Below are 114,710 nucleotides of genomic sequence, written 5' to 3' on the forward strand. Positions count from 1 at the left end.
TTGCGTTTGGCTTTCTGTTTGGCAGTCTGATCCTCTGACGCCGTTACATTGTGAAATCCTGTGCCGAAGCGGGCGTGTTATGCTCACCGCTTCTGCACTACCGGAGTTGATTAATCTGTTATGGCTGCATCTCTTTCCCGCCTGCTGACGCTCTGCCTGACGTTACTGCTGTGCCTGTCGGCTCAGGCCGATCTCTTTGCGCCAAAATCCACCAGCCGCTTTATACCGGTTGATCAGGCTTTTCAGTTTGATTTTTCTCAGCGGGGCTCAACGCTGACGCTGAACTGGCAGGTCAGGCCCGGCTACTATCTCTATCGTCAGCAGATGAAGATTACGGCTCAGCACGCGCAGCTGGCTCCGCTGACGCTGCCGCCCGGCGAAGCGCATGAAGATGAGTTTTACGGCAAAAGCGAGATTTATCGCCAGGCCGTGACGCTGCCGGTCACGCTGCAGCGGGCAGATGCGGGTGCCACGCTGACGGTAACGTATCAGGGCTGTGCCGCAGCCGGCTTCTGCTACCCGCCGGAGAGCCGTACCGTTCCGCTGAGCGCCGTCAGCGGCGGCAGCGTGCCGGTTACTGAGCCGCCCGCCGCCGCGCCGTTGCCCTTCTCTCCGCTCTGGGCGCTGCTGATCGGGATCGGTGTTGCCTTTACCCCCTGCGTCCTGCCGATGTACCCGCTGATCTCCGGTATCATCCTTGGCGGCGCACGCCGCTACACTACCGGCCGCCTGCTGGCGCTGGCGCTGGTCTATGTGCAGGGCATGGCGCTGACCTACACGCTTTTAGGCGTCGTGGTCGCCGCTGCCGGGCTGCGCTTTCAGGCGGCGCTGCAGCATCCGTACGTTCTGGCGGGTCTGTCGCTGCTGTTTATTCTGCTGGCGCTGTCAATGTTTGGCCTGTTTTCCCTGCAGCTGCCCGCCAGCCTGCAGACGCGGCTCGCGCACTGGAGCAATCAGCAGCGCGGCGGCTCGCTGCCCGGCGTGTTTATCATGGGTGCGCTGGCCGGACTCATCTGCTCCCCCTGCACCACTGCGCCGCTCAGCGCAATCCTGCTGTATATCGCCCAGAGCGGAAATTTGTGGGCCGGTGCCGGTACGCTGTGGCTCTACGCCGTGGGAATGGGGCTGCCGCTGATCGCCGTGACGCTTTACGGGCATCGTCTGCTGCCCAAAAGCGGCCCGTGGATGCAGACGGTGAAAGAGGGCTTCGGGTTTGTCATTCTGGCGCTGCCGGTATTTCTGCTGGAGCGTATTCTCGGTGATACCTGGGGCCTGCGGCTCTGGAGCCTGCTTGGCGTGGCGTTTTTCGCCTGGGCATTTATTCACAGCATGCATGCGCGCGGCAAGTGGCGCGTTGTGCCGGTGGTGATGTTAGGAGCAGCGTTGATTATGGCGCGGCCGCTGCAGGAGTGGGCATTTGGCGCCGCGGCAAGTCAGAGCGTAGCCCATCTGCCGTTTAAGCGCATCAGCGGCAGCGCGGAGCTTGAGCAGGCGCTGCAGCAGGCGCAGGGGCGCATCACCATGCTCGATCTCTACGCCGACTGGTGTGTCGCCTGTAAAGAGTTTGAGAAGTATACCTTCAGCGATCCCGCGGTCGGTAGCGCACTCGCTGACGTGCAGCTGCTGCAGGCGGATGTCACTGCGAACAGCGCGCAGGATAACGCCCTGCTGAAGCAGCTGCAGGTGCCGGGATTACCAACCCTTCTGTTTTTTGATGCGCAGGGCCGCGAGATCCCGGGCTCGCGCATCAGCGGCTTTCTGCGTGCGGCAGCGTTTCGCGCGCATTTGCAGAATCTGCCGCGTTAAACGACACTGGTTCAGCCACCGCCCGCTCATCGACGAGCGGGCCGATATTCCAGAGGAGAGTCATGTGCAACGCGAACAAATTCTGGAGCATGCGCTGAATGTGCTCGAACAACATGGTCTGGCGGCCACCCTGTCGCTGCCACAGCTGGCAGGTGAAACCGGACTCAGCACCGAACAGCTGACCCGCTACTGGCCCGACTGCGATGCGCTGCTCTATGATGCCCTGCGCTATCACGGTCAGCAGATCGACAGCTGGCGACGTCAGGTGCAGCTGGATGAGCGGCTCAGCCCCGCGCAAAAGCTGATGGCGCGCTATGACGTGCTGGCAGAGTATGTCAGCAAAGGCCGTTTTCCCGGCTGCCTGTTTATTGCTGCCTGCAGCTTCTATCCGCAGCCTGATCAGCCGGTGCACCAGCTGGCAGAGCAGCAGAAACGCCACTCGTGGCAGTTTACCCATGAGATACTGGTTGAGCTGGCGCTGGATAATCCCGCAATGGTGGCTGACCAGATGGAACTGATCCTTGAAGGCTGCCTGAGCAAACTGCTGGTGAAACGCAACGTACAGGATGTGGCAACCGCCCGGCGGCTGGCGGAAGATGTCTTTAGCATTGCGCTCTGTCGTCAGAACGGCGCGCTGGCCTGAAAACCGGCTGACATGCCTGAAAAGCAGGCAGTCAGTCACGGATAGCGCGCTTTTTTGCTAAAACCCGTTGACGATATGCGGCCATTAAGGTTTAATGCGCCCCGTTGCCCGAATAGCTCAGTCGGTAGAGCAGCGGATTGAAAATCCGCGTGTCCCTGGTTCGATTCCGGGTTCGGGCACCAAAATTCAGAAAACCCAGCCTTATGGCTGGGTTTTTGCTTTTCTGCATTGTTCATTCCGCTTTGCCTGTACTTCCTGCGCACCGTGCCCGGTGCCGTCCTGATGGTTTTACATCAGTAAAACCGTAGAGCGCCCTGATGTCTCTTCTTATAGTGGCTGATAAATACACTCTCTGTCTGCCTGGCGTCCTGCATCAGCTTCCGCCTGTCCGGAACAACGCTGGCAGCGGAATCGCGCAGGAGAAAAGACAGCATGAAAATTGCTTTTGACGTGGACGTTATCCGGGATCTCGGCATTACCCGGATGGTGCATCAGGTAGCAGAATGGGGCTATAAATACATTGAGCAGTCGCCTCATCCGCAGATCAATCCCTTTTATAAACACCCTAAAGCCAGCCGCGAGATCCTGCGCGAATATAAAAATGCGCTGAATGCCACCGGCACTGAAATCTCTTCATTCATTACGGTTTATCGCTGGTCGGGACCCGACGAACTGCGGCGTCAGGCGGCGGTAAAAAACTGGAAGCGCATGATTGAGATTGCGGTTGAAATGGGCGTGCAGGTTATCAACACCGAGCTCTCCGGCAATCCTAATGAGCCAGAAATCTGTGAAGAGATGTTCTACCGCTCAATGGAAGAGCTGCTGCCGATCGTCGAGCGTGAAGGGATCCGCATTGAAATTCAGGCGCATCCGTGGGATTTCTGCGAAGAGAGCAATGAAACGGCGGATATCGTAAAGTCATTTCGCAGCGATAACGTGAAGTATATCTACAGCGCCCCTCACACCTTTTATTATGACAAAGGCAAAGGGGATGTGAAAAACATGCTGCAGTATGCCGGTGACGATCTCTCGCATATGCTGATTGCCGATACCATGAACCATACCAAACACTGCCGCTATATTGTGAATCCGCCCGGCGTGGACGCGACCATTCACCAGCACGTCGCGGTCGGCGAAGGGGAGGTAAACTTCGACGCGCTGTTTGAAGCGCTGCGCGAAATGGACTTTGCCCGTCGCAGCTTCAAAGTCGGCGGTGAGTCGATTATCTCAGCAGCCCTCTTTGGCTATCCGGAGAAGATGCGCTATCAGGCGGTGGAAACGCGCGAACTGATTGAGCGCGAGCTGCTGAATCTCTGATTGCAGCATGGCGGATTACTTCCCCCTGCGCGATGCAGGGGGAAAGAGACGGTTCAGATCGCTACGTGTTCCACTTCGGTAAAGGTCCCGCGCGTCAGTGAGAGCTGGGCGGCTTCCGCAATAGCCTGCGCGCGCAGGCCATCCAGTAACCCTGGCAAATCCGCTACCTCTTCTCCGTTGATATGACGGACAAAGGCGTCCAGATGCGCATAGTAGGTCTCCTGCACGCGACTGAACCAGTCTGCATACAGGCCCGGCTGCCGGATCGTGCTGCCCTGATAAAGCGTGGCCCCGCGCGTAGCCTGACTCTCTGACGCCAGCATCCCTTCGCTGCCCATCACGCTGAGGCGCTCATCGTAGCCGTAGGCGGTGCGGCGGCTATTATCCAGCTGTGCCAGCGCGCCCTTCTGCAGCTGCAGCATCACCACTGAAGTATCGACATCAAAGCTGCGGATCTCCGGCATTGCCAGCGCCGCCCCCATCGCCGCCACGCGCGTCACCTCATCGTCAGTCAGCCAGCGCAGCAGATCAAAAAAGTGAATCGCCTGATCGCGCATCTGTCCGCCTGACGCACGCAGATAGTCAGCGGATGGCAGCACTGATGCACGACAGGTCATCTGAATCAGCTCAGCATAACCAATGGTGCCCTCCCGCAACTGTGCCCTGAGCTGCTGATGACTGCGATCGAAACGGCGGTTAAAGCCCACGGTGACCGGCACCCGCGTGGGCGAAATGCGTCCGACCACATCACGTGCGTGGGCTAAGGAGAGATCGATGGGTTTCTCGCAGTAAACCGCTTTTCCTGCGCGTACCGCCTGTTCCAGCAGTGCGGCATGCGTTGGCGTGGCGCTGGCAATCAGTACGGCATCAATCCGATCGCTCTCCAGCGCCTGTTCGCTTGTTACGCTTCTGGCCCCATACTGCCGCGCCACGCTCTCTGCACGCGCCGTGTCGGTATCGCAAACCAGCGTCAGGTCAGTTCCCGGATGGCGGGCGATATTTGCGGCGTGGACCTGTCCGATAAAACCGCACCCGACTACTGCAAAACGTTGCGGGATCCGCATGTTAACGCTCCTTTAGCTCACACTTCAGAATGCCCTGTCTTGTCAAAATATCCCGTTCTGGCAGGCTGTCAGAACGCAGTTTTTGATGGAATTCACTCAAATGAAAACAACCACGCTGGCCGGACTGGCGAAGCGCGCAGGCGTTGGCGTCGCAACCGTGGATCGGGTGTTAAACGATCGCGGCGGTGTCTCACCCGCCATGACGCGAAAAGTGCTGCAGGCGGCCCGGGAGGCGGGCTTAAAACGTATTCTGCCGGAGGAGCATCGTCACAGCTGGCAGATCGAGGTCATCCTGAGCGGCAACGGCTCCTTCTTCTTTCAGCAGCTGGCGCAGGAGTTTGCCCGTCTGGCGGATGCGCTGGGCTACCGGCGGGTCCGGCTGCATCGCACGCTGATCCCGGAAGATGCCCCGGAAAAACTGGCAGCACACATCGATTCCGGCAGTAAAAAGCGGGACGGACTCATTGTTTTTGCCCACGCCAGCCCGCTGATCTATCACGCGCTGGCCGCCTGCCAGGCGCGGGGCGTGCCGGTCATCACGCTGGTCAGCGATCTGCCTGACGCGGCGCGGCTCTGCCACGTCGGCATCGATCAATACAAAGCGGGACGCACGGCGGGCCTGATGCTGGGCAGTATGGCGGCCCGTACAGGGGACGTGGTGCTGATCAGCGGTCGTGCTGACTACCTTGCGCATCAGCAGCGTATAGAAGGTTTTCAGCAGGTACTGGCTGAGCGCTTCCCGGAGCTGCGACTGCGTGAGATCCTCGCCGGTCAGGACGATCGTGAACGCATCAGCCGGCTGCTGGAGAAAACGCTGGCGGGATCGCGCCAGATCGCCGGACTCTATAACACCGGCATGGGCAATACCCAGATTTATGAAGCGCTGGCGCGCCACCGGCTGTGCGGCAGCACGGTTTATGTGACGCATGAACTCTATGCGACCACGCGCCAGCTGCTGCAGCAGCGTATTCTGACCCTGACGCTCGATCAGAATACGCAGCGCCACGCCGAACTCGCCCTGACGCTGCTGCTGCGGCATCTGGAAGAGCGTGAGCAGCCTGATACTTACGCGCCCGGCAAAGTCGACTTTATGCTCTATACCCAGGAGAACTGTACCTGATCTGACCGGCACGCTCACCGCCAGCGCGGTTAAATGGGTGCGGGATTGCGCTGCTACACTCAGTGGCAGCACAACGCTCACGACCATAAGGTGAAATGACGATGTCAGATAATCAGTATCAGCCCGCAAAAGTCTGGACCTGGGAACCGGAAGCCAAAGGCAACGGTGCCAAAACCAACCGCCCCGCCGCTGGCGCCACGCATGAACAGGCGCTGCCGGTCGGTCAGCATCCGCTGCAGCTCTACTCGCTTGGTACACCAAATGGTCAGAAGGTCACTATTCTGCTGGAGGAGCTGCTGGCGGTGGGTGTGAAAGAGGCAGAGTATGACGCCTGGCTCATCCGCATCGGCGAAGGCGATCAGTTCTCCAGCGGTTTTGTTGATGTGAACCCTAACTCCAAAATTCCGGCGCTGAGTGACCACTCCGTGACGCCACCGCAGCGGGTATTTGAATCGGGTAACATCCTGCTCTATCTGGCAGAAAAGTTTGGCTACTTTATTCCGGAAGATATGGCGGGCCGCACTGAAACCCTGAACTGGCTCTTCTGGCTGCAGGGCTCTGCGCCCTATCTTGGCGGCGGCTTTGGCCACTTCTACCACTATGCGCCTGAGAAAATTGAATACGCCATTAACCGCTTTACGCTGGAGGCGAAGCGCCAGCTGGATGTGCTGGATCGTCAGCTGGCTGATCACCGCTTCCTCGCAGGCGACGCCTATACCATCGCTGATATCGCAACCTGGCCCTGGTATGGCAACCTGGTGCTGAACGGCCTGTATGGTGCAGCAGAGTTTCTGGATGTGCAGGCTTACACCAACGTGGTGCGCTGGGCGAAGGAGATCGCGGAACGTCCGGCGGTAGTCCGCGGGCGCAAAGTTAATCGCGCCTTTGGCGCTGAGCCGCAGGATCAGCTGCTGGAGCGGCATGACGCCAGTGATTTTGAGCACAACACCGAAGATAAACGTCAGGCACGGGGAGAGAAGTAATGACCGCTTATATGGTAATGATTAAGGATGAGACGCTGGACAAAGATGAGCTGGCAACCTATTCACAGAAAGCGGGCGACGCGCGGGGCGATCATCAGATCACGCCGCTGGCTTTCTATGGCGAACAGGAAGTGCTGGAGGGGCGCGATGCCGAAGGCGTTGTCGTTCTGGCGTTTGCGGATATGGACGCCGCGCGCGCCTGGTATCACAGCCCGGCTTATCAGGAAGCGAAAGCGCACCGCGTGAAAGGCGCTAACTACCGCGTTATCCTGGTTAACGGCGTCGCATAACGCGATGCCGACAGGCAGACCGGCACCCTGCTGCCGGTCTGCTGATATGCCCGGCGGCGTGATGCTGCTCCGGGCACACTCATCTACACGCCGCTTTCATTCTCCAGCTTTTGCCGTTTGCGCAGATGCGGAAAAAGCGTCATCCAGACGGCTACCACTACCAGCGTCCCTATTCCGCCCAGCGCAGCCGCCGGTACCGCCCCCAGCCACGCGGCCAGCAGGCCCGATTCAAACTCCCCCAGCTGGTTAGAGGTATTGATAAAGATAGCGTTGACGGCGTTGACGCGGCCACGCATATCATCCGGCGTATCCAGCTGTACCAGCGCACCGCGGATCACCATGCTGACCATATCGAACCCTCCCAGCGCAGCCAGCGCCAGCAGTGAAAGCCAGAGCTGAGTTGAGAGCGCAAACAGCAGCGTCGCCAGACCAAAACCGGCAACCGAGCCAAACATAATCATACCGACATGCTTTTCCAGTTTATTGCGGCTAAGCCAGACACCCACTACCAGCGCCCCGACTGAAGGTGCACCGCGCAGCATACCCAGCCCCCACGGCCCGGTATGCAGAACATCCTGCGCAAAAATCGGCAACAGCGCCGTGGCGCCGCCCAGCAGGACGGCAAACAGGTCAAGCGAGATCACGCCCAGCACATCTTTGCGTTCACGGATAAAGCGCACGCCGGCGAACATATTGGTCAGGTTCATCGGCATACGCGACTGAGGCGGCCGCGCGTAGCGCAGGCGGCTAATCAGGACAAGTGAGAAGAGATAGAACAGCGCTGAGACGCCATATACCACTTCAGGTCCGGCGACATACAGCAGGCCCCCCAGCGTCGGGCCGACGATCACCGCTGCCTGACCCCCCACTGAACTGGCCGCCATGGCGCGGGCCAGAACCGGCGGCGGCACCAGCGCCGGCAGCATTGATGTAATGGCCGGCCACTCCAGCGCTTTTGCCACTGAGATCAGAAACACCAGTCCCCAGATCTCTATCCTGCCGGCCCAGTGCAGCAGCGTCAGCGCCACCAGGCCAAGCAGCGCTACCCACTCAATCAGCTGGCCCACCAGAACAATACGACGGCGATCGTGCTGATCGGCCAGATGACCGGCCGGCAACGCCAGCAGTACCGAGGGTAAAAACTGCATTAAACCGATCATGCCCAGCGCCAGCGCACTGTGTGTCAGCGCATAGATTTGCCAGCTGACCGCCACTGAAAACATCTGGAAGCCGAATGACGAGCAGGTGCGCGCCAGCCAGAAAGCCACAAACGATCGATGCCGCAGCAGTGACGCTTCTGCAGCAGTGCTTTTTAAACCTGTCATATGATCCCATCCTGAAATAATTAACTGATTAGCGTCATTGCACTAATCTGGTCAGAAGCCAGGCAGCAGCTTCTGTTATCGTTTTGTCTCTCTGAGAGTGCGCGATAACACTCTGGCAGGCAATGGCGGGTTGTGCGCTTTTGAAACAGCAGGTTAACCGCCTGAGCAATAAACATTGGCCTCTATATATCAGGAAGGTTATTGTTATCGATGGAAAACAGGTATTAATTTATTGATTACTGAATTAACAGCTTAATTATCCTTTTTAACGCCAGGAATATCTCTGTATCAGAGACAGGTAAAAAAAGGTGATTTGGCACTCTCTTTCGATCTATATTAGCCGCCGGTAAATTACAGACATAACACGCATTTATAATAAAACATATCGTTCCGGTTAATAATTTTTTTGCAGAGATACATGAAAAACAGTACTTATAATCCTTATGTTACTGAGCGCATTCATCGCTTTGACAACACGCTGTGCGGCGTGTGTTATTCAGCACCCTTTATGCATTGCGAGCAGGATGCTGATACATTACTTAATGGACATAACATAATTGCTTTGCATAATCAGTTGCCTGACACACCTGAATTAATAATTATTCCGCTGGCGGGAAATAGCCTGATGGAATTTTTGCGCGCCCCGGAAAATTATCCGATGCTGCAGGCTGCGCACGTCCGTCTGGCAATTGATTATGCAGGGCTGCTACAGGGTGGTGCTCCCCTGCTTGCCGTTGCGCACCACTTCTCATTCTGGTTGTGCGATCTCGCGCCGCCGGGAACAGAATGGAAAAAAATCGTGGCGTTTCCATTTAGCGGCGTGGTTTTAGCTGAAGATTTTTTTAACGATAATTATCTCAAGTTCAGCTTTCCGTTTTTAATTGAGTCTCTCAGGGAAAGAGAAGCAGATGTTATATTACGTACCGCACAACTGACGCTGAATAGCGAACATTACCAGCGTCTGCAGTTAAGCGGCTGGCAGCAACAGCGCACACCCGGCACGCTTTTTTAGGGTAACCGTTTACACAATCTGCTACTCCGCGGCGTGGCAACCTGATTTGATCGGAATTAACGCCGCTATTCCCCCATAAAATGTCGCAGGATTTAGCCAGACAGAGTTAAAACCGCTAAAAAAAGCAAACTCGTTAACGTTTTTAAGATAAAATTTAACGCAAAGGGATCATCTGGCGTCACGGAAGAACGCTGCGTGAACATTTCTGCTCACTTCGTACTCTATGTCGGGAAACAGCCTGAAGCGTTGTTTCCTTTGTTTTTCTATGGCAAAGAAAGAGGTCAATATTATGGGGAAAGCTTCCTCATCTTTTGGCGTAATCCGCTTACTCACGGTGCTGTTCGCACTGCTGACAGGCGCGTTTATGCTGGTTGGTGGCGTTTGGTTAGCTACCATTGGAGGTTCCTGGTACTACGTTATTGGCGGTGTGATGATGCTGATCACCGCTGTTCTGCTCTGGCGTCGCAGTAGCGCCGCGCTGATGCTGTATGCGCTGCTGCTGCTCGGCACGCTGATCTGGGGCGTATGGGAAGTCGGCTTCGACTTCTGGGCGCTGGCACCGCGCACCGATGTGCTGGTGATTTTCGGTATCTGGTTGATCCTGCCTTTCGTCTGCCGCGCGTTTAATCCTGCCGGCAGAGGCGCGATGCTGGTGGCGCTGATTGCCAGCGTACTGGTTCTGGCGTGGGCCGTTTTCCACGATCCGCAGGAGCTGAATGGCGAACTGCCTGCTGCAGCGGCCACTTCACAGACTCAGCCTATCAGCAATATTGCTGATGCTGACTGGCCGGCGTATGCGCGCGATCAGCAGGGCACCCGTTTCTCTCCGCTGAAGCAGATCAACACCAGCAACGTTAAAGAGCTGCAGGTTGCCTGGCAGTTCCAGACCGGCGATCTGAAAAATGCTAACGATCCGGGTGAAATCACTGATGAAGTAACGCCGATTAAAATCCGCGACACGCTCTATCTCTGCTCACCGCACCAGATCCTGTTTGCACTGGATGCCACAACCGGTAAGCAGAAGTGGAAGTTTGATCCGGCTCTGAAGCAGAATCCGACCTTTCAGCACATCACCTGCCGCGGCGTTTCCTATCATGAAACCCCTGCAGCAGCGGATAGCGCGGCAACTCAGCCGGCACTCTGCGCGCGTCGCATCTATCTGCCGGTCAACGATGGTCGTCTGTTTGCACTGGATGCGGAAACCGGCGAACGCTGCCCGTCATTTGGTAACAACGGCGAGCTGGACCTGCAGCACAAGCAGCCGGTTACTACCCCAGGTCAGTATGAACCGACCTCGCCACCGATTATCACCGATACCACTATCGTGATCGCCGGTGCCGTAACCGATAACTACTCTACCCGTGAGCCATCGGGTGTGATCCGCGGCTTTGACGTCAACACCGGCAAACTGCTGTGGGCATTCGATCCGGGCGCGAAAGATCCTAACGCGATTCCGGAAGATGAGCACACCTATACCCTGAATTCACCGAACTCATGGGCACCGGCGGTTTACGATCCGAAACTGGATATCGTTTATCTGCCAATGGGCGTGTCTACTCCGGATATCTGGGGCGGCAACCGTACGCCTGAGCAGGAGCATTATGCAAACAGCGTTCTGGCGCTGAATGCCACCACCGGTAAGCTGGTCTGGTCTTATCAGACCGTGCATCACGACCTGTGGGATATGGACCTGCCTTCTCAGCCGACGCTGGCTGATATCACCGACAAAGATGGCAACACCGTTCCGGTGATCTATGCACCGGCGAAAACCGGTAACATCTTTGTGCTGGATCGCCGCAACGGCAAGCTGGTCGTACCGGCACCGGAAACCCCGGTTCCGCAGGGCGCAGCGAAAGGTGACCACGTATCACCGACGCAGCCTTACTCTGAGCTGACCTACCGTCCTAAGCAGAATCTGACTGACAAGGATATGTGGGGCGCGACGATGTTTGACCAGCTGGTGTGCCGCGTGATCTTTAAACGCCTGCGCTATGAAGGTCCATTCACGCCGCCATCTGAACAGGGTACGCTGGTCTTCCCGGGCAACCTCGGCATGTTTGAATGGGGTGGTATAGCCGTTGACCCACATCGTCAGATTGCTATCGCCAACCCGATGGCGCTGCCGTTTGTCTCAAAACTGATCCCACGCGGACCGGGCAACCCGGCTGAGCCACCGAAAGGTGCGGAAGGCGGTTCCGGTACTGAAACCGGCGTGCAGCCGCAGTATGGCGTGCCGTTTGGCGTTGAGCTGAATCCGTTCCTGTCACCTTTTGGCCTGCCGTGCAAACAGCCAGCCTGGGGTTACATTTCAGCGGTGGATCTGAAAACCAACGAAACCGTGTGGAAAAAACGCATTGGTACCGTGCGCGACAGCGCGCCACTGCCGCTGCCGTTTAAAATGGGTATGCCAATGCTGGGCGGCCCAATCACCACGGCGGGACACGTTGCCTTTATCGGCGCAACGGCAGATAACTATCTGCGTGCGTTTGATACCAACACCGGTGAAATGCTGTGGCAGGCGCGTCTGCCAGCCGGTGGTCAGGCAACGCCGATGACCTATGAAGCGAACGGCAAGCAGTACGTTGTCATCGCGGCTGGCGGTCACGGCTCGTTTGGCACCAAACTGGGCGACTACGTGGTTGCCTATGCGCTGCCTGATACGAAATAACCTTTCGTAACAGCAGCATAAATCAGGCGGGCCGGTGGCCCGCCTTTTTTATGCCTCCTGTCTCTCCCGCACCACGCTGCGTACCAGCAAAGCACACAGCGCCATCATCAGCGCGGTGATCAGAAACACCGGCTGCATCCCAACTGCTCCGCTGACGATCCCGCCGCAGAGCGGCCCGGTCACCTGTCCGGCATATTGTGCCGAGGTTGCATAGCCCAGCATTTTTCCCGTCTGCTGCTGCGGGACATGGTGGCGTATCAGCGCAGTAATACAGGGCAGCAGCCCGCCCAGTGCCATACCCATCAGAAAACGCAGGCCGGTAAGCTGCCATACGTGACTGATAAAGGCCTGCGGGATCAGCAGCAGCGCGCTGACTGTCAGCCCGGCAAACAATACACGGCCGTGTCCGATACGATCCGCCAGTCGCCCGGCAAGCGGCGCAGCGATAATGCTGCCCAGCGCGGCCGCCGCCATCACAATCCCGGCGTTGACGGTTACCGCGTGCTCGCCCTGCACAAACTGCGCAATATAGAGCGTGATAATAGGTTCGACAGACATGGTGGCAAACATCATCAGCATCGCCGTCAGCCACATCAGCCGTACCACCCGCAGGTTAGCAGGCTGCTCTGGTGCGATCTGCCCTGCCTCAGCCGCGCGTTCTGGCTGCCGCGGCGCCTCTTTCAGCAGACACGCCGTGCCGAGAAACGCAAGGAAGATCGCTGCACCCGTCAGCCAGAAGGTGTGACGGATGCCAATCAGCGGCGGCAGTATTCCGCCCAGCAGCGGCCCCGCGACGTTGCCTGCCATAATGCCCGCTGAGAGAATGCCCAGCGCCCAGCCGGTGTGGGCTTTCGGCGTCTGTGCGGCGACCAGGATCGTAGAGCCGGAGGCATAACCCCCCAGCAACCCGGCCAGCAGGCGCAGCGCCACCAGCTGCCAGGGGGCGGTGGCCATACCAATCAGCGACATGGCTATCGCCATGCCCAGACTGGCGCGGATCAGCATCAGTTTGCGTCCATAGCGATCCGCCAGCCGGCCCCATAGCGGGGCCGTCAGCGCGGCGCTCAGAAACGTGGCCGCATAGGCGGCACCTGACCAGCGGGCGATCGCCGCCGGCTCCTTAATACCAAGCTGCTGAACATAGATCGGCAGAAACGGCAGCAGCAGCGTCATCGCCACAATGGTAGTAAATGACCCCAGCGTGCAGACCAGCAGGTTGCACTTCCAGTGTTGCTGTTCAGCTGTTAATGATAATGATGCGTGTGGCATACCTTCTCCCGCCGGCTGTTTTTTATCAGGCTAACAGCGCAAAACGGCAGAAAACAGGCGGCGCAGAACAGTTACCTGTCAGCCCGCCACCGTTGCCAGACAGCAACAATCAGGGAGCATGCAGCGCGGTGATAAGCGCATCGCACAGCTGTGTGACCGGCGATGAAGGCTGCGGCTGCTCTTTCAGCAGCAGATAGCTGTGAAAGCGATCCATCTGCCAGTCGCTCAGCACCGGCTGGATATCGCCGCGCGCCAGCGCCTCACGCGTCATATAGGAAGGCAGATAGGCAATGCCGCCGCCAGCCAGCGCGGCATTGAGCAGCGCCATACTGTTATTGGCGCGGAAGCGGCTGCGTACCTCCAGCGCCAGCCGCTGCTTGTCACGCCGGAACGGCAGAGCGGCGGTATGTGCCGGACCGTGAAACAGCAGCAGGTTGTGGCGTGTCAGGGTGCGCGGATGATCAATCAGCGGATGCGCGGTCAGATAGCCGGGCGTAGCGTAAAGGCCCCAGTCGATAGTACTGAGTTCGCGCCAGGCGCCTCCCTGCGGTGCACGGCTGCGGATCGCGATAGTGATATCTGCGTCAGGGTGAGGATCGTCGCTGGTGGTGAGGTCCAGATCAACATGCAGATGAATATGGCGGCGAATAAAGGCGTCCACCACCGGCGCCACACACTGACAGCCAAATGTCACCGGAGCCTGCAGGCGCAGATTGCCGGCCGGCAGCTGATGCAGCTGCTGCACAAACGTATCCGCCTGATGCAGCTCGTCCAGCATGCGCAGGCAGAATGGGTAGTACGCCTGACCGTGCCCGGTCAGCGCCACATGACGCGTGGTACGCTGCAGCAGTTTGATCCCCAGCCGCACCTCCAGCCGGGCAATTTCGCGGCTGACATAGGATTTAGAGACGCCGAGAATGCGCGCGGCTTCGCTGAAACTTTGCCGCTCTGCCACGTGCGCAAACAGCAGCATGGCTGTCAGATTATCACCAGGGTTCATGGGTCCGGCTGTCAGAGAAACATGCCCCGCAGCTTAAAAGGTATTGTGCCGTTCTGCATCCGATTTTCTCTCCGCCGCAGGCCGGCCGGTACGGGCACCGTCTCTTATACGGCGACGGCAAACGGCAGCAGCAGCCGCTCCGGCTCAACGCGACGCTGACGACGCAGCTGTCCTGGCGTGACGCGAAAGTAATTTTTAAAGGTCCGGGTGTAGGCCTGCTGCGTATCAAAACCGTAGTTCATGGCAACCTGCAAAATGGCGTCGTCACTGTTGAGCAGCGTTAACGCCGATTCCGTCAGGCGGCGCTGACGGATATACTCAGCCAGTGAAAAACCGGTGTGCTGACGAAACAGGCGCTGCAGGTGCCAGCGTGAATAGCCCGATCGACGCGCCACCTCATCCAGATGCAGATCGTGGCCTAAGTTATCTTCAATCCACTCCAGTAAACTACGGATAAACTCTCGCTGATTCATCGCACCCTCCGGCTTAACAGCCTGTTCCTGAGTGGCCACTGTAGCGCAGGAGATTTATCCCTTAATTAGCGAAGAATTAGCGCAGAATTAGCAAAGCGGGCAGCGGCAAAAATTCAGCGGCGATAATTGTTTGCTAATAAAGCGGCGTTACACTGCCCGACACTGATAAGGAGACTCCATGCGCGTGCTGCTGGTAGAAGATGATGAAATGATTGGTGCCAACCTGCAGCAGGCGCTGGAAGCTGCAGGCTGGTCGGTAGACTGGGTGCGCGACGGCCGGTTTGCCTCGCACGCCTGGTCGGAAAGCAATTACACCTGTGTGCTGCTCGACCTTGGCCTGCCGCGTGAGGATGGTCTCGACGTACTGCGGCGCGCCCGCGCGCGCGGTGATATGACGCCGGTACTGGTGCTGACCGCCAGGGACAGCGTCGCCCAGCGCATTCAGGGGCTGGATAGCGGCGCGGATGATTACCTGCTCAAGCCTTTTGATCTGCAGGAAGTGTTTGCGCGTATGCGTGCCATCACCCGGCGCCGCCACGGTGCCGCCGACTCGCTGCTCGGCAGCGGCGACGTGCAGCTGGATATGATGACGCGGGAAGTGCTCTATAAGGGCCAGCGTGAACAGCTCACCGCTCGCGAATATGCCCTGCTCTATGCGTTGCTGGAGCGACCCGGTGCGATCCTCTCACGCGAGCAGCTGGAGAATCGCATCTATGGCTGGGGCGAAGAAGTCACCAGCAACGCCGTTGATGTGCTGATCCACGGTATGCGGCGCAAACTGGGGAACGAAGCGATCCGCAACGTTCGCGGCCTTGGCTGGCGGGTACCGGCACAATGAAAAATTTTACGTTTCTGCGCTCTCTGCGCAATAAGCTGCTAATGAGCCTGGTGCTGCTGCATCTGGCGATGATTGGTGGCGTGACCTGGTACTTCTTTCACTGCTACGGCGACATGATGGGCTCGATGAAAGACGATCAGCTCGCAAAAGTGGCCGACGTCTGGTCAGCCAGCCAGACAATGCCCGCGCTGATGCCGATGATCCTCGATCAGGACAGGCTTAAAAGCGCTTATATCGTCCAGCTGTGGGATACGCATCATCAGCTGCGCGCCAGCTCGTGGCCGGCGCTGCAGGCACCGCTGCAGCCGGTTCACGGCTGGTCCGATTTGCGTCTTGGCGACTGCGGTGACGACTGTGAATGGCGCGTCTATACCCGTCCCGGCGAAGCGGGCAGTGAAATCGGCACCGTGCAGGTGCTGCATAATATCGGCTACATGAAAAGCCTGATGGTGAAGCGCGTGCTGTCGGCGGTGATCCCGCTGATCCTGATGATGCCACTGTCGCTGCTGCTGATCTGGCTGATCGTACGCGCCATTACGCGCAATCTGCTGGTGGCGTCCAGGCAGATCGCGGCGCAGGAGAGCCTGCATCCGCATACGGTGTCGCCGGATGGCCTGCCTGACGAAGTGCTGCCGCTGGTCGCCGCCTACAATGCGCTGCTGGACAAACTGCGCGCCGCCTGGTCCGCCCAGCGGCAGTTTCTGGAGGACGCCGCACACGAGCTGCGCACGCCGGTTACCGCCGTTACGCTGCAGCTGGAGAATCTGCGACAGCATATTCAGCCTGGCGAGGCGCGCCGTCAGTTTGATCAGCTGGAAGCGGGCGTAACCCGCACCCGTCATCTGGTGACACAGCTGCTGGATGTGTCACGCCAGGAGGATCGCTCCGCGGTTCCGGCAGCGGAAACGATCGAGATCGACGATCTGCTGAAGGAGAGTATTGAACAGCTGATGGTGGTTGCCGATAAGCGCGGCATCGATATTGGCTATAGCGGCAGCGCACGTTACCGCCTGCAGGCCAGCCGTTCTGAACTGCGCACCCTGTTTGATAACGTTATCGGTAACGCCATGCTGCATACGCCTGAAGGAAGCCTGGTGGATGTGCTGCTGCACCGCGCAGACGATCGCATTGTGGTGGATATCGTCGATAACGGTTCCGGCATGCCGGAGTCGTTTCTGGATCGGGCGTTTGATCGCTTTACCCGTTCGCCGGATGTGCAGGCGCAGGGCAGCGGTCTTGGCCTGTCGATTGTGCGCAGCGTGGCGCAAAAGCATCAGATGCAGGTGGCGCTGTCTAACTGTCTGACCCCGGAAGGTGAACGCTGCGGACTGCGGGTGCGGGTGACGCTGCCATAGCACGCGGTGCGCTTAGCCGCACGGAGCGGTGCGCTTAGCCGCGCGGAGCGGTGCGCTTAGCCGCGCGGAGCGGTGCGTTTAGCCGCGCGGGGGCTGTGCGCCTGGCAGCGCGGGACTCTGAGGGGGTTCCGCCCGCCGGGCTTCTGGCAGTTTCAGCGGCATTACCGCACGCGGACGGGCTAAGGGGCGGGTGGGCGCGCCCCTTAGCAATCCCCGCCCCGCGCCGTCCTCGCGAATTCCCGGACGCATCCCTCCGGCCTTAACGGACCGCGCGGATTCGCTCCTGCTCACTCCGCGCTCTCGCCGGCGTCCTGCCGGCTCGCCCTGGCCGTCACGCTGCGCCCGGCGCTGCGGATAGCGCCCCCTCTCCCCGCCTGCAAACCCTTCATTTTGTTTTTTAAAAATGTTGTGGTGTGGTCTGAAGCGTTTTCACGAAACCTTCAGCCATAAAAAATTCGAGAAAGAGAAAAAAAGCAGCAGCCGGGGGAAGCGCCATCCGGGTCCGCCGAGGGAGGGCGCGATTCCGGGATGAGCCGACAGGACGTAGGCGAAAGGGCGCGGTGAGCAGGAGCGAATGGCGGCCGGTCCCCGGGAAGCGGGCATGAGCGAGGGAACCGCGCAGCGGCGGACGGGGCTGGCGCAGGGCCGGGGAGTGCAGAGGGCGCGGCCTGGCGTCCTCTGCCCGGTCGCCGCGCCGGGGCAGAGGCAGCTGCCGCTGCTGACGGCGAACGGAACCGGTGCCTGTCCCGGAACCGGTGCCTGTCCCGGAACCTCCGCCCCGGGGCACAGGCTGCCGCCGCCGCTGACGGCGAACGGAACCGGCGTCCGCGCCCCACTCCCAATCGTATCTCTTCGCGACCACGTAAACGGTTGCGGAGTTCCGTTCGCTGCAGATAGAATATGTGACAAGCCTCACAAAATAACTGAATCCTATTGCAACACTTTTTGACAAATGTGATGAAAATCTATTTTCTAACGCTCTGTTACAGGCACATTACGCGGGCCTGACGGCTGACAGTTCGCACGCGTTACCGCCGCATACTGCTCAATACCCGGGAACGTACTCATCCGATCGTGGCATTTCTGCGGCGATCCTCAGCAAGTGGTCAAACAATAATGAAATTTAAATCGTTGATAGCAGGTGCATTACTGATTGGTAGCGGAATGGGCGCAGCGCAGGCAGAGAGCGATCCGCAATATCTTTCTGACTGGTGGCATCAGAGCGTAAACGTGGTGGGCAGTACCCATACCCGTTTCGGACCGCAGTTTAATAATGATGTCTATCTGGAATATGAAGCCTTTACCAAGCAGGAGTGGTTCGATTTTTACGGCTACATTGATTTGCCGAACTTCTTTGGCGCGGGCAACAGCAACGCAAATGGCATCTTCGATCACGGCACGCCGCTGTTTATGGAAATTGAGCCGCGCCTGTCACTGGACAAGCTGGCGGGTACCAGCCTGGCGTTCGGTCCGTTTAAAGAGTGGTTCTTTGCCAACAACTATATTTACGACATGGGCCGCAACAGCGACAACCGTCAGAACACCTGGTATATGGGCCTCGGTACCGATATTGATACCCACAGCGACGTTGGTCTCTCGCTTAACGTCTACGCCAAATATCAGTGGGAAAACTACGGCGCAGCCAACGAGAACAGCTGGGATGGCTACCGCTTCAAGGTAAAATACTTTGTGCCGATTACCGACCTGTGGGGCGGTAAGCTGAGCTATATCGGTTTTACCAACTTTGACTGGGGCTCCGATCTGCGTGACAAATCTGACCGCTCGCGCACCAGCAACTCGGTGGCCTCAAGCCATATCTTATCGCTGAACTACGACCACTGGCACGTCTCTGGCGTTGCGCGTTATTTCCATAACGGCGGTCAGTGGGCAGATGGTCAGGAGCTGAATTTTGGCAAGGGTCCGTTTGAAGTGAAATCAACCGGCTGGGGCTACTACCTGGTGGTGGGTTACAACTTCTGATTATGACGGGTTCGCCTCTCCGGACAGCGCGCCAGAGAGGCGAAAACAGAGAACTTAATCCTGCGATTTCACGACGTTAATGCGCCACGGAATGTTGAACTTATCGATAAACATGCCGAAGCCATCTGACCAGAACGTTTTCTGCCATTCGGTCGTGATTTTGCCGCCGGCAGAGAGTTTATCAAACCACTCTTTGCCCTCTTTCTCATCGGTAGTTGCCAGACTTACCGCATAACCGGCATGCTCAGACGCCGGTGGCTTGCTGGTATCACCGTCACTCAGCATCAGCTCGCCCTGACCAATTTGCAGATGTGCATGCATAATTTTTTCCGGCGGCAGCGGCGGTGCAGACTTGTCGCCCACCTGCTCCCCCTGCTCCGGATTATCACCGAAGGTCATTTTTTGCAGCACTTTGCCGCCGGTGGCCTGCAGGTAAAATTCAATGGCTTCTTCACAGCGACCATACAGAAACAAATAAGGACTTACTTGCATCGTTCCCTCCGCTTATCAGTTAGTGAGCTTTTTGCACTCACCACTAAGTGTAGACGATCGCGTGCAACCCGCGTCTGCTCTGCCTTCAGGCGATCTGCACCTGTTTTTTACCCATAAAAAATCCGGGCACCAGGCCCGGATAATTAACGCACTGCAGGCGCGTTTACTTCTCTAATGCATGAATATCTGCGCTGCCCTGATAAGGCTGTACCGTTTTATCCTTACGCTGTTTCGCCACGTCCCCGGCCGTTACGCGGGTGGTGACGCCATTGCCCCAGCTGCTGCGGATAAAATTCACCACGTCCGCAACCTGCTGGTCGCTGAGACGCCAGCCAAATGCCGGCATGGTGATGGCTGTCGGTGCGCCTTTGACACCTGGCAGCGTACCGCCCACCAGCACAATGTGGATCAGCGAGGCAGGATCCTCAGCCATGACAACCGGATTGCCGCGCAGTGCCGGATAGAAGCGCTGATAGCCCGAACCATCCGTTTTATGGCACGCAGCGCAGCTGTCTACGTAGACCGATGCCCCCGGCTGGCTGTCATCACCGTGCCACAGCGCTTTCGCTACCGTGTCATCCGGGGTAAATACCGCCTGCTGCGGATCTCTTGCGCCCAGCGACTTCAGATACTTCGCAATCGCGCTGATATCCTCATCGCTGAGGTACTGCAGGCTGTGTTCAACCACCTCGGTCATGCCGCCAAACGCGGCGGTGTGATCGTTACGGCCAAAGCGCAGGAACTGCTTCAGCTCCTCTTCACTCCAGCGGCCGAGCCCGTCACGGTTGTCGCCTCGCAGATTGCTGGCGGTCCAGCCATCAATCGGGGCGTTACTGCCGGCAAGGTAGTCGCTGCCGTCACCGTTGTTCAGCGCTTTCTCCTGCATTGTAATGCTGCGCGGCGTATGACACGCCCCGCAGTGTCCGAGCCCCTCAACCAGATAGCGGCCGCGCGCCAGCGCCGGATCTTCCTGCGCGGCGGGCTGGAACGCTTTAACGTCTGGTGCAAAGATGCCGCGCCAGATCGCCAGCGGCCAGCGCATGGAGAGCGGCCAGGGAATGTCGCTCTCTTTGTTCGCCTGGCTGACCGGCGCAACGCCTTGCATGAAATATGCATAGAGCGCTTTCATATCCTCATCGCTGACCACCGCGTAAGAGGGATAAGGCATGGCCGGATAGAGCGTATCACCATTTTTTGCGACGCCATGACGCACCGCCTTCTGGAAGTCGTCGTAGCTGTAGTCACCGATGCCGGTCGCTTTATCGGGAGTAATATTGGTGGAGTAGATTGTGCCAATCGGCGTCGCCATTGCCAGTCCGCCGGCAAACGGCTTGCCGCCTGCGGTGCTATGGCAGGCCACGCAGTCTCCGGCGCGCGCCAGATATTCACCGCGTTTGATCAGCGATTCGCTGGCCGTATCGTCAGCCAGCGCGCTGAACGTCAGAGTGCCCAGCATCAGGGCCAAAACTGATTTCATCATCGTCATGTTCCTTATGCCTGTACCAGCGGCCCCGGGTTTTTCAGATACTGTTCGCGGATCGCCTTCGCTGACCAGTAGCTCAGTGCAGCAACCATACCGGTCGGGTTATAGCCCAGCCCCTGCGGGAAGGCGGACGCCCCCGGTACAAAGACGTTTGGCACATCCCAGCTCTGCAGATAGCGGTTTACCGCGCTGGTCTGCGGATCTTCACCCATGATCGCACCGCCGCTCATATGCGTGGTCTGATAAGAGGTCGTATCAAAATGGGTACCCGGCGCTTTGGCGGAGCCAATGATGGTTTTCGGGTTCATCGCCTCGGTGATCTTACGCATCTTGCCAATCATAAACTGCGCCATTTTGATGTCGTTATCCTGCCAGTCAAAGGTCATACGCAGCAGCGGCTGGCCGTAAGCATCTTTGTAGTTAGGATCGAGATCGAGATAGTTAGCGCGATAGGACTGGTGCGCGCCGTGCGCATCCATTGAGACGTGGTGCGTATAGGTATCCGCTACCGCTGCTTTCCACTGACTGCCCCAGCCTGGCGTGCCGGCAGGCGTCGGCACGCCGGAGATAGGCTTGGTGCCAGCCTGGTTTACCCAGAATGGTGAACCGCCCACGAAGCCGTGCGGGCCGTGATCAAAGTTGTCTGCGTTAAAGTCATCTACCGCAACACCCGCACCGCCTGCACCGATAAACGGGTTAGTGGTGGTGTTTTTATCAAACAGCGCTTTCAGCGTTGAGAGATTCTGATAGGCGAAGTTGCGCCCTACCACGCCCTCATTAGTGATTGGATTATATGGTTTGCCGATCCCGGACAGCAGCATCAGGTGAACGTTGTGGAACTGGAATGCGGAGAGGATCACCAGATCGGCTGGCTGCACCACTTCACGTCCCTGACCATCAAGGTAGGTCACACCGGTGGCGCGCTTTTTATCATCGGTCAGATTGACGCGCAGAACGTACGAATTGTTGCGCAGCTCAAACTTCGGCTCCTGACGCAGTGCCGGCAGGATATTGACGTTGGGTGACGCTTTGGAATACATGTAGCAGGCGTAGCCGCTGCAGAAGCCGCAGAAGTTGCACGGCCCCATCTGCGCGTCATAGGTATTGGTGTACGGTCCGGAGGTGTTTGCTGACGGCATATCATAAGGGTGATAGCCAACCGACTCCGCCGCCTGCGCAAACAGCTGCGCAGAGTAAGTACGCTTCTGTGCCGGCAGCGGAAAGTCGCTGGAGCGATCCGGCGCAAACGGGTTGCCGCCGTGTGCTTTGTTGACCACTTTACCGTTAACTGACCAGGCGCTGCCTGAGGTGCCAAACACCTTTTCGGCTTTGTCGAAGAACGGTTCCAGTTCATCATAGCTCACGCCAAAATCCTGAATGGTCATGCCTTCCGGGATAAAGCTTTTACCGTAGCGCTGCTCATAGTGGCTGCGCAGATTCAGCTCAACCGGATCGACGCGGAAATGCACGCCAGACCAGTGCAGGCCCGCACCGCCGGTGCCGGTGCCGGGCAGAAAAGCCGCCAGCTGGCGATAAGGCACTGCGGTCTGCGACGCATCATGACGGATGGTGACGGTGCTTTTGGAGAGGTCCTGAAACAGCTTTTTGCGGACGTTGTAGGTCAGTTCATCAATTGACTGCGGATAAGAGCCATCCGGATAGGTGTCGCGATGCGGACCGCGCTCCAGCGCAACGACGTTAAGACCCGCTTCGGTCAGCTCTTTCGCCATGATGGCGCCTGCCCAGCCGAACCCCACAATCACTGCATCAACTTTTTTTAGTTCGTTTGCCACGCTTACGCCCTCGCTCCGCGAATATCGACTGACGGGAACGGATAACGTTCACCGCGCTCTACCCAATCCATAAAGTCGGCGCGGGCGCCCGGGAAGCCAATCAGCTTCCAGCCCACCATGCCCTGGTTGCCGCCATGGATCGGATCGCAGAAAAAGCCTTCGCGGGTATTCTGCAGCAGATAAGAGAAGAAGGTTTTTGCCGGCAGCTGGGCAAACTCAGCCTTACCGGTTTCAAAGGCGCTCAGCAGCGCATCCTGCTGTTCACCGCTCAGGCTGGCGAACACCTTGCCATGCTGTTTTTCACTCCAGGCGTTGGCATCGGCAATGCCTAAGCGATAGATCTGCTGCGGCACCAGCGGCAGCTGATAACCCAGCTCTTTCGGCATATCCGGGTGAAAAGGTCCCTGCATATACCAGTTGCTGCCGGTAGCGTAAGGCGTATTCATCTGACGATCGATAAATTCCGGTACGCCAGCCTCCAGCGCCCCCGGCCCGCGCTCATCGCTGGGGATCAGCCGCGCCACGGCGGCTGTAATGAAAGCAAACTCTTCGGCGGTAAACCAGCCTGGCTGATAGTCGCGTGCCGGCTGCGCTGACGCCGGTGCTGCTGTGTCGCGGGCGGCAGCAGGTGCCACCAGCGCGCCCATAGCAGTTGAACCTACCGCCACAGCGGGTGCCAGGGTGATTGTCCTCAGCAGGAAATCACGACGTGAATGACCCTTTTTTTGTTCTGACATGACATTGCCTCAGTACCGCATATAATGCGGCATGGAAGGTTAAGTAGTTGCGTTGTAATGGTTTTTATTCTTGACTTAAGGGATACAGCACGTTTGTTACCGGTAACAAGACGACAATTGTAACACCGAAACGGTAACGAATTTAGTTTTCCGAAACAATTACGCACAAAATACTTAACATTTTCCCGCCCTGATTTACATTCCGGTGGCGGAATTGTCATGCTCAGAAACAACCCACTACAGACAGATAAACAGAAATAGCGGTATAAACGTGTCTACACCACAGCGGAGTGCTTATGTTTAAATCCTTTTTTCCGCGGCCCGGCGCCTTTTTCAGCTCGGCAGCGATTTGGAGTGTGATTGTTCTCTTTGCCTGGTTTGGCTTCTTCAGCGATCTGCCGGCGCACTGGCCTGCGCTGCAGGCCGCGATGCAGCAGCCGCTGCCGACCAATGCCAGCCGGTTTATTCACGCCAGCCAGCTCTGGTTTTACGGCTATTACTGGTCAGCCGTCGCCCTGTTCGCCATCGCGTGGATGATAATCGATCGCCATCCGTGGCAGCGCTGGTCGGTCTGGGGTACAGCACTGATCATCTTTGTCACCTGGTTTAACGTTCAGGTCAACGTTGCGGTTAACGCCTGGTATGAACCGTTTTACGATCTGATCCAGAAAGCGCTGACCAAAGCGGGTGCCGTACAAATTAACCAGTTTTACAGCGAGATCAGCGATTTTCTCGGCATTGCGCTTATCGCTGTAACCATTCTGGTCGCCAACGTCTTTTTCATCAGCCACTGGATTTTTCGCTGGCGTACCGCAATGAACAGCTACTACATGCATAACTGGCAGCGGCTGCGGCATGTAGAGGGGGCGGCACAGCGTGTGCAGGAAGATACCATGCGTTTCTCCACCACGCTGGAAGACTGGGGAGTCAGCTTTATCAAAGCGATCATGACGCTGGTGGCGTTCCTGCCGGTGCTGCTGGCGCTGTCAAAGCATGTCAAAGATATTCCAGTCCTCGGTTCAACGCCCTATGGTCTGGTGATTGCCGCTATCCTCTGGTCACTGTTTGGCACCGCACTGCTGGCGCTGGTTGGCATCAAGCTGCCGGGGCTGGAGTTCCGCAATCAGCGGGTAGAAGCGGCCTACCGTAAAGAGCTGGTGTATGGCGAAGATGATCCGTCGCGCGCATCACCGCCGACGGTGCAGGCCCTGTTCAGCCGGGTGCGCTACAACTACTTCCGGCTCTACTTCCACTACCTCTACTTTAACGTGACGCGCTTTCTCTATCTGCAGGTAGATAATGTGTTTGGCGTGTTTCTGCTGTTTCCGGCTATTGTGGCCGGTGCGCTGACGCTGGGCCTGATGAATCAGATCCTCAACGTATTTGACCAGGTGCGCTCCTCCTTCCAGTATCTGATCACCTCCTGGTCAACGCTGGTAGAGCTGATGTCGATTTACAAGCGTCTGCGCAGTTTTGAGCAGATCCTGCAGGATATTCCGCATCAGGAGATGCTGCGCGAGGCGGCTAAAGAACCGGCCGGCGAATAACGGGCGACAGCGCCCGTCTTCTGTCTGCTGAGAAGACGGACGCTGCTCCCGGCTGTATCCGTCCGGCGGGCTACTCAGCCTGCCATTACCTGAAACACTTTTTCTACCGCATACGCACCGGGATCTTTTACCCCATCCAGACTCTGCTGATTGAGATAGGCTGAACGTCCCGCCTTTGCACTGTTCATCTGTGCCGTGGCCTCTGCACCTTCTGCCGCCGCCTGCGCGGCAGCGGCCAGTGATTCACCCGCCACCAGTTTTTCAAGCGCCGGCTGCAGCGCGTCAATCAGCGTGCGATCGCCTGGCTCGGCGCCACCATAGTGCTTCATGCGCTCCAGCCCCTGCATTAACGCCTCCGGCAGCGAGCTGCCCTCTTCCAGATGCTGGCCGGCAGAGGTAAACAGAATCGACATCAGTACGCCGCTGGAACCGCCCATCGCGCCTGCCAGCTGCTCGCCAATCAGCGCGATCAGCGTTGGCAACTCATTCAGCGGCAGCTGCTTCTCCTGCAGGGGGCGCTGAATACGTTTTGCACCCGCCGCGAACGTGGAGCCGGTATCACCATCACCGACTTTTGCATCCAGCGCGTTCAGTTCGCTCTCCAGATCGATGAGTGTCTGCGTGACGCGCGTGATCCAGCCCGCCACCTCATCATTTTCTGAGGGATCGAAATCGAGCGCGCTGCTGACTTTCTCTGCCGTCTGCAGACTGATGGGCGCAAACTCATAAGGCGCTACCCACCCCTGCACCTGAACCGGTGCCTGCAGCGCCAGCAGGAATGACTCTTCCAGCGCCAGCACAGAGAGTGAAAAGCCCTTCATATCCAGCGCACTGACCAGCGTAGCGGGACCAATAAGGTGCGTAATACGCGCCGCCAGCGGCGTGCGCAGCACTTCGCGCGTCAGCAGCGCCAGCTCAAGCTGAGAAAACCCGCCTAAATTGTTGATGAGTAACAGCGCCAGCTTACCGTCCGGCAGCGCCTGCGCCAGTTTATCCGTCATCAGCGCGGTGATTTTTCCGCTGTCCTGCGTATCCAGCGTAATCACACCCGGCTCGCCGTGGATCCCCATCCCCAGCTCGCTGTGACCCGGCGCCACGCGCGCATCGCGCTTTTCTCCGGGAAGATGGCAGGTGGCAAACGCCAGGCCAATGGTGGAAGTGGCATCAATCGCCCGCTGCGCCAGCGCTTTTACCTCCTGCAGTGAATGCCCGTGTTCAGCCGCGTAGCCCGCAATCTTATGCACCAGTGCGGTGCCGGCAAGACCGCGCGGCTGCGGATTATCCGGCAGCGCAATATCATCCTCCACCATCACCAGCTCAACGTGATAGCCCAGATTTTTGGCTTTTTCGGCGGCCAGACCAAAATTAAGGCGATCGCCGGTGTAGTTTTTAACGATCAGCAGACAGCCTGCGTCACCGGTCACGTTGATAATGGCGTTAAGGATCGCTTCCACGCCGGGCGAAGCGAAAATATCGCCGCAAACGGCCGCTGTCAGCATGCCTTTACCGACAAACCCGGCGTGCGCCGGCTCATGACCCGATCCGCCGCCTGAGATCAGCGCCACTCTGCTTTTATCCCAGTCTGAACGCACCACTACGCGCATCTCATCGCCTAAATCGAGACGACGCAGGTTACGCCACGGCGTGCTGAGTAAAATACCTTCAATGGCTTCGTTAACCAGATCGTTCTTTTCATGCATAAAAAACTGGCTCATTGCCTCTCTCCCCCTGGTGTAGTTGTCACTAAAGGTAGCGCATCTGTGCAGAAAACCGGCAAAGCAACGCGCGGAAATGCAAAGGGCGGCACACGCCGCCCCTAAATCAGAAAAAGCCCTGCCGCAGCACTTTAGCCGTGCTGCCTGACGCGCGTATAGATGGTTATCGCCGCCAGCAGCATCATGACGCCGCTTGCCATAAAGACGCCGCCGGCCCCCTGCAGGTCAAACATCCAGCCGCCCGCCGCCGCGCCCGCCGTGATCGCCAGCTGAATAGTCGCCACCAGCAGCCCGCCGCCGGACTCTGCATCATCAGGCACGGCACGCGAAATCCATGCCGACCAGCCGGTGGGCATGGAGCCAAATGCCAGTCCCCACAGCGCCACGCCAGCGCCCACCAGCCACGGCAGCTGCGCCATGGCTGAGAGCACAACGGCCGTCACGCTCATCAGCAGCGCCATGCCGGTCAGCGTCAGTGAGAGGCTGCGCGTGACCAGCACGCCTGCCAGCGAGGTGCCAAAGAAGTTAGCCACCCCAAACGCCAGCAGCGCAAGCGACAGCTGATTAACGTTAAGCTGCGCGCTGCCCTCCAGGTAAGGTCGCAGGTAGGTAAAGAAAGCAAAATGTCCGGTGAACATCAGGATCACCGCCAGCATTCCCCAGCGCATCACGCCCTGCCGCAGCAGATCAAGCACGCCGCCGCTCTGCGTCCGGTTTTCCGGTGGCATGGCCGGTAGCGTGAAGCACTGCCACAGCAGCGCCAGCACGCCCAGCAGACCCGTCATGAAAAAGATATTGCGCCAGCCAATCACATCGCCGAGATAGCTGCCGAGCGGTGCTGCAATAATTGTCGCCAGCGAAATACCGCTAAAGACAATCGACAGCGCGCGCGGTACCTGCTCCGGCGGCACCAGCCGCATGGTGATGGCGGTTGAGAGTGTCCAGAAGCCGCCAATCGCCATGCCCAGCAGCACCCGTGCCAGCAGGATCATCGGCAGGCTGTCAGCCACGGCCACCAGCAGCGCTGAGGCGATAAGCAGCAGGGTAAACGCCAGCATCACCAGGCGACGATCGAACCGCCGCGTCAGGGTACCAATCACCAGGCTGGTGAGCAGCGCGACCAGCGCGGTTACCGTCACCGTCTGTCCCGCCTGACCTTCGCTGACCTGCAGCGAAGCCGCTATCGGCGTCAGCAGACTGACCGGCAAAAATTCAGCGGTAATCAGGCCAAACACGCCAAATGCCATAGCAAACACGGCGCCCCACGCAGGTTTTTCTGCCGCCACGCGGGCCGTTGTCAGCTCACTTTCCAGACTCATGTGCGATCCCCATCACAAAAAAATAATTTCCGCTAAGGATAGAGCGCTGCAGTAAGACGATCTATGATACAGAAAGTTTATTACTTGATAATTCGTCTGGATTGCAATGAGCCGCTATGAAGATCTGACCAGCGAACTGCTGATGGGCATGCGCCTGTATGGCGTAAAATATCAGCGGATTGCGCTGCATGCGCCTTTTGGCCTGCAGTATGACGAGGCGCCAGGCCGGGCGCAGCTGCATTTTGTCGGGCGCGGTACGCTGCTGCTGCGTGCCGCCTCCGGTACGCTCTATCCGCTGCAGGCGGGTGACGCGTTACTGATCCCGCACGGAAAAGCGCATGCGCTGATCTCAGATGAGACGGCGCACTGTGAACCGATCGCCACGTTTAACAGTAAGCCCATCTGCCCCAGCGTCTGCGCGATCAACGATGCGGCAGACGCCGATCTCTGCCCGGCGGACAGCGATGTGATCCTGTTCAGTGCCTGTATGGCATTTGAACTGGGCGGGATGCAGCCGCTGGTGCACACCATGCCGGATGTCATGCTGGTCAGTACCCTGCTGGGACAGTATCCGGAGATCCAGCCGATTCTGGATGCGATGGAGCGGGAAACCCGCCAGCGCAAAGCGGGTTTCGCCGGCATTCTTTCGCGGCTGGCGGATGTGGTGGCCGCGCAGATCGTGCGCGGCTGGGTGGAGAACGGCTGCGGCGCCGGCAGCGGTCTGGTTCAGGCGCTGCGCGACCCGCGCCTGAGTCTGGCGATGGCGGCGATGCACCGTGCGCCGGGCGAAAACTGGACGGTGGAGCGGCTGGCGCGCGCCTCCGGCAGCTCGCGCTCGGTATTCGCTGCCCGCTTTCAGAACGCCACCGGCATGACGCCGCTGCGCTATCTCACCGACCTGCGTATGCGGCTGGCGAAAGAGCGTATTGTCGCTCAGGGCGAGGCGGTGGAGAACGTGGCGTTTGAGCTGGGTTATGGCTCGCTGGCCGCGTTCAGCCGCGCCTTCAAACGGGTAACGGGCACGTCACCCGGCGCACTGCGCGCCGGGCGGGAAGTGGCGTGAGCGTTAGCGGAATACGCTAATCGCCTCAACCAGACGGTTCGCCTGATGCGCCATGCGGGTTGATGCTTCTGCGCCTTCAGCCACGCGCGCGGCGTTCTGGTGGGTGATATCATCCAGATCTTCTACCGCCGTGCTGACCTCGCTCAGTGCCGTGGCCTGCTCGGCGGTGGCGGCGCTGATCTGCGCAATCAGCGTCGTCACATTTTGCACCTGGCTGACAATATCCTGCATGGTGCGGCCCGCAGCAGCCGCATAGTCGTTGCCTGACGCTACGCGGCTGGCGCTGGTCTCCACCAGCGTTTTGATTTCGCTGGCGGCTTTTGCGCTGCGCTGCGCGAGATTGCGGACTTCACCCGCGACCACGGCAAAACCTTTGCCCTGCTCACCGGCACGTGCCGCTTCTACCGCCGCATTAAGCGCGAGGATATTGGTCTGAAACGCGATGCTGTCAATCACGCTGGTGATGCTGGCGATGCGCTTCGCGCTGTCGGCAATATCACCCATCATGCCTGCCATCTCCTGCATCACCTCGCCACCTTTGATAGCAGCGTGGCTGGTGGTGCCCGACAGCGCATTCACCTCGCTGGCGGTTTCAGTGTTGCTCTTCACGGTAGCCGTCATCTCATTCATGGTGGCGGCCGTCTGCTGCACGTTAGCAGCTGCCTGTTCAGTCCGGCGGGAAAGCTCACTGTTGCTGCGCGCCATCGCATCACTGGCGCTGAGTACGTTGATCGCCTGACCACTGACATCATCCACCAGCCAGCGGAACATCAGCCCCAGCTGACCAATGGCGCGCAGCGTCATGCCGATTTCATCCACGCGGTCGGGCTGATCGACTTTATGGCTGTTACCGGTCGCCACGCTGAGCGCCTGCTGGCACATCCGCTCCACGGGGCGCGAGATCTGCTGCTCCAGCCAGAGGCTCGCCAGCAGCAGGCAGAGCGCGGTTGCGACGCTGAAGCCGCCGAGCGCCAGCGCCGTGAGACCTGCCCCCCATGCGCTGCCGGCTAACAGCGGCAGCAGCAGCAGCAGCGTTGAACGAATGCGCCAGCGCAGCGGCAGCGTTTTCAGCAGCGACGTGGCGCGACGCCAGCCGCTGCCGATAATCAATCCTTTATAGAAGCAGCGTCCTTTACTGCGTCCTTCGCGAAAATCGCGGTACAGCGTTTCAGCCTGCTGCACTTCTGCCGCTGACGGTTTGGTCCGTACTGACATATAGCCGCGCACGCACCCTTCGCGCACCACCGGCACCGCATTGGCCCGCACCCAGTAGTGGTCACCATTTTTACGCCGGTTTTTCACCAGCGCACTCCAGGGCTGCCCCTGTTGCAGCGTGTGCCACATATCGGCAAACGCTTCGGGCGGCATATCCGGATGACGCACCATGTTATGAGGCTGGCCGTTGACCTCTTCCGGCGTGAAGCCGCTGACCTCAATGAAAGCGTCGTTGGCATAGGTGATATGGCTGCTGAGATCGGTGGTCGACATCAGCGTCGCATCATCGTTAAAAATGAATTCACGCTGTGTGACGGGCTGGTTGTTGCGCATACAGAAATCCCTGGTTAATTCAGGCTAATAAAAATTACTCTGGATCTATCGGCTGATGAGCAGGATGACTTAAGCGCTGATGATTTATTTCTTGCTGCTAAAAAAGCATTGAATCTGCAACCCGTTGTATACGGTGGGAAAAGAGATAAAGCAAAAGCGGGATTCTGCGCTGCAGCTCACACTATTATTTAGCCGCGATGGAGGAAACGGTAAAACCTGACGGGCGCAGCAGCGTGCGTAACGCCTTTTTGCTGCGCCCGCAGCGGGCATTAACCCAAATCGATATTTTTCATGCCCCACCACCAGGTGAAGAGAAACCCGCCCGTCCAGGCGACCAGCAGACCGGCAAGATAGACCGCCATCCCGGCAAAAATGCCCTGTGCTGAGGTCATCAGCGGCAGCGTAACCAGGCCGGACGGGCCAAACACCGTGTTCATCCCTACCGGCAGGCCGAGCCAGGCCACCAGACCAATAAAAAAGCCGCCCAGCGCACCACCAAAGCAGGCGGTTACAAAAGGTTTGAGGCGCGGCAGCGTCACCCCGTAAATCAGCGGCTCACCCACGCCCAGCAGACCCGGCACAATCGCGCCTTTGATCTGGCTGCGCAGCAGCGACTGCTTTCCGGCTTTGCACCACAGCGCCAGCGAGGCGCCGACCTGTCCTGCTCCTGCCATCGCCAGAATGGGAAACAGCGAGTTAAAGCCCTGCGTCTCCATCAGCGCAAAATAGACGGGAATAAAGCCCTGATGAATACCGAACATCACCGCAATTAAAAACAGCCCGGCCAGGATGGCACAGCCAAACGGATTGTTGTTGAGGTGAATAAACAGCCACGACATCCCTTTAAACAGCTCGCCACCCACCGGCATAATGAACAGAAACGTCACCGCGCCGGTGATCAGCAGCGTCAGCAGCGAGGTGAGGATCATATCCAGATTATCGGGAATGATTTTACGCAGCTGCTTCTCTGTCCAGGCGCCAAATATCGCGGCCAGCAGCACGCCGATAATATTGCCGCGCGGATCGATGGTCAGCCCGAAGAAGTTTTCCATTCCACTGTAGTAGCCAACGGTCGCCTCCGGGCTGTAGCCGAGCACAAACAGCGAGGCGATAATCGCGCCGTTGACGCCGGTGCCGCCAAACGCTTTTTGGGCGTTATAGCCGATCAGAATGCTGAGAAAGGTAAACAGCCCTTTGCCAAACACTTTCATGTAGGCCACGGTCGCCAGCAGCCACGAAGCGTGCTCACCCGGCTGATTAAGGTGAAACAGCTGCTCAGTCAGAGTGGCAAAACCGAGCAGCAGTCCGGCCCCGATAAATCCCGGGATAAGCGGCGTAAAGATGGTGGCAAAGCAGGCGAGAAAGCGGTGCAGCGCACTGCTCTGTTTCGCTTTCATCTGCTGCTTTTGCGCCTGTGCGATCGTCTGCAGATCCTGTGCCGGCCCGTTTTCACTGAGCAGCACCTGCATCTTTTCCGCTGCGGTTTGCGCTTTGCCAGGCCCCAGTACAATCTGCAGCTGGGCGTCACTGATAATGACGCCCAGTACGCCGGGCAGCTGTTTCAGCTGCGGGCTATCCGCCAGCGCGGCATTGACCAGCGTCAGGCGCAGGCGGGTCATGCAGTTGCCGCATATCGCTACGTTACCGGGCCCGCCCACGGCCCGCAGAATATCGCGCAGCAGCGTTTCGGTGATTGCAGCCATCAGCGTACTCCTGAATCACGTAATGCGGCGCGGATAAACCCGCGATTCTGCTCCAGCAGCGTACGCGCCTCTTCTGCCGTCAGGCCGGCGAGCACCATGACAATCGCGGTTTTACAGTGACCGCCGCACGCCGTCAGCGCCTGCTGTGCCGTCGCGTCGTCGCATTCGGTGGCCTGCTTAACGATGTTTATCTGGCGCTGAACCAGTTTCTGGTTGGTGGCTTCCACATCTACCATCAGGTTGCCATATACCTTGCCGCTGCGGATCATCGCCCCGGTGCTGAGCATATTCAGCACCAGCTTCTGTGCCGTGCCCGCCTTCATACGCGATGAGCCGGTTACCACTTCCGGCCCCACAACCGGCGTCAGTGCGACATCAGCCGCCTGCGCCATCGCACTGTCGGGGTTGCAGGTCAGCGCTGCGGTAAATGCACCCTGTTCACGTGCATAAGCAAGCGCGCCCAGCACATAGGGGGTGCGGCCGCTGGCGGCAATTCCGACCAGCACATCGCGGGCACCAAAACCGATATCCGCCAGGTCCTCTGCCCCGCGTCCGGCGTTATCCTCCGCATTCTCTACCGCCTGCAGGATCGCCGTATGGCCACCGGCAATCAGCCCTACTACCTGATCGCGCGGGGTACCAAAAGTAGGCGGACACTCGCTGGCGTCCAAGATACCGAGCCGGCCGGAGGTACCGGCACCGCAGTAAATCAGTCGTCCGCCCTGGCTAAAGGCGTGTGCAATCGCCTCTGTGACCTGCGCGATCTGCGGCACAATCGCCTCTACGGCCAGCGCCACCTTTTTATCTTCATCATTAATGACGCGCAGCATCGCTTCCGTACTAAGCTCGTCAATATTCTGGCTGGCCGGATTGCGGCTTTCGGTGATCATCTTATTGAGATCAAGGGTCATAATACGCTCCTGCGAATGAATTATTTATTCCGAAAAACTTATACCACAAAGAATTGTTAATTCATGTGCAGCCGCGCAGAATTTTTTATTTTTACGGCAGCAGGCATAAAAAAACCCGCCAGCGGCGGGTTTTTTTTATGCTTAATAGCGGATCAGGTGGCGCTTTGCGTGCGCAGCTGCAGCTCGTAGGCGGCGGCCTGCTTAGCGTCAAACTGATTTTCCCAGCGGGCGATCACCAGCACAGCAAGCGCATTTCCCACCACGTTCAGCGCTGTACGCGCCATATCCATAATGCGGTCAACGCCTGCGATAAACGCCAGCCCTTCAAGCGGAATGCCCACGCTGCCCAGCGTTGCCAGCAGCACCACGAACGAGACACCCGGGACACCGGCAATGCCTTTTGAGGTCACCATCAGCGTCAGCACCAGGATGATCTCATCAGTCAGCGACAGGTCAATGCCATAAAGCTGTGCAATAAAGATGGCGGCAATACTCTGGTAGAGCGTAGAGCCATCCAGATTGAAGGAGTAACCGGTCGGCACCACAAAGCTGGTAATCGCTTTCGGCGCACCATACGCCTCCATCTTCTGCATAATGCGTGGCAGCACCGTCTCTGAACTGGAGGTGGAGTAAGCCAGAATCAGCTCATCCTTCAGAATACGCATCAGGGTAGTAATACGCAGCTTGCAGAAACGCGCGACCGCACCGAGCACGACAAAGGCGAAAAACAGGATGGCGGCATAAACCAGCAGCACCAGTTTTGCCAGCGGATAGAGCGATGCAAAACCGAAGTTCGCAATGGTCACCGCAATCAGTGCAAATACGCCCACCGGCGCATAACGCATGATCATGTGCGTCACTTTGAACATGGTTTCTGATACCGAGCGGAACAGGCCGACCAGCGGATCGCGATGTTCCGACGGCAGCGCCGACAGGCCCAGGCCAAACAGCACTGAGAAGAAAATAATCGGCAACATATCGCCTTTTACCAGCGAGGCGAAGATGTTCTGCGGGATCAGTGACAGGATGGTGCTGACCAGGCCATGAGGGGCGCCCTGAACCGCTTCGGTGGTGGCTTCATATTTAGAGATGTCCACCGTTGCCAGCGTTGACATATCAATGCCGCTGCCGGGTTGGAATACGTTGGCCAGCGTTATGCCGACCACAATGGCAATGGTGGTGATCACTTCAAAATAGATAATGGTTTTCACCCCGATACGCCCGAGTTTTTTCGCGTCCCCGACGCCGGCAATGCCAACAATCAGCGAGGAAATAACAATCGGCACCACAATCATCTTAATCAGATGAATGAAGATATCACCGGCAGGAGTAAGAATGTTGGTGATTAACCATTCACGATCGTCTGGCTGATTATGCAGCACGGTTCCTACGATAATGCCAAGGATCAGGGCAATCAGGATCTGCCAGGCGAGGGTGAGTTTAAAACCTTTCATAACGCGTTATTTCCTCAGTTAAAACCCCTTTGCTCTGCTGCGAAGGTGCAGGAGATGGTACACACAGGGAAGTGAGCAAAAGCCCGATAAAATAGAGGGTTATAATGGGCTGTATTCCGCTTTGTTCTGCCGGCAATTTGCGCCAGCGCAAGGATACAGCCTGAGTTGATACCTGCTGAACAGCGGCCAGATAAGTACCATTTTCACTACGGTAAATGCAACCCCCGGCGCGATAGCTTAAATCGTGCGCAGCTCAGTAGCATAAAATGCTGTTGTGGTTCTGTGGCTATAACCCGCTGTTATGAAAAGCGTTAGTTCGATAATTTTCCGCATAGCTATTCAGATTTGGTGATTTTCTCACCCGGCGCGTTTGCTCAACATTTAATCGCAAAACCGCGTCTTGCCTGCTGCCGGTCGCTGTCAGCAGTGCACTTTTTTGCCGGCAGAACCGCCGTTTTTGTACGCTTTACTGCATGCCGACAGGTCGTGATCCAGACTGCAAAACCGAAACAAAGCCCCGGCCCCCTCTTCAATTAACCTTTGATTGACATATGATTAACATCTTCAAGGAGGTCAGCCATGAGCCAAATTCACAAGCATCCTGTACCCGCTGCCATTGCAGCGAACGCCCTGATTAATGCCGACGAATATACGGCGCGCTATCAGCAGTCAGTAGACGATCCAGACACCTTCTGGGGTGAGCAGGGGAAAATTCTCGACTGGATCACGCCTTACAGCACGGTGAAAAATACCTCGTTTGCGCCGGGTAATATCTCTATCCGCTGGTATGAAGATGGCACGCTGAACCTTGCGGCTAACTGCCTGGATCGCCATCTGGCGACGCGGGGCGATCGCCCGGCCATTATCTGGGAAGGGGATGACGCCAGTGAAAGTAAAACGCTGACCTTCCGTGAGCTGCACGCTGACGTCTGCCGTATGGCAAATGTATTAACGCAGCTTGAGATTAAAAAAGGCGATGTGGTGGCCATTTATATGCCGATGGTGCCGGAGGCAGCCGTGGCGATGCTGGCCTGCGCGCGCATTGGTGCCGTGCACTCGGTGATTTTCGGCGGTTTTTCGCCGGAAGCCGTGGCGGGTCGCGTGGTCGACAGCAATGCGAAGCTGGTGATCACAGCGGATGAGGGTATCCGCGCCGGACGCGCCATTCCGCTGAAAAAGAATGTTGATGACGCGCTGGCTAATCCGCTGGTGACCAGCGTGAAGAATGTGATCGTATTTCAGCGCACCGGAAAAACCACGGCGTGGCACGAGGGACGCGATCTCTGGTGGCACAATCTTGTCAGCCAGGCCAGCGCAGAGCATGAAGCGGTGGCGGTTGAAGCGGAACACCCGCTGTTTATTCTGTATACCTCCGGTTCGACCGGGAAGCCAAAAGGCGTACTGCATACCACCGGCGGCTATCTGGTCTATGCCGCCAGCACCTTTAAGTATGTTTTTGATTACCATGACGACGACGTTTACTGGTGCACCGCCGATGTCGGCTGGATCACCGGTCACAGCTATCTGCTCTATGGCCCGCTGGCCTGTGGCGCCACCACGCTGATGTTTGAAGGGGTGCCCAACTGGCCGAAACCGAGCCGGATGGCGGAGGTCGTCGACAAGCACAACGTGACCCTGCTCTACACTGCACCCACCGCTATTCGCGCGCTGATGGCGGAAGGCGACCGGGCCATTGAAGGCACCCGACGCAGCAGTCTGCGCATTATGGGTTCCGTAGGTGAACCGATCAATCCGGAAGCCTGGGAGTGGTATTACAAAAAGATTGGCGACAGTCGCTGCCCGATTGTTGATACCTGGTGGCAGACCGAAACCGGCGGCTTCATGATCACACCGCTGCCGGGTGCCACCGAGCTGAAAGCGGGCTCCGCTACCAAACCCTTCTTCGGCGTGCAGCCGGCGCTGGTGGACAACGAAGGCAATCAGCTTGAGGGCGCAACCGAAGGTAACCTGGTGATTAACGACTCCTGGCCTGGTCAGGCGCGCACGCTGTTTGGCGATCATGAACGCTTTGAACAGACCTATTTCTCCACGTTTAAGCATCGCTATTTCAGCGGTGACGGCGCGCGACGCGATGAAGATGGCTACTACTGGATCACCGGACGCGTGGATGATGTCCTGAACGTTTCCGGACACCGGCTGGGCACCGCAGAGATTGAGTCCGCGCTGGTTTCACATCCGAAAATTGCTGAAGCGGCCGTTGTCGGTATTCCGCACAGCATCAAAGGCCAGGCTATTTACGCCTATATCACGCTGAATCAGGGTGAAGAACCATCAGCGGAGCTGTATACGGAAGTGCGTAACTGGGTACGTAAAGAGATCGGCCCTATCGCCACGCCGGACGTGCTGCACTGGACCGACTCACTGCCAAAAACCCGCTCCGGTAAAATTATGCGGCGTATTCTGCGTAAAATTGCAGCGGGCGATACCAGCAACCTTGGCGATACCTCTACGCTGGCCGATCCAGGCGTAGTAGAGAAATTACTGGAGGAGAAGCAGTCGATCGCCATGCCGTAATCATTGCCCTTATCAGCGGAGAGCATCAGCCTGTCCCCGGCAGGCTTCTCTCCGTTAGTTCACCTTACGCCGTATGCTGTTCACCATCGCACAACCCTGATAACCAGAATATTCAATCCGTTAAAGCACATTAATGTGAGATTTCCGTCTGCTTTGCCTCTGGAGAAACTGTGATGAATGACACCCTGAATCAACAGGAAGCCGTCTGGCAACAAATAGAAAACAACCCCCGTTTTCAGGAACTGGTGCATAAGCGCCAGGCTTTTGCGCTGCTGCTGAGCATCATTATGCTGGTCCTGTATGTCGGGTTTATCCTGCTGATCGCATTTGCGCCCGGCTGGCTCGGCACGCCGCTGCATGCCGGCACCAATGTGACGCGCGGTATTCCGATTGGCGTGGGCCTGATTGTGGTCTCTTTTCTGCTTACCGGCGTCTATGTCTGGCGCGCCAACGGCGAGTTTGATCGCCTGACTAAACAGATCGTCAGCGAGGTAAAATCATGAAGCGCGCGCTCCCGATTCTGCTGGCGCTGGCGCCAGCAGGCGTCCTGGCAGCCGATGCGCTGACCGGCGACGTCCAGAAGCAGGCAACCAACTATGAAGCGATTATCATGTTTGTGGTGTTTGTTGCGTTCACGCTGGGTATTACCTGGTGGGCGTCAAAGCGCACCCGCTCACGCAGCGATTACTACACCGCAGGCGGCAATATTACCGGTTTCCAGAATGGCCTGGCGATGGCGGGTGATTTTATGTCAGCCGCCTCGTTTCTCGGCATCTCGGCGCTGGTCTATACCTCGGGCTATGACGGGCTGATCTATTCGCTCGGCTTTCTGGTTGGCTGGCCAATGATCCTGTTTCTGATCGCTGAGCGGCTGCGCAACCTCGGACGCTATACCTTTGCCGATGTTGCCTCCTACCGGCTGCAGCAGAAACCGATCCGTACCCTCTCCGCCTGCGGTTCGCTGGTGGTGGTTGCACTCTATCTGATTGCACAGATGGTGGGGGCCGGCAAGCTTATCCAGCTGCTGTTCGGCCTTGATTATCATATTGCCGTGGTGCTGGTCGGCATTCTGATGGTGCTGTATGTGCTGTTCGGCGGCATGCTCGCGACTACCTGGGTGCAGATCATTAAAGCGGTGCTGCTGCTGTTTGGGGCCAGCTTTATGGCGATTATGGTAATGAAAACCACCGGTTTCAGCTTTAACACGCTGTTTACTGAGGCGATGGCGGTGCACCCCAAAGGCGCGGCGATTATGCAGCCTGGCGGGCTGGTGAAAGATCCTATCTCGGCGCTGTCGCTGGGACTGGGGCTGATGTTTGGTACCGCGGGACTGCCACACATTCTGATGCGCTTCTTTACCGTGGCTGATGCGCGCGAGGCGCGTAAGAGCGTGTTCTGGGCCACCGGCTTTATGGGTTACTTCTATTTCCTGACCTTCATCATCGGTTTTGGTGCCATTCTGCTGGTAGGCGCAAACCCGATATTCAAAGACGCCAGCGGTGCCCTGATTGGCGGTACCAATATGGCAGCGGTGCATTTATCCAATGCGGTAGGTGGCAGCCTGTTCCTCGGCTTTATCTCAGCGGTGGCGTTCGCTACGATTCTGGCGGTGGTGGCCGGGCTGACACTGGCGGGCGCGTCGGCGGTTTCGCACGATCTCTATGCCAGCGTGATCCGCAAAGGTCAGGCCACGGAGCGTGAAGAGCTGCGCGTCTCTAAAATCACCGTGCTGGTGCTGGGGGTCGTCGCTATTGCGCTGGGCATTCTGTTTGAGAAGCAGAACATCGCCTTTATGGTCGGGCTGGCCTTCTCGATTGCTGCCAGCTGCAACTTCCCGATTATTCTGCTCTCGATGTACTGGTCGAAGCTCACCACGCGCGGTGCAATGGTAGGTGGCTGGCTGGGTCTGCTCACGGCAGTCGTGTTGATGATTCTGGGCCCTACCGTCTGGGTTCAGGTGCTGGGCCACGCTACGCCGGTTTATCCTTATGAGTACCCGGCGCTGTTCTCCATGCTGGTCGCCTTTGTCTGCACCTGGCTGTTTTCCATTACCGATCACTCAGCCCAGGGCGCACAGGAACGCGCGCGGTTCCGCGGACAGTTTATCCGTTCGCAAACCGGTATTGGTATTTCACAGGGGAAATCGCACTGATCGCAGGCACACCGGAGTTAACCCGGTCGTCATGAATGGCGTTATTCAATTGCGGTGCGGGAATCGACACGGGCGTCATTAATGACGCCCCTACGCGGGGCGATGTAGAGGGCGCATTTATGCGCCCCTGATTTATTGCGCGCACGGTATCCATCGTCATGAACGGCGTCATTCAATTGCGGTGCGGGAATCGACACGGGCGTCATTAATGACGCCCCTACGCGGGGCGATGCAGGGGGCGCATTTATGCGCCCCTGGTTTATTACGCGCACGGTATCCATCGTCATGAACGGCGTCATTCAATTGCGTGCGGGCATCGGCTAGGGCGTCATTTATGACGTCATCGGATGCGGTGCGGGAATCAACACGGGCGTCATTAATGACGCCCGTGTGGGGGGTAACGTAGGGGGCGCATTTATGCGCCCCTGGTTTGCAGCGGCAGATCAGAAGCGCAGTGATGCACCGACGTATGGGCCATCTACCAGCACGTTATCTTTGCGGCTGCCTTTGTTGTTCAGCTCAATATACTGGTAGCCCACGCGCAGGTTCAGCAGTGAAACTGGCGTAAAGCTCAGGCCGCCTGACGCTTCCTGATAGCTGTCCAGACGATCGGAAAACGCTTCCGGTGCGTAGTAATATTCACCATACAGACCCCACATGCTGTTGAAGCTGTATTGTGCGCCTGCACCTACGGCGATGGTGAAACCATCACGGCCATCTTCCGGATGCGTAAACAGCGCTTTTGCCGTTGGCGCGACGCGCAGATCGCCCACATCGATGTTATAGCCCAGACCTGCACCGTAAGTGCTGCCGTCATGGTCGCTGCGCAGCCAGTTACCTTTCAGAAACAGGCCCGGAGAGGTGGTACCGAGGCCAAGGTTCAGGTTGGTGCTATGCTCACCCACGTCAACACTGCCCTCAATTGCCTGTACGCTACCGCTCAGCAGTGCAAGGCCCAAAACGCTTCCGGTAACAAGTTGCTTGATCATGCTAATCCACTCCATGAAGGAAAAAATAAGTCGGCGCAAAGAGTAGTTAGCATAGTCGTCAGACACAACTTTTATTGGAAACCTTTACGTAAAATTAAATTACAGCGGGAACGTTTTATCAATAAACGTGTCAGGCGTGCCACAGCAGATGGCTCATAAGCGGCGCCAGCAGAACCGTTACCACACCGGAAAGCATCATCACCAGGCTGGAAACCACGCCCTCCTGCTGACCAATCTGGTAAGCGCGGGCCGTTCCGGCACCGTGAGAAGCCGCGCCCAGCCCGGCGCCTTTTGCCACGCCCTGTTTTATGGCGATGCGCAGAAAAAGAATATCCCCTGTAGCCATGCCAAATACGCCTGTGATCACCACAAACAGCGCGACCAGATCGGGTTGTCCGCCCATCGGACCGGCTGCGGCCAGCGCAAACGGCGTGGTAACCGAACGCACCGCCAGGCTGCGCTGAATACTCTCCGGCAGCGCCAGCAGACGCGCCAGCCAGACTGAGCTGCAGACGGCAACCGTGGTTGCGGTCAGTACGCCGGCACTCAGCGACAGCCAGTGACGCCGGATAAGCGCCATGTTTTCATACACCGGCACGGCAAACGCCAGCGTGGCCGGGCCCAGCAGCCAGAGCAGCCAGTGGCTCTCCGCAATATAGTTTTGCCAGCTGACATGGGTGATGAGCAGCAAGCCGACCAGCACCAGCGGCGTCAGCACCAGCGGCATCAGCATCAGCCGCCGCCAGCGCCGGTAAAGATACTTATTGAGGTAATACACCAGCAGGGTGAGCGCCAGACAGAGCAGGCTGATGATGGCATTACTCATAGCTGTCCTGCCTGCGTGCTGCCCGCGCCGTTTCAAACCGGTAGAGACGATCGACCACCAGCGACGTAACCGCCAGCACCAGCAGCGTGCTTATCGCGATCACAACAAAAATACGCCATCCCTCACTGCGCAGCAGATCGCTGTAATTCACCACGGCCACTACCGCCGGAATAAAAAACAGCAGCATTTCAGCCAGCAGCCAGTTTGCCCCGGCACGGACCCAGCCCAGCGGCAACACGCGTAAAACGATCAATAACAGCAGCACGACCATGCCGAGTACGTTTGCCGGCAGCGGCAGGTGCAGCCACCGCACCAGGGCATCACAGGCGCTGAACAGCCCGATATAAAGCAGTAGTTGCAGCGGCAGCATCAGGCGCTGCAGCAGGCGGGGGCGCGGGTGAGTGGCGACAGCCATAGCGATCTCCGGTAATTAAGGTGAGAAACGCAGTATAAATCTGCCGCTAACCGTGAAAGAAATGAATTAAAATCATCCGGACTATGCCATTAAGGAATGATTATGGATATACGCGCTCTGCGTTACTTTGTGGCTGTGATACAGCAGCAGAGTTTTACCCGTGCAGCTGAACAGCTTTATGTTACGCAGCCCACCATTAGCAAAATGGTGCGTCAGCTGGAAGAGGAGCTGGGATGTGCGCTGCTGCGGCGGGAGGGACGCCGGCTGCATCTGACCGACAGCGGTCAGGCGGTCTATCAGCGCGGACTTGCGATCCTGCAGGAGTTTCATCAGCTGGAAGCGCAGATTGGTGATATCAATCAGCTGAAAACCGGTGAGCTGCGCCTGGGCATTCCGCCCATGGTGGGCATGCAGATCGCCGGCTCTATTTCAGCCTTTCAGCGCCGCTATCCGGGCGTGCAGCTGCATATTGCAGAGTCAGGCGGGCTGACCGCACAGCAGGCAGTGCTGAGCGGCGCGCTGGATATTGCACTTACCGCGCTGCCGGTTGAACCGGATTTACCGCTTAACACGCTGGAGCTGATGCGCCATCCGCTTTGCGTGCTGGTGTCGCGCAGTGCGGCCTGGCACGCCCGTTCGCACCTGACGCTGGCGGAGCTGGCCCGGCATCCGCTGCTGATCCTGAATGAAGAGTTTGCCCTGAACCGGCAGCTGATGCAGGCGTTTCAGCGTGAAGGCGTGACGCCGCAGATTGCGCTGCGCAGCGGTCAGTGGGATTTCCTGGCGGCGATGGTGCAGGCAGGGATGGGCGTCGCCGTACTGCCGGAACCTATCTGTCAGCGGCTGGACCCGCAGTCGCTGGCGTGGCTGCCGCTGGCGTCAGCGCTGGAGTGGCGTATCGGATTGATCTGGCGGGAAGGCAGTTATCTCTCACGCAGTGCGGAAGCCTGGATCAGCTGCTGTCGCACACACTGGCCGGATGATGCGCCGCGTCTGCAGATGTGAGACGCGGCGGCATTCTGAAGAGGTTACGCCTCTTTCTCAATCAGCAGCGCTTCCAGCAGATCGAGATCGCGCAGCAGGCGCTGCATCGTTTCATTGGAAATCTGCTGCGTCGCGCGCAGGTGATACACTTCCGCACGCTCGGCGCGCAGCGCGGTCAGACGGAAACGACGCTCCAGGTTCTCAGCAAACAGCGCCTGATCCACGTCATTCTTGCCATCCACGCGGCGGCGCAGATTACCAATTACCCGCAGGCTGACCTCTTTAAGCAGCTCCGGATCGATATTCTCTTCGGTATCATTCTCCAGCCGCTGTTCCATCTTATGCAGGCTTTCGATCGCCACGCCCGCCATGGCGGCACGCGCATGCTGCAGCTCATGACGGTGGCCCGCTTTATCATGGCTGTCGATACCGCGCAGCAGCAGAGGCAGCAGGATCACGCCGACAAACAGCGAGAAAAGGATCACGCCGGTGGCGATAAACACCAGTTCATAACGCGCCGGGAACGGATCGCCATTGCTGAGAAACAGCGGAATCGAGAGCACACCCGCCAGCGTAATCGCCCCGCGTACGCCCGCAAAAGAGGCAATCAGCAACTCGCGCAGCGAGTAGTTAGAGAACTCCAGCGGTTTCTTCTTCAGCAGACGCATACTGGCGCGCTGCATGATCCAGAGCCAGCTAAAACGCACAATCATCAGTGCCGCATACACCAGCGCCACATCGGTAAACAGCATCCACAGCTCGACGTTGGGATCGGCATTTGCCTGCTCAATGGATGTTGAGAGGATATCGGGCAGCTGCAGGCCGAGCATCAGGAATACCATGCCGTTGAAGACAAACTCCAGCATCTGCCAGACGCTGTTTGCACGCAGGCGCATGGCCAGCGGAGCCTGACGAATAATACCGGAGCGGGTAATGGTCATACCGGCTGCCACGGCGGCAAGAATACCGGAGACGCCAAGGTGTTCGGCAATCAGGTAGGAGGCAAACGGCAGCAGCAGCAGCAGCACGGTCTGCGTGGCCGGATCGTCCCCGCTCCAGCGGCTCAGCAGGCGCAGCGAGCGGCCGTAGAGCCAGCACACAGCAACACCCGCAATCAGCCCGCCGATGGCGACTTTGAGAAACTCAACGCTGGCACCGCCCCAGGTAAAGACCATGGTGCCCATGGCTACGGCGACCGCAAACTTCAGCGATACCAGGCCAGAGGCGTCGTTCATCAGCGCCTCACCCTGCACAATCGACATGATTTTCTTTGGAATGCGCCCTTCGCCAACGATACCCGACAGCGCAACGGCATCGGTCGGCGACAGCACGGCCGCCAGCGCAAAAGCCGGAATTAACGGAATCCCCGGCACCAGCCAGTAGATCAGGTAGCCGATACCGACCACGGTGATCAGCACCAGCACCAGCGCCAGCCCGAGGATTTCGCGGCCATGGCTCAGAAACTCATTGATAGGCGTCTTCCAGCCGTCCGCAAACAGCAGCGGCGGGATAAACAGCACCAGAAAGAGTTCCGGATCGAAGTCAACATGCAGACCAAACGTGGGCCAGGCCAGCAAGGCACCCGCCGCAATCTGCACCAGCGGCAGCGGAATTTGAAACGGCAGGATTCTTGCCGCAACGCCGGAGAGTGATACCACCAGCGTCATAATGAGAATAGTAAAAAAGATTTCCATGCTTTCCTTAGGCGAATCGAAATGGTTAAAAGCGAGGGTTGTTACGCTAAAAAGTGTAAAACAAAACGCCGCACACAGGGGGACCCGATGTGCGGCGCTGGCAAAGTCAGGGGATTATCCGGAAATGACCGGAACCGCTGGTCAGATAGCCCAGCCTGCAGCGTAGAATGTGACCAGGGCAACAGCGATCGCTACCGTTCCCGCGTTGAGCCTGCGCCATTCGCCGGCAAACAGACGGCCAATCACCAGTGACGCAAAGCCCAGCATAATGCCGGTCACAATGTTGCAGGTCAGCACGATAAATACGGCGGTCAGCAGGCCTGACATGGCGTCAACGAAATCGCTGAAGTCAATTTTTGCCACGTTGCTGAGCATTAATAGCCCGACATACATCAGCGCCGGCGCGGTCGCATAGGCGGGCACCAGACCGGCAAGCGGCGACATGAACAGCATCAGCAGAAACAGTACGCCCACGACGATAGCCGTTAAACCGGTCTTGCCGCCGGCTGCCGTACCGGCTGCTGATTCAATATAGACCGCCGCCGGCGAGGCACCCACCAGACCCGCAAACAGGCTGCTAAGCGAGTCGCTGGTCAGCGCCCGGCCGCCGTTGAGGATCTGCCCTTCTTTATCCAGCAGATTAGCCTGCCCGGCGACCGCACGAATGGTACCGGTCGCATCGAATACCGCCGTCATGACCAGCGCCAGCACGCTGGGCAGTACGGTCGGCTGCAGTGCGCCCGCGATATCGAGACTGAACATCGCTGACTGGCCGCTGGCATCTTTCAGACTCGGCAGCGCAAACAGCCCCTGCCAGGTCACGGCTGGATCAAACACAAGCCCGATCAGAGAGATAGCCAGAATAGTCAGCAGGATCCCGCCGGGTACGCGGCGTTTTTCCAGACCAAAGATTGCTGCCAGACCCACCAGCGACATGATGACCGGGAACGCGGTGAAGTCGCCCAGCGCCACCGGCAGGCCTGCGGCCGGATTTTTCACCACCAGGCCAATACCGTCTGCCGCAATCAGCAGTAAGAACAGGCCAATCCCTACGCCGGTACCGTGCGCCACGCCCATTGGCAGGTTTCGCAGGATCCAGGCGCGGATACCGGTCACCGAGATAAACGTGAACAGTAATCCCATCAGGAATACGGCACCCAGCGCTACCGGCACGCTGATATGCTGCCCAAGCACCAGGCTGAATGCAGTGAAGGCGGTAAGTGAAATAGCACAGCCGATAGCCAGCGGCAGATTAGCCCACAATCCCATTAAAAGAGAGCCAAAACCGGCGACCAGGCAGGTGGCAACGAACACTGCCGTCGGGGAAAAACCCGCTTTACCAAGCATGCCCGGCACCACAATAACCGAGTAGACCATCGCCAGGAAGGTGGTGAGCCCCGCCAGCACTTCCTGACGCACGTTACTGCCGCGTGCTGAAATGTGGAACCAGGCGTCCAGTTTTCCACTGGCCGGGCGTGAGTCGCCAGACATAATTATTCCTCTGCATATTTTAGATGTAAGTCGCCGCACAGCTGCTGCTTACGCATCACCCTGGTGGGGATTTCTCAAAGAGAAAAGAGGCGCAAACGATTACGCAGCTATGTACTTCCCGTCAAAGAGGGAGAGATAAAAAGGCAGGCGATTATCTGGCGTTTGGGGTGCCATTTTCAACTGTTAATCGTCGCCGGACAGGATTAAACGACACCACAGAGCGATCCGGGGCGCATGAATGCGCCCCCTGCGGCGGCACCGGCACCCTGGCCCACGCGGTTATCGGATTCGGGCCGCATACGGTTTTTGTAGGGGCGCCATTAATGGCGCCCTGGCCCGCGGTTATCGGATTCCGGGGCGCATACGGTTTTTGTAGGGGCGCCATTAATGGCGCCCTGGCCCGCGGTTATCGGATCCGGCCGCATGCGGTTTTGTAGGGGCGCCATTAATGGCGCCCTGGCCCACGGTTATCGGATTCCGGGGCGCATTAATGCGCCCCCTACGACGGCACCGGCGCTTTGGCCCATGCGGTTATTGGATTCGGGCCACATGCGGTTTTGTAGGGGCGCCATTCATGGCGCCCTGGTCCGCATGGTTATTCGGCCCGGGGCGCATTAATGCGCCCCCTACGGCGGCATCGGCGCCCTGGCCCATGCGGTTTTTTGTAGGGGCGCCATTAATGGCGCCCTTGGCCCATGCGGTTATCTGATCCGGGGCGCATTAATGCGCCCCCTGCGGCGGCACTGGCGCCCTGGTCCGCGTGGTTATTGGACTCCGGACCGGCGTCAGTCGCTGAACTTAATCGGGCCGCCCTGCTTCAGCGCCCGCTGCCAGCCGGCGCGCTGCTGCATCTCCTCCAGCCAGCGGGTGGTGGCAGGCAGATCGTGCAGGCCGCCGCGCATCTGCAGCGCCAGCAGCGGAAAACTCATCTGAACATCAGCGATGCTGAAACGCGGGCCGGCAAAAAAAGGGTGCTGGCTTAAGTGCTGTTCAATCACGCGGGTATGCAATGCCAGCTGCTTATTCAGCCAGGCCTTCTCAAGACCTTTACTCATGGCGCGACCAATTGGGCGCAGCAGCCAGGGCACCGGTTTTTTGCTTAGCTGCGCAAAGACCAGTTTGATGATCAGCAGCGGCATCAGCGAGCCCTCGGCGTAATGCAGCCAGTAGCGCCCCTGAATCTGTTCATCTTCATTGCTTAGCGTCAGCTGCTGCTCGCTGTCATATTTCAGCTGCAGATACTCCAGAATGGCACCGGACTCGGCAATGACGCGGTTGCCATCGGTTATCACCGGTGATTTACCCAGCGGATGTACCTTCTTCAGCTCGTCAGGGGCCAGCATCGTATTTTCCCGCTGATAACGTTTGATCTGATACGGTACCGCCAGCTCTTCCAGCAGCCATAACACACGATGTGAACGGGAGTTTTCCAGATGATGAACAGTGATCATACACAGCTCCTTGCTGATAAAGGTATCGCACCAGTATAGCGGATTAACGCCCCTGCTCATCCTGCTCCGGGTCAAGCAGCACGGCGCCTGAGCCCTGCTGTGCCAGCCGGTCGCCGGGGTTACGTAACGGACAGTCACGCATCGACAAACAGCCACAGCCAATACACCCATCCAGATCGTTCCGCAGCCGCGTCAGCGTCTCAATGCGCTTATCCAGCTCCTCACGCCAGTGCTGTGTCAGCGCATCCCACTCCTGCGTTGACATACGTTTATTCGCCGGCACATGCATCAGGCTCTCACCTACCGTCGCCAGTGGAATACCGATACGCTGCGCAATTTTAATGATCGCCACGCGGCGCAGTACGTCACGGCTGTAGCGTCGCTGATTGCCGCTGTTACGGGTGCTGGAAATCAACCCTTTGGTTTCATAAAAGTGCAGTGCCGAGACCGCTACGCCGCTACGTTTCGCCACTTCCCCCGGCGTCAGCACCGGCTTTGGATAGTTACGCTCTTTTTTTACCATCAGCCTTTACCTCAAGTTAACTTGAGGAACTATACTCGCTCACCATCAAAAGTACGAATTTCTCACCGGGTGACACCCTTTCAGAAGGATGAGGCTATGATGCAACAGGAAATCATTCATTCACTGACTAACTGGATCGATCAGAATCTGGATAAAGCACTGTCAATTGATGATGTGGCGGCAAAATCGGGTTACTCAAAATGGCATCTGCAGCGTATGTTCCGTACCGTGACGAAACAGACGCTGGGTGGCTATATTCGTGAACGACGTCTGACAATGGCGGCAGAAGCGCTGCTGCAGACGCAGCGGCCGGTTTTTGATATCGCTATGCAGTATGGTTACGACTCGCAGCAAACCTTTTCACGCGTGTTTCGTCGGCAGTTTTCACAGACCCCTACCGCGTATCGTCACGCGATGCGTCGTCAGGCTATTGCACAGCGACCTCGCCTGCTAAGCTTTGGCTGCAGCGACACAATGAACAGTTTTGCTCAGCGTACCACCGGTGAATGTTGTCCTGTCCGGTGATCGGTGCGCCTGATACACAGGCGCCCCTCTTCAGCTTCACACCCTCCCCTTAGCCCGGCAGTTACGGGTACAAAATTTGTTCAAAATTTTAAACTCGCTGATATAATGTGATCCAAATCACACTTATTATGACGTGAGAGCGTTTCCTGACGCGCTCTTTGCCGTCAGTGATGTCCGGTTAATGTCAGGGATATCGCTGATTCAAAGGGGTTTTTTCTCAATGGCTACGTTAACAACCAGCTTACTGGTGATGCGCTGGGGTATTCTGAGCGCCGTTCTGATGTTTCTCGCCAGCTCAATGAAAATAAAACTGCGGCAAAAGAGTCATCCGGTTATGGCGTTGCTGTGCGGCGGCCTTGGCGTGGGAATGTCCTGCTGGTTTGTGACCGGCCTGCTGGGGATTACGCTGAGCATGGAGAACGTGCATAACTTTATGCAGATTAGCAAACAGGCTTTTATTGATGTGATGAGTCAGGCGCCGGCTGAGTGGCCAATACCCTGAACAGAGCGCATAAAAAACCCCGCGCCGCGGGGTTCTTTATATTGCTGTACGATCAAATTTTCTTCAACACGGCGGGAATACCGACTTCCGCAACCGAAACGCCCGGTCTCTTCGTACCGCGACGATCCTGAATCCACATATCACCCATCATCTGGTCCAGACCGCGGTCCAGACCGGTTACCAGCCCGGCACCCGGCGTGAAGGTCAGCTCACCGAAGTAGATCTCTTCCCCATGGATATACCAGTCAACGCGTACATAGTCGAAATCGCTGGCCAGCGTCTTACTCAGCGCCAGCGCCTTCTGCAGCTGCGGTAAAATGGGCTCAACATCCAGGCCGGTATCGCGGATCTTGTGATACGCCTCATTCAGATTATTGACGTAAAAGTTCATCGACAACAGCGGGTTGCAGCGGTTGTAGATCACCTGCAGCACATATTCAAAATTGCCATCGCGCTTGTTGAACATGTGAAATTTGTAGTCAATCGGCGCACTTTTGCCATCACCGATATACTGCTCTACCAGAATCCGCGGCTTAATGTAGCGATAGTGAATTTCACGCGCTTCATTAGCGAAATCCGTTTTCAGCCAGCGATGACAGTCGCTGATGATCTGCTGCTTCTTCAGCGCATCCGGCTCTTCCAGCAGGATTTCAACCATGTTAGAGCCATGGTTAGGCTTGATCACAGTATTCTTCCACTGCGACAGCGTATGGAGCGAATGCGGATCGCTGGTTTCATAGACCAGCGGGATCAGATACTCACTGCCTACCTTCTCAGCAATGTATTCACGTACTGAATACTTGTCCGACAGGCGACCATAGATTTGATAGTCGCCATACACAAATTTGCGATACAGCACCTTCTCGTTAAACACCTTGGGCTCGCGCAGATTAGGCAGCTTACGGAATTTACGGAAGTAGTAGATGCGATCCTGCGTAGCCCAGGGCATCTTCTTGATAAAATACTGAACGCTTCTTCTGAGTTCTTCTTTCAACCTGAGCATATCTGACCTCATTTGTAGGTTTTGTAGTTGAGTGAGGAAACCTGAATTTTTTGAATGACGCCGTTTTTAAAGAAGTAATTCATTACGGTAAGGGAGAGCAGTTCAGTGATGAAGACGCTCCAGGCGGCACCCATAATGCCGTAGCCCTGAATCAGCCACCATGAGAGTGGCAGGCTGATGACCATCAGGCAGAGGATCTTCTTCAGCAGATAGTTAAACCCGCCCTCTTTGACCATGTAGCGGTAAGCTACGGTCCCCATTGCCGAAAAGCAGGTTGCTAACGACAGTAACGTAACGAGACTTCCCGATTGTGTGTACTCGTGACCATATAACGCGATGATGATCTTCTCGCCAAACATGGCGATCACCGCCAATAACAGCAATGAAACTCCCATGACATAGCCGTTCAGCCGCGCGGTGAGTTTGATTGCGGCTGCTCCACGCTCACGGAAAATTTCCGAAAAGCAGGAAGTGATGATGGCAACCGGGATAAAAATCCACGAAGCCGAAATAGTATTGGCCGCAGCGAACAGACCCAGATCGCGGGCTGAGGCGATACCGGCCAGGAACATCTGTGCCGCTTTCACCTGCACGGAGATAAAAATACTGGAGATAGCCAGCGGCAAACCGGCATACATCAGGTAGCGCAGATAGGTGGTGCGTTTCTGTTGCGGCGGCGCAATATCCTGATGCTCACGGTAAAAATTGATGCGCTTGATGAGATAAGGCACCAGCGTGACCGCCACGATGGACACGGTCAGCCACAGCGGATTGAGATGCAGCCATGCGATGGTAAAGCTCAGGGCGAAGCCAAGCAGGAGTCCCACTGAGTTAGCCAGCGTATTGAGCCGCGAAGCGAGCCGTGCGTTGTTGTAGACGCTAAAAGTGTCCTGCGTTACAAACACTGAGGAGATAAATGAGGCCAGCGCAAAAGCGAGAAAATTCTCCTGCATGTTGTACCAGACCCAAATCAAGACCGGGATGGAGGTCAGCAACAGCAATGCGAGACGCATGGTACGCGCCACGGCCATCAGACGCAGACCTTTAGGCGCACTTTTGCTGATGCGCTTGAACAGGATGGTTTCGGTACCGAAAATCGCCACGGTCTGCACCATGGAGAATAGCGAAGCTGAAAATGCCATCTGGCCAAATATGGTCGGGCCAAACGATTTTGCCACATAGGAGGTGACAAAGATGACGCCGAACACCGAGACGACTTTTTCAGACATCATCCAGACGGCATTAGACATTACGCTCAATTTCATTGACTGGTCCTTAGTATTACTTACAGCAACTGCCTTGCGGTAAAACGTCCTTGAAATGAATTAACAAGCGCTCAGTGGGCCTGACAAAAATTAATAACTTCAAACCAGGCTGGTCCGAAAAATGAGACTCGCGTCAGGATTTAGAAGAGAAATTCAGGAAAATTCTGATTAAATCTGGTGCGAATTTCAGCGGATGTAAACGATTTCAACCCGAATTCGAGACAAAAGTTTACTGGCACGCCCTCTCTTTTTTGCAAGAAAGCTGTACCGAATATCCAATGTTTGTCGTATTTTTCTGCATTTGGGATGGAATGAATCTATATCAAAAAGCCAATGCCAGGAAGATGTTCATTGGCATTCATAATAAAATAAGATTTATCCCATGATGATATTTATTCTAAATATCTTAATTTATCCCTCGCAATTCAAATCGCGCACTTTAATACTGCATTAATACCGTTTTTGCAGTGCCAGATATTAATACAGTAATTCTCATCCACTAATTGATAAGAAAGGTAAGAGCATTTATGAGAAAGTCACGATATAGCGAAGAGCAAATCACAAATGCCATTAAAGCTTCTGAAACAGGAGTAAAAGTCAGGGAGATTTGTGAAGAGCTCGGCATTTCAGAGGCTACCTTCTACAGCTGGAAAAAGAAATTTTCAGGTCTTTCTTCTGAAGAAGGAAGAAAAATCAAAGAGTTAGAGGACAAACTACAGAATCTTACCCGTGAGCTGCAAACGTTGAGTTCAGACAAAGAGATGCTGCAGAGCGTGCTTAAAAACTTCTTTACCACCAATGAAAAGCGTCAGGCAGTCAACTTTTTGCAGACGACCTTTGATATTGGAACCCGCCGCAGCTGTCGTTTGCTCGACATTAGCCGCAGTGTTTACCACTACCCGTCAGGATCGGAAAATCGCTAATAGATGCAAGGCCGCTGTTATTTGACTAAATGCTGAGATTTGTTCTTACCAGAAGAGATGAAGATCATTTAATTCGGCGTTCACAATATAACAATTCGCACCATTTTTTCCTGATGGTTACTATCAGGGAAATGCTTCTTTTTTTGCGGTAAAATTGATTCACACCAGCAAAAGTCTTGTAGTATAAGCCAGTTAGACGTTGCCCAATCTCATTGCGGTGAGATTGGCGCTTCGTTTATTACATTAACAATGCTGTTAATGACGCTAAATCGCACCGATGTTTAATTAGCCTGGCTAAAGATCCTTCCCTGCCGTACCACTTTTGCACTCTCATTTATCCTGGTCCTGACGGCTGCGCTTAAAAATCAGTGCAGCGCCGGTAATAATCAATTTATGATTTAATATCTCCAGGAGTTTTCCCGCGAAAAAACGTAATGAGCTTTAAACTATACGGTGTAAAAAGCGCTATCACTGGTAAATAACATTCGGTTATTTGTCGTCAGTTTTAATATTTTTCTGTGGAATGTGACCGGGATCATTCTTAACCAAAGTGCCCCTGCTTGAGAGCTGGATGGTTTTACTTCCGGATAAACAGGACCATTCTCTGATTAAAACCAGGGGCAGAAGAGCAGTTTTAGTCATTTTTTATGCTCGTTTCGTCTCATTGATATGCAATTACTCCCCCGTTCCGTATAAAAAACAGACGCCATGATGCATCTGTCACCAGGGTGAGCACGCCATAGCAGCAGAGCGTTATGTCAAAAGGTGATTAAAACACAGCCTGTCTGCCCGCTCAGGAGCATATAGCGGCGAATACGCAGGCGAAAAGGCGGATAAGTCAGGCAAAAGCGAGTGGGCTAAATTCTTAAAAACGCCGGTATAACGCTGCACATTAACGCGGGCCGTTACGTCACCGGCAGTGGCATGAGGATAAAGCGGAATACGCAAACAGGCAGGCGAGCGGCGTCAGCGAAAGCCGGTAACAGCATACTGATAAACGGGACACATCTGGCACAGCGTTAGGTGTATAAAAGAGACAACCGCTGACAGGTGATCCCGCAGAGATAACAAACCAGGCTGACCCGAAGGTGCCGGGATAAACGGTCAGCGTTGTTAAGCTACAAAGACTTTCAGGCCGGGTAACCTCATCGCGCGCCAGAATCGCAGCAGGCCATCAAAAAAAAAGCCTCGCAGGCGAGGCTTTTTTAACGCAACAGGGGATCAGAACGGGATATCGTCGTCGAAATCCATTGGCGGTTCGTTGTTCGCCGGTGCGCTCTGCTGCTGTGGACGCTGCTGCGCGCCACCGCTGAACTGATTGCCGCCCTGAGACTGCTGCTGCTGCGGCTGCTGTGGCTGACCCCAGCCGTTGTTATTTCCGCCGCTGCTCTGGCCGCCCATCGGTGCGCCACCTGCATTGGCACCGCCCTGCTGGCGTCCACCCAGCATCTGCATGGTGCCGCCTACGTTGACAACAACCTCAGTGGTATATTTTTCCTGGCCGCTCTGATCCTGCCACTTACGTGTACGCAGCTGACCTTCAATATAGACCTGTGAGCCTTTACGCAGATATTCACCGGCCACTTCAGCCAGTTTGCCAAACAGCACAACGCGGTGCCATTCGGTGTTCTCTTTGTTTTCACCGGTCTGCTTGTCACGCCAGCTTTCAGACGTGGCCAGCGTGAAGTTGGCTACAGCGCCACCGTTTGGCATGAAACGCACTTCCGGATCCTGACCCAGATTCCCGACAAGAATCACTTTGTTTACGCCACGACTGGCCATGTTGCTCTCTCCCGATGAGTTGATGCTATAAGTCTAAACGACAAAGTTTAACACGTCCTGATCTATGATGGATACTTTGGAGCGTGCTTCCAGTTTTGCGTCTCTAGTGTACCAAAGGATAAAACTACTGGATATTTATTCAGGTTATTTTTTGTGCCATAATGATGCGTTTCTATCCGTTATGCTTTGCTGGCATAGCGGGTGTAGTTCAATCCGGGAAAGGTGAATGGATAAGATCGAAGTCCGCGGTGCTCGCACCCACAATCTGAAAAATATTAACCTGATCATTCCACGCGATAAGCTGATCGTTGTCACCGGTCTCTCAGGTTCCGGGAAGTCATCGCTGGCGTTTGATACGCTGTATGCTGAAGGTCAGCGGCGCTATGTAGAGTCCCTCTCTGCTTACGCGCGCCAGTTTCTCTCGCTGATGGAGAAGCCGGATGTCGATCACATCGAAGGCCTGTCGCCCGCCATTTCCATTGAGCAGAAATCGACTTCGCATAACCCGCGTTCGACAGTGGGTACCATTACTGAAATCCACGACTACCTGCGCCTGCTGTTTGCCCGTGTGGGAGAACCGCGCTGTCCCGATCACGACGTCGCCCTTGCGGCGCAGACCGTAAGCCAGATGGTGGATCAGGTGCTGGCGCAGGAAGAGGGTCGCCGCCTGATGCTGCTGGCGCCGGTGGTGAAAGATCGCAAAGGTGAGCACACCAAAACGCTGGAAAATCTGGCGGCGCAGGGTTACATCCGCGCGCGCATCGATGGCGAAGTGTGCGATCTCTCCGATCCGCCGAAGCTTGAGCTGCAGAAAAAGCACACTATTGAAGTGGTCATCGATCGCTTCCGCGTGCGCGACGATCTTGCCACGCGTCTGGCGGAGTCGTTTGAAACCACGCTTGAACTCAGCGGCGGCACCGCAATTGTGGCAGACATGGACGAGCCAGACAGCGAAGAGATGCTTTTCTCCGCTAATTTCGCCTGCCCGATCTGCGGTTACAGCATGCGAGAGCTGGAGCCACGCCTGTTTTCATTTAACAACCCGGCCGGCGCCTGTCCGACCTGTGATGGCCTCGGCGTGCAGCAGTACTTCGACTCCGATCGCGTGGTGCAGAATCCTGAGCTGTCGCTGGCGGGTGGCGCGATTCGCGGCTGGGATCGCCGCAACTTCTACTATTTTCAGATGCTACGCTCGCTCGCTGAGCACCTCGACTTTGACGTAGAGGCGCCGTTCAGCAGCCTGAGCGATAAAGCGCGTCAGGTGATCCTGTATGGCTCGGGCAAAGAGAATATTGAATTCAAATATATCAACGATCGCGGCGATACTTCCGTGCGGCGTCACCCGTTTGAAGGGGTGCTGCACAATATGGAGCGCCGTTATAAAGAGACGGAGTCCAATGCGGTACGCGAAGAGCTGGCGAAGTTTATCAGCAATCGCGCCTGCACCAGCTGTCACGGTACGCGCCTGCGCCGTGAAGCGCGCCACGTATTTGTTGAAGATACCAACCTGCCCACCATCTCTGAAATGAGTATTGGTCATGCGATGGAGTTCTTCACCAACCTTAAACTGAGCGGACAGCGCGCAAAAATTGCTGAGAAAGTCCTGAAAGAGATCGGCGATCGGCTGAGCTTCCTGGTCAACGTCGGCCTGAACTATCTCTCCATGTCGCGTTCGGCAGAAACCCTCTCCGGCGGCGAAGCGCAGCGTATTCGTCTGGCCAGCCAGATTGGCGCCGGCCTGGTTGGCGTGATGTACGTTCTCGATGAGCCCTCTATCGGGTTACACCAGCGCGATAACGAACGTCTGCTCTCGACCCTGATCCACCTGCGCGATCTCGGCAATACCGTGATTGTGGTTGAGCATGATGAAGACGCTATCAGAGCGGCAGACCATATCATTGATATCGGTCCGGGCGCGGGCGTACACGGCGGCCAGATAGTGGCGGAAGGTGATGTACACGCCATTATGGCGAATGAAGATTCGCTGACCGGGCAGTTCCTGAGCGGCAAGCGCGAAATCGCGGTGCCGGCCGAGCGGGTGAAAGGCGATCCGGCTAAAGTGCTGAAACTCACCGGCGCGCGCGGCAATAACCTCAAGGATGTGACCCTGACGCTGCCGGTTGGCCTGTTTACCTGTATTACCGGCGTCTCCGGCTCCGGGAAATCAACGCTTATTAACGATACGCTGTTCCCGATTGCGCAGCAGCAGCTTAACGGTGCAACCAGCGGTGAAGCGGCACCGTATCGTGAGATCGCGGGGCTCGAGCACTTCGATAAAGTGATCGACATCGATCAGAGCCCGATCGGGCGTACGCCACGATCTAACCCGGCCACCTATACCGGCATTTTTACGCCGGTGCGTGAACTCTTTGCCGGTGTGCCGGAGTCGCGCTCGCGCGGCTATAATCCGGGCCGCTTCAGCTTCAACGTGCGCGGCGGACGCTGTGAAGCGTGTCAGGGTGATGGCGTGATCAAGGTGGAAATGCACTTCCTGCCCGACATCTATGTGCCGTGCGATCAGTGTAAAGGCAAGCGCTACAACCGTGAAACGCTGGAGATCAAGTACAAAGGCAAAAGCATTCACGAAGTGCTGGAGATGACGATTGAAGAAGCGCGCGACTTCTTTGAAGCGGTCCCGGCGCTGGCACGCAAGCTGCAGACGCTGATGGATGTCGGCCTCTCCTATATCCGTCTTGGCCAGTCCGCTACCACGCTCTCCGGTGGTGAGGCGCAGCGCGTCAAGCTGGCGCGTGAGCTGTCGAAGCGCGGTACCGGGCAGACGCTCTATATTCTGGATGAGCCGACCACCGGCCTGCACTTTGCCGACATTGCACAGCTGTTGGAAGTACTGCATCAGCTGCGTAATCAGGGCAATACCATCGTGGTGATTGAGCACAATCTGGATGTGATTAAAACCGCAGACTGGATCGTGGATCTGGGACCCGAAGGCGGCAGCGGCGGCGGTGAGATCCTGGTCGCCGGTACGCCGGAGACCGTGGCAGAGTGTGAAAAGTCACATACCGCACGCTTCCTGAAACCGATGCTGAAGAAGTAAGGCTTTTCGGTTCATAAGCTTTGTCGTTATCAGGCCGCCCTCCGGGGCGGCTTTTTATTTTTCAGCTGTTCAGCGCTGCCTGATTGCGCAGCAAAATGCAGAAACAGGCAAGAATCAGGCATCTTCAGGCATAGCCCCATCCAGGCTGGCTGACTACGCTTATAGCGGTCTGCTTTTAACGCTGCCTCAGCGTTCCGGCCTTTCGAACCCCGTAAGGCGTTTGCATACCCTACTCACGACACATCCGACTGGAGACACCATGAATATTACCCATGCCTGGGCCGCACAGGACGCCAAATCAAAGCTCGCCCCGTTCGACTACAAACCGCGCGAACTGCGTGACCATGATGTGGAAATTGAAGTGCTCTATTGCGGCGTCTGCCACTCCGATCTGCACCAGGCGCGCAACGAATGGAACAACACGATTTTTCCGGTCGTACCGGGCCATGAAATTGTCGGCCGCGTAACCGCCGTGGGCGCGCACAGCCATAAATATCAGCCCGGCGACCTCGTCGGCGTTGGCTGTATGGTTGACTCCTGCCGCAGCTGTCCGAGCTGTCAGGAAGGACTGGAGCAGTATTGCGAAGAGGGCATGACAGGCACCTACAACGGCCAGGATCGCGAAACCGGCGCGGTCACCTACGGTGGCTACTCCACCAGCATGGTGGTCAACGAAGATTTTGTGCTGCGCGTGCCGGAAAATCTCGACCTGGCAGGCGTTGCGCCGCTGCTGTGTGCGGGGATCACCACCTACTCGCCGCTGCGCCACTGGAATGTCGGCCCGGGTAAAAAAGTTGGCATCGTTGGCCTTGGCGGTCTGGGCCATATGGGCGTGAAAATTGCCCATGCGATGGGCGCGCAGGTTGTGCTGTTTACGACATCGCCATCAAAAGTCGAAGATGGCAAACGTCTTGGCGCTGATGAAGTGGTGATTTCTAAAGATGCCGATCAGATGGCGGCCCATGCGAATAGCTTCGATTTTATTCTGAACACGGTAGCCGCGCAGCACGATCTTAACCCGTTTATTACCCTGCTGAAGCGCGATGGTAATATGACGCTGGTAGGTGTGCCCGAGCACGATCATCCGGCACCTCAGGTGGTTAACCTGATTTTCAAGCGCCGCAGTGTCTCTGGCTCGCTGATCGGCGGCATCGCTGAAACGCAGGAGATGCTCGATTTCTGTGGCGAGCACGGCATCACCTCAGACATTGAACTGATTGCCATGGATCAGATCAATGAGGCGTATGAGCGCATGCTGAAAAGCGATGTGAAATATCGCTTTGTCATCGACATCAACACCCTGCGCGACACGTCTGCGGCGTAACGGCTCAGACGTTGTGCTGGCCGGCGCCCGCCGCGTGCGTGGCGTCGGCCTGCTGATAGGAGGCGTCAACCAGATAGTAAATCTGCGAATCCTTCAGCGAGCCATCCAGCCACAGCGTGCTCCAGCAGGATTTATTCAGATATTCGCTGGGAAAGACGTCGCTGTGCTCTTCACGCAACAGCTCGGCCAGCGCGGGAGAGGTTTTCAGCGTCACCGCCGGCCGTCCCGCTTTTTCATAGAGCATGGCAAACAGCACGCCGTGACTCTTGATCTGTGTCGCATCCCACGCCTCTTTAATGTCCTGCTCTGCGGCGGGTTTACTCATGCAGTAGGTCAATAGCTCAGAAATCGTCATCGGTTACTCCCCTTGTAAAGTCGCGACGATGCGTCTGGCACCGCCCTGTATGCGATGTTCACCCAGCCAGATCCCCTGCCAGGTTCCCAGCATCAGCTGCCCGTGACTCACCGGCAGCAGCAGTGAAACGCCCAGCAGCGATGACTTAATATGGGCAGGCATATCATCGGCCCCTTCATAATCGTGCTGCCAGTCTGCGTTTTCAGGCACCTGCCGTAAAAAGTGCTGTTCCATATCACTGCGCACGGTGGGATCGCAGTTTTCATTCAGCGTCAGCGACGCAGAAGTATGCTGTAACAGCAGATGCAGCTGGCCAATGCGCATGCCGGCAAGGCCGTTAAGCTGGCTTAAGACCTCATCGGTAATGAGGTGAAACCCGCGCGCTTTTGCGCTCAGGGTAAGGGTTTGTTGCTGCCACATATCAACGTCCTAAAAAAACAGGTCTCTTAAGTGTGCAGCATGTTGGCGAAAGGTAAACCCTGCCACTGTAAAAAGCATGAGCGTGGCCTGGCGCGCGCAAAAAAAAACCATCCGCATTAAACGGATGGTTCGTGGTGTTGCGTCCGGCGGTTACATAACGGCAGCAAACGCCTCTGCAACGCGTTTAACGTTACTGTGATTCAGGCCAGCAACGCACATACGCCCGCTGGCGATGAGATAGATCCCGAACTCATCACGCAGCCGATCAACCTGCTGTGCGCTGAGGCCGGTATAGCTGAACATACCGCGCTGTTTCAGCAGGTAGTCGACATTTTTGCCCGGCAGAATCGCCTGCAGTTCGCTGACCAGTGCCTGGCGCATCTCCGCAATACGCAGGCGCATTGCGTCAACCTCGGCCAGCCACATGTTCAGTAGTGCGGCATCATTCAGCACGCAGGAGACCACCTGGGCACCAAAATTTGGCGGGCTGGAGTAGTTGCGGCGTACGGTTGCTTTCAGCTGGCCCAGCACCCGCCCCGCTTCTTCGGCGCTGTCGCAGACCACAGAAAGCCCGCCCACGCGCTCGCCATAGAGCGAGAAGATCTTAGAAAATGAGTTGCTCACCAGCGCCGGCAGACCCGCTGCGGCAATAGCGCAAATGGCGTAAGCATCCTCTTCCATTCCTGCGCCAAAGCCCTGATAGGCGATATCGAGGAACGGGATCAGCTGCTGCGCTTTCAGCACGGCGGTGGTCTCATCCCACTGGGCATCAGTGAGATCGGCACCGGTCGGGTTGTGACAGCAGGGATGCAGCAGCACAATGGTGTGCTTCGGCAGCGATTTCAGGCAGCTGATAAACGCGTCAAACTTAACGCCGTTGGTCTCAGCGTCATACCAGGGATAACTATTTACCGCGAAACCCGCGCCGTTAAAAATCGCTACGTGATTTTCCCAGGTCGGGTCGCTGACCCAGACCTCAGAGTGCGGAAAATAGCGCTTGAGGAAATCAGCCCCTACTTTCAGCGCACCGGATCCCCCCAGCGTCTGAATAGAGGCGATGCGTCCCGCCTTCAGCACCGGGTGGTCGTGACCAAACAGCAGCGGCGCAATCGCGTTGCGATAAGGACCTAAACCTTCCATCGGCAAATAAAGTGATGCCTGATGCGGCTGCGCCTGCAGACGCTCTTCTGCTGCCGCAACGGCCTGCAGCTGCGGAACAATTCCCGCTTCGTTGTAGAACAGGCCGATACTGAGATTCACCTTATGCGCGCGCGGATCTTGTTTATAGGTTTCCATCAGCGACAGAATCGGATCGCCGGCGTAGGCATCAACGTTTTGAAACACGGTGCAGATCTCCATAAAAATGCGTTAGTAAGCGTAAGACGGCGCTTTTATACCTGATAGCGGCCGGGACGATGGTTCATTGCAATGATAAGGTTAAGGATCGCCGCGCCCGCAACAGAGGCCAGCAGCATTGGTGGCGGTACAACAAACAGCGAGGCGCCGACCACGCAGGTATCGACCATCATCTGTAGCTTCCCGGCACGCAACCCGGTGCGATCCTGTAACCAGAGCGCCAGAATATTGATCCCGCCCAGGCTGGCTTTGTGGCGAAACAACACTATAAACCCGATCCCCATGACCACGTTACCGAACAGTGTCGCATAAAAAGGATTTAATGCCGAAAAGTGGACAAACAGCGGATGCAGCTGGGTAAACAGGGAGACCAGCGCGACGGCGCCAAAGGTTTTGCAGGTAAATTCCCACCCCATACGGCGTATAGCCAGCCAGTAAAACGGCAGATTGATGACAAAAAAGGCGGCACCGAAAGAGGATGACGAAAGGTAGCTGATTAAGAAGGCGATACCGGCTGTTCCGCCGGTCAGCGCGCCCGCCTGTTTCAGCAGCATAACGCCGAATGAGACCATCAGCGTTCCCAGCACGATAGCCAGCGCATCTTCAATACGGGAATGAGGAGCCGCCACTGGCTGAGCGATATTGTCCATCGGGAGATCTCTGTGCAAATAAAAGCGATACATTTGCAAAAAACGCACCACTCCGGCATTGCTGCTGCTCAGCCGGAGGGTGCCAGCGATTATCCCATTGATATCTAAGGCGCTTTATTGCGTGTTTTTATGCATCAGTCAAAATAAAACCGTTGATTCATGCACAAATTCGGTATTTTTCGCGAGAAGTAAGCATAAAAAAGCAATCTGATGCACTTTTATGGCGCATTATGCACCTTTATGGCGCACTTTGTGCGCAGGCTTCATCATCAGGCCATTCTCTTTCAGCCGGTTGAGCACCACCGCCGTTTTAACGTGCGACACGCTCTGATGACCCGCCACCAGCTGGCTGATCAGCGCACTCAGCGAGGCGAGATCGGCCACTGCCACTTTCAGCAGATAGTCAGCGTCTCCGGTGGTTTTAAACGCGTCAACAATGGCAGGTTCTGCTTCAACCATCTGCAAAAAATTATCTTCATAATCGGGCGTATGGTTTTTCAGCCGCACTTCAATCAGCCCCACCATGCCGAGGCCTACCGCATCGGGCGACAGCCGGGCGTGATAGCCGAGAATTAAATTCGCCTGTTCAAGATTAATACGGCGGCGTGAGCACTGTGATGCGGACAGACCCACCAGATCGCTCAGCTCCTGATTGGTGAGGCGGCCATTAGATTGTAATAGCGTCAATATCTTAAGATCGTAATCGTCTACCTGCGTCATTCTGATCCCACAGCGTTATCCCGTTCGCTTTGGCACAGATAACCTGATAGCAGGCAAGCTTGTCCAACACTATTTTCTGATGACGTGAGATGCATGCACAAAACGTGCATGCACAGGCAGGTAAAGGCTTATTCGTCGTCGTATTGCGGGCCGGCGTAGTTGTCAAAACGCGACCACTGGCCGTTGAAAGTAAGACGCACGGTGCCGATTGGCCCGTTACGCTGTTTACCGATGATGATCTCAGCAATGCCTTTCAGATCGCTGTTCTCGTGATACACCTCATCGCGGTAAATAAACATGATCAGGTCAGCATCCTGCTCGATCGAGCCGGACTCACGCAGATCGGAGTTAACCGGACGTTTATCTGCGCGCTGCTCCAGTGAACGGTTTAGCTGCGACAGCGCCACGACCGGCACATTCAACTCTTTAGCCAGAGCTTTCAGGGAGCGCGAAATTTCTGCGATCTCCAGCGTACGGTTCTCGGAGTGCGACGGTACGCGCATCAGCTGCAGGTAATCGATCATGATCATGCTCAGACCGCCATTCTCGCGGAACACGCGGCGGGCACGCGAGCGAACTTCGGTTGGCGTCAGGCCGGAAGAGTCATCAATAAAGATGTTTTTCTTCTCCAGCAGAATACCCATTGTGGCGGAGATGCGCGCCCAGTCCTCATCTTCCAGCTGACCGGTACGAATACGCGTCTGATCCACGCGCGACAGTGACGCCAGCATACGCATCATCAGCTGCTCGCTGGGCATCTCCAGACTGAAGATCAGCACCGGCTTCTCATTCAGCATCGCCGCATTTTCGCACAGGTTCATGGCGAACGTGGTTTTACCCATGGAAGGACGCGCGGCCACGATAATCAGATCGGACCCCTGCAGACCGGCCGTTTTTTTGTTCAGATCCTGATAGCCGGTATCTACGCCGGTTACGCCGTCATGCGGCGTGGAGACCAGCGCTTCTATCCGGGAAACGGTGGCTTCAAGGATCTGCTCAATGTTCTGCGGGCCATCATCTTTATTCGCGCGCTGCTCGGCAATTTTAAAGACGTTGGATTCGGCAAAGTCGAGCAGGTCTTCACTGCTCCGGCCCTGCGGATCGTAACCGGCATCGGCAATCTGATTGGCCACCGCGATCATCTCACGCACCACTGCACGTTCACGCACGATATCTGCATAAGCGCTAATGTTCGCCGCGCTTGGCGTATTTTTTGCTAATTCGGCCAGATAGGCAAAGCCGCCCGCCATCTCCAGCTCGCCGCGCGTTTCCAGCGACTCTGACAGGGTAATCAGGTCAATAGGCTGGCCCAGCTCCAGCAGCCGCTGCATCTCAGCGAAAATCATGCGGTGCGAGCGGTTAAAAAAATCGTCTGCAACAACGCGCTCAGAGACGTTGTCCCAGCGCTCGTTGTCCAGCATCAACCCACCCAGCACCGACTGCTCCGCTTCTATGGAGTGCGGCGGCATTTTTACGCCTTCCAGCTGCCGATCGCGGGGTTCGTTCGATTTGTTGGTGGGTTTATTTCCTGCCATAGTGAATGCATTACCGATCGTGAAAGGGACGCGCAAGTATACCGCCCCCGGATGAACATTCACAGGAGTCAGCATGGCAAAGCGTATTCAGTTCAGTCAGCACGGTGGCCCGGAGGTTTTGCAGTGGGTTGATTTTGATCCTGCCGATCCGGCTGAGCATGAGGTGCAGGTGGAAAACCGGGCGATAGGCATTAACTATATCGACACCTATGTGCGCAGCGGGCTCTATCCGGTTTCAGATTTTCCTTCCGGACTCGGCACCGAAGCGGCTGGCGTGGTGAGCAAAGTGGGCGCGGCGGTTACGCGTTTTCAGCCTGGCGATCGGGTGGTTTACTGTCAGGCCGTCCTGGGCGCTTACAGCGAAATACACAACGTTGCGGAGGAGCGGCTGGCGCTGCTGCCGGAAAGTATCTCTTTTGAAACGGCGGCCGCCTCATTTCTCAAAGGGCTGACGGTCCAGTATCTGCTGCGTCAGACCTGGAAAGTGAAAGCAGATGAAACGTTTCTGTTTCATGCTGCCGCAGGCGGCGTGGGCCTGATTGCCTGTCAGTGGGCCAAAGCGCTGGGCGCACATCTTATCGGCACGGTGGGTTCCGCAGAGAAAGCGCAGACGGCTAAAGCGGCCGGCGCATGGGCCACCATTAACTATCGCGAAGAGGATATTGCGCAGCGTGTCAGCGAACTGACGCAGGGAAGAAAGGTGGCCGTGGTGTATGACTCTGTCGGTAAAGATACCTGGGAAGCATCGCTGGATTCGTTGCAGCGCCACGGGCTGCTGGTGAGCTTTGGCAACGCTTCCGGCCCGGTAACCGGCGTGGATTTGGGTATTCTCAACAAAAAAGGCTCTCTGTTTGTTACCCGCCCGTCGCTGTTTGGCTATATCACAAACCGTGAGGAGCTGGAGCAGGCAAGCAGTGAACTCTTTTCGCTGATAGCCAGTCGCGCCATTCAGGTGAACGTACCGGAACAGCAGAAATTCCCGCTGCGTGATGCCGTGCGCGCGCATCAGAGTCTGGAGAGTCGTGCGACGCAGGGCTCCAGCCTGCTATTACCCTGATTCAGCCAAAAAAAGAGGGCTTCCTGAAGGAAGCCCCTGATTCTTTTTTTTCGTTCGCGCTGGTGTAGGGACAGCGGTACTGAATCTGTATTCGTATAGTGGCAGAAAATATAAGTAAAAAATATGTTTAATGCTTATCTGATGCCAGCAGCATTCAGCGCTGTGATCTGAGCCGCATTTATTACCAGCCGCGTCGCTCCATTCGGCTGATTTTTCTTTTAAGCCGGTTCAGTCGGGCGTTGCCACCTGGCGTCGTAAAGTGGCGCCAAAGCCAGACAGCGACCACGGCCAGCAGCAGCCAGGGTAACAGTTTTATGACAAACGCAAACAGGCCGGTTAAAAACATCAGCGCGGTGGCAACGGCTAAAGCCGCAATCACCCCCAGCAGAGAAACGCCGGTCAGCAGCAGCATTAAAAAAAATCCGAGCACAAATACCATTTCCACGTTTAGCCTCCTCTGTCAGAACTCTCCTGACAGATACAATTTTCGTGCCAGAATAGACATTTTATAACCAATTGATTAAATTGGCTTTATTCAGAGTGCTTCAGTAAACGTGGTGAAAAAAACCAGATTTCAGGCAAAATAAAACCGCACCATCTCTGCTGCGGTTTTCAGAGAACGCGGATTACGCTTCCTGCGGGGTGCGATCGGCCACCAGCGCCAGCGCGGCTTCCAGCACGCGCACATCCGCGCCCGGTTTATGCGCATTTTCGCTCAGATAACGTCGCCACTGGCGCGCGCCGGGGATCCCCTGGAACAGGCCCAGCATATGCCGGGTAACGTGTCCCAGATAGGTACCCTGCGCAAGTTCCGCTTCAATATAGGGATACATTGAACGCACCACCGCCACCAGATCCACTGCCGGCGCTGTGCGGTCAAACAGCGTGCGATCGACCTGTGCCAGTATAGAGGGATTTTGATACGCTTCGCGGCCCATCATTACGCCATCTACATGCATCAGGTGCGACTTTGCCTCCTCCAGCGTTTTCACACCGCCGTTGATGGCGATGGTCAGCGCCGGAAAATCGCGCTTTAACTGATAAACGCGCGGGTAGTCCAGCGGCGGGATCTCCCGGTTCTCTTTCGGGCTCAGCCCTGAGAGCCAGGCTTTGCGTGCGTGAATGATAAAGGTGTCGCAGCCGCCCCGCTCTGCCACGGTGCCGGTAAAGTCGCACAGAAAAGCGTAGCTCTCCTGCTCGTCGATACCGATGCGGGTTTTTACCGTGACCGGAATAGAGACCACATCGCGCATCGCTTTAATACAGTCGGCCACCAGGTTCGCATCCGCCATCAGGCAGGCACCAAAGCGACCGTTCTGTACGCGGTCGGAAGGACAGCCCACGTTCAGGTTGATCTGATCGTAACCGCGCGCTTCAGCCAGTCTGGCGCACTGCGCCAGCGCCGCCGGATCGCTGCCGCCCAGCTGCAGAGCAACCGGGTGCTCCTCTTCGCTGTAGGCAAGGTAATCCCCTTTGCCATGAATAATCGCGCCGGTCGTCACCATCTCGGTATAGAGCAGCGTATCGCCGGTAAGCTTGCGATGAAAATAGCGGCAGTGACGATCGGTCCAGTCGAGCATCGGCGCGATGGAAAAGCGTTGCGAAGAGAAGTTATCAGTCATGAAGCGCAGTAGATCCGGAGTTAAATGATGAGAAACTGCGCAATGATACCACAGCCGTCACGGACGACACAGCCGCCCGTGACAGACCCGTCAGAAGTTAAAGCCGAGCTGTACCATCGCACCCCAGGTACGATCTTTACCGGCGGAGCCCGCCAGATCCAGATGCACCGCATTGTTAAACGGCGACAGACCAAGACCGGCAGTAACCACGTTAACGTCGTTTGATTTCAGATCGGCCCGGTAGCCTGCGCGCAGGGCCAGCCAGTCGAGCACGCGATATTCCGCGCCTGCGCCCGCATACTGGCTGCTCTCCTGCGACTTAAAGCGTTTGGTTTCCGTGAGATCCACATCGCCGGTCAGGGTAACCGGTCCGCGCTCCCACGCGAGGCCGGTCGTTACCAGCGGACGAATTTGATAGGTATCGCGATAGCCATTAACAACTTTGGTATCCAGATCGCGTGAGATCAGGTTCTGGCCGGTCAGACCAAACGTCCAGTTTTCAGCAAACGGGGTGGCGAGACCGGCATCAACGTTAAAGCCGGTGTCTGAACTGCGATAGCGCCCGTTTTTAAGATCGTTTTTATCGTAGTTATAGACGCTGGCGCTGTAGTTATAGAGCCAGGTCTTCTGCAGCTTAGGCGTAACACCCAGCGAGACCGGGTGACCGGCAACCGTAAACTCATGCGCCATGGCAATACCATAATCGGTGACCAGCGCTGCCAGTCCGTTCGCGCTGGAGCGCAGGTTATCCTGATCGCCCGGCTGCGGAAACGCGCCGTTTGCCAGACTGTCCAGATAATCGATATCGCTCTGAACCACGTTGGCACGAATATGGGCGGTACCATACGCTTTGGTGATAAAGGCAAACGGCAGCGTCTCATTCGGAACCGTAACGGCCACTGCAACGCCTGCGGTCGCATCCGCTTTATTACCTTTAAGCCTGCGCAGCTGATCGGCCATATCGCCGGCTGCGGCACGCAGCTGCGGCACGGCATTGATGGCAGCAAACGGATCCGAGATGAGATTCTCGTTGATGTTATCAATTACGTCGCGATAGCGATCAACCGTATCGGTGATGTCATCAATACGATCGACCAGCTTGTCTTTATCCGTCACCTGTAATCCGGCAGAGGGAAAAATGATGCCGGCATTCTCTTCCGGCTGCGCACGCGTCATCAGCGCCGGGTTAGCCAGCACGGCAGAACTCCAGTGCGACGAAGCGACACCGGTTCCGCCCATCGCATCATTGCGCGCATCATACCAGGTTCCCGCGGCCAGCGCTGAAGAGGAAGCCAGCAGCGCGTTTAAACCAGCAAAATAAGCCACCCGGGCCAGCGTAAAGCGTGTTGTCGTCATGAGGCTGCTATCACCTTAAAAAATTATTGAGTGTCGCGTAGGCGAAATAATGGTGTTAACCGCTATTCTGAATGGCGGCTAACGCTTCATTGCTGTGAACTGAAAGGGATAAGCACTGCTGTTCGCAGAATTGGACACGAATGCGCCACTCTGCGCTTTTTTTAGCCACTCAGGCGAATTATTGCTCTTGTAAGGCCAGTGATAACTTTAGCCTGCCTGAACCATATCGGGAATCTGGTCACTTGCAAAGCAAAAATAGCGCGTAAAACACTCTTAAAATTGCCGGATATGTGTGATCGACAGCACGCTTAGGCCAGAGCAGGCAAAAACAGCATGGGCGGATGGAGTGTGATAAAATAACATCACCTGTAAGCCGGAGAACATTATGTCAACTCTTACCCCAGCGCAGCTGCTGACCCAGGTTGAGGCGCTCTGTCTCGATCGCGGCGTGCGTCTTACGCCGCAGCGTGCCGAAGTACTGCGCCTGATGGCTGAGCAGAAAGGTTCTGTCAGCGCCTACGATCTGCTGGATCAGCTGCGTATGAGTGAACCTCAGGCGAAGCCGCCCACGATTTACCGTGCCCTCGACTTTTTGCTGGAACAGGGATTTATCCACCGCGTGGAGTCCAACAACAGCTATGTGGTCTGTCATCACGTTAATGAGCCGGCCCACAGTTCTGTTATGCTGGTCTGCGACAGCTGTGCCGCCGTGAGTGAACAACAGGCACACGGCGTGGAAAAAATCATTGCGGGACTGGCTGACCAGGCGAACTTCAGCCTGCGCCATACGGTGATTGAAGCGCACGGCCTGTGCGAAAACTGCGCTGAAATTGCTGCCTGTACCCAGCACGCCAGCTGCGCGCACGATCATGAAGCCATGAGTAAAAAACGCGGTAAAAAGGGCTGAGTGCACGCCTGAAGGCCTGCGAGCGGGGGGTATGTTCTGAACCGGGGTAGCGCTAGTCGCGACGATCGTTGTGCCGGCTTTCCCATTCGTTCACTTCGCGCTCCGCTTCTGCTCTCGCATAGCCATAGCGCTCCTGAATTTTGCCAATCAGCTGGTCGCGCCTGCCTTCAATCACGCTCAGGTCATCATCAGTCAGCTTGCCCCACTGCTCTTTGCATTTTCCTTTGAACTGTTTCCAGCTGCCGCTCGCTTCATCTCTGTTCATTACGCGTCTCCACAGTTTGCTGAGCCAGACGGAACGCCACCACAGCGGTGGCTGAACCGCCGCCTGACCTGCGATCTGTCCTATTAAGGTTAACCGTCGCAGCACAATTCGCCAGTTTTATGCGCTGCCGGTTAACCCGATGACATTACACGCTGAACCAGCTGTCGCGCCGCCAGTGATAGCGCCATATCAGTCCCAGAGTAATGCCTCTTAACGCGAGGAATACGGTAATAGCCAGCCATAAGCCATGGTTCCCGAGCCACGGCAGCGTCAGCAGCGTCAGTGCATAGCCCAGCGCCGCCAGCAGCATGCTGTTGCGCATATCGCGGCCGCGTGTGGCCCCGATAAACATACCGTCCAGCAGATAGCACCAGACGCCAGCCAGCGGCAGGATCACCTGCCAGATAAGGTAGCGGTCGGCCGCTTCGCGCAGCGATTCAATAGAGGTCAGCAGCGCGATAATTGCCGGGCCGCAGACGGCGTAAATTACCGCAAACAGCAGCGCCACGATGCCCGCCTGCCGGCAGGCGGCATACCAGATCAGCCGCAGCCGGCTGCGATCGCCTGCGCCGGTGGCCTCACCGGAGCAGGCTTCCACCGCGTAGGCAAAGCCATCCAGCGCATAGGCGGTAAAGGTCAGAAACATCAGCAATACCGCATTGACCGCGACCACCTCAGGGCCGAGCCGCGCGCCCAGCAGCGTCAGCGAGGCAAAGCAGAGCTGCAGCAGCAGCGAACGCAGCATGATGTCGCGGTTAAGACGGAACAGGCGCGCGGTGTCGCCGCGCCAGCTGGCTTTGAGCAGTGAAAATGATATGCCGCGCAGCGCCAGCACACGTGCCACCATCCACAGCCCTGCCGCCAGCGTCACATAATCCGCGACGGCGGTGGCCGCGGCGGCACCCGCCACGCCCCAGTGCCACTGCAGAACAAACAGCAAATCAAGCAGGATATTCACAACGTTACCAGTGATGAGCAGCACCATTGGTGCGCGCGCATACTGTACGCCGAGCAGCCAGCCCAGGATCACCAGATTTGCCAGTGTGGCAGGCGCACTGAGCCAGCGGATAGCGATAAAGGTTTGTGCCTGCTGCTGCACCGCCTCGCTGCCACCCATCAGCGCGGCCGCCAGCTCGCTGACCGGGGTACGTAATGCAATGAACAGCACGCCTGCTGTCAGCGCAATCAGCATCGGCTGGATCAGCGCACGCGCCAGCGCAGGTGTATCCCGGGCGCCAAATGCCTGTGCCGTCAGACCGGTGGTGCTCATGCGCAGAAACAGCAGCAGCATAAATACAAAGCTGGTGGCGGTTGCGCCCACGGCCACGCCGCCGAGATAAACCGGACTGTCGAGGTGACCAATAATAGCCGTATCCACAATGCCCAGCAGCGGTACGCTGATGTTAGAGAGGATCATTGGCAGCGCCAGCCGCCAGAGCGTGCGGTCAGAAGAGGTAAACAGCGGCATCAGCCAGTCCTGTTAATGCGGGCAACGCGCCTCATGCAGCTGCACGGCGTCACGGTTGGAAGCAGAGGGGTAATATAGCAGACTGCGGTCTGTGCAGGCACAGACCGCAGCAGGGGGACTAACCAGGTATTACAGCCATTCACCGGTGCGGACAATACCCACCGCCAGACCTTCAACGGTCAGTGACTGCTGGCGCGTATCCACTTCGATAGGCTGAAAATCGCTGTTTTCTGGCAGCAGATGCACGATAGCACCCTGCTTTTTCCAGCGTTTTACGGTGACTTCATCATCGATGCGCGCTACCACGACCTGGCCGTTACGCACATCCTGGGTTTTATGTACGGCAAGCAGATCGCCATCCATAATCCCGATATCTTTCATCGACATTCCGCTGACGCGCAGCAGAAAATCAGCGCTCGGCTTAAACAGGTTAGCATCGACCTGATAATGGGTCTCGATGTGCTCCTGAGCCAGCAGCGGCTCGCCGGCAGCCACACGTCCGATTAACGGCAATCCGCCGCTTGTCTCTTCTTCCATCAGCAAGCGAATGCCGCGTGAGGCGCCAGAGACAATCTCAATGACCCCTTTACGCGCCAGCGCTTTCAGGTGCTCTTCAGCCGCATTGGGTGAGCGGAAGCCCAGCTGTGAAGCAATTTCAGCACGCGTTGGTGGCATGCCGGTTGAATTAATATGGTCGCGAATCAGGTCATAGACCTGCTGCTGCCTGCTGGTTAACGCTTTCATCCCGCCCCCTGGTTGTTTATACAGTCGCTGTGAGTATATACAGGTATTGGCGAAATGAAAACCGCAGCTGCGGCAAAAATCAGCGATATATCGGTACTTCAGGCCTTAATGCGCGTGCGGCCAGAGCAGCGAAATCCAGACAAACAGCGCAAGCAGAATGGTCAGCAGCACGGCGGCAGAGCCCATATCTTTGGCGCGCCCCGCCAGCGGGTGACGCTCCTGACCAATTCTGTCGACCACCGCTTCAATCGCGCTGTTCAGGATCTCTACCACCACCACCAGCATCACCGAGCCAATCAGCAGCACGCGCGTCACCGCGTCCACATCCAGCCAGCAGGCGATGACCACCGCGATCGCCGCCGCGATCGCCTCCTGACGAAAAGCCGCCTCATGTTGCCACGCTGCGCGTATACCCTGCCAGGAGTAGCCTGCGGCTTTGATAATGCGCAGCAGGCCGGTAACGTTATTTGCCATGGATAGGGAACCCTTGAGTAATTTTGGCGTCAATGAGTGCGCAGCGTACGATGGCACAGCCACAGATCTTCGCTGCACTTTCTGGTATGCTTGCCGCGCTTTGCTAACAAGAGGCTTCAAGTTGTCTATGTCAGGTTGGCGTAAACTCTATTACAAATTATTGAATTTACCACTCTCTATTTTGGTAAAAAGTAAGGTCATACCGACCGATCCGGTTTCGGAGCACGGTATCGATCCCACCCGTCCCGTGATGTATGTTTTGCCTTATGATTCAAAGGCGGACCTGCTTACATTGCGCAATCAGTGTCTGCGGCTTGATCTGCCCGATCCGCTGGCGCCGCTGGAGATTGACGGTACGCTGCTGCCGCGCCATGTGTTTATCCATGACGGCCCGCGCGTCTTCCCTTATTACGTGGCGAATCCGGAGTCAGTGAAACTGTTTCACGACTATCTGGATCTGCACCGTAATAATCCGCAGCTGGATGTCCAGATGCTGCCGGTGGCGGTGATGTTTGGCCGGGCACCGGGCCGTGAAATTCAGGGTGAGCCCACGCCGCATCTGCGCGTACTGAATGGCGTGCAGAAGTTTTTTGCCATTCTCTGGCACGGCCGCGACAGCTTTGTCCGCTTCTCTTCTACCGTCTCGCTGCGCCAGATGGCGACTGAACATGGTACGGATAAGTCGATTGCGCAGAAACTGGCACGCGTGGCGCGTATTCATTTTGCCCGTCAGCGTCTGGCAGCGGTAGGACCCAGCCTGCCTGCCCGTCAGGATCTGTTCAACAAACTGCTGCAGTCGAAAGCGATTGAAAAAGCCGTTGAGGATGAAGCGCGCAGCAAAAAGATTTCGCATGAAAAAGCGCAGCAAAACGCCGTTGAGATGATGGAAGAGATCGCGGCGGACTTCTCGTACGAGGCGATCCGCGTCACCGACCGTATCATGGGCTGGCTCTGGAGCCGGCTCTATCAGGGCATTAACGTAAACGGCGGCGAGCGCGTGCGTCAGCTGGCGCAGGATGGCCATGAAATAGTCTATGTGCCCTGCCACCGCAGCCATATGGATTACCTGCTGCTCTCCTACGTGCTTTATCATCAGGGACTGGTGCCGCCGCACATCGCTGCCGGTATCAATCTCAACTTCTGGCCAGCCGGACCGATTTTCCGCCGGCTGGGGGCCTTCTTTATTCGCCGTACTTTCAAGGGCAATAAACTCTACTCCACCGTATTCCGCGAATATCTGGGCGAGCTGTTCAGCCGTGGCTACTCGGTTGAGTACTTTGTTGAGGGCGGGCGCTCGCGCACCGGTCGCCTGCTCGATCCCAAAACCGGCACGCTCTCCATGACGCTGCAGGCGCTGCTGCGCGGCGGCAGCCGCCCGATCACCTTCGTCCCGATTTACATCGGCTATGAGCATGTAATGGAAGTGGGGACTTACGCCAAAGAGCTGCGCGGCGCGGCGAAAGAGAAAGAGGGCTTTGTGCAGATGGTGCGCGGCCTGCGTAAGTTGCGCAATCTTGGTCAGGGCTACGTTAACTTTGGTGAACCGCTGCCGCTGGTTAACTATCTGAACAAGCATATTCCTGAGTGGCGCGAGGCAATTGACCCTATCGATCCGCAGCGCCCCGCGTGGATGACGCCAGCGGTGAACGATATCGCTGCCAGCCTGATGGTACGTATTAACGAAGCGGGTGCGGCCAACGCCATGAACCTGTGTGTGACCGCGCTGCTGGCGTCGCGTCAGCGCTCACTGACGCGTGAGCAGCTGACGGAGCAGCTGGAGTGTTACACGCAGCTGCTGCGCAACGTGCCCTATTCACCGGAAGCCACGGTGCCCGATCTGAGCGCCGAAGCGCTGCTGGATCACGCGATGGGCATGAACAAGTTTGAAACCGAGCAGGACAGCATCGGCGATATCATTATTCTGCCGCGCGAGCAGGCCGTGCTGATGACCTACTACCGCAATAACATTCAGCATATGCTGGTGATGCCGTCGCTGATTGCGGCGATTGTGCAGCAGCACCGCGAAATCAGTGAAGCCGAGCTTCTGCGTCAGGTGAGTCTGGTCTATCCGATGCTGAAAAGTGAGCTGTTCCTGCGCTGGGAAAGTGCTGAACTGCCGGCGCTGCTTAATGCGCTGTGTGCGGAGATGGCGCGGCAGGGTCTGGTGACGCAGCTGGACGGGCAGATTAAGCTGAGCGCCGCGCGCTACCGCACGCTGCAGCTGCTGGCGGCCGGTATTCGTGAAACGCTGCAGCGCTTTGCGATCACCTTTGCCATTCTCAGCGCCAAACCCACGATTAACCGTGGCACGCTGGAGAAAGAGAGTCGTACGCTGGCGCAGCGTCTGTCAGTGCTGCACGGTATCAATGCTCCGGAGTTCTTTGATAAAGCGGTGTTTACCACGCTGGTGCTGACGCTGCGCGATGAGCGTTATATCAGCGACTCCGGTGATGCCGATGCGGAGCGCACGCACGTGATGTGGCAGATGCTGGCGGAGCTGGTCACCAGCGATGTGCGTCTGACAATTGAAAGTGCGGTCGCACACGAGTAAGGCAGGCAGGGACGCTCTTATGCGTCCCTGCCGGTTCAGAACAGCGCCAGAAACGGCTGCGTATTCAGCAGCACACCCGCAAACAGCACCAGCCCCACGTAGTTATTGTTCAGAAACGCCTGAAAGCAGGCGTCACGTTCGCGCCGGGCGATCAGGCTCTGCTGATAGACAAACAGCGCGCCGGCAGCCAGCAGTGACCAGTAGAAGGCCCCGTTCAGATTCAGTATGCTTCCCACCAGCGCCATCAGCCCCAGCGCAGCCAGCTGCAGCAGGCCAATAATCAGCTTGTCAAAACGACCAAACAGAATCGCCGTGGATTTGACGCCTATTTTCAGATCGTCATCGCGATCCACCATGGCGTACTGCGTATCGTAGGCCACCGTCCAGCAGATGTTGGCGAAGAACACCAGCCAGCAGACTAAAGGTAAGGACTCACTTACGGCGGCCCACCCCATCGGGATCGCCCAGCCAAAAGCTGCGCCGAGCACCACCTGCGGCAGATGGGTATAGCGCTTCATAAAGGGATAGACCCACGCCAGCGCCAGCCCGCCAAAAGAGAGCAGGATGGTCATGCGATTCATGGTCAGCACCAGCATAAATGCCAGCAGGCCCAGAGCAGCAAACAGCAGCTTTGCCTCTTTCTCTGAAACCGCCCCGCTCGCCAGCGGCCGGCCAGCGGTGCGTTTGACGTGGCCATCCACGTTGCGATCGGCGTAATCGTTGATGACGCAGCCCGCAGCGCGCATCACAATCACGCCGAGCACAAATACGATCAGCACCGGAAGCGGCGGCACCGCCATGCCAGCCAGCCACAGCGCCCAGAGCGTAGGCCACATCAGCAGCAGCGTGCCGATAGGTTTGTCGATGCGCATCAGGCGGCTGTAAGCCTGCCATTTGCTTGCAGTTAATGATTTTTGCACGGTTTCATCCTTGCTGCAGCGCGCGGTAAAGCGGCGATGCCGGTAAAAAAAGTTCAGTTAACAGAAGGGGCTTGTCCGACAGGCGCAGACGCGAACGCCGTCCCCAGAGATCGCCGGCCTGGCCGGGATGAATAAAGTCACGGCTCAGCGCGGAAGAGGCAAAAAGATAGCGCCCCAGTGGACGTGTGCCAAGCTGCTGCAGCATCTGCTCCGGTCCCTGCAGCGTACTTTCCGGCACCACGGTGCGCCCCAGCAGCCACGGCTCACCGTCGCCACACAGCACGATTTCGCGCAGCCAGAAGCGCGTATCATCCGGCAGAAAAGCAGCTTCCGCTGCCACTTCCGCTGCGCTGACAAAGCCTTCACGGAGAGGTTCAACGGTAACCTGCCCGCAGTGCTGCTCAAAACGGCGCGTCATGGAATCTTCTTCCAGCAGCCAGTCGAGCAAGGGTGCTGGCAGCGGGATGGAGGCGGATAGCCACTGCAGGGCATATAACTGGCGCAGCGCATCGTGCGACATCAGGCGATCTCCGGCAAAAAAGTTGCCTCAGTTTACCGCAGAGCGCGGCCGCTGGCACGGCCGCGAACGCCAGGGAGAATAATGACCGTTTATTCGCGCTTCAGCCGGTTGCTGTTTGCCAGCCATAGTGTGACCACCAGAATCAGAATTGCGGCCGAATAGCAGAGCGTGTCGAACGGATTTTTATGGTCAACAATAATCAGCCGGATAATGGCGGTGATGCCGATATAAACAAAGTAGCGCAGCGGAAAGTGATAGCCCGACTGGAAATATTTCACAATCAGCGCGATAAATTCAAAGTAGAGAAAGTAGATCACAATGCCTTCAATCAGCAGATAGGATGACGCCTGCTCACCGGTGCTGAACAGCACGTTAGCCAGATGAATCGTCTCCTTGCCGAGAAAAACAACCAGGATCACGGCCAGGATCAACAGGCCGATATTAAGTACCCACTGCAGCACCGTCGCGATGAGCTGACCGGCGGCTGATTTATCTGTCATTGCTGCGTCCTTAGTGCGCAAACGAGAAGGGCACTATCATGCTGCAATGTGATCTGAATCACAATATGACGTTAAGAGCGCCGTTCTCTGCCGGGCGCGCCGTAAACGCCGTGGATATCTCATTGCGGTGAGTGGGATTCAGCTACAGTTAACAGGTCGACACCGCTTCAGGTTATTTATATCTAACGAAAAATTCATGCGGTGCGATACCGTTCTTCCCCCGCTGCCGTGCTCGCCAGGCAGGCAGCTGGCTGCTTTTTGCCTGGCGTACAGGAGCCTGCGACCGTGCTAACTCTGCTTAATCTGCTTTCTGCTGTCGCACTGCTGGTCTGGGGCACGCACATTGTGCGCACCGGCATCATGCGCGTTTACGGCGCCGATCTGCGGCGGGTACTGAGCCGCAGCGTGGAAAAAAAGCCAATGGCTTTTCTGGCCGGCATTGGCGTTACCGCTCTGGTGCAGAGCAGCAACGCCACTACGCTGCTGGTAACCTCGTTTGTGGCGCAAAATCTGGTCAGCCTTACGCCTGCTCTGGTGGTGGTGCTGGGGGCTGACGTCGGAACAGCCATTATGGCGCGCGTGCTGACCTTTGATCTCTCCTGGCTCTCGCCGCTGTTTATCTTTTTTGGCGTGGTCTTTTTCCTCAGCCGCAAACAGACGCGCGTCGGACAGATGGGCCGCGCCGCCATTGGTCTTGGCCTGATCCTGCTGGCGCTGCAGCTGATTGTCACCGCTGCGCGTCCGATCACGCAGGCCGCGGGCGTGCAGGTGCTGTTCTCTACGCTAACCGGCGATACGCTGCTGGATGCGCTGATTGGTGCCGTTTTTGCCATCGTCAGCTACTCCAGCCTGGCGGCGGTGCTGATCACCGCGACCCTGACGGCTGCTGGCGTGATCTCTTTCAAAGTTGCGCTCTGTCTGGTCATTGGTGCCAACCTCGGCAGCGGCCTGCTGGCGATGATCAACGCCAGCGGCTCTAATGCGGCAGGTAAGCGGGTGGCGCTCGGCAGCCTGCTGTTCAAGCTTATCGGCAGCATTGCAGTGCTGCCGTTTGTGGATTTCATCGCTGATTTGCTGGATCGGCTGCCGGTGAATGATGAAGAGCTGGTGATCTTTTTCCACGTTTTCTACAACCTGACGCGCTGCCTGATCATGGTGCCGTTTGCAGCACCGATGGCGCGTCTCTGCCAGCGCATGATTGCCAACGACGCAGAGAATCAGGCGCACCTCAAGCCCAGACATCTGGATAAAAGCGCGCTGGATACGCCTGCGCTGGCGCTGGTCAATGCGGCACGGGAGACCCTGCGTATGGGCGACGTGCTGGAGCAGATGCTGGAGTCGTTCAGCCGCGTGGTGCGGGGCGAACTGCGTGAAGCGCACCGGGTGCGGCAGCTGGATGATGATGTTGACGTGCTTTATACCGCCATAAAACTCTATCTGGCGCGCATGCCGCGCGAAGATCTGGCGGAAGATGATTCGCGGCGCTGGGCTGAAATCATTGAGATGGCGCTGAATCTTGAGCAGGCGGGTGACATCATTGAGCGCATGAGCGGTGACGTTGCGGATAAATCGCTGCAGGCGCGACGCGCCTTTTCGGCAGAGGGGCTGGAAGAGCTGAATACGCTCCAGGAGCAGGTACTGAATAATCTGCGACTGAGCCTCTCCGTGTTTCTGTCGCATGATGTCACCAGCGCGAAACGGCTGCGACGAGCCAAACATCGCTTCCGTATTCTGATCCGCCGCTTCTCTCACTCACATGTGGAGCGGCTGCATCTGAATAACGTACAGAGCATTGAAACCAGTTCGCTGCATCTGGGGCTGCTGGGCGACATGAAGCGACTGAACTCGCTGTTCTGCGCAGTGGCCTATACGGTGCTGGATCAGCCGGAAGATGAGCGGGAGATGGATTAAGGTAAGGATGCCGGGGGCGCATTCATGCGTCCCGGGTTTATGGCGCGCACGGTACTACTCGCCGTGAATGGCATCATCGGATCCGATGCGGGAATTAACACGGGCGTCATGAATGACGTCATCGAATCCGGTGCAGGCATCGGCCAGGGCGTCATTAATGACGCCCCTACAGGGTAATGCAGGGGGCGCATTCATGCGTCCCGGGTTTATGGCGCGCACGGTACTACTCGCCGTGAATGGCATCATCGGATCCGGTGCGGGAATTAACACGGGCGTCATGAATGACGTCATCGAATCCGGTGCGGGAATTAACACGGGCGTCATGAATGACGTCATCGGATCCGGTGCGGGAATTAACACGGGCGTCATGAATGACGCCCCTACGGAGTAATGTAGGGGGCGCATTCATGCGCCCCTGGTTTATGGCGCGCACGGTACTATTTGCCGTGAATGGCATCATCGGATCCGGCGCGGGAATTAACACGGGCGTCATGAATGACGTCATCGAATCCGGTGCAGGAATTAACACGGGCGTCATGAATGACGTCATTGAATCCGGTGCAGGAATTAACACGGGCGTCATGAATGACGTCATTGAATCCGGTGCAGGCATCGGCCAGGGCGTCATTAATGACGCCCCTACGGGGTAATGTAGGGGGCGCATTCATGCGTCCCGGGTTTATGGCGCGCACGGTACTATTCGCCATGAATGGCATCATCGGATCCGGTACGGGAATTAACGCGGGAGTCATGAATGACGTCATCGAATCCGGTGCAGGCATCGGCCAGGGCGTCATTAATGACGCCCCTACAGGGTAATGCAGGGGGCGCATTCATGCATCCCGGGTTTATGGCGCGCACGGTACTATTCGCCATGAATGGCGACCCTACGGGGTAATGCAGGGGCGCATTCATGCGCCCCCGGGTTTACGATAACAGACTAAACGCAATCATGCCGACGACAGCGCCGGTGGTGCCGAGAATGGTCTCCATCAGCGTCCAGGTTTTCAGCGTCTCGCCCTCAGTGGCACCGGTAAAGCGGCCAAACAGCCAGAAGCCGGCGTCATTGACGTGGCTGATAATGATTGAACCACCGCCAATGCAGATAGAGAGCGCCGCCAGCTGCGCGCCGCTGTAATGCAGCGGTTCGATCACCGGCATCACCAGACCCACGGTGGTCAGACAGGCCACGGTTGCAGAACCCTGAATCACCCGGATGGCCCCCGCCAGAATAAAGCAGGCCAGCGCAATCGGCATACCGGCACCGGTCAGCGCGTGCCCCAGCACCGGCCCCACGCCAGAGTCGACCAGCACCTGCTTAAAGACGCCGCCGGCACCGATCACCAGCAGAATAATGCCAGCGGGCTGCAGCGCGCTGCCGCATACCTGCATCACCTTCTCTTTATCCATGCCCTGCCGGTACGCCAGACCATAGATCGCCACCAGCAGCGCCAGCAGGATCGCGGTAAACGGATGGCCGATAAACTCCAGCCATTCGTAAAGCCGGGTATCCGGCGTGGTAAAGCGGGCACCGATGGTTTTCAGGCCAACCAGCAGCAGCGGGAACAGAATCAGAGAGAGGCTGAAACCAAATGAGGGCAGCTTCCCCTCGCCTACCTCCGGCTGATGATCTTCCGGCGGTGCGCTGAAGCTGACGTGCCGGGCGATCAGGCTGCCAAACAGCGGCCCGGCGATCAGCATGCCCGGGATGGCTGCACAGAGTCCCAGCAGGATCATCCAGCCAAAATCAGCGTGCATTTGTGCTGCCAGCAGCATCGGCGCAGGTCCCGGCAGCAGAAACGCCGCCGCCGCCGCCACGCCGGCAAACAGCGGGATCACCAGCTTCACCAGATTGTCATGAGTGCGGCGCGCCACCGCAAAGGCGATGCTGATCAGCAGCACGACTGCGACTTCAAAAAACAGCGGCAGCGCACAGATCAACCCGGCAATCCCCATCGCATAGTGCGCCCGGCTTTCGCCAAAGGTTTTCAGCATCCGGATAGCGATCTGATCTACCGCACCGGTTTCATGCAGGATTTTGCCAAACATGGCGCCAAGCGCCACCACAATGGCAAGAAAGCCCAGCGTGCCGCCCATGCCTTTTTGCATGGTGTCGGCGATCTGATCGAGCGGCATTCCGGAGAAGAGCCCGGCGCCGATAGAAACTAACATCAGGGCGACAAAGGCGTGCATACGCGCTTTCATTACCAGAAACAGCAGCAGCAGGACAGAGCCTGCTGCGGTTAACACCAGCGTTGCGGTACTCATTACTCGCCCTTGTTGATTGCATCCCTGATGGTCGCAACCGTAGCCGCAACAACGTCATCCAGCGAGTGATTGATATCCACCATCAGGACGTCAGCCTCATCTGTGCCAGGTTCCTGCAGCGTGGCAAACTGCGTCACCAGCATCTGCGGCTTAAAGAAGTGGCCTTTACGGGCTTTGAGACGGGTTTCAATCGTATCAAAATCGCCTTTCAGGTAGATAAACTTCAGGTTGTGATTGCCCTGACGCAGAATGTCGCGATAGGACTTTTTCAGCGCTGAGCAGACGATAATTGACACCGCCTGAGTGCGCTGCATGGCAAAAGCCGCGTCGTTCAGCGCCTGCAGCCACGGCTGGCGATCGTTATCATCCAGCGGATGGCCTTCCGCCATTTTCATGATATTGCTGCGCGGATGGAGGAAATCCCCGTCCAGAAAGGCGGTATTCAGTTCGTGTGAGACCCGATTAGCGACGACAGACTTTCCGCTGCCGGATACACCCATCAGGATAAAAACGTGATGTGATGAAGATGGCGTGATCATAGTTTTGCGCTCCGGCAGCTTATTCTGCCAATGTTACCGATAACAAATCTGTCATTCATTGTCGGAGTGCGTTCCGATGCTGACAACCCTCGGCAGCCGGAAAAGCGTAAAAGTGTGAAGTGACGCATATAATCGCTAAAATCAGATGCTGTCACCTTCAGCGATTTCAAAGCCGATATCGAGCGGGCCGCTGAAGGCGTAATCGCCACCAATGCGCCCCAGCAGCATGGCGGCCGCTTCGCGCCCCATGCGTTCGCGCGGCGTCAGCACGGTTGCCAGGCGTGGCGTCACCACCTGCGTAATGTCATGCCCGTGAAAGCCCGCAATCGCCATCTGCTCCGGCACGCGCAGCCCCTGACGCTGGCACTCAAACATGGCCCCTACCGCCAGGTCATCATTGGTACAGAACAGGCTGTCCGTTGCCGGATAACGCTTCTGCGCCTCGCACAGCAGCTGCGCGCCGGCGCTGAAGGAAGAGGCGTCTTCCATCATCACGCTATGCGGTATCAGGCCCGCCTCGCGCATCGCCTGTTCATATCCCTGCTGCTTCTGCAGCGTACGCTCATCCAGCCGTGCCCCCAGGTAGACCGTGTGGCGATGCCCTTTTTTCAGGATAGCCTGCGTCATCTGCCGCGCCGCTTCGACATTGTCAAATCCCACCGCCATATCAAGACACGGCGTAACGCTGTCCATTATCTCAATAACCGGGATCCCGGCCACCTCCAGCATGCGCAGCGTGCCGGTGGTATGGGTGCGTTCGGTTAAGATCACCCCGTCAATATTCCAGCCCAGCAGCGAGCGCAGCTGTCGCTCTTCTTTTTCCGGGTTGTAGCCAAAGTGCGCCACCAGCGTCTGATATCCCGCCTCATCGGTCACGGTTTCAATGCCACGCAGCACGTCAGCAAAAACCTGGTTGGTCAGGGAGGGCAGCAGCACGCCAATGGCGCGGCTGGTGGCGTTTGAGAGCATATCGGGTGCACGATTAGGGATGTAGCCCAGCTCATCCAGCGCAACGGCAATCTTGTCACGCAGCGCCGCAGAGACGCGCTCGGGGTCGCGCAGGTAGCGACTGACGGTCATTTTGGTGATGCCGACGCGATCGGCGACGTCCTGTAATACCGGTCTTTTCTTCTTCATCGTATGCACCTGAGGCCAGAGATACGCTGAGTTTATCACTATTTTTACCGCTTCCGCGTCTGATGCCCGTCTGCACCCAGGGCGGACCGCCTGCGGATAAAAAAAAGCCAGCACGCAGGCTGGCTAAACAATACCGGAAGCAATGTGAGCAATGTCGTGCTTACCACAGCTGTCAGGCCGGGCTCGCATGACAATAATAATCATTATCATTCGCGTCTGTAAACCCCGTTGCCGGTTTTTATTCATCCGATGCCAGAACTGGCTGAGATCGGATAGAATTTTCCCGGCCTGCAGGGAAACGCCATGCGCCAGAATACCGTTCGTTATGCTGAGTCAGCGACGCAGACGGCGCACCGGCGTGCGCCGCCGCAGCGGTTAATAACCGGCGCTGAGATCGTCGACGGAACGCGGATCGGACGCGCCGTAGCGCATGCCGTCCGGCCCAATCATGATGCTCTGCGTGCTGCCCATTGCAGGCATCACCTTCACGTGCTGGCCTTTGGCTTCCAGCAGCCGCAGCGTATCAGGACTGAAGCCTTTCTCCACGCGCAGCTGATCGGGCAGCCACTGGTGATGAAAACGCGGGGCGTTAGTTGCTTCCGCCACGTTCATCCCAAAATCGATGCTGTTAACCACCATCTGCAGCACGGTCGTGATGATCCGGCTGCCGCCCGGACTGCCGGTGACCAGCCAGGTTTTCCCCTCTTTTGCCACAATCGTTGGTGACATTGAGGAGAGCGGACGCTTCGCCGGCTGAATCGCATTCGCCTCACCGCCGACCAGACCGTAGACGTTTGGCGTACCGGGCTTCGCGGAGAAATCATCCATTTCATTGTTCATCAGGATGCCGCTGTTGCCCGCCACGATCCCGCTGCCAAAGTAGGTGTTCAGGGTATAAGTCACTGCCACGGCGTTGCCCGCTTTATCCACCACAGAGAAATGGGTGGTCTGATTGCTCTCATACGGTGCCAGTTTACCCGGTTTAATCTCTGATGACGGCCGCGCTTTGCTGACATCGATCTGCTGCACCAGGGTTCTGGCGTAAGCTTTGCTGGTCAGCGCCTGCTGCGGCACTTTGACGAAATCGGGATCGCCAAGATACTCGGAGCGATCGGCATAGGCGTGCTTCTCCGCTTCTGCCATAACCTGCATGGCATCTGCGCTGCCGAAGCCCCACTTCGTCAGGTCGAAATTCTCCAGAATATTCAGGATCTGCACAATGTGGATCCCGCCGGATGAGGGAGGCGGCATAGAGAACACTTCATAGCCGCGATAGGTGCCGCTGACCGGTTTGCGCTCCACGGCACGATAAGCAGCAAGATCGGCTTTGCCAATCAGCCCGCCATGCTGTGCCATCTCACCCGCGATCTCATCAGCAATACGGCCTTTATAAAATGCGTCTGCCCCCTGCTGCGCAATCAGCTGCAGGCTGCGGGCCAGGTTCTTCTGCACCAGCCGATCGCCTTTCTGATAAGGTTTACCGTCCGCTTTATAAAAAATTGCCCGGCTGGTGGCGTAATTGATCAGATTCTCTTTGCCATAGGTGGCGAGATCGTCCGCCAGCGCGTCGTTGACGATAATACCGTCGCGTGCCAGCCTGATAGCCGGGGCCAGCAGCGTGCGCAGCGGCAGCGTGCCATACTTCTGTGCCGCCAGCGCAAATCCTGCCACCGTGCCCGGCGTACCCGACGCCAGGTGCGAAGTAAGCGATAACTTACTATCCGCGTTGCCCTGCTTATCAAGGAACATATCGCGCGAGGCGCGCGCCGGCGCCATTTCACGAAAGTCGATAGCAGCAGTGCGTCCGGAAGCGGTGCGCAGCAGCATAAAGCCGCCGCCGCCGAGATTACCCGCCTGCGGATGAGTAACCGCCAGCGCAAAGCCCACGGCGATCGCCGCATCCACTGCATTACCACCCTGCTTAAGGATCTCCACGCCCACCTGCGTTGCCATAGCGTCCACCGAAGCAACCATGCCGTGCTGCGCTTTCACCGGATGAAAGGTGTCGCTGTCAACGCCGTAAGAGACAGGCGGTGCACTGGCGGGCGCGGCGGCGGCCCCCTGCACCACGGTAAAACTCATTAACATCGCCCAGCTCAACTGGCGCAACCTGCCTGCTGTCTTCATCCTGCCACCATCCTTTTCAGTTGTTTACATTTGTTATTTAGTAATGCAAGTGTTTGCTAATGCAGTAAAAACATACCACTTAACGCAAATTGCACGCACGCCCGATTTCAGGCTTTGTGATATCGCATAAACTTATGATCAAGACGCAGACTGCCTGCAGGCAGCCTGTTTACACAGCAGGTCAGACGACCGGAGGGAATAATGAAACCATGGCTTATTGCGCTGGCAGCCCTGCTGCCGCTGAGCGGTATGGCGAACACGCTGAATAATAACAATGTGAATCAGCCCGGCTATAACCCAAGCCAGCAGCGTATGCAGACGCAGATGCAGACCCAGCAGCAGCAGCAGCAGCGCCTGCTGCATCAGGATCAGCAGCGGCAGACGCAAAATATGCAGCGGCAGCTGCAGGAAAAACGCGACAGTACCCGGCAGCAGGTGCTGCAGTCGCAGCCGGGTCAGAATACGCAGCAGAACGGCACAATGCCGAATAGTAACTAACTGAAGTCGGGACCAATGATGTCAATGCGGTCGGTGCAGATGGCATCCACACCCCAGTTCAGCAGCTCGCGTGCACGCGCGGGCTGATTAACCGTATACACCAGGATACGCAGCCCGGCTGCTTTCAGCCGCGCTGTGCGCTCTGCGTCGAGCAGCCGGTAATTCAGGTGAATCGACACGCATCCCAGCCTGGCGGTCAGTGCCTGCCATGCGTCATCCCACTCATCCAGCAGCAAACCACGCGGCAGCTCCGGAGCGGCCTGCTGTGCCGCTGCCAGCGCGTCAGGTGAAAATGAAGAGAGCAGCGGGGGTATCTGCCCCTGCCAGAGCTTACGGGCAGCCAGCGCCACGGCAGCACCTGTCTCAGCGTCGGTGCCGGTGGTCGGTTTGATCTCAATATTTGCCATCATCCGGTGCTGGCGACAGCGCGCCGCCACATCTGTCAGCAGCGCCAGCGGTTCGCCCGTAAATGCCCGGCCGAACCAGTCGCCGGCATCGAGCTGTGCCAGCTGCGACCACGTCTGCTCGCCTGCCACGCCCCAGCCGTTACTGGTGCGATCGAGCGTGTCATCGTGCAGCAGAAAGATCTGTTTATCCTGCGAGAGTTTGGCATCAAACTCAATCATGGTATGGCCATAGCGCGCGCCGGTATCAATCGCCGCCAGCGTATTTTCCGGGGCGAGTTTACCGCCGCCGCGATGGGCCACAATTTTCGGGTAGGGCCAGTTGTTGTCACTCATTCCAGACGTTTTCCATGTACAGAATCGAAGAAGTGTAACGCATCCGGCGGCAGATGCAGCCACAGCGTGCTGCCCGCCTGCGGACGTTCGCTGTGCGGCAGCCGGACCACCAGCCGCGCCTGGCCAAGATGGCCATGAGCAAGGTTATCTGCGCCGAGGATCTCCAGCGTATCGATCACCAGTGGCACGCCGCCTGCTTCACGTGAAGAGAGATGGATATGCTCAGGACGAATGCCGAGCGTCACCGTCTGGTTAGCCCACTGCGGCCGTCTCCCGCCCAGTGGCAGGCTGTTCAGGGCATCCAGCGTAAAGTGCGTGCCGTCGCGGCTGATCTGCCCTGGCAGCAGGTTCATCGCCGGTGAGCCGATAAAAGCGGCGACAAACTGGCTGGCCGGACGCTCATAGACCTCTACCGGCGTGCCAACCTGCTCCACAATCCCTTTATTCATCACCATCACCCGCTCTGCCAGCGTCATCGCTTCAACCTGATCGTGCGTAACATAGAGGCTGGTGGTTTTCAGGCGACGGTGCAGCTGCTGCAGTTCAAGGCGCATCTGCACGCGCAGCCGCGCATCAAGGTTAGACAGGGGTTCATCGAACAGGAATACAGCCGGCTCACGTACGATAGCGCGTCCCATCGCCACGCGCTGCCGCTGGCCGCCTGAAAGTTCACGCGGTCGCCGGGTCAGCAGGTGATCAAGTTCCAGACTGCGCGCGGTTTCCAGCACGCGCTGAGCGATCTGCGCTTTACTCATGCCGCGGATCTTCAGGCCATAGCCCATGTTTTCGCCTACCGTCATATGCGGGTAGAGCGCATAGTTCTGAAACACCATCGCGATGCCGCGATCTTTCGGCTCCATCTCCGTGACCCGCTGCTCAGCAATAAAAATGTCGCCGGAGCTGACGCGCTCCAGTCCGGCCACCATACGCAGCAGCGTCGACTTACCGCAGCCGGAGGGCCCCACCATCACCATAAACTCTCCCTCGTTGATGGTAATGGTCAGCGGCTGGATCACCGCATTTTTGCCGTCATACGATTTTGTCACGCTCTGTAAGGTTACGCCTGCCATCTATTTCTCATTCTCCACCAGGCCACGCACAAACGCGCGCTGCATTACAAGAACCACCACAACCGGTGGGATCAGGGTTAATAACATCGCTGCCATCACTTCATTCCACTGCGTCGGGCCGCCGCTGGTATTGATCATGCTTTTTACCCCCGCTACGGCGGTGCTCAGGCTGGCATCATTAATAATCAGCAGCGGCCAGAGATACTGATTCCAGCCATAGATAAACGTGATCACAAACAGCGCGGCGAGGTTGGTTTTTGACAGCGGCAGGACAATGTCCCAAAAGAAGCGCATTGGTCCGGCACCATCAATGCGCGCGGCTTCAATCAGCTCATCCGGCAGCGACAGGAAAAACTGGCGAAACAGAAACGTGGCCGTTGCCGACGCCATCAGCGGCAGCGTCAGACCGCTGTAGCTGTCGAGCAGGTTGAGCGTGGCGATCACTTCTACCGTCGGAAAGATGCGCACTTCAACCGGCAGCATCAGGGTAATGAAAATCAGCCAGAAAAAGAGCGTGCGCAGCGGAAAACGAAACCAGACCAGCGCAAAGGCTGAGAGCATAGAGACGCTGATTTTGCCGAACGTAATTGCCAGCGCCATGATACAGCTGTTCAGCAGCATCATGCCAAACGCCGCGCTGCCGTTAACGCCCTGCGTCCAGATACGCGAGACGTTCTCCCAGAGATGCGTGCCGGGCACCAGCGTCATCGGGACCTGATAAACCGCGGTGTTATCCAGCGTGGCGGCTACAAAGGCCACATAGAGCGGAAACAGAATGGTCAGCACACCCAGAATCAGCAGAGTGTGGCTGAAGATATCCAGCCCGCGTCGGTTCTCAATCATTGATATTGCACCTTACGCTCAACAAAGCGGAACTGCAGAATAGTCAGGCCAATCACCAGCAGCATCAGCACAACCGACTGCGCGGCAGATGAGGAGAGATCGAGACCGGTAAATCCTTCCCGATAAATTTTGTAGATAAGCGTGGTGGTAGACTGTACCGGCCCGCCACCGGTGGCGGCGTCAATGACCGGGAAGGTATCAAAGAAGGCGTAGACCAGATTGATCACCAGCAGAAAGAAGCTCACCGGCGTAATCAGTGGCAGTGAAAGATGAAAAAAGCGGCGTACCGGCCCGGCCCCGTCGATGGCTGCCGCCTCAATCAGCGACCTCGGAATCGACTGCAGCGCGGCGAAGAAAAACAGAAAGTTGTAGCTCATCTGCTGCCAGATAGAGGCGAGCACCACCAGAAACATTGCCTGACCGCTGTTCTGCGCATAATTCCAGTTATAGCCAGCCTGGTTGAGCAGATGACTGAACAGCCCAAGCCCCGGATTAAAGAGAAACATCCACAGCACCGCGGCGACCACCGGCGCCACCGCGTACGGCAGCAGCAGCAGGGTCTGGTAGAGTTTTTGCAGGCTTACGACATAGTCAACCAGCGCTGCCAGCAGAAGCGAAAACAGCATGCCCAGTACCGTGACCAGCAGGCTGAAGACGATGGTGGTGCGGAACGAGTCGAGATAATACGGATCGCTGAACAGACGGCTGAAGTTTTCCAGCCCGACAAAGGTACTCGAGATGCCAAACGGATCGATGCTCTGCAGCGAATACCATAGCGCTTCTCCGGCGGGCCAGAGAAAGAAAATGGCGGTGATAATCAGCTGCGGTGCCATCAGCAAATAGGGCAGCAGCCGGGCACGAAAGACCGGACGAGACGATGAGGGCATAGAAAACTCACGCTGAAAGCGGGAGCGGCACAGCGCCGCTCCCGGTGGATCGGATTTATTTCACCTGCTGTTCAAAACGGCGCAGCAGTGCGTTACCGCGTTTAACCGCATTATCCAGCGCCGCCTGTGGCGTCTGCTTGCCGGTCCAGACGCCTTCCAGCTCTTCATCCACCACCGTGCGGATTTGCGGCATGTTGCCGAGGCGCATACCTTTGGTGTACGGCAGCGGATCTTTATTGAGCATCTGCCGGGTGGCGATATCCGCGCCCGGATTCTTCTCATAGAAGCCCTGCTTTCTGGTCAGCTCATAGGCAGCGGTGGTGATAGGCAGGTAGCCGGTTTTCTGATGCCATTCGGCGGCAATCTCCGGCTGGGCGAGGAACTTCATAAACTCTGCCGCCCCTTTATACGTGGCCGCATCTTTACCTTTCATCACCCACAGGCTGGCACCGCCAATAATGGCATTCTGCGGGGCCTCAGGTACGGTCTCGTCATACGGCATCATGCCGACGCCGAAGTTGAATTTGGCGTAGTGCTTGATATCCGCCAGCGAACCTGAGGAGGCGGTAGTAATACCGCAGTCGCCGTTGTAAAACTTGGCGGTTGGCTCATCTTTGCGCCCGAAGTAGGTGAAATCACCTTTTTTGTTCATCTCTTCGAGCATCTGAATATGCCGCACCTGTACCGGTTTATTAAACTCCAGCACCGCATCCGTGCCGTCGAAGCCGTTGTTTTTACTGGCTACCGGCAGCGCATGCCACGCGCTGAAGTTTTCAATCTGGATCCAGCCCTGCCAGCCGCTGGCATAGCCGCAGCTCATGCCGGCTTTACGCAGCGCGGCAGCGTCTTTTGCCAGTTCCTGCCAGGTTTTCGGCGGCTGTTCCGGATCCAGCCCCGCTTTTTTAAAGGCATCTTTGTTGTAGTAGAGCACCGGCGTTGAGCTGTTAAACGGCTGAGAGATCAGCTGACCGCTGCTGTCGCTGTAGTAACCCGCCACGGCCGGCACAAACTGCTTCGCATCCATCTGCACGCCAGCCTGGCTGAACACTTCATGCACCGGCACAATCGCTTTTGAGGCCATCATGGTTGCCGTACCGACTTCATAGACCTGCAGCAGCGCAGGCGCTTTGCCGGTGCGTACTGCTGCGATCCCCGCCGCCAGGCTCTGCTCGTAGTTACCTTTATAAGTGGGCACAATTTTGTAATCGGGATGCGCCTGGTTAAAACGCTGTGCCAGAGAGTCAACTTCTTTGCCTAACTCCCCTTCCATTGAGTGCCAGAAAGGGATTTCGGTCGCAGCCAGCGCGTTACCGCTGAGCGCCAGACCAAGCAACACACTCATCAGACGGGGACGAAGCGTTAAAGCGGTCATAAAGTTTTCCTGTGCTGTTAGGTACGCGCAATATCACGCATTTTTTGTTCGCGGAGTAACATGACACGGGAAGATGATAGAAAAATAACCGAAATATGACAGAGATGTGACACACAGAAACGGGGCAGCCAGGGGGGAAAACGTGAACGCTGTGCACACTTTTTAGCAAAAAAACGCAGGCAGGGAGAAAGGCGGCCCGGCAGGATCCCGGGCCGCAGGCAGATCAGGCGCCGAGATAGGCGCTGCGCACCGCTTCATTGGAGAGCAGTGCTTCGCCACTGTCCTCCAGCACCACGTGGCCGTTTTCCAGCACGTAACCGCGATCGGCCAGCTTTAGCGCCTGATTGGCGTTTTGCTCAACGAGGAAGATGGTCATCCCCTCTTTACGCAGCTGCTCGATAGTGTCAAAAATCTGCTGGATGATGATAGGGGCCAGTCCGAGTGAAGGTTCATCCAGCAGCAGCAGGCGCGGCTGACTCATCAGCGCACGACCAATTGCCAGCATCTGCTGTTCACCGCCAGACATCGTGCCGGCACGCTGCACTTTGCGCTCTGCCAGCCGGGGAAAGAGCTGATAAACCCGCTCGATGCGCGTCTGATACTCCTGCCGGCTGGCAAAAAAGCCGCCCATCGCCAGGTTCTCTTCCACCGTCATGCGGGAAAACACCCGGCGTCCTTCCGGCACAATAGCGATCGCCTCCCGCATGATTTTCGCCGTCTGCCAGTCGGTAATGGTTTTACCGTCAAATACAATGGTGCCGCTGGTGGCGCGCGGCTCACCGCACAGCGTGCCCAGCAGCGTGGTTTTGCCGGCACCGTTGGCACCAATCAGCGTGACGATCTCCCCCTGGCTGATATGCAGATTGATATTGTGCAGCGCCTGAATCGGGCCGTAGTGGGCGCTTACACCCTGCAGTGTTAACATCGGGTTTGCCATCTTACGCCTCACCTAAATAAGCCCGGATCACATCCGGGTTGTTGCGAATCTGTTCCGGCGTACCGTTCGCCAGCGGCGTTCCCTGATTGACCACGTAGATGCGATCGGAGATGCCCATAACCAGCTTCATATCGTGTTCAATCAGCAGTACTGACACCTTATGCTCGCTACGCAGCTCGGCGATCAGCGCATCCAGCTCATGCGTTTCACGCGGGTTGAGGCCTGCTGCCGGCTCATCCAGCATCAGGATCTCCGGGCGCGTGACCATGCAGCGGGCAATTTCCAGCCGGCGCTGCTGGCCGTAAGCGAGATTGCCCGCCTGGCGGTTTGCCAGCTCCAGCAGGCCGATACGCTCCAGCCAGGTTGCAGCGCGATCGAGCGCCTCGCTCTCGCCACGGCGAAACGCCGGGGTTTTTAACAGACCAGAAAAGACACCGCTTTTCAGATGCTGATGCTGTGCCACCAGCAGGTTTTCAATCACCGTCATCTCACGGAACAGACGCACGTGCTGGAACGTGCGCACGATGCCCATGCGCGCGATTTTCTGTCCCGGCAGGCCCTGCAGCGGCTGATCGCGCAGTGTGATCGTTCCGCCGGTAGGCTTATAAAAGCCGGTCAGGCAGTTGAACACGGTGGTTTTACCGGCCCCGTTTGGTCCGATAAGCGAAACAATCTCCTGCGGATGCAGCGCCAGTGCCACATTGTTGACGGCCAGCAGGCCGCCAAAACGCATCATCAGGCCTTCAACGGCTAATAAAGGCTGACTCATGCCTGCTCTCCCTGTTTGCTCTGTTTCAGTTTCAGATGCGGACGCTTCATCGGCAGTAAACCCTGCGGACGCCAGATCATCATCAGCACCATCAGGCCGCCCAGCACCAGCATGCTGTACTCATTAAGATCGCGCATCAGTTCACGCGACACCACCAGCAAAACAGCGGCGAGGATCACCGCCAGCTGAGACCCCATCCCGCCCAGTACCACGATAGCCAGTACAAAAGCGGACTCGACAAACGTAAACGACTCCGGACTGACAAAGCCCTGGCGTGCCGCAAACAGCGTGCCGGCAAAGCCTGCAAACACGGCGCTGATGGTAAAAGCGGTCAGCTTGATACGCGTCGGGCTCAGGCCCAGCGAGCGGCAGGCGATCTCATCTTCACGCAGCGCTTCCCATGCGCGGCCCAGCGGCATACGCAGCAGGCGGTTGATCACAAACAGCGTCAGCACTACCAGCAGCAGCGCCACCAGGTAGAGGAAAATCACGCGGTGGTTGGGATTGTAGGCAAGCCCCGTCAGTTCATGGAACGTGGTCCATCCCCCTTCGCTGACGCGCCGGCCAAACTCAATGCCAAACAGGCCGGGCTTAGGGATCTGTGCGATACCGTTCGGCCCCCCGGTTATGGAGGTGCTGTTGAGCAGCAAAATACGCACGATTTCACCGAAGCCGAGCGTAACAATCGCCAGATAGTCGCCGCGCAGGCGCAGCACCGGAAACCCCAGCATCAGCCCAAAGGCGCCAGCCACGATGCCCGCCAGCGGCAGGCTTTCCCAGAAACCAAAACCGTAGTAGTGGTTCAGCAGCGCAAAAGTATAGGCACCAATGGCATAAAAGCCGCCGTAGCCCAGTACCAGCAGCCCGGAGAGTCCGACCACTACGTTAAGCCCCAGGCCCAGCATGACGTAGATCAGCGTCAGCGTCGCAATGTCGATGCTGCCACGTGACGCAAACAGCGGCCACGCAACGGCAGCCACGATCAGCAGCGCCATCAGCAGCTTCTGCTTCGCAGTAGAGCCATCAAACGTCGGCAGCACAAAGGCTTTACCGCTGCGGCGAAGCCGGCCTGCAAACAGCGGACGCAGCAGCTGAAAGATAAAGACCACCGCGCAGCCCACGAAGATCCAGTTCCAGCGAACGTCGCCCGCGCTGACAACAATCAGCCGGGTGCCATCCAGGTCCAGACGAACGCCCATAAAGAAGCTGGCCAGTACCAGCAGCATTGCCGCGGAAAGCACGGCGTTAAGCAGCCCGAGACGCTTCATACTTTCTCTACCTCCGGGCGGCCCAGGATACCGGTTGGCATCACCAGCAATACCACGATCAGCAGCGCAAAGGAGACCACATCTTTATATTCCGTCGAGAGGTAAGCTGACGTCAGCGCTTCCGCAATGCCGAGTACCAGTCCGCCAATCATGGCGCCCGGAATACTGCCGATACCGCCCAGCACCGCTGCAGTAAATGCTTTCATGCCGGCCATAAAGCCGATAAACGGGTTGATTGAGCCGTAGAACTGCCCCAGCAGCACGCCAGCAACCGCTGCCATAGCCGCACCAATCACAAAGGTCAGCGAAATGACGCGGTCGGTATTGATGCCCAGCAGGCTCGCCATTTTCAGATCTTCTGCGCAGGCGCGGCAGGCGCGGCCCATACGCGAATAGCGGATAAACAGCGTCAGCGCCAGCATTGCCAGAAACGTCACTACCCAGATCACCAGCTGCATGGTGGTGAGCGTGGCGGCGAAGCCGTTGCTTTCACCCAATGTCCACTGGCCGGTGATCAGACTCGGCAGCGCCAGATCGCGCGAGCCCTGGGTCAGGCTGACGTAGTTTTGCAGGAAAATAGACATCCCGATGGCGGAGATAAGCGCAATCAGCCGCTTGGAAGCGCGCACCGGTTTATAGGCGACGCGTTCAATACTCCAGCCGTAGGCGCTGGAGATGATCACTGCCATGATAAAACCGGCGGCAATCATCAGCCACGCGGTATCAATACCCATCATCATCAGGGCGGCAATGACAATAAAAGAGACATAGCTGCCGATCATATAGACCTCGCCGTGGGCGAAGTTGATCATGCCGATAATGCCATACACCATGGTGTAGCCAATGGCGATCAGCGCATAGGTGCTCCCGAGGGTCACCCCGTTGAACATCTGCTGAATAAAATAGAGAAACTGCTCGGACATAGTGAGGACCTGCAAGTGAATCAGAGATTCCCTCTCTGGGGTAAGAAAGGGTCAGGGAAGCAAACCGCTCGCAGCGCGTTTGCCTGCTCCCTGCCCCCGCCCGCGTACGGGAGGGGGAGATAGTTACGCTATAGGGTATAACCGGTTAACAGCGATTATTTCACTGCGGTTGATGAGCCATCTTTGTGCCATTTGAACACGCCGAACTCGAACCCTTTCAGATCGCCTTTCTGATCCCAGCTCAGGTTGCCCATCACGGTTGGCACCGGTGCGCCCTCTTTCAGGTTTTTGGCAATGGCATCGGGCTCGTCGCTCTTGCTGCGCTCAATACCCGCCACCAGCGACTGGATCGCGGCATAGGTAGTCCAGACAAACGGACCGGTCGGATCTTTGCGGTTTGAGGCGCTGTTGCCTTTAATAGCATCAACAATTGCCTTGTTCTCTGGCAGCTGGTCATAACGCTTCGGCAGCGTAACGTACAGGCCTTCGGACGCATCACCCGCAATATTGGAGAGTGATGCGTTACCCACGCCCTCTGGCCCCATAAAGCCCGCTTTCAGGCCGGCCGTTTTTGCCTGACGCAGAATCTGCCCCAGCTCCGGGTAGTAGCCACCGTAGTAAACAAAGTCGACGTTCTCTTTCTTCAGACGGGCAATCAGCGTGGAGAAATCTTTATCGCCGGCAGTGATCCCCTCAAACAGCACCACGTTGCCGCCTTTGGCTTTCAGGGTTTTCTGCACGGACTCTGCCAGACCCTGGCCGTACTGCTGCTTGTCATGCACAACGGCAATACGTTTCGGCTTGATCTGGTCCAGAATATAGGTCGCTGCCGTCGGACCCTGATCGGAGTCGAGACCGGTGGTGCGCATAACGTCAGCATAGCCACGCGCCGTCAGTTCAGGGGCGGTGGCGGCCGGCGTGATCATCAGAATGCCTTCATCGTTATAGATGTCAGACGCAGGCTGCGTAGAAGAAGAGCAGAGATGGCCGATAACATATTTAATGCCGTCGTTAACGACTTTGTTCGCAACCGCAACCGCCTGTTTCGGGTCACACGCGTCGTCATACTCCACGCCAACCAGCTTGTCGCCGTTTACGCCACCTTTGGCATTAATGTCTTTAATCGCCTGCGCTGCGCCCGTGAACTGCATATCACCATATTGCGCCACCGGGCCGGTTGCTGCACCTACGATAGCAATTTTGATATCAGCAGCCAGCGCGGCATGGCTCATTGCCAGCGCAACGCAGCCCGCCAGTAACGCGCGTCCTTTACTCATCTTCATGCGTACTTCCCCATCTGTTATGTCGTGTCTGTTGTGATTGGTTTTATTTCAGCCAGTGAAAGAAGAAACTGATTCAGATAGAAGGAGTTAGCGCTCTTATCTGGCTTTTTTTGTTAAAACAGCTTTATTTTCAGGTTATTAAACAGGAATTTTCTGCTGTAAATCAACTGACATATTCAGCAATGAGTAGCCTGAACAGCATAATACTCTGGAGGTTATGGCCGTAATTTGCGCACCAGGGCAGCGCGTTATGCTGGCTTATTCAGCAATCGTTGCGGGCTTACTCCACAATCCTGGCAAAGTGTCTGCCATTTGACCTGTTTTTATCGCAAAAAAGTGACAGCGCTCTGACTGTATAAATTCGCTACACTATGCCCTTTCAGCCAGTACAGGTACGGGTTATGAAACTCACTATTCAGCGTATCGTTTCACTTACGCCGCAGGATCGCATCGACCTCGCTAAAATCTGGCCGCAGCAGGATATCGCGCAGCTGGAGAGCAGAATGAGTGATACGCAGCGGCTCTATGCCGCACGGTTTAACGACCGGCTGCTGGGCGCGCTGCAGCTGGAAATCCGCGGCACCCACGGCAAAATCACGCACTTTGAAGTACGCGAGGCCACGCGCCGGCGCGGCGTCGGGCGTTACTTACTGGAGGAGACTCTGGCGCAGAATCGTTCGCAGGCTCACTGGTGGATCGCTGATGATGGCTATGCTGACCAGGGGATCCGGGCGGCCTTTATGCAGGCATGTGGCTTCCGCGCGCAGGCGGACGGGTGGGTAAAAGAGACAGAGTAGAGCCGCGCGACCGGCCGGATGACAGACATAAAAAAGGGCAACCCTGAGGTCGCCCTTATTGCGGTCTGCGGAATATCAGGCTTCAATCGCCAAACGCAGCTTCTTCATCGCGTTCTTTTCCAGCTGACGCACGCGCTCTGCTGAGACGCCATAGCGGTCGGCCAGCTCCTGCAGCGTGGTTTTATTGTCATCATCCAGCCAGCGGGCACGGATGATATGCTGACTGCGCTCGTCCAGGCTGAGCATCGCATCACTCAGCTTATCAGCAGCGTGGGCGTCCCAGTTGTCCTCTTCGATACCGTCAGCGAAGTCTGACGTTTTATCCTGCAGGTAGAGCACGGGAGCCATTGGCTTGCCGTCGCCTGCCTCATCGTCAGAGGACATATCAAAGGTCATGTCCTGCGCCGCCATGCGCGACTCCATCTCCAGCACATCTTTGGTGCTGACGCCGAGCTCACGCGCCACCATGTCAACTTCATCCTGATTAAACCAGCCCAGACGCTGCTTGGTTTTACGCAGGTTAAAGAACAGCTTACGCTGCGCTTTGGTGGTTGCGACTTTGACAATGCGCCAGTTGCGCAGCACATATTCGTGGATCTCAGCTTTGATCCAGTGCACCGCAAATGAGACCAGACGCACGCCGACTTCCGGATTAAAGCGGCGCACCGCTTTCATCAGGCCGATATTGCCTTCCTGAATCAGATCCGCCTGTGGCAGACCATAACCTGCATAGTTACGTGCGATGTGAACAACAAAGCGCAGGTGTGACAGGATCAGCGTTTTCGCTGCATCCAGATCGCCCTGGTAATGCAGCCGCTCAGCCAGTGCTTTTTCCTCTTCTGCCGTCAATACCGGCCAGTTATTGGCAGCCCGAACGTAAGATTCCAGGTTGCCCAGAGGAGCAATCGCTAAAGTTTGCATTTCTTTGGTCATTCAAACCCTCACAAATTCAATGGAATTGCTGCGCGTGTCCTTGCGCAGACGTTACAGTATGTCAACGTCAGACGAAAACCAACAGCAATCTGTGCTAATTAGACGCCGGGGTTATCCACAAGTTCAATTATAGCAGTGAATATTTTACACACAGGTGACAGCGGGGAAAATCGGAGCATTCCTCTGCGCCTGTACTGCTGGCAGCAGAGGAAGAGTATATCAAAAAATCGTTGCCATGGGTTACTGCGGCGTAAATCGGCGTAAATGTTGCACAGTGGCAAGCCAGGCCGCAATCCAGCCAATAATCGCGGCAATCAGCAGCAGCAGCAGGCCTTCATCCCAGGCAAACCCTTCCAGCGTAAAGGCGGTGCCAAACACCGATGCTACCTGCGCCACCACCGACTGCAGTCGCAGCACCAGCACTTCAGAAAGCACCAGTGACAGCAGCGCACCGGCAAAACCCAGCAGCGCACCGCCATAGAGGAACGGCCGCAGAATAAAGCCATCCGTTGCGCCAATCAGCTTCTGAACGTTGATGGTATCGCGCCGGGCAAAGATGCTGAGCCGGACACTGTTACCAATCACCAGGAACACCGCCACAATCATCAGCAGACCGATCATAGAGGCTACCTGTCCGACCAGGCCCGTCAGCGCCGCCAGACGGGCAAACCAGCTGTCATCCATACGTACTTCATCTACACCCTGCACTTTCGCCACCCGATCGCGCAGGCTTGCCATGGTGTCAGAGTTCTGGAAATTAAGCTTCGGCGTGATGATTGCGACTGCCGGCAGCGGATTCTGCTCCAGCAGATCCATTGCGCCGCCAAAGCCGGACCAGTTGCGGAACTCACTCTGCGCCTCGTCGCGCGTCAGGTAGTTCACGCTGTCGACCCCTTCCAGCTGCTTAAGCTGTGCGGTCACGTTTTCTGCCGCGCTATCGTCCAGCGTCTTATCAAGATAGACCGTCAGCTGCGGCGCCGGATACCATTGGGTGGCCGCCTGACTGACGTTTTTCCACACCATGTAACAGACGCTGGGCAGCGTCAGAGAAATGGCGATAACCATGACGGTGAGCAGCGTTGCCAGCGGCTGACGCCACATATCGGACAGCGTACCGCGCAGGGCGTAGCGCCACTGCTCCTGCCAGCCGCCTTTCAGCGCTTTACGCTTTGACGGCGCCTTAGGCTGCTTTGCCGGCCTGGCTGCCGCCGGACGCTTGTTGCGTTTATTGACCATCGTGGCCTCCGTGCAGACGTCCCTGATTCAGCGTCATCACGCGGTAGTTGCGCCGCGCGATCAGCCCCAGATCGTGGGTTGCCATCAGTACCGTTACTCCAACGCGGTTAAACTCTTCAAACAGGCGCAGAATATCTTCTGACAGCGCGTTATCGAGGTTACCGGTGGGTTCATCTGCCAGCAGCACCGCGGGTTTATTAACCACCGCGCGCGCAATGCCCACGCGCTGCTGTTCACCGCCGGAGAGCTGAATCGGGTAACTTTTCGCTTTGTCGAGCAGGCCGACTTTATCCAGAGCCGCGGAAACACGACGGCGGATATCTTCGCCGCTGGCGCCGGAAATAATCAGCGGAATAGCCACATTGTCATAGACTGAGCGATCCATCAGCAGGTGGTGATCCTGAAAAATCATTCCGATCTGGCGACGCAGAAATGGCACTTCGCTGTGACGCAGACGGGAGATATCATGCCCGCTGAACCAGATCTGTCCGGCGCTCGGACGCTCGATGCCGCAAATCAGCTTCAGCAGGGTACTTTTACCCGCACCGGAGTGTCCGGTCAGGAAGGACATCTCGCCGGGACGCAGATGAAAATCGACCCCCTGCAGCGCCTGGCGCCCTCCCAGATAAGCCTTACTGACTTCTTCAAAGCGAATCATGCCAATCATTCCTCTCGGGCAAACAGTGCCTCAATAAAGTCTGCGGCCTTAAATGGCCGTAAATCTTCGATGCCTTCTCCGACACCGATATAGCGGATAGGAATGCCGAACTGGTCAGCAATCGAGAAGATAACGCCCCCTTTCGCCGTGCCGTCCAGCTTGGTCAGGGCGATGCCTGTCAGCCCTACCGCTTCATTAAACAGTTTTGCCTGACTGACCGCATTCTGTCCGGTGCTGGCATCTAACGTCAGCATCACCTCATGCGGCGCATCCTCATCCAACTTCTTCATCACGCGGGTGATTTTTTTCAGCTCTTCCATCAGATGCGCTTTGTTCTGCAGGCGACCGGCGGTGTCCGCAATCAGCACATCCACGTTGCGCGACTTCGCCGCCTGAATTGCATCAAAAATCACCGAGGCAGAATCTGCACCCGTATGCTGCGCCACAACCGGAATATTGTTGCGCTGTCCCCACACCTGCAGCTGCTCAACCGCAGCGGCACGGAAGGTATCGCCGGCAGCCAGCATCACCGATTTGCCTTCCGCCTGATACTGACGCGCCAGTTTACCGATGGTGGTAGTTTTGCCGACACCGTTTACGCCGACCATCAGGATCACAAATGGCGTTTTGCCACTCACATCCAGCGGCGCATCCACTTTATCAAGGATGCCGGCCATTTCCGCTTTCAGCAGACCATACAGCGCTTCAGCGTCACGCAGCTGTTTGCGACTTGCCTGCTGGGTCAGACTGGTAATAATGCGGCGGGTGGTTTCCACGCCCACATCTGCAATCAGCAGCTGTTCTTCCAGCTCATCAAACAGATCGTCATCGATTTTTTTACCGCGAAACAGGCTGATAAAGCCTGAACCAAGGTTGGTCCGCGTTTTTACCAGGCTGCGTTTGAGGCGGGCGAAAAAGCCTTCTTTAGTCGGGCGCTCCTGCTCCTGCGTCACAATAGGCGCTGCCGCCAGCGGAAGATCGCTTACGGTGTCTTCGGCTTCAGCAGCATCTTCAGCGTAGGTTTCCGCCAGCGCCAGCGCCTCCAGCTCTTCATCGCTGAGCGGTGCGTCTTCATCTGTCTCAGCTTCCGCTTCGGCCAGCTGACTTTCATCGCCAGGCAGGATAGGTTCCGGCGCCACGGCGGCAGTCAGCGGTTGCTCATCCGCCGCGACAGCAGGTGTTTCTTCCGTCAGGCGCTTTTCACTGACCGGCAGCGGAGCCAGCTCAGGCTCCTCTTCCGGCAGGATCTCCTCATTAACCGGCAGCGGAGCCAGCTCAGGCTCCTCTTCCGGCAGGATCTCTTCGTTAACCGGCAGCGGGGCCAGCTCAGGCTCCTCTTCCGGCAGGATCTCTTCAGGCTGCGCGGTGATGCTTCCATCCTCAGACGCTGGCACGTGCCGGGCCGTCTGATCTGCTGCCTGCTCTTTCGCTTTTTGCTCCGTCAGCGCAACGGTTTCCGCTGCCTGCGCTTCGGCGCGCCCGGACGCACTCGTACTCTCTTCAGCGGCAGCAGGCTGAGCCTCCTCTGCGGGCTGCTCTTTTACCTGCTCTTCAGCCGGGGCGGGCGCCTGCTCTTCTTTGCCAAAGCCCAGCCAGGAAAAAAAGCCGCGTTTTTTCTCTTTTGCCATTGTGTGACCACACTCCTCGATGGCTTATTCCCGGTAGCACGCTGTCCCCAGGGGATATAAATTCAGTTTTTAAGCTTTCTGCAGCGTAAAATCAGCGCATTACGCACACTTGTATCGTTCAATAGTCTAACACTTTCCGGCCAGCGCACCACAGCACCCTTTTTTACGTTTCTTCTGCCTGTCGCGCCCGTTAAACTACGCAACAAATTATGACGAGTTGTGAGCAAAATGAGTAAATCACCCCGCAGCAGCGGCGGCGCTGGCCAAATCCGCATTATTGGTGGCCAGTGGCGCGGCCGTAAACTTCCGGTGCCGGATAGCGCAGGCCTGCGCCCCACGACCGATCGCGTACGCGAAACCCTGTTTAACTGGCTGGCGCCCGATCTTCAGCAGGCGCGCTGCCTCGATTGCTTTGCCGGCAGCGGTGCGCTGGGTCTGGAAGCGCTGTCGCGCTATGCGGGCTCAGTGACGCTGCTGGAGCTGGAACGCAGCGTGGCGCAGCAGCTGTCGCGCAATGTCGACACCCTGCGCGCAACGCAGGCTACAGTGATACAGGCCAACACGCTGCAGTGGCTCAGCCAGCCGGGGGAAGCGTTTGATATTGTGTTTGTCGACCCGCCGTTTCGCAAAGGGCTGCTGGCGGAAACGCTGGCGCTGCTGGAGCGTAATCAGTGGCTGAGCGCAGATGCGCTGATTTACGTAGAAAGTGAAGTGGAACAGGGCACGCCTGATGTGCCCGCCAGCTGGCAGCTTTACCGGGAGAAGATCGCCGGTCAGGTCGCCTACCGACTCTATCAACGCCAACAGGAGGCGCATGATGTGGCTTAATCTGGGACGGTTACTGATGATTTGCGTCTGGGCTTTTCTGCTGCTGAATCTGGTGCACCCTTTCCCCACCCCGCTGCGCTACTTTGTGCATGTCGCCCTGTTTTTCATGGTGATTATGCATGGACTGCAGCTGGTACTGCTGCGCGCCACCCAGCCTAAAGAGGCGCCGAAACTGAGCGGCGCCACGCAGGCTAAAATTTTCTTTTTCGGGGTGTTTGAGCTGCTGGCCTGGCAGAAAAAGCACTATCCAAAGATGTAACTCTGCACATCCGGTTTTAACCGGAGCACCTTCGCTGGCGCTCCGGTTTTAGCGCGCGGGGGTAAAGCTGACAAACCGGCTGCCCTGCATCTTCAGCTCGCCTTTAACACCCTTATCCATCTGATGATAATCGCTGGCGCTGACCGCAGTTTTAATGTCGCTCGCGCCGTTCAGCGGATGAAACCAGGCTTCATATTTCATCTCTTCACCGGCAATCTCTTCGCGCTGCCGCGAACGGCGATTTGGCGCCGGAAACTCACGTTTTGTTTTTACCTGCACGGTAAGCGATCGCACCGGAGAGGCATCGTTAACCGCGGCTTCGCGCCGCTGCTTGATAAACTGCCGGGTCGCCAGAATGGCAATAATCGCCAGGACGATAAAAAAGATTAGCGGTGGTTTGCTCATGTTTTTGCTCGCACTTCACTTCATTTGATAATTAAAAAAGAGGCTAAAGCATACAACCAGAGTTGCCCGATTGTCACATTTGCCAGCGGTAACTTAAACTCAAAGAGAGTCTGGGATATTTCAACAATGTGGACATCTGGTCTACAAAAGGGAGAAAAAATGCTTTGGTCTTTCCTTGCAGTACTTTTTTCCGGCTGGCTTTATGTGGATGCCTCCTATCGTGGTCCGCAGTGGCAACGCTGGCTGTTTAAACCCGTGACCCTGCTGCTGCTGGTTGCCTGGGCCTGGCAGGCGCCCGCTGTGAATACCACGGATTATCTGATCCTCGCCGGACTGATTGCCACGCTGGCAGGCGACGCGCTGATGCTGCTGCCGCGGCAGCAGATGCTCTATGCGCTGGGTGCCTTTTTCCTTTCGCATCTGCTCTACACCATCAGCTTTACCGCCCATATGACCATGAGCTTCTACTGGCCGATCCCGCTGACGTTCCTGATCATCGGCGTTGCGGTCATTGCGCTGCTCTGGACGCGGCTGGAGGAGTTGCGCTGGCCTATCTGTACCCTGATTGGCATGACGCTGGTGATGAACTGGCTGGCGGCTGAAAACTACTTTTTCCGGCCAACCGACTACAGCTTTTCGCTGCTGATTGGTGCGGGCCTGCTGCTGCTGGCCAATATCATCTGGTTTATTTCACACTATCGCCGGCGTTTCAGCGCTGACAGCGCCATTGTCGCCGCCTGCTATTTTGCCGGTCACTTTATGATTGTGCGTTCGCTCTGGCTCTCATAATCAATCAGGCCATCAGTAACGGGCCACTGCCCGTTACTGATATCAGACGCGCCCTGCATTAACGCCATCGCACCCGCGATGACTGCATCCTCAGGCCTCCGCGCCTTTTCTGATCAGATACTGATATGGCAGCGCATCCGTCTGCTGTGCCAGTAAATCATGATCCATAAAGCGGCAGAAACCGGGAATATCGCGTGTGGTCGCCGGATCGTCAGCGATAATCAGCAGCGTTTCGCCCGCCTGCATCGTGCGTACCGTCTTGCGTACCATCATCACGGGTTCAGGGCAGCGCAGGCCCAGCGCATCCAGCGTATGGTCGGGTGCGGAGAAAGGATCGCTCATGATTCTCTTATCGGTAAGTAAACAAAGATGCTCATTCTAGCTCGCCATTTCTGCAGCGCAAGGCGACAACGATTGCGCTAAAATTAACCGTTGCATAAATTGCGCAACGGGTTAAGATGCCGTCCGTTTTTTTTAAAACCGTTGCTTAGTCCCCAAAATCGTTTGCTTTTTGGCAAGGCGGCAAGCGCGTATATTCCCGGGAGCTTACTGAAGTAAGCGATCGGGATACGCAAGCGCAGCCAGTGCAGCAAAAATGCGAATGATGAAGGAGATGGGTTCCCTCACCCCACTGTTAAAAAGGCTTATTATGATCGCTTTTTCTGCGCGTCAGCGCATGCACGCCCTTTTCTGGCTGTCGCTGTTTCATCTGCTGGTGATCACCTCCAGCAATTATCTGGTTCAGCTGCCGGTCGCTATTTTTGGTTTTCATACCACCTGGGGTGCGTTCAGCTTTCCCTTTATTTTTCTCGCAACCGACCTGACCGTGCGTATTTTCGGCGCCCCGCTGGCGCGGCGTATTATCCTCGCGGTGATGATCCCGGCGCTGTTTATCTCCTACGCTATCTCCTGTCTCTTTTATCAGGGAGCATGGCAGGGCTGGGCGTCGCTGCAGCAGGTCAATCTCTTTGTCGCACGTATCGCCTGCGCCAGCTTTATGGCGTATGCACTGGGCCAGATCCTTGATGTTCACGTCTTTAACCGTCTGCGCCAGCTGCCGCAGTGGTGGATAGCGCCTGCCTGCGCGATGTTTCTGGGTAACGTGAGTGATACGCTGGCCTTTTTCTTTATCGCATTTTACAAGAGCCAGGATCCCTTCATGGCAGCGCACTGGGTCGAGATTGCCCTGGTGGATTACAGTTTCAAGGTACTGATCTGCCTTATCTTCTTCCTTCCCGCTTATGGTCTGTTGCTGAATGCCGCCCTGAAGCGCATGGCAGAACGGTATCATGCCCGCCAGATCAATTTCGGCTGATGTGCCATAGACGAAATGGCGCAGTACGCTAAGATTTCCTGACACATCGGCGGTTGCTTTTAACCGCCGATTCCGTTTGTATAAGCCAGACTGGAATTGTAAAAGGGAACAGAATGCGCAACGTAGTGAAATATGCAGGTATCGGTCTGCTGGTGCTGGGCCTGGCGGCGTGCGATCAGAAAAAAGAGGATGCCACCGCCGATAACAGCGGCACCAGCGTCAGCCAGTCAGCTCAGACTGTGAATCTGATGGAAGGGAAACTGAGTTTTACGCTGCCTGCGGGTATGTCTGATAAGAGCGGTAAGCTCGGTTCTGAATCCACTAACATGCATGTGTACGCTGATGAAACCGGCCAGCGCGCGATTATCGTGATCGCCGGCGACCCGACCAGTGATACGCTTGAGACGCTGTCAAAACGTCTGGAGCAGCAGCAGCGCAACCGCGATGCGCAGCTGCAGGTAGTGTCGAATAAAGCAGTAACGCTAAAAGATCAGCCGGCTCAGCAGCTGGATACGGTGATTTCTGCCAACAACCAGACGTCATGGTCAACGATAGTTCTGGCAAAAGTGGATGGCAAACTGCTGACGCTGCAGATCACGCTGCCGGCTGAGAATCAGCAGCAGGCGCAGAGCGATGCAGACAGCATTGTGAAAAGCATTACCCTGAAATAATTACGCCAGGTGCGCATGAAGACGCACCTGACGCTGATCGTACCGCTTTGCAGGGTCGCCCTATGTGGCGACCCTTTTTTATAACCTCACCGGCGAAATATGCCAGATCTCATCTGCATACTCCTGAATAGTGCGGTCTGAGGAGAAGTAGCCCATACCGGCGATATTCAGCGCCGCCCGCCGCTGCCACTCATCCGGCTGCCGGTAAAGCTTATCTACCTTGTCCTGCGTATCCACATAGCTGCGGTAATCTGCCAGCAGCTGATAGTGGTCACCGAAGTTGACCAGCGCATCAAACAGGTTGCGATACCGTCCCGGATCCTGCGGACTGAACACGCCGGTAGCAATCTGCGTCAGCACCTGATGCAGCTCAGCATCTTCCTCAAAGTATTTGCGCGGGTTATAGCCCTCTTTGCGCAGCTGCTCAACCTGCGGAGTGGTGTTGCCGAAGATAAAGAGATTCTCTGCACCCACGTGCTCACGCATCTCCACATTCGCCCCATCCAGCGTGCCAATCGTCAGCGCGCCATTAAGCGCAAACTTCATGTTACTGGTGCCGGAGGCCTCGGTACCGGCCGTGGAGATCTGTTCCGAAAGATCGGCTGCCGGAATGATGATCTGCGCCAGGCTGACGCCGTAGTTAGGGATAAACACCACCTTCAGCTTGTTCTTCACCTGCGGATCATTGTTGATCACGTCAGCCACATCATTGATCAAATGAATAATGTGCTTCGCCACGTAATACGCTGAGGCGGCTTTGCCGGCAAAAATGTTTACGCGCGGCACCCAGTTGGCATCGGGATCGGCTTTGATACGGTTATAGCGGGTGATCACATGCAGCACATTCAGCAGCTGCCGTTTGTACTCGTGAATACGCTTGATCTGTACATCAAACAGCGCGTGCGGGTTAAGCACGATATCCATGTTTTTGGCGACCCATGCCGCCAGCCGCTGCTTGTTGGCAAATTTGGCATCGGCCACCTGGCGAATAAACGCCGGATAGTCGATATGCGGCTGCAGCTCGCTGAGCTGTGACAGATCGGTGCGCCAGGTGCGGCCGATAGTTTCATCCAGCACGTCAGAGAGCGCCGGATTTGCCAGCGCCAGCCAGCGGCGCGGCGTAACGCCGTTCGTTTTGTTGCAGAAACGTCCCGGGAAGAGTCGGGCAAAGTCGGCAAACAGCGACTGCACCATGAGATTGGAGTGCAGCTCAGAGACGCCGTTTACTTTATGACTGACCACGACCGCCAGCCACGCCATGCGGATGCGGCGGCCATCATTCTCATCAATAATCGAGATGCGCGACAGCAGATCCCAGTCGTCGGGATAGTGCTCCTGAATGGTTTTCAGGAAGTAATCATTGATCTCAAAAATAATACTCAGGTGACGCGGCAGAATTTTGCCGATCATGTCTACCGGCCAGGTCTCCAGCGCCTCGCTCATCAGCGTATGGTTGGTGTAGGAGAAGATCTGACAGGTAACTTCAAATGCGTCATCCCAGCTGAACTTATACTCATCGATCAGCAGCCGCATCAGTTCCGGGATCGCCAGTACCGGATGCGTGTCGTTCAGGTGGATAGCGACTTTGTCAGCAAGGTTGTCCCAGGTTTCATGCATTTTCCAGTGGCGATGCAGAATATCCTGTACCGTAGATGAAACCAGAAAATACTCCTGACGCAGCCGCAGCTCGCGTCCGGAGTAAGTTGAATCATCCGGATAAAGAACGCGCGAAACGTTCTCTGAATGGTTTTTATCCTCGACGGCCGCAAAGTAGTCGCCCTGGTTGAACTTGCCAAGGTTGATCTCATTACTTGCCTGCGCGCCCCACAGCCGCAGCGTATTGGTGGCATCGGTGTCAAAACCAGGGATGATTTGATCGTACGCCATCGCGACAATCTCTTCGGTTTCCACCCAGCGAACGCGCGCGCCCTCATGCTGCAGGCGGCCGCCAAAACGCACTTTATAGCGGGTATTGTGGCGCTGAAACTCCCACGGGTTGCCATACTCCAGCCAGTAGTCTGGCGACTCACGCTGCTGACCATCGACAATATTCTGCCGGAACATGCCGTAGTCATAGCGGATACCGTAACCGCGTCCCGGCAGGCCTAACGTTGCCAGCGAATCAAGAAAGCAGGCAGCCAGACGACCGAGGCCGCCGTTGCCGAGTCCGGGATCGTTTTCCTCTTCCATCAGTTCGCTGAGGTTGAGTCCCATCTCATCCAGCGCCTGATTAAGATCGTCATAAATGCCCATCGCCAGCAGCGCATTGCCCAGCGTACGGCCCATCAGGAACTCCATCGACAGGTAGTAAACCTGACGCACGTCCTGCGACAGCTGCGCACGGCTGGAACGCAGCCAGCGCTCTACCATACGGTCTCGCACCGCGAGCAGCGACGCGTTCAGCCACTCATGCTTATTCGCGATTGAAGGATCTTTGCCAATCGTAAACATCAGCTTATAGGCGATTGAGTGCTTCAGCGCTTCAACCGTCAGCGTGGGTGAGGCGTAGGTAAAAGGTGCATTCATATCCGGACTCCCAATCTCTCAATTACAGCATACGTTGATAAAGATCGCGGTAGGCTTGCGCCGCCACCTGCCAGCTGAAATCCATCGCCATGGCCTGGCGCTGAACATAGCGCCAGAGTGAAGGTCGTGACCAGAGCACAAAGGCGCGACGAATAGCACGCAGCAGTGACCAGGCGTTACTGTCTTCAAAACTGAAGCCGCTGGCGACACCATCCGCCAGGTTCTCCAGAGAGCTATCCTGTACGGTATCGGCCAGACCACCGGTACGACGCACCAGCGGCAGCGTGCCGTATTTCAGACCATAGAGCTGCGTCAGTCCGCAGGGTTCAAAGCGGCTGGGCACCATAATCACATCGGCACCGCCGACAATACGGTGTGAGAACGCTTCGTGATAGCCAATCTGTACGCCCACGCTGCCGGGATGTTCCGCCGCCGCCGCAAGGAAACCCTGCTGCAGTTCGGCATCGCCCTGACCCAGCAACACCAGCTGCCCGCCCTGCGCCAGCAGACCCGGCAGCGCTTCCAGCACCAGATCGAGCCCTTTCTGTTTTGTCAGCCGGCTGATAACACAGAAGACCGGCACTTTGTCATCGACTTTCAGTCCCATGGCGATCTGCAGCTGACGTTTGTTTTCCGCTTTACTCTCCAGCGTGTCGCGGTCATAACGGGCGGTCAGCAGCAGGTCATGCGCCGGATCCCAGATGCCCGGATCCACGCCGTTGAGAATGCCGCTCAGGCGACCTTCACGCAGACGCTGCTCCAGCAGCGATTCCATACCGTAACCAAATTCCGGGCGGGTGATCTCCAGCGCGTAGGTCGGACTGACCGCCGTAATATGATCGGCAAAGAACAGGCCGGCTTTGAGGTAAGAGATCTGGCCGTAAAACTCCAGACCGTGCATACCAAAATATTCCTGCGGGATCTGAATCTCATCCAGATGCCGGGCGTTAAACAGCCCCTGATAGGCAAGGTTGTGTACGGTAAAGACCGTTTTAGCCGGATTGCCGCGCGCGGCAATGTAGGCGCAGGTCAGACCGGCATGCCAGTCATGCGCATGCACAATCTGCGGACGCCACAGTGCGTCCACGCCGCTTGCCAGCTCGGCACCCATCCAGCCCAGCAGCGCAAAACGCAGATAGTTATCGACGTAAGCGAACTGCGATGTGTCGTGGTAGGGGCTGCCGGGACGGTCATACAATCCTGGCGCGTCAATCAGATAAATTCCGACACCGTTGTACTGCCCAAACAGCAGGCGCACGGGTCCGGCAAAGGTTTGCAGCTCTGCTACTACATCAGTATCAGGAATTCCTTTACGCAGATCCGGAAACGCCGGAAGCAATACCCGCGTATCCGTACCATCGGCTATTTGTGCCTGAGGTAATGCGCCGACGACATCAGCCAGTCCGCCCGTTTTCAGCAGCGGAAAAAGCTCTGAACAGACATGTAAAACCTGCATCCTGAACCCCTATTATGTTATCGCGCGCGTTCCACGCGGCGGTTTTTTTGTATGCTTGTCGCCACTCACTGACCCGCGGTGGCCAGCCTGGCCAGCATGGCGCGCGTCACCAGTACGATACCCTCTTCCGATCGGTAAAAACGCCGGCTGTCTTCATCCGGATTCTCTCCAATCACCATGCCTTCCGGGATCTCGCAGGCACGGTCAATCACACAGCGGCGTAGCCGGCACGAACGGCCTACCACAACATCCGGCAGCAGCACCGCTGAATCAATATTGCAAAATGAGTTTACGCGCACGCGCGGAAACAGCACTGAATTCACTACCACGGAGCCGGAAATAATGCAGCCGCCTGATACCAGCGAGTTCATGGTCATGCCATGACTGCCGGAGCGATCCTGCACAAATTTAGCCGGCGGCAGTGGCTCCATATGGGTCCGGATGGGCCATTCCTGATCATACATATCCAGCTCTGGCGTAACGGACGCCAGATCGAGATTGGCGCGCCAGTAGGCCTCCAGCGTGCCCACGTCGCGCCAGTAAGGCTCGGCGTTCTCATCATTCTGCACGCAGGAGAGCGTGAAGGAATGTGCATATGCCTCACCGCTCGCCACAATTTTTGGCAGCAAATCTTTACCAAAGTCGTGACTGGAGTTCTCTACCAGCAAATCGTCTTCCAGTAACTGATAAAGATAGTCGGCATTGAAAACATAGATACCCATACTTGCCAGCGCTTTATCTGCGTCGCCTGGCATAGCGGGCGGCGTCGCGGGTTTCTCAACAAAATCGACCACGTTGTTTTCAGCATCCACTGCCATTACCCCAAAGGCGGTCGCTTCCGCCAGCGGAACCGGCAGACAGGCGATAGTACATTTCGCGCCGCGTTCAGCATGATCGAGCAGCATGCGTGAGTAGTCCATTTTGTAGATATGATCGCCGGCCAGGATCACGATGTACTGTGCGTTATAGCGCCGGATAATATCGAGGTTTTGTGTCACCGCATCGGCGGTGCCGCGATACCAGTGTTCTGTCGCAGCGCGCTGCTGAGCAGGCAGCAAATCGACAAACTCATTCATCTCTTCGTTAAACAGTGACCAGCCGCGCTGAATATGCTGCGTCAGCGTATGCGACTGATACTGGGTAATGACGCCGATGCGCCGGATGCCTGAATTAATGCAGTTGGAAAGGGCAAAGTCGATAATACGAAACTTGCCGCCAAAGTGAACGGCAGGCTTCGCGCGTTTTGCGGTCAGATCTTTCAGACGCGTACCGCGTCCGCCAGCGAGGATCAGGGCAACTGTCTGGGTAGGAAGCTGGCGCGCCAGCATCAGAGGATCGTTTCTGTCTAACTTCACCATGTCTGACTCCTTATGATTGCTTTAGGAACACACACACGCCGCGTGCGGGCCCGTGCCAGACAGTTGTCAAAATGGGATTATCTTCCCCGGCGAAAGGAGGTATGGCATGCCATTCTCCGTCTGGTAAGGCTAGGTCACTGATTGCATCTGTTGCATTTATTGTTATCAGCCAGCGGTCTGACAGCAGGATTTGCATCTGATGCACGCCCCGCTCCCACTCTTCTGGTTCCAGTGGTTTGCCGCTGGTATTGAACCACTGCACCTGACCCTCCCCCTCCTGCCACCAGCAGTCTGCCGTCAGCGCCGGAATGCGCTGGCGCAGCTGGATAAGCGCCGCAGTAAAGTCGACCAGTCCTGAATCATCCTGCTGCCAGTTGAGCCACGTCAGCAGGTTATCCTGACAGTAGGCGTTGTTGTTGCCGTACTGGCTCTGTCCACGCTCATCGCCAGCCAGCAGCATCGGCGTGCCCTGTGCCAGCAGCAGCGTGGTCAGCAGCGCATGCGTGCTGTGCCGCCGCCGCTGTACGACATCCGGATTCGCCTTCAGCCCTTCATGCCCGTGGTTATGGCTGAAGTTATCACTGCTACCGTCGCGGTTGTCCTCGCCGTTAGCCTGATTATGTTTATGGTTATAGCTCACCAGGTCGTGCAGCGTGAAGCCATCATGCGCAGTAATAAAATTAATGCTGGCGTGCGGCTGGCGGCCTGCGTTCTGAAACAGATCGGCTGAGGCGGCAAACCGGCGCGCCAGCTCACCGTTGCTCAGTTCGCCATGCAGCCAGTAGCGGCGTACAGCATCGCGAAAATGGTCGTTCCATTCGGCAAAACCCGGTGGGAACCGGCCCACCTGATAGCCGTTTTCGCCAATGTCCCATGGTTCAGCAATCAGCTTGACCTGTGACAGGATCGGACAGGCACGGATCGCCGCCAGCAGCGGCGCTTCAGCGCAAAACTCTGGCGTACGGCCCAGCACGCTGGCGAGATCAAAGCGGAAACCATCAACGTGACAGTGCTGTACCCAGTAGCGCAGCGCTTCCAGCGCCCACGTCATCACCTGCGGATCGCTGAGATTCAGCGTGTTGCCGCAGCCGGTCCAGTTCTGGTAGTTCCCCTGCTCATCAAGCCAGTAGTAGCTGGCGTTATCCACACCGCGCAGCGACAGCGTCGGACCAATCTCCTCCAGCTCTGCCGTGTGGTTGAATACCACATCCAGGATCACCTCAATACCCGCCGCATGCAGCGTTTTTACCGCCTGCTGAAACTCCTGCAGCGCCGTGACACCCGCTTCGCCTGACGCATAATCCGGATGCACTGCCCAGAGCGCATAGGGGTTATAGCCCCAATAGTTATGCAGCCCCAGCCGCTGCAGCCGCGGCTCACTGGCAAAAGCGGCTACAGGCAAAAGCTCCAGCGCGGTAATGCCCAGATGACGCAGGTACTTCACCATAACAGGGTGGCCGAGCGCCGCATACGTCCCGCGCAGCGTTTCCGGAATTTCCGGATGCAGCTGCGTCAGACCGCGCACGTGCGCTTCATAAATGACCGTGTTGCCCCAGGGCGTACGCGGTGGCCGATCGTCTCCCCAGTCAAAGTCTTCGGCGATAACCAGCGATGCTGGCATACAGCTGGCGCTGTCCTGGCCGTCAGGCTGTGCGATACCACCATACAGCGGTGCGTCATCCGCAACGCTGCCGGTAACGGCTCTGGCGCAGGGGTCCACCAGCAGTTTAGCCGGATTAAAACGGTGTCCCCGCTGCGGGTCCCACGGGCCATAAACGCGATAGCCGTAGCGCTGGCCTGGCTTCAGCCCGGCAACATAGCCGTGCCAGATATCGCCGCTGCGCGCGGGCAGCACAAGGCGCTGCTCCTCGCCTTCACGGCTGAACAGGCAAAGCTCCACCTTCTCTGCGTGACGCGAGAAGAGCGTGAAGTTGACGCCGCGTCCATCATAGCGGGCACCGTGCGGCGCAGGTTCGCCCGCTTCGATCATCAGTCCGCCTCCCGCACCAGCCAGATGGTCGACAGCGGTGGCAGCGTCAGACTCAGCGACTGTGCCCGGCCGTGGCTGGCAATCTCGTCGGTATGGGTGATGCTATGATTGCGCACGTCGCTGCCGTGATAGTCGTGCTGATCGGTATTCAGCACCTCACGCCAGCCGCCGGCCTGATTGACGCCAAAACGGTAATCCTGGCGCGTGACCGGCGTGAAGTTACTGACAACAATGATCTCATTGCCTTCGCGGTCGCGGCGCACAAAGACAAACACCGAGTTATCGTGGTCATCCACCACCAGCCATTCAAAGCCCTGCGGGTCAAAGTCGAGCTGATAAAGTGGCGCATAGTGGCGATAGCTGTGGTTGAGATCGCGTACCAGACGCTGTACGCCGTGATGCCAGTTGTCATCGCCTTCCAGCAGGTGCCAGTCAAGGCTGACGTCATGGTTCCACTCGCGTCCCTGCGCAAACTCATTGCCCATAAACTGCAGCTTTTTACCCGGAAACGCCCACATCCAGCCGTAGTAAGCACGCAGGTTAGCAAACTTCTGCCAGGCGTCACCCGGCATGCGATCAAGAATTGAGCGCTTACCGTGCACCACTTCATCATGTGACAGCGGCAGCACAAAGTTTTCGCTGTAGTTGTAAGCCATACCGAACGTCATCAGATTGTGATGATAGCGGCGATGTACCGGATCGAGCTTCATGTAGTCGAGGGTGTCGTGCATCCAGCCCAGGTTCCACTTGAACCAGAAGCCCAGCCCTTCATTCTCGATCGGGCGCGTGACGCCAGGGAAGTCGGTTGACTCTTCTGCCACGGTGATGCTGCCAGACACGGCAGTGCCCAGCGTCTGATTGGTATGACGCAGAAACGCGATCGCTTCCAGGTTCTCGCGCCCGCCCAGATGATTCGGGATCCACTCGCCCGCTTTACGGCTGTAGTCGCGATAGATCATTGAAGCCACTGCATCCACACGCAGTCCATCAATACCAAATCGTTCCAGCCAGTAAAGCGCGTTACCGGAGAGATAGTTACTGACTTCACGCCGGCCAAAGTTATAGATCAGCGTATTCCAGTCCTGATGATAGCCTTCGCGCGGATCGCTGTGCTCATAGAGTTCGGTGCCGTCAAATTTTGCCAGACCAAAGTCGTCATCAGGGAAATGTCCCGGCACCCAGTCCAGCAGCACGTTAATACCCGCTTCGTGTGCCGCTGCAATAAACTGGCGGAACTCATCACGCGTCCCGAACCGGCGCGTCGGCGCATACATGCCCAGCGGCTGATAACCCCAGCTGCCGTCAAACGGATGCTCATTAATCGGTAGCAGTTCAATATGGGTAAAACCCATCTCTTTGACGTAGGGGATCAGCTGCTCAGCCAGCTCTTTGTAGCTCAGCCAGAAGTTGTTATCGGTGTGGCGTCGCCATGAGCCGAGGTGCACCTCATAAATAGAGATAGGCTGATCAAAACCGTTGGCCGCTTTGCGCGCAGGCTGCATCTCAACCTTCGGCGGCAGCCCGCAGATCATTGACGCCGTCTGCGGACGCATCTGCGCCTCAAACGCAAACGGATCGGCTTTGATACGCATCTGCCCGTGTAAATCGACAATCTCATATTTATAGAGCTGCCCGTTTACCGCGCCCGGCACAAACAGCTCCCAGATCCCGAGTTCACGCCGGAAGCGCATCGGATGACGGCGGCCATCCCAGAAATTGAAATCGCCGACCACAGAGACGCGACGGGCATTCGGTGCCCATACGGCAAAGCGCGTGCCGCTGACGCCATCAATGGTTGCGCCGTGCGCGCCCAGAGTTTCATAGGGACGCTGGTGCGTGCCTTCAGCCAGCAGCCAGGCATCCATATCGGCCAGCAGCGGACCAAAACGGTAAGCATCATCAATCAGATTCTGCTGACCGTGCCAGTTCACCGCCAGCTGATAGCGAAACATGTTCTTGCGGCGCGGAATAATACCGCTGAAAAAACCGCGTGAATCCAGACACTTCAGCTGGCCACATTTGCGGCCGGTTTTGGTTTCGATCACCCAGACTTCAGAGGCATCCGGCAGCAGCGCGCGGACTTCAAGGCCCTGAACGGTCTGGTGCATTCCCAGGACAGAAAAGGGGTCGGCGTAATCCCCGGCAAAAAGCGCATTGATCGCATCGCGATCGGGAAACTCTGACATGACTTTCTTCCTATGATTTTGTGCAGGCGACCGCAGAGGCAGTTGTGCCGCTGTAAGTGCGCTGCTTTTCATTGAGTCATACGTACACCGGCAAGAGAGGCCACCCTCCATGGGAAAATTCGTTGCCAGGTACCACTACTAATTCGCTTACAAAGTACAACCTGTTAACAATCGGTACTTCTCAGTTAAATCATAGCTTGGGGTTGGCAGAAGCCAGGGAGGAACATGAAAAATTGTTGTCAGAAAAACAAAAAAGGGAAGCCGATCACTCGCGGGCGGCAATTTGGCTTATGTTTTGCCCGTCAGCTGATTAAAAAAAAGCCGGGGAACCCCGGCCTGTCTGATGTCGTTGCGCTTAGTCGATCAGCAGACGCAGCATGCGACGCAGCGGTTCTGCCGCACCCCACAGCAGCTGATCGCCGACGGTGAAGGCAGAAAGGTACTCCGGCCCCATGTTAAGCTTGCGCAGACGGCCGACCGGCGTAGTCAGGCGACCGGTAACCGCAGCGGGCGTCAGCTCGCGCATCGTGATCTCGCGATCGTTTGGCACCACTTTCACCCACTCATTATGCGCCGCGAGCAGCTGCTCAATCTCTGCCAGCGGCAGATCTTTTTTCAGCTTCAGCGTGAATGCCTGGCTGTGGCAGCGCAGCGCGCCGACGCGCACGCACAGGCCATCAACCGGAATGATGTTGCCGGTGTTGAGGATCTTGTTGGTTTCGGCCTGCCCTTTCCACTCTTCGCGGCTCTGGCCATTGTCGAGCTGCTTGTCGATCCAGGGGATCAGGCTGCCCGCCAGCGGCACGCCAAAGTTATCCGTCGGCAGCGTACCGGAGCGGGTAAAGTCAGTCACGCTGCGCTCAATCTCCAGAATAGCGGAAGCGGGATCCTGCAGTGCCGGTGCGACATGATCGTGCAGCATGCCCATCTGCGTCAGCAGTTCGCGCATATGACGCGCGCCGCCGCCGGACGCCGCCTGATAAGTTGCCACTGAGGCCCACTCCACCAGATCGTTCGCAAACAGGCCGCCCAGTGACATCAGCATCAGGCTGACGGTGCAGTTGCCACCGACAAAGGTTTTGATGCCGTTGTTCAGTCCGTCACGAATAACCTGATGGTTAACCGGATCGAGAATAATGATGGCGTCGTCTTTCATGCGCAGCGTAGAGGCTGCATCAATCCAGTAACCCTGCCAGCCGTTCTCACGCAGCTTTGGATAGACTTCACTGGTATAGTCGCCGCCCTGGCAGGTAATAATAATGTCGAGCGCTTTCAGCGCGTCGATATTAAACGCATCCTGCAGCGCGCCGGTTGACTTACCGCCAAACGCGGGCGC

Annotated in this window: 103 protein-coding genes and 1 tRNA gene (2 of these 104 cut by a window edge); 37 read left to right on the forward strand and 67 right to left on the reverse strand. The window is 56.9% G+C overall.

The annotated features are described in order from the left end of the window. The 5 genes from BBA90_RS17890 to BBA90_RS17910 form a co-directional block, all read left to right on the forward strand. Nucleotides 1-38, forward strand: the 3' end of a protein-coding gene (locus BBA90_RS17890) for an anaerobic C4-dicarboxylate transporter (RefSeq protein WP_065650310.1). The gene continues 1,264 nt to the left of window position 1, outside the view; the window shows 38 of its 1,302 coding nt (coding positions 1,265-1,302); its start codon lies off the left edge, out of view; its stop codon occupies nucleotides 36-38. 82 nt (nucleotides 39-120) lie between these two features. After that, complete coding sequence (locus BBA90_RS17895) at nucleotides 121-1,806, forward strand: protein-disulfide reductase DsbD (protein ID WP_065650311.1); 1,686 nt, start codon at nucleotides 121-123, stop codon at nucleotides 1,804-1,806. A 64-nt stretch (nucleotides 1,807-1,870) separates the two neighbouring features. Beyond that, nucleotides 1,871-2,449, forward strand: coding sequence for a division control transcriptional repressor DicD (gene dicD / locus BBA90_RS17900; RefSeq protein WP_065650312.1), 579 nt, complete (start codon nucleotides 1,871-1,873; stop codon nucleotides 2,447-2,449). Between the two features lie 106 nt (nucleotides 2,450-2,555). Beyond that, nucleotides 2,556-2,631, forward strand: a tRNA-Phe gene (locus tag BBA90_RS17905). A gap of 250 nt (nucleotides 2,632-2,881) precedes the next feature. Further along, entirely contained in the window at nucleotides 2,882-3,766 is an 885-nt protein-coding gene (locus BBA90_RS17910) for a sugar phosphate isomerase/epimerase family protein (protein ID WP_065650313.1), read from the forward strand. A 53-nt stretch (nucleotides 3,767-3,819) separates the two neighbouring features. Here the strand turns inward: BBA90_RS17910 and BBA90_RS17915 are convergent, their stop codons facing one another. After that, nucleotides 3,820-4,830, reverse strand: a complete 1,011-nt coding sequence (locus BBA90_RS17915) for a Gfo/Idh/MocA family oxidoreductase (protein ID WP_065650314.1) — start codon at nucleotides 4,828-4,830, stop codon at nucleotides 3,820-3,822. Nucleotides 4,831-4,930: 100 nt separating this feature from the next. Here BBA90_RS17915 and BBA90_RS17920 point away from each other — a divergent pair, with 100 nt between their 5' ends. The 3 genes from BBA90_RS17920 (at nucleotide 4,931) to BBA90_RS17930 (ending at nucleotide 7,223) form a co-directional block, all read left to right on the forward strand. Beyond that, on the forward strand, nucleotides 4,931-5,950 hold the full coding sequence (locus BBA90_RS17920; RefSeq protein ID WP_065650315.1) for a LacI family DNA-binding transcriptional regulator: 1,020 nt from the start codon (nucleotides 4,931-4,933) through the stop codon (nucleotides 5,948-5,950). Nucleotides 5,951-6,051: 101 nt separating this feature from the next. Further along, on the forward strand, nucleotides 6,052-6,933 hold the full coding sequence (gene yghU, locus BBA90_RS17925) for a glutathione-dependent disulfide-bond oxidoreductase (RefSeq protein WP_065650316.1): 882 nt from the start codon (nucleotides 6,052-6,054) through the stop codon (nucleotides 6,931-6,933). Then, nucleotides 6,933-7,223 carry a DUF1330 domain-containing protein gene (locus BBA90_RS17930; RefSeq protein WP_039382107.1) on the forward strand — a complete coding sequence of 97 codons (291 nt, stop codon included), beginning with the start codon at nucleotides 6,933-6,935 and terminating at the stop codon, nucleotides 7,221-7,223. Before yghU ends, BBA90_RS17930 begins: the two co-directional genes overlap by 1 nt. Nucleotides 7,224-7,306: 83 nt before the next feature. Here the strand turns inward: BBA90_RS17930 and BBA90_RS17935 are convergent, their stop codons facing one another. Beyond that, complete coding sequence (locus BBA90_RS17935; RefSeq protein WP_065650317.1) at nucleotides 7,307-8,548, reverse strand: MFS transporter; 1,242 nt, start codon at nucleotides 8,546-8,548, stop codon at nucleotides 7,307-7,309. 418 nt (nucleotides 8,549-8,966) lie between these two features. Here BBA90_RS17935 and BBA90_RS17940 point away from each other — a divergent pair, with 418 nt between their 5' ends. Both BBA90_RS17940 and BBA90_RS17945 read left to right on the forward strand, forming a co-directional pair. After that, the gene (locus BBA90_RS17940; protein WP_065650318.1) at nucleotides 8,967-9,560 is read left to right on the forward strand and encodes a hypothetical protein; all 594 of its coding nucleotides are present in this window, start codon (nucleotides 8,967-8,969) and stop codon (nucleotides 9,558-9,560) included. Between the two features lie 289 nt (nucleotides 9,561-9,849). Next, the gene (locus tag BBA90_RS17945; RefSeq protein ID WP_065650518.1) at nucleotides 9,850-12,228 is read left to right on the forward strand and encodes a glucose/quinate/shikimate family membrane-bound PQQ-dependent dehydrogenase; all 2,379 of its coding nucleotides are present in this window, start codon (nucleotides 9,850-9,852) and stop codon (nucleotides 12,226-12,228) included. 48 nt (nucleotides 12,229-12,276) lie between these two features. Here BBA90_RS17945 and BBA90_RS17950 read toward each other — a convergent pair whose 3' ends face one another. From BBA90_RS17950 to BBA90_RS17960, 3 genes are all read right to left on the reverse strand, one after another. Then, nucleotides 12,277-13,497: an MFS transporter gene (locus BBA90_RS17950; protein WP_065650319.1), complete on the reverse strand. Its 1,221-nt coding sequence runs from the start codon at nucleotides 13,495-13,497 to the stop codon at nucleotides 12,277-12,279. 109 nt (nucleotides 13,498-13,606) lie between these two features. Next, nucleotides 13,607-14,497 carry a LysR family transcriptional regulator gene (locus BBA90_RS17955; protein WP_065650320.1) on the reverse strand — a complete coding sequence of 297 codons (891 nt, stop codon included), beginning with the start codon at nucleotides 14,495-14,497 and terminating at the stop codon, nucleotides 13,607-13,609. A 104-nt stretch (nucleotides 14,498-14,601) separates the two neighbouring features. Next, nucleotides 14,602-14,970, reverse strand: a complete 369-nt coding sequence (locus tag BBA90_RS17960; protein WP_065650321.1) for a helix-turn-helix domain-containing protein — start codon at nucleotides 14,968-14,970, stop codon at nucleotides 14,602-14,604. A 178-nt stretch (nucleotides 14,971-15,148) separates the two neighbouring features. Here BBA90_RS17960 and BBA90_RS17965 point away from each other — a divergent pair, with 178 nt between their 5' ends. The 3 genes from BBA90_RS17965 (at nucleotide 15,149) to BBA90_RS17975 (ending at nucleotide 19,143) form a co-directional block, all read left to right on the forward strand. Then, nucleotides 15,149-15,808 carry a response regulator gene (locus tag BBA90_RS17965; protein WP_065650322.1) on the forward strand — a complete coding sequence of 220 codons (660 nt, stop codon included), beginning with the start codon at nucleotides 15,149-15,151 and terminating at the stop codon, nucleotides 15,806-15,808. Further along, nucleotides 15,805-17,163 carry a sensor histidine kinase gene (locus tag BBA90_RS17970; RefSeq protein WP_065650323.1) on the forward strand — a complete coding sequence of 453 codons (1,359 nt, stop codon included), beginning with the start codon at nucleotides 15,805-15,807 and terminating at the stop codon, nucleotides 17,161-17,163. The genes BBA90_RS17965 and BBA90_RS17970 overlap by 4 nt, the downstream gene beginning before the upstream one ends. A 1,116-nt stretch (nucleotides 17,164-18,279) precedes the next feature. Beyond that, nucleotides 18,280-19,143 carry a nucleoside-specific channel-forming protein Tsx gene (locus BBA90_RS17975; protein ID WP_065650324.1) on the forward strand — a complete coding sequence of 288 codons (864 nt, stop codon included), beginning with the start codon at nucleotides 18,280-18,282 and terminating at the stop codon, nucleotides 19,141-19,143. Nucleotides 19,144-19,197: 54 nt separating this feature from the next. Here BBA90_RS17975 and yjdN read toward each other — a convergent pair whose 3' ends face one another. The 4 genes from yjdN to BBA90_RS17995 all read right to left on the reverse strand — a co-directional run bounded on the left by yjdN (nucleotide 19,198) and on the right by BBA90_RS17995 (nucleotide 23,648). Next, nucleotides 19,198-19,635 (reverse strand): VOC family metalloprotein YjdN, encoded by a 438-nt coding sequence (gene yjdN, locus BBA90_RS17980; protein ID WP_039382083.1) that lies wholly within the window; start codon nucleotides 19,633-19,635, stop codon nucleotides 19,198-19,200. Nucleotides 19,636-19,798: 163 nt separating this feature from the next. Next, entirely contained in the window at nucleotides 19,799-21,115 is a 1,317-nt protein-coding gene (locus tag BBA90_RS17985; RefSeq protein ID WP_065650325.1) for a c-type cytochrome, read from the reverse strand. 11 nt (nucleotides 21,116-21,126) lie between these two features. After that, nucleotides 21,127-22,911, reverse strand: coding sequence for a GMC family oxidoreductase (locus BBA90_RS17990; protein WP_065650326.1), 1,785 nt, complete (start codon nucleotides 22,909-22,911; stop codon nucleotides 21,127-21,129). 2 nt (nucleotides 22,912-22,913) lie between these two features. Beyond that, nucleotides 22,914-23,648 (reverse strand): gluconate 2-dehydrogenase subunit 3 family protein, encoded by a 735-nt coding sequence (locus BBA90_RS17995; protein ID WP_065650327.1) that lies wholly within the window; start codon nucleotides 23,646-23,648, stop codon nucleotides 22,914-22,916. A gap of 296 nt (nucleotides 23,649-23,944) precedes the next feature. Between BBA90_RS17995 and sbmA the strand changes: the two genes are divergently transcribed. Next, entirely contained in the window at nucleotides 23,945-25,195 is a 1,251-nt protein-coding gene (gene sbmA / locus BBA90_RS18000) for a peptide antibiotic transporter SbmA (RefSeq protein ID WP_065650328.1), read from the forward strand. A 74-nt stretch (nucleotides 25,196-25,269) separates the two neighbouring features. On the opposite strand, the gene BBA90_RS18005 is transcribed toward sbmA, so the two are convergent. Both BBA90_RS18005 and BBA90_RS18010 read right to left on the reverse strand, forming a co-directional pair. Further along, nucleotides 25,270-26,910, reverse strand: a complete 1,641-nt coding sequence (locus BBA90_RS18005) for a dihydroxyacetone kinase subunit DhaK (protein ID WP_065650329.1) — start codon at nucleotides 26,908-26,910, stop codon at nucleotides 25,270-25,272. A gap of 131 nt (nucleotides 26,911-27,041) precedes the next feature. Further along, nucleotides 27,042-28,229, reverse strand: a complete 1,188-nt coding sequence (locus BBA90_RS18010; protein ID WP_065650330.1) for an MFS transporter — start codon at nucleotides 28,227-28,229, stop codon at nucleotides 27,042-27,044. 106 nt (nucleotides 28,230-28,335) lie between these two features. On the opposite strand from BBA90_RS18010, the gene BBA90_RS18015 reads away from it, so the two are divergent. Further along, nucleotides 28,336-29,292 (forward strand): AraC family transcriptional regulator, encoded by a 957-nt coding sequence (locus BBA90_RS18015; protein WP_065650331.1) that lies wholly within the window; start codon nucleotides 28,336-28,338, stop codon nucleotides 29,290-29,292. A 3-nt stretch (nucleotides 29,293-29,295) separates the two neighbouring features. Here the strand turns inward: BBA90_RS18015 and BBA90_RS18020 are convergent, their stop codons facing one another. The 4 genes from BBA90_RS18020 to gltP all read right to left on the reverse strand — a co-directional run bounded on the left by BBA90_RS18020 (nucleotide 29,296) and on the right by gltP (nucleotide 34,908). After that, on the reverse strand, nucleotides 29,296-30,840 hold the full coding sequence (locus BBA90_RS18020) for a methyl-accepting chemotaxis protein (RefSeq protein WP_065650332.1): 1,545 nt from the start codon (nucleotides 30,838-30,840) through the stop codon (nucleotides 29,296-29,298). A 269-nt stretch (nucleotides 30,841-31,109) separates the two neighbouring features. Then, nucleotides 31,110-32,543: a PTS N-acetylmuramic acid transporter subunit IIBC gene (murP, locus tag BBA90_RS18025; RefSeq protein ID WP_065650333.1), complete on the reverse strand. Its 1,434-nt coding sequence runs from the start codon at nucleotides 32,541-32,543 to the stop codon at nucleotides 31,110-31,112. Next, nucleotides 32,543-33,454 (reverse strand): N-acetylmuramic acid 6-phosphate etherase, encoded by a 912-nt coding sequence (gene murQ, locus BBA90_RS18030; RefSeq protein ID WP_065650334.1) that lies wholly within the window; start codon nucleotides 33,452-33,454, stop codon nucleotides 32,543-32,545. Before murQ ends, murP begins: the two co-directional genes overlap by 1 nt. 152 nt (nucleotides 33,455-33,606) lie before the next feature. Continuing rightward, nucleotides 33,607-34,908, reverse strand: coding sequence for a glutamate/aspartate:proton symporter GltP (gltP, locus tag BBA90_RS18035; protein ID WP_065650335.1), 1,302 nt, complete (start codon nucleotides 34,906-34,908; stop codon nucleotides 33,607-33,609). Between the two features lie 579 nt (nucleotides 34,909-35,487). On the opposite strand from gltP, the gene acs reads away from it, so the two are divergent. The 3 genes from acs to BBA90_RS18050 all read left to right on the forward strand — a co-directional run bounded on the left by acs (nucleotide 35,488) and on the right by BBA90_RS18050 (nucleotide 39,595). Then, the gene (acs, locus tag BBA90_RS18040) at nucleotides 35,488-37,443 is read left to right on the forward strand and encodes an acetate--CoA ligase (protein ID WP_065650336.1); all 1,956 of its coding nucleotides are present in this window, start codon (nucleotides 35,488-35,490) and stop codon (nucleotides 37,441-37,443) included. A gap of 173 nt (nucleotides 37,444-37,616) precedes the next feature. Continuing rightward, complete coding sequence (locus BBA90_RS18045; RefSeq protein ID WP_039382048.1) at nucleotides 37,617-37,946, forward strand: DUF485 domain-containing protein; 330 nt, start codon at nucleotides 37,617-37,619, stop codon at nucleotides 37,944-37,946. Then, nucleotides 37,943-39,595 (forward strand): cation acetate symporter, encoded by a 1,653-nt coding sequence (locus BBA90_RS18050; protein WP_065650337.1) that lies wholly within the window; start codon nucleotides 37,943-37,945, stop codon nucleotides 39,593-39,595. Before BBA90_RS18045 ends, BBA90_RS18050 begins: the two co-directional genes overlap by 4 nt. Before the next feature lie 443 nt (nucleotides 39,596-40,038). On the opposite strand, the gene BBA90_RS18055 is transcribed toward BBA90_RS18050, so the two are convergent. The 3 genes from BBA90_RS18055 to BBA90_RS18065 form a co-directional block, all read right to left on the reverse strand. Continuing rightward, nucleotides 40,039-40,584, reverse strand: a complete 546-nt coding sequence (locus BBA90_RS18055; RefSeq protein ID WP_039382044.1) for a YfaZ family outer membrane protein — start codon at nucleotides 40,582-40,584, stop codon at nucleotides 40,039-40,041. Nucleotides 40,585-40,714: 130 nt separating this feature from the next. After that, entirely contained in the window at nucleotides 40,715-41,410 is a 696-nt protein-coding gene (locus BBA90_RS18060; RefSeq protein ID WP_065650338.1) for an LrgB family protein, read from the reverse strand. After that, nucleotides 41,403-41,825 carry a CidA/LrgA family protein gene (locus BBA90_RS18065; RefSeq protein WP_065650339.1) on the reverse strand — a complete coding sequence of 141 codons (423 nt, stop codon included), beginning with the start codon at nucleotides 41,823-41,825 and terminating at the stop codon, nucleotides 41,403-41,405. Before BBA90_RS18065 ends, BBA90_RS18060 begins: the two co-directional genes overlap by 8 nt. Nucleotides 41,826-41,927: 102 nt before the next feature. Here BBA90_RS18065 and BBA90_RS18070 point away from each other — a divergent pair, with 102 nt between their 5' ends. After that, nucleotides 41,928-42,830, forward strand: coding sequence for a LysR family transcriptional regulator (locus BBA90_RS18070; RefSeq protein ID WP_065650340.1), 903 nt, complete (start codon nucleotides 41,928-41,930; stop codon nucleotides 42,828-42,830). A gap of 23 nt (nucleotides 42,831-42,853) precedes the next feature. Here BBA90_RS18070 and BBA90_RS18075 read toward each other — a convergent pair whose 3' ends face one another. From BBA90_RS18075 to soxR, 4 genes are all read right to left on the reverse strand, one after another. Further along, nucleotides 42,854-44,503 carry a Na+/H+ antiporter gene (locus BBA90_RS18075; protein WP_065650341.1) on the reverse strand — a complete coding sequence of 550 codons (1,650 nt, stop codon included), beginning with the start codon at nucleotides 44,501-44,503 and terminating at the stop codon, nucleotides 42,854-42,856. Between the two features lie 141 nt (nucleotides 44,504-44,644). Further along, nucleotides 44,645-45,994, reverse strand: coding sequence for an NCS2 family permease (locus BBA90_RS18080; protein WP_065650342.1), 1,350 nt, complete (start codon nucleotides 45,992-45,994; stop codon nucleotides 44,645-44,647). Nucleotides 45,995-46,779: 785 nt separating this feature from the next. Further along, nucleotides 46,780-47,445 carry a glutathione S-transferase family protein gene (locus tag BBA90_RS18085; RefSeq protein WP_065650519.1) on the reverse strand — a complete coding sequence of 222 codons (666 nt, stop codon included), beginning with the start codon at nucleotides 47,443-47,445 and terminating at the stop codon, nucleotides 46,780-46,782. A 43-nt stretch (nucleotides 47,446-47,488) separates the two neighbouring features. Beyond that, on the reverse strand, nucleotides 47,489-47,968 hold the full coding sequence (gene soxR / locus BBA90_RS18090) for a redox-sensitive transcriptional activator SoxR (RefSeq protein WP_065650343.1): 480 nt from the start codon (nucleotides 47,966-47,968) through the stop codon (nucleotides 47,489-47,491). Nucleotides 47,969-48,064: 96 nt separating this feature from the next. On the opposite strand from soxR, the gene soxS reads away from it, so the two are divergent. Together soxS and BBA90_RS18100 are read left to right on the forward strand one after the other, a co-directional pair. Then, the gene (gene soxS, locus BBA90_RS18095; protein ID WP_065650344.1) at nucleotides 48,065-48,493 is read left to right on the forward strand and encodes a superoxide response transcriptional regulator SoxS; all 429 of its coding nucleotides are present in this window, start codon (nucleotides 48,065-48,067) and stop codon (nucleotides 48,491-48,493) included. Nucleotides 48,494-48,713: 220 nt separating this feature from the next. Beyond that, complete coding sequence (locus BBA90_RS18100) at nucleotides 48,714-48,995, forward strand: YjcB family protein (protein WP_065650345.1); 282 nt, start codon at nucleotides 48,714-48,716, stop codon at nucleotides 48,993-48,995. A gap of 52 nt (nucleotides 48,996-49,047) precedes the next feature. Here the strand turns inward: BBA90_RS18100 and BBA90_RS18105 are convergent, their stop codons facing one another. Then, a complete protein-coding gene (locus tag BBA90_RS18105; protein WP_065650346.1) occupies nucleotides 49,048-49,998 on the reverse strand; it encodes an ATP-grasp fold amidoligase family protein in 951 nt (316 codons plus the stop codon). Nucleotides 49,999-50,006: 8 nt separating this feature from the next. Beyond that, nucleotides 50,007-51,263 (reverse strand): polysaccharide biosynthesis C-terminal domain-containing protein, encoded by a 1,257-nt coding sequence (locus BBA90_RS18110; protein ID WP_039382019.1) that lies wholly within the window; start codon nucleotides 51,261-51,263, stop codon nucleotides 50,007-50,009. Nucleotides 51,264-51,790: 527 nt separating this feature from the next. Here BBA90_RS18110 and BBA90_RS18115 point away from each other — a divergent pair. Beyond that, entirely contained in the window at nucleotides 51,791-52,186 is a 396-nt protein-coding gene (locus BBA90_RS18115) for a transposase (RefSeq protein WP_039382017.1), read from the forward strand. Nucleotides 52,187-53,407: 1,221 nt separating this feature from the next. Here the strand turns inward: BBA90_RS18115 and ssb1 are convergent. Next, nucleotides 53,408-53,968 (reverse strand): single-stranded DNA-binding protein SSB1, encoded by a 561-nt coding sequence (ssb1, locus tag BBA90_RS18120; protein WP_065650347.1) that lies wholly within the window; start codon nucleotides 53,966-53,968, stop codon nucleotides 53,408-53,410. Between the two features lie 226 nt (nucleotides 53,969-54,194). Here ssb1 and uvrA point away from each other — a divergent pair, with 226 nt between their 5' ends. Together uvrA and BBA90_RS18130 are read left to right on the forward strand one after the other, a co-directional pair. Beyond that, complete coding sequence (gene uvrA, locus BBA90_RS18125) at nucleotides 54,195-57,023, forward strand: excinuclease ABC subunit UvrA (protein WP_065650348.1); 2,829 nt, start codon at nucleotides 54,195-54,197, stop codon at nucleotides 57,021-57,023. 259 nt (nucleotides 57,024-57,282) lie between these two features. Continuing rightward, a complete protein-coding gene (locus BBA90_RS18130; RefSeq protein WP_065650349.1) occupies nucleotides 57,283-58,347 on the forward strand; it encodes an NAD(P)-dependent alcohol dehydrogenase in 1,065 nt (354 codons plus the stop codon). Between the two features lie 4 nt (nucleotides 58,348-58,351). On the opposite strand, the gene BBA90_RS18135 is transcribed toward BBA90_RS18130, so the two are convergent. The 6 genes from BBA90_RS18135 to dnaB all read right to left on the reverse strand — a co-directional run bounded on the left by BBA90_RS18135 (nucleotide 58,352) and on the right by dnaB (nucleotide 63,383). Continuing rightward, nucleotides 58,352-58,702 (reverse strand): MmcQ/YjbR family DNA-binding protein, encoded by a 351-nt coding sequence (locus BBA90_RS18135; RefSeq protein ID WP_065650350.1) that lies wholly within the window; start codon nucleotides 58,700-58,702, stop codon nucleotides 58,352-58,354. A gap of 3 nt (nucleotides 58,703-58,705) precedes the next feature. Beyond that, nucleotides 58,706-59,122, reverse strand: coding sequence for a secondary thiamine-phosphate synthase enzyme YjbQ (locus BBA90_RS18140; RefSeq protein WP_065650351.1), 417 nt, complete (start codon nucleotides 59,120-59,122; stop codon nucleotides 58,706-58,708). A gap of 150 nt (nucleotides 59,123-59,272) precedes the next feature. Next, nucleotides 59,273-60,466, reverse strand: a complete 1,194-nt coding sequence (locus BBA90_RS18145; RefSeq protein ID WP_139074207.1) for an amino acid aminotransferase — start codon at nucleotides 60,464-60,466, stop codon at nucleotides 59,273-59,275. A 47-nt stretch (nucleotides 60,467-60,513) separates the two neighbouring features. Further along, a complete protein-coding gene (locus BBA90_RS18150; protein ID WP_065650520.1) occupies nucleotides 60,514-61,128 on the reverse strand; it encodes a YitT family protein in 615 nt (204 codons plus the stop codon). Nucleotides 61,129-61,356: 228 nt separating this feature from the next. Next, the gene (locus tag BBA90_RS18155) at nucleotides 61,357-61,848 is read right to left on the reverse strand and encodes an Lrp/AsnC family transcriptional regulator (protein WP_039381989.1); all 492 of its coding nucleotides are present in this window, start codon (nucleotides 61,846-61,848) and stop codon (nucleotides 61,357-61,359) included. 128 nt (nucleotides 61,849-61,976) lie between these two features. Beyond that, nucleotides 61,977-63,383, reverse strand: a complete 1,407-nt coding sequence (dnaB, locus tag BBA90_RS18160; RefSeq protein ID WP_065650353.1) for a replicative DNA helicase — start codon at nucleotides 63,381-63,383, stop codon at nucleotides 61,977-61,979. A 73-nt stretch (nucleotides 63,384-63,456) separates the two neighbouring features. On the opposite strand from dnaB, the gene BBA90_RS18165 reads away from it, so the two are divergent. After that, entirely contained in the window at nucleotides 63,457-64,440 is a 984-nt protein-coding gene (locus tag BBA90_RS18165; protein ID WP_065650354.1) for a quinone oxidoreductase, read from the forward strand. A 181-nt stretch (nucleotides 64,441-64,621) separates the two neighbouring features. Here the strand turns inward: BBA90_RS18165 and pspG are convergent, their stop codons facing one another. The 3 genes from pspG to BBA90_RS18180 all read right to left on the reverse strand — a co-directional run bounded on the left by pspG (nucleotide 64,622) and on the right by BBA90_RS18180 (nucleotide 67,418). Then, nucleotides 64,622-64,879: an envelope stress response protein PspG gene (gene pspG / locus BBA90_RS18170; protein ID WP_065650355.1), complete on the reverse strand. Its 258-nt coding sequence runs from the start codon at nucleotides 64,877-64,879 to the stop codon at nucleotides 64,622-64,624. A gap of 187 nt (nucleotides 64,880-65,066) precedes the next feature. Then, complete coding sequence (gene dusA / locus BBA90_RS18175; RefSeq protein ID WP_065650356.1) at nucleotides 65,067-66,062, reverse strand: tRNA dihydrouridine(20/20a) synthase DusA; 996 nt, start codon at nucleotides 66,060-66,062, stop codon at nucleotides 65,067-65,069. A gap of 90 nt (nucleotides 66,063-66,152) precedes the next feature. Next, nucleotides 66,153-67,418, reverse strand: a complete 1,266-nt coding sequence (locus BBA90_RS18180) for a conjugal transfer protein TraF (RefSeq protein WP_065650357.1) — start codon at nucleotides 67,416-67,418, stop codon at nucleotides 66,153-66,155. 385 nt (nucleotides 67,419-67,803) lie between these two features. Between BBA90_RS18180 and zur the strand changes: the two genes are divergently transcribed. Next, a complete protein-coding gene (zur, locus tag BBA90_RS18185) occupies nucleotides 67,804-68,325 on the forward strand; it encodes a zinc uptake transcriptional repressor Zur (protein WP_065650358.1) in 522 nt (173 codons plus the stop codon). A 52-nt stretch (nucleotides 68,326-68,377) separates the two neighbouring features. On the opposite strand, the gene BBA90_RS18190 is transcribed toward zur, so the two are convergent. The 4 genes from BBA90_RS18190 to BBA90_RS18205 all read right to left on the reverse strand — a co-directional run bounded on the left by BBA90_RS18190 (nucleotide 68,378) and on the right by BBA90_RS18205 (nucleotide 71,276). After that, a complete protein-coding gene (locus BBA90_RS18190) occupies nucleotides 68,378-68,590 on the reverse strand; it encodes a CsbD family protein (RefSeq protein ID WP_065650359.1) in 213 nt (70 codons plus the stop codon). 145 nt (nucleotides 68,591-68,735) lie between these two features. Then, nucleotides 68,736-70,058: an MATE family efflux transporter DinF gene (gene dinF, locus BBA90_RS18195; protein WP_065650360.1), complete on the reverse strand. Its 1,323-nt coding sequence runs from the start codon at nucleotides 70,056-70,058 to the stop codon at nucleotides 68,736-68,738. A gap of 129 nt (nucleotides 70,059-70,187) precedes the next feature. Beyond that, entirely contained in the window at nucleotides 70,188-70,802 is a 615-nt protein-coding gene (gene lexA, locus BBA90_RS18200) for a transcriptional repressor LexA (protein WP_065650361.1), read from the reverse strand. A 105-nt stretch (nucleotides 70,803-70,907) separates the two neighbouring features. Next, the gene (locus tag BBA90_RS18205; RefSeq protein WP_065650362.1) at nucleotides 70,908-71,276 is read right to left on the reverse strand and encodes a diacylglycerol kinase; all 369 of its coding nucleotides are present in this window, start codon (nucleotides 71,274-71,276) and stop codon (nucleotides 70,908-70,910) included. Between the two features lie 127 nt (nucleotides 71,277-71,403). Between BBA90_RS18205 and plsB the strand changes: the two genes are divergently transcribed. Further along, entirely contained in the window at nucleotides 71,404-73,827 is a 2,424-nt protein-coding gene (plsB, locus tag BBA90_RS18210; protein ID WP_065650363.1) for a glycerol-3-phosphate 1-O-acyltransferase PlsB, read from the forward strand. 35 nt (nucleotides 73,828-73,862) lie between these two features. Here the strand turns inward: plsB and ubiA are convergent, their stop codons facing one another. The 3 genes from ubiA to psiE all read right to left on the reverse strand — a co-directional run bounded on the left by ubiA (nucleotide 73,863) and on the right by psiE (nucleotide 75,767). After that, nucleotides 73,863-74,747: a 4-hydroxybenzoate octaprenyltransferase gene (gene ubiA, locus BBA90_RS18215; RefSeq protein ID WP_065650364.1), complete on the reverse strand. Its 885-nt coding sequence runs from the start codon at nucleotides 74,745-74,747 to the stop codon at nucleotides 73,863-73,865. A gap of 4 nt (nucleotides 74,748-74,751) precedes the next feature. Beyond that, the gene (gene ubiC, locus BBA90_RS18220) at nucleotides 74,752-75,267 is read right to left on the reverse strand and encodes a chorismate lyase (RefSeq protein WP_065650365.1); all 516 of its coding nucleotides are present in this window, start codon (nucleotides 75,265-75,267) and stop codon (nucleotides 74,752-74,754) included. Between the two features lie 89 nt (nucleotides 75,268-75,356). Then, the gene (psiE, locus tag BBA90_RS18225) at nucleotides 75,357-75,767 is read right to left on the reverse strand and encodes a phosphate-starvation-inducible protein PsiE (protein WP_065650366.1); all 411 of its coding nucleotides are present in this window, start codon (nucleotides 75,765-75,767) and stop codon (nucleotides 75,357-75,359) included. A gap of 285 nt (nucleotides 75,768-76,052) precedes the next feature. Between psiE and BBA90_RS18230 the strand changes: the two genes are divergently transcribed. The 3 genes from BBA90_RS18230 (at nucleotide 76,053) to BBA90_RS18240 (ending at nucleotide 78,328) form a co-directional block, all read left to right on the forward strand. After that, nucleotides 76,053-77,678, forward strand: coding sequence for a Na/Pi cotransporter family protein (locus BBA90_RS18230; RefSeq protein WP_065650367.1), 1,626 nt, complete (start codon nucleotides 76,053-76,055; stop codon nucleotides 77,676-77,678). Between the two features lie 112 nt (nucleotides 77,679-77,790). After that, nucleotides 77,791-78,069, forward strand: a complete 279-nt coding sequence (locus BBA90_RS18235) for a hypothetical protein (protein ID WP_139074208.1) — start codon at nucleotides 77,791-77,793, stop codon at nucleotides 78,067-78,069. Nucleotides 78,070-78,085: 16 nt separating this feature from the next. Beyond that, the gene (locus BBA90_RS18240; RefSeq protein ID WP_065650369.1) at nucleotides 78,086-78,328 is read left to right on the forward strand and encodes a hypothetical protein; all 243 of its coding nucleotides are present in this window, start codon (nucleotides 78,086-78,088) and stop codon (nucleotides 78,326-78,328) included. Between the two features lie 277 nt (nucleotides 78,329-78,605). Here the strand turns inward: BBA90_RS18240 and gntU are convergent, their stop codons facing one another. The 4 genes from gntU to ggt all read right to left on the reverse strand — a co-directional run bounded on the left by gntU (nucleotide 78,606) and on the right by ggt (nucleotide 83,749). Then, on the reverse strand, nucleotides 78,606-79,946 hold the full coding sequence (gene gntU / locus BBA90_RS18250; protein ID WP_065650371.1) for a gluconate transporter: 1,341 nt from the start codon (nucleotides 79,944-79,946) through the stop codon (nucleotides 78,606-78,608). Then, nucleotides 79,946-80,485: a gluconokinase gene (gene gntK / locus BBA90_RS18255; protein WP_065650372.1), complete on the reverse strand. Its 540-nt coding sequence runs from the start codon at nucleotides 80,483-80,485 to the stop codon at nucleotides 79,946-79,948. The genes gntU and gntK overlap by 1 nt, the downstream gene beginning before the upstream one ends. Before the next feature lie 141 nt (nucleotides 80,486-80,626). Continuing rightward, entirely contained in the window at nucleotides 80,627-81,622 is a 996-nt protein-coding gene (gntR, locus tag BBA90_RS18260) for a gluconate operon transcriptional repressor GntR (RefSeq protein WP_065650373.1), read from the reverse strand. A gap of 375 nt (nucleotides 81,623-81,997) precedes the next feature. Beyond that, nucleotides 81,998-83,749 carry a gamma-glutamyltransferase gene (ggt, locus tag BBA90_RS18265; RefSeq protein ID WP_065650374.1) on the reverse strand — a complete coding sequence of 584 codons (1,752 nt, stop codon included), beginning with the start codon at nucleotides 83,747-83,749 and terminating at the stop codon, nucleotides 81,998-82,000. 201 nt (nucleotides 83,750-83,950) lie between these two features. On the opposite strand from ggt, the gene BBA90_RS18270 reads away from it, so the two are divergent. Continuing rightward, entirely contained in the window at nucleotides 83,951-84,247 is a 297-nt protein-coding gene (locus BBA90_RS18270) for a DUF2756 domain-containing protein (RefSeq protein ID WP_065650375.1), read from the forward strand. Here the strand turns inward: BBA90_RS18270 and ugpQ are convergent. From ugpQ to BBA90_RS18320, 10 genes are all read right to left on the reverse strand, one after another. Then, nucleotides 84,244-84,987 (reverse strand): glycerophosphodiester phosphodiesterase, encoded by a 744-nt coding sequence (ugpQ, locus tag BBA90_RS18275; RefSeq protein ID WP_065650376.1) that lies wholly within the window; start codon nucleotides 84,985-84,987, stop codon nucleotides 84,244-84,246. The two genes, BBA90_RS18270 and ugpQ, sit on opposite strands and share 4 nt — an antisense overlap. Next, entirely contained in the window at nucleotides 84,984-86,057 is a 1,074-nt protein-coding gene (locus tag BBA90_RS18280) for a sn-glycerol-3-phosphate import ATP-binding protein UgpC (protein ID WP_065650377.1), read from the reverse strand. Before BBA90_RS18280 ends, ugpQ begins: the two co-directional genes overlap by 4 nt. After that, nucleotides 86,058-86,900 carry a sn-glycerol-3-phosphate ABC transporter permease UgpE gene (ugpE, locus tag BBA90_RS18285; RefSeq protein ID WP_065650378.1) on the reverse strand — a complete coding sequence of 281 codons (843 nt, stop codon included), beginning with the start codon at nucleotides 86,898-86,900 and terminating at the stop codon, nucleotides 86,058-86,060. It abuts the gene before it with no gap. Next, complete coding sequence (gene ugpA, locus BBA90_RS18290) at nucleotides 86,897-87,787, reverse strand: sn-glycerol-3-phosphate ABC transporter permease UgpA (protein WP_065650379.1); 891 nt, start codon at nucleotides 87,785-87,787, stop codon at nucleotides 86,897-86,899. Before ugpA ends, ugpE begins: the two co-directional genes overlap by 4 nt. A gap of 55 nt (nucleotides 87,788-87,842) precedes the next feature. After that, nucleotides 87,843-89,159, reverse strand: a complete 1,317-nt coding sequence (gene ugpB, locus BBA90_RS18295; RefSeq protein ID WP_065650380.1) for a sn-glycerol-3-phosphate ABC transporter substrate-binding protein UgpB — start codon at nucleotides 89,157-89,159, stop codon at nucleotides 87,843-87,845. A gap of 223 nt (nucleotides 89,160-89,382) precedes the next feature. After that, a complete protein-coding gene (gene livF / locus BBA90_RS18300; protein WP_065650381.1) occupies nucleotides 89,383-90,096 on the reverse strand; it encodes a high-affinity branched-chain amino acid ABC transporter ATP-binding protein LivF in 714 nt (237 codons plus the stop codon). 1 nt (nucleotide 90,097) lies between these two features. After that, entirely contained in the window at nucleotides 90,098-90,865 is a 768-nt protein-coding gene (livG, locus tag BBA90_RS18305; protein WP_065650382.1) for a high-affinity branched-chain amino acid ABC transporter ATP-binding protein LivG, read from the reverse strand. Beyond that, nucleotides 90,862-92,133 carry a high-affinity branched-chain amino acid ABC transporter permease LivM gene (locus BBA90_RS18310; RefSeq protein WP_065650383.1) on the reverse strand — a complete coding sequence of 424 codons (1,272 nt, stop codon included), beginning with the start codon at nucleotides 92,131-92,133 and terminating at the stop codon, nucleotides 90,862-90,864. The genes livG and BBA90_RS18310 overlap by 4 nt, the downstream gene beginning before the upstream one ends. After that, entirely contained in the window at nucleotides 92,130-93,056 is a 927-nt protein-coding gene (gene livH, locus BBA90_RS18315) for a high-affinity branched-chain amino acid ABC transporter permease LivH (RefSeq protein ID WP_065650384.1), read from the reverse strand. The genes BBA90_RS18310 and livH overlap by 4 nt, the downstream gene beginning before the upstream one ends. Before the next feature lie 155 nt (nucleotides 93,057-93,211). After that, the gene (locus tag BBA90_RS18320; protein ID WP_065650385.1) at nucleotides 93,212-94,339 is read right to left on the reverse strand and encodes a branched-chain amino acid ABC transporter substrate-binding protein; all 1,128 of its coding nucleotides are present in this window, start codon (nucleotides 94,337-94,339) and stop codon (nucleotides 93,212-93,214) included. A gap of 401 nt (nucleotides 94,340-94,740) precedes the next feature. Between BBA90_RS18320 and panM the strand changes: the two genes are divergently transcribed. Next, entirely contained in the window at nucleotides 94,741-95,136 is a 396-nt protein-coding gene (gene panM, locus BBA90_RS18325) for an aspartate 1-decarboxylase autocleavage activator PanM (RefSeq protein ID WP_065650386.1), read from the forward strand. A 75-nt stretch (nucleotides 95,137-95,211) separates the two neighbouring features. Here the strand turns inward: panM and rpoH are convergent, their stop codons facing one another. From rpoH to ftsY, 4 genes are all read right to left on the reverse strand, one after another. Next, entirely contained in the window at nucleotides 95,212-96,069 is an 858-nt protein-coding gene (rpoH, locus tag BBA90_RS18330) for an RNA polymerase sigma factor RpoH (RefSeq protein WP_065650387.1), read from the reverse strand. Between the two features lie 240 nt (nucleotides 96,070-96,309). Further along, a complete protein-coding gene (gene ftsX / locus BBA90_RS18335; protein WP_065650388.1) occupies nucleotides 96,310-97,305 on the reverse strand; it encodes a permease-like cell division protein FtsX in 996 nt (331 codons plus the stop codon). Further along, entirely contained in the window at nucleotides 97,295-97,963 is a 669-nt protein-coding gene (gene ftsE, locus BBA90_RS18340) for a cell division ATP-binding protein FtsE (protein WP_065650521.1), read from the reverse strand. The genes ftsX and ftsE overlap by 11 nt, the downstream gene beginning before the upstream one ends. Before the next feature lie 5 nt (nucleotides 97,964-97,968). Continuing rightward, nucleotides 97,969-99,591, reverse strand: coding sequence for a signal recognition particle-docking protein FtsY (gene ftsY / locus BBA90_RS18345; RefSeq protein WP_065650389.1), 1,623 nt, complete (start codon nucleotides 99,589-99,591; stop codon nucleotides 97,969-97,971). 228 nt (nucleotides 99,592-99,819) lie between these two features. Between ftsY and rsmD the strand changes: the two genes are divergently transcribed. Then, nucleotides 99,820-100,419, forward strand: a complete 600-nt coding sequence (gene rsmD, locus BBA90_RS18350; protein WP_065650390.1) for a 16S rRNA (guanine(966)-N(2))-methyltransferase — start codon at nucleotides 99,820-99,822, stop codon at nucleotides 100,417-100,419. Continuing rightward, on the forward strand, nucleotides 100,409-100,678 hold the full coding sequence (locus tag BBA90_RS18355; protein ID WP_039331733.1) for a DUF1145 family protein: 270 nt from the start codon (nucleotides 100,409-100,411) through the stop codon (nucleotides 100,676-100,678). The genes rsmD and BBA90_RS18355 overlap by 11 nt, the downstream gene beginning before the upstream one ends. A gap of 48 nt (nucleotides 100,679-100,726) precedes the next feature. On the opposite strand, the gene BBA90_RS18360 is transcribed toward BBA90_RS18355, so the two are convergent. Further along, nucleotides 100,727-101,083 (reverse strand): DUF2500 domain-containing protein, encoded by a 357-nt coding sequence (locus BBA90_RS18360; RefSeq protein ID WP_065650391.1) that lies wholly within the window; start codon nucleotides 101,081-101,083, stop codon nucleotides 100,727-100,729. Between the two features lie 159 nt (nucleotides 101,084-101,242). Here BBA90_RS18360 and BBA90_RS18365 point away from each other — a divergent pair, with 159 nt between their 5' ends. Continuing rightward, nucleotides 101,243-101,872, forward strand: a complete 630-nt coding sequence (locus BBA90_RS18365; RefSeq protein ID WP_065650392.1) for a lysoplasmalogenase — start codon at nucleotides 101,243-101,245, stop codon at nucleotides 101,870-101,872. Nucleotides 101,873-101,962: 90 nt separating this feature from the next. Here the strand turns inward: BBA90_RS18365 and tusA are convergent, their stop codons facing one another. Further along, nucleotides 101,963-102,214 (reverse strand): sulfurtransferase TusA, encoded by a 252-nt coding sequence (gene tusA / locus BBA90_RS18370; RefSeq protein ID WP_065650393.1) that lies wholly within the window; start codon nucleotides 102,212-102,214, stop codon nucleotides 101,963-101,965. Nucleotides 102,215-102,521: 307 nt separating this feature from the next. On the opposite strand from tusA, the gene BBA90_RS18375 reads away from it, so the two are divergent. After that, a complete protein-coding gene (locus BBA90_RS18375; RefSeq protein WP_065650394.1) occupies nucleotides 102,522-103,187 on the forward strand; it encodes a 7-cyano-7-deazaguanine/7-aminomethyl-7-deazaguanine transporter in 666 nt (221 codons plus the stop codon). A gap of 113 nt (nucleotides 103,188-103,300) precedes the next feature. Further along, nucleotides 103,301-103,858 (forward strand): DcrB family lipoprotein, encoded by a 558-nt coding sequence (locus BBA90_RS18380; protein WP_065650395.1) that lies wholly within the window; start codon nucleotides 103,301-103,303, stop codon nucleotides 103,856-103,858. Nucleotides 103,859-103,936: 78 nt separating this feature from the next. Here the strand turns inward: BBA90_RS18380 and glgP are convergent, their stop codons facing one another. From glgP to asd, 6 genes are all read right to left on the reverse strand, one after another. Next, entirely contained in the window at nucleotides 103,937-106,384 is a 2,448-nt protein-coding gene (gene glgP / locus BBA90_RS18385; RefSeq protein ID WP_065650396.1) for a glycogen phosphorylase, read from the reverse strand. 22 nt (nucleotides 106,385-106,406) lie between these two features. Beyond that, entirely contained in the window at nucleotides 106,407-107,840 is a 1,434-nt protein-coding gene (gene glgA / locus BBA90_RS18390) for a glycogen synthase GlgA (RefSeq protein WP_065650397.1), read from the reverse strand. A 65-nt stretch (nucleotides 107,841-107,905) separates the two neighbouring features. Next, nucleotides 107,906-109,198 carry a glucose-1-phosphate adenylyltransferase gene (gene glgC, locus BBA90_RS18395; protein WP_065650398.1) on the reverse strand — a complete coding sequence of 431 codons (1,293 nt, stop codon included), beginning with the start codon at nucleotides 109,196-109,198 and terminating at the stop codon, nucleotides 107,906-107,908. Nucleotides 109,199-109,208: 10 nt separating this feature from the next. Beyond that, nucleotides 109,209-111,188 carry a glycogen debranching protein GlgX gene (gene glgX, locus BBA90_RS18400; protein WP_065650399.1) on the reverse strand — a complete coding sequence of 660 codons (1,980 nt, stop codon included), beginning with the start codon at nucleotides 111,186-111,188 and terminating at the stop codon, nucleotides 109,209-109,211. Then, a complete protein-coding gene (gene glgB, locus BBA90_RS18405; RefSeq protein WP_065650400.1) occupies nucleotides 111,188-113,374 on the reverse strand; it encodes a 1,4-alpha-glucan branching enzyme in 2,187 nt (728 codons plus the stop codon). Before glgB ends, glgX begins: the two co-directional genes overlap by 1 nt. Before the next feature lie 355 nt (nucleotides 113,375-113,729). Beyond that, on the reverse strand, nucleotides 113,730-114,710 hold the 3' portion of the coding sequence (asd, locus tag BBA90_RS18410) for an aspartate-semialdehyde dehydrogenase (protein WP_065650401.1). It continues 129 nt past the right edge of the window; 981 of the gene's 1,110 nt are visible here — the last part of the coding sequence; its start codon lies off the right edge, out of view — the gene reads right to left on this strand; the stop codon is at nucleotides 113,730-113,732.

It is taken from the genome of Pantoea eucrina (assembly GCF_001691555.1).
Lineage (GTDB): Bacteria > Pseudomonadota > Gammaproteobacteria > Enterobacterales > Enterobacteriaceae > Pantoea > Pantoea borealis.

Coding starts and splice junctions, on each gene's coding strand:
- BBA90_RS18055 (WP_039382044.1), bottom strand. CDS start 40,584: ATGATCAAGCAACTTGTTACCGGAAGCGTTTTGGGCCTTGCACTGCTG.
- BBA90_RS18180 (WP_065650357.1), bottom strand. CDS start 67,418: ATGACGACAACACGCTTTACGCTGGCCCGGGTGGCTTATTTTGCTGGT.
- lexA (WP_065650361.1), bottom strand. CDS start 70,802: ATGAAAGCGTTAACCAGCAGGCAGCAGCAGGTCTATGACCTGATTCGC.
- dinF (WP_065650360.1), bottom strand. CDS start 70,058: ATGCCGCTGTTTACCTCTTCTGACCGCACGCTCTGGCGGCTGGCGCTG.
- plsB (WP_065650363.1), top strand. CDS start 71,404: ATGTCAGGTTGGCGTAAACTCTATTACAAATTATTGAATTTACCACTC.
- BBA90_RS18270 (WP_065650375.1), top strand. CDS start 83,951: ATGAAACCATGGCTTATTGCGCTGGCAGCCCTGCTGCCGCTGAGCGGT.
- BBA90_RS18150 (WP_065650520.1), bottom strand. CDS start 61,128: ATGGACAATATCGCTCAGCCAGTGGCGGCTCCTCATTCCCGTATTGAA.
- ggt (WP_065650374.1), bottom strand. CDS start 83,749: ATGAAGACAGCAGGCAGGTTGCGCCAGTTGAGCTGGGCGATGTTAATG.
- BBA90_RS18075 (WP_065650341.1), bottom strand. CDS start 44,503: ATGGAAATCTTTTTTACTATTCTCATTATGACGCTGGTGGTATCACTC.
- BBA90_RS18085 (WP_065650519.1), bottom strand. CDS start 47,445: ATGATCACTGTTCATCATCTGGAAAACTCCCGTTCACATCGTGTGTTA.
- BBA90_RS18010 (WP_065650330.1), bottom strand. CDS start 28,229: ATGAGTCTGGAAAGTGAGCTGACAACGGCCCGCGTGGCGGCAGAAAAA.
- BBA90_RS18110 (WP_039382019.1), bottom strand. CDS start 51,263: ATGAAATTGAGCGTAATGTCTAATGCCGTCTGGATGATGTCTGAAAAA.
- BBA90_RS17970 (WP_065650323.1), top strand. CDS start 15,805: ATGAAAAATTTTACGTTTCTGCGCTCTCTGCGCAATAAGCTGCTAATG.
- BBA90_RS18380 (WP_065650395.1), top strand. CDS start 103,301: ATGCGCAACGTAGTGAAATATGCAGGTATCGGTCTGCTGGTGCTGGGC.
- BBA90_RS17945 (WP_065650518.1), top strand. CDS start 9,850: ATGGGGAAAGCTTCCTCATCTTTTGGCGTAATCCGCTTACTCACGGTG.
- BBA90_RS18365 (WP_065650392.1), top strand. CDS start 101,243: ATGCTTTGGTCTTTCCTTGCAGTACTTTTTTCCGGCTGGCTTTATGTG.
- BBA90_RS17910 (WP_065650313.1), top strand. CDS start 2,882: ATGAAAATTGCTTTTGACGTGGACGTTATCCGGGATCTCGGCATTACC.
- BBA90_RS18060 (WP_065650338.1), bottom strand. CDS start 41,410: ATGAGTAATGCCATCATCAGCCTGCTCTGTCTGGCGCTCACCCTGCTG.
- glgP (WP_065650396.1), bottom strand. CDS start 106,384: ATGAATGCACCTTTTACCTACGCCTCACCCACGCTGACGGTTGAAGCG.
- ugpE (WP_065650378.1), bottom strand. CDS start 86,900: ATGATTGAGAACCGACGCGGGCTGGATATCTTCAGCCACACTCTGCTG.
- BBA90_RS18130 (WP_065650349.1), top strand. CDS start 57,283: ATGAATATTACCCATGCCTGGGCCGCACAGGACGCCAAATCAAAGCTC.
- soxR (WP_065650343.1), bottom strand. CDS start 47,968: ATGGTAAAAAAAGAGCGTAACTATCCAAAGCCGGTGCTGACGCCGGGG.
- BBA90_RS18080 (WP_065650342.1), bottom strand. CDS start 45,994: ATGTCTGGCGACTCACGCCCGGCCAGTGGAAAACTGGACGCCTGGTTC.
- BBA90_RS18070 (WP_065650340.1), top strand. CDS start 41,928: ATGGATATACGCGCTCTGCGTTACTTTGTGGCTGTGATACAGCAGCAG.
- murQ (WP_065650334.1), bottom strand. CDS start 33,454: ATGACCCTTGATCTCAATAAGATGATCACCGAAAGCCGCAATCCGGCC.
- rsmD (WP_065650390.1), top strand. CDS start 99,820: ATGAGTAAATCACCCCGCAGCAGCGGCGGCGCTGGCCAAATCCGCATT.
- glgC (WP_065650398.1), bottom strand. CDS start 109,198: ATGGTGAAGTTAGACAGAAACGATCCTCTGATGCTGGCGCGCCAGCTT.
- BBA90_RS18320 (WP_065650385.1), bottom strand. CDS start 94,339: ATGAAGATGAGTAAAGGACGCGCGTTACTGGCGGGCTGCGTTGCGCTG.
- acs (WP_065650336.1), top strand. CDS start 35,488: ATGAGCCAAATTCACAAGCATCCTGTACCCGCTGCCATTGCAGCGAAC.
- murP (WP_065650333.1), bottom strand. CDS start 32,543: ATGGCTGCAATCACCGAAACGCTGCTGCGCGATATTCTGCGGGCCGTG.
- BBA90_RS18135 (WP_065650350.1), bottom strand. CDS start 58,702: ATGACGATTTCTGAGCTATTGACCTACTGCATGAGTAAACCCGCCGCA.
- BBA90_RS17965 (WP_065650322.1), top strand. CDS start 15,149: ATGCGCGTGCTGCTGGTAGAAGATGATGAAATGATTGGTGCCAACCTG.
- BBA90_RS17960 (WP_065650321.1), bottom strand. CDS start 14,970: ATGAATCAGCGAGAGTTTATCCGTAGTTTACTGGAGTGGATTGAAGAT.
- panM (WP_065650386.1), top strand. CDS start 94,741: ATGAAACTCACTATTCAGCGTATCGTTTCACTTACGCCGCAGGATCGC.
- ftsY (WP_065650389.1), bottom strand. CDS start 99,591: ATGGCAAAAGAGAAAAAACGCGGCTTTTTTTCCTGGCTGGGCTTTGGC.
- BBA90_RS18105 (WP_065650346.1), bottom strand. CDS start 49,998: ATGCTCAGGTTGAAAGAAGAACTCAGAAGAAGCGTTCAGTATTTTATC.
- BBA90_RS17935 (WP_065650317.1), bottom strand. CDS start 8,548: ATGACAGGTTTAAAAAGCACTGCTGCAGAAGCGTCACTGCTGCGGCAT.
- BBA90_RS17930 (WP_039382107.1), top strand. CDS start 6,933: ATGACCGCTTATATGGTAATGATTAAGGATGAGACGCTGGACAAAGAT.
- BBA90_RS17955 (WP_065650320.1), bottom strand. CDS start 14,497: ATGAACCCTGGTGATAATCTGACAGCCATGCTGCTGTTTGCGCACGTG.
- dusA (WP_065650356.1), bottom strand. CDS start 66,062: ATGACTGATAACTTCTCTTCGCAACGCTTTTCCATCGCGCCGATGCTC.
- BBA90_RS18050 (WP_065650337.1), top strand. CDS start 37,943: ATGAAGCGCGCGCTCCCGATTCTGCTGGCGCTGGCGCCAGCAGGCGTC.
- yjdN (WP_039382083.1), bottom strand. CDS start 19,635: ATGCAAGTAAGTCCTTATTTGTTTCTGTATGGTCGCTGTGAAGAAGCC.
- BBA90_RS18355 (WP_039331733.1), top strand. CDS start 100,409: ATGTGGCTTAATCTGGGACGGTTACTGATGATTTGCGTCTGGGCTTTT.
- BBA90_RS17995 (WP_065650327.1), bottom strand. CDS start 23,648: ATGTCAGAACAAAAAAAGGGTCATTCACGTCGTGATTTCCTGCTGAGG.
- ugpA (WP_065650379.1), bottom strand. CDS start 87,787: ATGCCCTCATCGTCTCGTCCGGTCTTTCGTGCCCGGCTGCTGCCCTAT.
- BBA90_RS18360 (WP_065650391.1), bottom strand. CDS start 101,083: ATGAGCAAACCACCGCTAATCTTTTTTATCGTCCTGGCGATTATTGCC.
- BBA90_RS18375 (WP_065650394.1), top strand. CDS start 102,522: ATGATCGCTTTTTCTGCGCGTCAGCGCATGCACGCCCTTTTCTGGCTG.
- BBA90_RS18140 (WP_065650351.1), bottom strand. CDS start 59,122: ATGTGGCAGCAACAAACCCTTACCCTGAGCGCAAAAGCGCGCGGGTTT.
- rpoH (WP_065650387.1), bottom strand. CDS start 96,069: ATGACCAAAGAAATGCAAACTTTAGCGATTGCTCCTCTGGGCAACCTG.
- gltP (WP_065650335.1), bottom strand. CDS start 34,908: ATGAAAGGTTTTAAACTCACCCTCGCCTGGCAGATCCTGATTGCCCTG.
- glgA (WP_065650397.1), bottom strand. CDS start 107,840: ATGCAGGTTTTACATGTCTGTTCAGAGCTTTTTCCGCTGCTGAAAACG.
- pspG (WP_065650355.1), bottom strand. CDS start 64,879: ATGGTATTTGTGCTCGGATTTTTTTTAATGCTGCTGCTGACCGGCGTT.
- ugpB (WP_065650380.1), bottom strand. CDS start 89,159: ATGACCGCTTTAACGCTTCGTCCCCGTCTGATGAGTGTGTTGCTTGGT.
- BBA90_RS18190 (WP_065650359.1), bottom strand. CDS start 68,590: ATGAACAGAGATGAAGCGAGCGGCAGCTGGAAACAGTTCAAAGGAAAA.
- psiE (WP_065650366.1), bottom strand. CDS start 75,767: ATGACAGATAAATCAGCCGCCGGTCAGCTCATCGCGACGGTGCTGCAG.
- ftsE (WP_065650521.1), bottom strand. CDS start 97,963: ATGATTCGCTTTGAAGAAGTCAGTAAGGCTTATCTGGGAGGGCGCCAG.
- ssb1 (WP_065650347.1), bottom strand. CDS start 53,968: ATGGCCAGTCGTGGCGTAAACAAAGTGATTCTTGTCGGGAATCTGGGT.
- BBA90_RS17940 (WP_065650318.1), top strand. CDS start 8,967: ATGAAAAACAGTACTTATAATCCTTATGTTACTGAGCGCATTCATCGC.
- BBA90_RS18020 (WP_065650332.1), bottom strand. CDS start 30,840: ATGCGCAACAACCAGCCCGTCACACAGCGTGAATTCATTTTTAACGAT.
- BBA90_RS17920 (WP_065650315.1), top strand. CDS start 4,931: ATGAAAACAACCACGCTGGCCGGACTGGCGAAGCGCGCAGGCGTTGGC.
- sbmA (WP_065650328.1), top strand. CDS start 23,945: ATGTTTAAATCCTTTTTTCCGCGGCCCGGCGCCTTTTTCAGCTCGGCA.
- BBA90_RS18100 (WP_065650345.1), top strand. CDS start 48,714: ATGGCTACGTTAACAACCAGCTTACTGGTGATGCGCTGGGGTATTCTG.
- glgB (WP_065650400.1), bottom strand. CDS start 113,374: ATGTCAGAGTTTCCCGATCGCGATGCGATCAATGCGCTTTTTGCCGGG.
- BBA90_RS17975 (WP_065650324.1), top strand. CDS start 18,280: ATGAAATTTAAATCGTTGATAGCAGGTGCATTACTGATTGGTAGCGGA.
- BBA90_RS18205 (WP_065650362.1), bottom strand. CDS start 71,276: ATGGCAAATAACGTTACCGGCCTGCTGCGCATTATCAAAGCCGCAGGC.
- yghU (WP_065650316.1), top strand. CDS start 6,052: ATGTCAGATAATCAGTATCAGCCCGCAAAAGTCTGGACCTGGGAACCG.
- BBA90_RS18280 (WP_065650377.1), bottom strand. CDS start 86,057: ATGGCAGGCGTAACCTTACAGAGCGTGACAAAATCGTATGACGGCAAA.
- BBA90_RS18065 (WP_065650339.1), bottom strand. CDS start 41,825: ATGGCTGTCGCCACTCACCCGCGCCCCCGCCTGCTGCAGCGCCTGATG.
- gntK (WP_065650372.1), bottom strand. CDS start 80,485: ATGATCACGCCATCTTCATCACATCACGTTTTTATCCTGATGGGTGTA.
- BBA90_RS18115 (WP_039382017.1), top strand. CDS start 51,791: ATGAGAAAGTCACGATATAGCGAAGAGCAAATCACAAATGCCATTAAA.
- BBA90_RS18165 (WP_065650354.1), top strand. CDS start 63,457: ATGGCAAAGCGTATTCAGTTCAGTCAGCACGGTGGCCCGGAGGTTTTG.
- zur (WP_065650358.1), top strand. CDS start 67,804: ATGTCAACTCTTACCCCAGCGCAGCTGCTGACCCAGGTTGAGGCGCTC.
- ugpQ (WP_065650376.1), bottom strand. CDS start 84,987: ATGAGTGACAACAACTGGCCCTACCCGAAAATTGTGGCCCATCGCGGC.
- tusA (WP_065650393.1), bottom strand. CDS start 102,214: ATGAGCGATCCTTTCTCCGCACCCGACCATACGCTGGATGCGCTGGGC.
- BBA90_RS18005 (WP_065650329.1), bottom strand. CDS start 26,910: ATGAGCCAGTTTTTTATGCATGAAAAGAACGATCTGGTTAACGAAGCC.
- glgX (WP_065650399.1), bottom strand. CDS start 111,188: ATGATCGAAGCGGGCGAACCTGCGCCGCACGGTGCCCGCTATGATGGA.
- BBA90_RS18015 (WP_065650331.1), top strand. CDS start 28,336: ATGAGCCGCTATGAAGATCTGACCAGCGAACTGCTGATGGGCATGCGC.
- BBA90_RS18235 (WP_139074208.1), top strand. CDS start 77,791: ATGACGTCATCGAATCCGGTGCAGGCATCGGCCAGGGCGTCATTAATG.
- livH (WP_065650384.1), bottom strand. CDS start 93,056: ATGTCCGAGCAGTTTCTCTATTTTATTCAGCAGATGTTCAACGGGGTG.
- BBA90_RS17950 (WP_065650319.1), bottom strand. CDS start 13,497: ATGCCACACGCATCATTATCATTAACAGCTGAACAGCAACACTGGAAG.
- BBA90_RS18310 (WP_065650383.1), bottom strand. CDS start 92,133: ATGAAGCGTCTCGGGCTGCTTAACGCCGTGCTTTCCGCGGCAATGCTG.
- gntR (WP_065650373.1), bottom strand. CDS start 81,622: ATGAAGAAGAAAAGACCGGTATTACAGGACGTCGCCGATCGCGTCGGC.
- livG (WP_065650382.1), bottom strand. CDS start 90,865: ATGAGTCAGCCTTTATTAGCCGTTGAAGGCCTGATGATGCGTTTTGGC.
- uvrA (WP_065650348.1), top strand. CDS start 54,195: ATGGATAAGATCGAAGTCCGCGGTGCTCGCACCCACAATCTGAAAAAT.
- BBA90_RS18155 (WP_039381989.1), bottom strand. CDS start 61,848: ATGACGCAGGTAGACGATTACGATCTTAAGATATTGACGCTATTACAA.
- BBA90_RS17895 (WP_065650311.1), top strand. CDS start 121: ATGGCTGCATCTCTTTCCCGCCTGCTGACGCTCTGCCTGACGTTACTG.
- BBA90_RS18240 (WP_065650369.1), top strand. CDS start 78,086: ATGCGCCCCTGGTTTATGGCGCGCACGGTACTATTTGCCGTGAATGGC.
- livF (WP_065650381.1), bottom strand. CDS start 90,096: ATGGCAAACCCGATGTTAACACTGCAGGGTGTAAGCGCCCACTACGGC.
- soxS (WP_065650344.1), top strand. CDS start 48,065: ATGATGCAACAGGAAATCATTCATTCACTGACTAACTGGATCGATCAG.
- gntU (WP_065650371.1), bottom strand. CDS start 79,946: ATGAGTACCGCAACGCTGGTGTTAACCGCAGCAGGCTCTGTCCTGCTG.
- BBA90_RS17915 (WP_065650314.1), bottom strand. CDS start 4,830: ATGCGGATCCCGCAACGTTTTGCAGTAGTCGGGTGCGGTTTTATCGGA.
- BBA90_RS17985 (WP_065650325.1), bottom strand. CDS start 21,115: ATGATGAAATCAGTTTTGGCCCTGATGCTGGGCACTCTGACGTTCAGC.
- ubiC (WP_065650365.1), bottom strand. CDS start 75,267: ATGTCGCACGATGCGCTGCGCCAGTTATATGCCCTGCAGTGGCTATCC.
- dnaB (WP_065650353.1), bottom strand. CDS start 63,383: ATGGCAGGAAATAAACCCACCAACAAATCGAACGAACCCCGCGATCGG.
- BBA90_RS18045 (WP_039382048.1), top strand. CDS start 37,617: ATGAATGACACCCTGAATCAACAGGAAGCCGTCTGGCAACAAATAGAA.
- ftsX (WP_065650388.1), bottom strand. CDS start 97,305: ATGGTCAATAAACGCAACAAGCGTCCGGCGGCAGCCAGGCCGGCAAAG.